Genomic DNA, 115,343 nt, shown 5'->3' with positions numbered 1-115,343 from the left:
CGTATCATTTTTTATTTTTAGGTAGGTTATGGCCAATAAAGAGGAACTAATCGAGTTCGAAGGCGTTGTCACCGAAACGCTACCCAATACCATGTTCCGCGTACGTTTAGAAAATGGACATGAAGTTATTGCCCATATCTCTGGGAAAATGCGTAAACACTACATCCGTATCTTAACCGGTGACAGTGTTAAAGTTGAAATGACGCCTTATGATTTAACCAAAGGTCGTATCACTTACCGTGCCCGTTAAGTTTTACATGCCGCGAATAGCCAATAAGCAATTTTTGGTCGCGCTGTAAAGTTAAAACCAGTGCTGTAAACGATCCACTATTCGCGATAAAACACTCAGCAAATCTTGCATGGGTGTTTTTTGTGTATCTGCGTTTTGGCTTAGCAAAGCTATTTTTGCTGACGCTCAGGCATATAATCACCTCCGTTTAATACCAATAATCACTAGTCGCATCGCACTGAGATAAGATACAGATTCATCCTAAACCGAAACTGCTTATTGACAAAATTTACATCGCTCAACATTTTACTATGCGTACCTCATGCCAGACTTGCGACGTATAGATCGCAGCCGTTCTTTCAAAATTGCCATAAAAAAACGTAGCACCTAGGCTACGTTTTTAGGCATAGAAAAATACTGACCTTAAAATGCATCTAATGCTGCAACGACAGCATCACCCATTGCAATGGTACCCACTTTCTGCATACCTGTAGACATAATATCCGCTGTGCGCAAACCCTGATCCAATACAGCACCCACTGCGCTCTCAATCGCTTTCGCTGCTTCTTCCTCACGGAATGTATAACGCAGCATCATCGCCACCGATAAAATCGTTGCCAATGGATTCGCGATATTTTGTCCAGCAATGTCTGGTGCAGAACCATGACATGGCTCATACATTCCCTTGCCTTTTTCATCTAGAGATGCAGAAGGTAACATTCCAATCGAACCGGTTAACATAGCTGCTTCATCAGAGAGAATGTCACCAAATAAATTACCCGTCACCACCACATCGAATTGTTTCGGCGCACGTACCAGTTGCATGGCTGCGTTATCGACATACATATGAGACAATTGAATGTCTGGGTATTCCGCTTGCTGCAACTCAGTTACGGTTTGACGCCAAAGTTCTGTAACTTCTAAGACATTGGCTTTATCAACAGAACAGACCTTTGAACCCCGTAAACTCGCCAGTTCAAAGGCAACTTTGGCAATACGCTTAATTTCTGACTCAGCATAAACATCGGTATTAAAGCCTTGCTTTTCACCGTTTTCTAACTCGCGTATACCACGAGGTTGACCAAAGTAAATTCCACCGGTCAATTCACGTACAATCAAGATATCTAAACCAGCCACGATTTCTGCTTTAAGACTAGAAGCATCAGCCAATTGTGGATATAAAATGGCAGGGCGCAAATTGGCAAATAAATTTAATTCACTGCGAATCTGCAATAAACCGCGTTCAGGACGTATAGAGCGCTCAATCTGTTCCCATTTTGGTCCACCCACAGCCCCCAATAAGATCGCATCAGCTTGTTCTGCTTGTGCCGCCGTTGCTGCAGGATAAGGCACGCCATGGGCATCAATTGCGGCACCCCCCAACACACCATGTTCCCAACTCAAGCCTAGCTGTAATTTGGCATTGATTTTATGCAGTACTTTTTCTGCAGCAGCCATAATTTCTGGACCAATACCATCACCAGCTAAGATTAATATTTGCTTTTTCATATGTATTCCATTTAGTCGTTAACATGTATGCAACAGCGTTCGCAGCCCAGTCATTTATATTTTGAGCTCTACAAACTCACTTACCCCAGTTAAGCTATTGTAAGGTCGACAAAAACGGCGAATCGTCTTTTGATCTTGTAGCAAATCTATGCACAAAGGTGTCGGTGCTGAGACATTAAGCAAGCTACCTGTCCCAGCAATACGTTGTCGATATAGCTTAAAGGTATATCGGTGCTTCGGGGTAAAACGGTGGATGATATAAAAGGTTTCGGCATACTGTGGTGAAATAGGATAAAAACGAATTGCCAATTCATGCTGTTCTGCCGATATTTTTAAGAACAAGGCATTACGGTCCTGCGCTGCTCCCGTCAAGCCAATATAGCCTTGCTTGATCGCGACAGGATTAATGCGTTTATTTTTTTCATCAACAATACTGAGCTTGTCCAAGCGCGCAAACTCACAATTCACCGCACCACTACAGTACACTTCTACCCTATTTTTAGTTTTAGCTGGTTGCTCACTGTGCTTAATCCGTGCTTTCTCATACGCAAATTGTGTACTCTGACATGCACTGAGCAAGACAGCCAAAATAATAAGCAGAACATGGCACGCATAGCCCTTAATCATACATCCACCCAACGATCATGACGTCACAACATAACAACAAGATGCTCTGCATGTTAGCAAGACTTTTAGGTGCATGCCATATTTTTAAAAACTGCTTTAAACTTCAATATTTTGGAACACCCAAGGGCGCTGCTGTTTCACCTTATCCTCATAAGAGCGGATATCTTCAGCCGCTTGTAGGGTCAAACCGATATCATCTAAACCATTTAATAGGCAATGTTTACGGAATGGATCTACTTCAAATGCAAATTGCTGACCATCTGAGCGAATAACAAGTTGCTGCGCCAAATCAATTGTTAATTGATAGCCTTCTTCAGCCTTACATTGCTGAAATAGCTCATCTACAATATCTTCAGCCAATACAACAGGTAACATGCCATTTTTAAAGCAGTTATTATAGAAAATATCGGCAAAACTTGGTGCAATTACGGTTCTAAAACCATATTCACTCAAAGCCCAAGGTGCATGTTCACGACTAGAGCCACAGCCAAAGTTTTGGCGTGCCAATAAGATATTGGCAGACTGATAGCGTGCTTGATTTAAAACAAAGTCAGGGTTTAACGGACGTTTGCTATTATCTTGCCCTAAGTAACCTTCATCCAAATAACGTAATTCATCAAATAAATTGACACCAAAACCAGTACGCTTAATCGACTTTAAAAATTGCTTTGGGATAATCAAATCTGTATCGACATTGGCACGATCTAAAGGTGCGGCGATACCTTGTTCTACGGTATATGCTTTCATGTTATTTTCCCCTTAGAATCCACGTACATCAACAAAGTGACCCGCAATTGCTGCAGCCGCTGCCATCGCAGGGCTCACCAAATGGGTGCGTCCACCATTGCCCTGACGCCCTTCAAAATTACGGTTTGAAGTCGAAGCACAATGTTCTCCGGGCTGTAATTTATCGGCATTCATTGCCAAACACATCGAACACCCCGGTTCACGCCATTCAAAACCTGCTTCAATAAAGATTTTATCTAAACCTTCTTGCTCAGCTTGTTGTTTCACCAAACCAGAACCAGGCACAATCATCGCTTGTTTAATACTTTTTGCAACCTTACGCCCACGAATCACTTCAGCAGCAGCACGCATATCTTCAATACGTGAGTTGGTACAAGAGCCGATAAATACACGATCCAATGGAATATCTGCTAAGGCTTGACCTGCATTTAAGCCCATATATTGATAGGCACGCTGCCAATCATTACGCTGCACCTCATCTCGCGCTTGTTCCAAGGTCGGTACTGCTGCTGAAATGGCGATCACCATCTCAGGCGATGTTCCCCAAGAGACTTGTGGCTCAATGTCTTCACCACGAATTTCAACCACATGGTCAAATACAGCATCCTCATCTGAATGCAAGCTATTCCAATAAGCAACGGCTGCATCCCATTGTGCGCCTTTCGGCGAATAAGGACGATCTTTGACATATTCAATGGTCTTGTCATCAACAGCAACCATACCGACTCGCGCACCAGCCTCAATTGCCATATTACAAACAGTCATGCGACCTTCCATCGACATATCTCTAAAGACCTGACCACCAAACTCAATGGCATAACCAGTACCACCAGCCGTACCGATTTTAGCAATGATGGCCAAAACCACATCCTTAGACGTCACGCCGCTACCCAATTGACCATCCACACGGACCAACATGTTTTTCATTTTCTTTTGCACAAGGCATTGGGTAGCCAAAACATGTTCAACCTCAGATGTACCGATACCATGTGCCAAGCAAGCAAAAGCACCATGCGTTGCGGTATGTGAGTCACCACAAACCACGGTCATACCTGGCAATGTTAAACCTTGTTCAGGTCCAACCACATGTGCAATCCCCTGACGGATATCATGAATATCGAATTGTGCAATCGAAAATTTCTTACAGTTATCATCTAAAGTTTGTACTTGTATGCGCGAGGTATCATCTTCAATACCGGCAATCCCCTGTACCCGCTCCTGATGAGAAGTCGGGACATTATGATCAGGGGTGGCAATGTTGGCACTTAAACGCCACGGTTGACGTCCTGCCAATTGCAAGCCTTCAAAAGCTTGTGGTGAAGTCACTTCATGTAAAAGATGGCGATCGATGTATAACAAGCTCGAACCATCATCGCGTTGTTTTACTAAATGATCATCCCACAATTTGTCATATAAGGTCTTGCCTGTTGGTTTTTTGCCTGCCATGTCGTGTTACTCCATAGGACTGGGTACTTTTAATACAATCATTATAGCGACAAATTATCATAAATCTAATTTATCATTTTTATAGATTCATAAACTTTTAGGAATGAATTAAGCCTTTTTACAAAATAATTGCGAGAAAAAGATTATTTTTACAAATATCGCTATACATAGCAGTTAATAATGATTATCATTTAACGTAATATTTTTTAGACAGCGAGGTAAACTCTATGTCTTTTTTTCAGAGATTTTTGCGCTACAACAAAACGACCTTAAAGAAGACCTTTAGTTATTACATTTTGCACATTACGGTAGCCATGTTGGTTGCTTATATGGTGACAGGTCAACTTTGGATGGCAATGACACTCAGTTTATTAGAGCCAACCGTACAAGCATTTGCCTTTTTCTTTCATGAAAAGGTTTGGGATCGCCGCTTAAAACGAAAAAAATCTGCTGATGTATCGAATAACATCATTCCAAGTTAAAACAATAAATTACATCTAATCCCAATCGCATAAAAGCTAGCTGAGACTGGCTTTTATGCGTTTTAGAGCGTGTATTTATGATCTTTTTTATGATTTTTTTATGATCTCTAACAAATATTGTTTGTAATTTTCAAACCAAACAAAACTTTTAAGAATATATAAGCAGCGGCGAAAACAGCATAGCTCGCATGCTATCTGCTCTGCGTACTTAAAACATTTGCTGAAAATGCTGCAACACTGGCGAAAGATTATTTTTCTTCCAGCATAGAGCAATTTGATAAGGTTGAGCTTGTTGCAAAGCGATAACCGCCAACGCCGTGGGGCTAAGCAAATACAGTTGGTGCTCTGCCAATACTGTCATTGCAGGGTATTGTTGTAGCAGTGCAATACTCATTTGCTCAGAAGCGATCTGCCAGTGTGCCAAACACTGCATCTGCTGTTGTGTTAGCCATTCATAAAAAAAAGTATGGCAAGCATAATCATCGCCTAGACTAATACAGCTTAATTGAGAAACATGGCGCTTTAATACGCTAAGCTGACGATATGGGCTAATGCAATAGAGTTGTTCTGTTGCCAAGATTTTATACAAGAGCTGATGCTCTGGTGGATCTACCCGACCAGCAAACATGATCACATCAACCTGATCGGTGATCAAATCTCGATATAACGAGCGATTAGATCCCAGCGTTATGCTCAACTGTACTTTGGGATATTTCTCAACAAAAGCCAATAAGGGCTGACGGAGGTAATGACTCACCAGACTCGGTAATACTGCTATTTTTAAATGACCTACAATATGTTGCTGGCGAAAAAGATTGAGACAATTTTGACTGTGTTGTAACAACTGCTGAGCATGTTGATAGAACACTCGCCCTTCAGCACTGATAAAAAGTCGGCGTTGCTCACGATGAAATAACGCTACGCCCAAACGAAGTTCTAATGCTTTGATACGTGCACTGATATTCGAAGGCACACAATGCATTTTCTCTGCCGCAGCATAAATACTACCTTCTTCGACTACAGCACAGAACATCGCCAACTGTGAGAGTTTAATCGACATGCTTGCTTTGCCTCCCCAGCTTAAAGTTTTATTTGACCGATGTCATGGGCAGCATCAACACGCGATCTGCACTGGCAATGGTTGATTGACGATGGGCAATAAAAATGCGCGTCATAGCTAAGGCCCGAATTTGCCGATTAATCCACAGCTCATTGTCTACATCTAGATGACTGGTTGCCTCATCCATAAATAAAATACTCGGTCTACGGTATAACGCGCGTGCGATAAACAAGCGTTGCATTTGCCCACCCGATAAACTTGATCCCAATGCGCTGATCAAAGTTTGTAGTCCCATTGGCATCTGCATGATTTCATCAAAAATATTACAGGCTTTGGCACAAGCAATGATGTGCTCCATATCTGGGTGTAAATCAAAGGCACAAATATTATCGGCAATAGAGCCGGCAAATAATTTGTCATCTTGCAGTACACAAGCAATACGCTGTCGATACTGCTGCAACCCCATCTGATAAATATCACAGTTATTGAAGAGTATCCGACCTTGGCTCGGCACTAACAGTCCAGTCATGAGTTTGAGTAAGGTTGATTTTCCAACCCCAGAAACACCCGTAATTGCCACACTTTCACCAGCGTTAATGCTAAAGTTTAATTGTTCAAAAATAGGGCTCGATAAACGGTCATAGCCATAACCCAAGTTTTGTAGCACCAAACTGGCAGCCCCTTGGGTACCAGAAGCGATATGCAAGGTTTGTTGCTGTTGAGGCTCAACTGGCGAAAGTGCAATATCGGATAGACGTTCATTGTGCAAAGCTAACATTTTGAATTGTAGTAATAGATCGATCAGGTTTGCTGCTCGATCTGAAAACTGCGCACGATATAAATTGAAAGCAACAAACATTCCCAAAGTCAATTGCTGCTGCATAACCAGCACTGCGCCTAGCCATAAAATTAAAATTTGATCCAGTGCTGCGATCAGGCTATTCATCCCACCATACAGCATATCTAGACGGGTGACCCGAATACCGGCATTGATACTGTCGATATTGAGATTCATCCAGAAGCGCGTACGCATATCGGTTAAACCCAGCGCTTTAACTGTAGAAATGGCATATAGACTTTCCATGAAGTTGGAATTGGCACGTGCCTGTTTAATAATTTGTTCTTCAGCAGCTTGTTTATATAAACGAAAAGTCAGCATTCTCAGCAGCACATAGAGCGCAGTAAAAGCCAACACGACCCCTAAAAGCCAGCCACCATAAAGATACATCATGACCACTAAAGCCGTCAGCATCAACGCGTCAATCAAACTCCCCATCAGTCCTGTCGTCAGCGTCTGCCCTACCTGTTGTAATGACATAAAACGTGATTGGATATCACCAAGATTACGCTTTTCAAAATACTGTAAAGGTAATTTGAGCAGATGCTCAAAGAAGCTCTGCTGCCATTGAATATTGATCAGGCTATCCATCAATACAGTGATCCATGCACGGAACATCGCGATCACGGTACGAATCAGAATAAAAATAAATAACCCCAAACAAATCAGTGTCAGCAGATCATCATCTTTGGCCAAAATTACATGATCCATCACCAATTGTGTCCCCACAGGTAACAACAGATTAATCGCTTCAAATAACAGTGAAAAAATGAAAATTTTACTTAAGCTCCCCCCTAAGCCATCAATGTTTTTGAGTAAATCGCGAAAGCTGATTTTTTGCCGTTGCGCTTTGACATCAAAATCCGGTGTGGGCCAGAGCTCCAAAGCAACCCCAGTAAAATGTTGTGAAAGCTCTGTCAGACGCAAGACTTTTCGCCCAAATGCTGGATCATGCACAATGACCTTATTGTGTTTTACCGCAACCAACACCACAAAATGATTGAGATCCCAATGCAAAATACAGGGAGTTCTTAGTTGATTTAATTCATGTAAATCTAGCGAAAGTGCTCGCGAACTGAACTTAAGTTGACTGGCTATTTCTATCAAGCGAGCCAAGTTCATTCCCTGTACAGAAATATCATAATGCTGCCTTAAGCTCAGTAAATCGATATCTTTGCGGTAATAACGGCAAATCATCAGCAGGCAGACCAAACCACACTCCGCGAGTTCTGTTTGTAAAAGCTGGGGAACGCGTGCACGAAAGCTTAAATACAGTCTATTCTTTAAATCTGTCGCAGTTTTTTTAGTCATGTGTCTGCTCCAGCAATCCGTTGTGAAAGACTGTAAAAAGGACTAAAAACCCATTGATATAGCGGACGTTTTTCTAAAAATAATATCGCTTGCACTTGCATACCTGCGTGCAATTGCAAGGTTTGACCTTGCCATTCGATATGTTTATGTCTGGGTTGAATTTGAATTTTATACAATGCGACCTGTTGATCTTTCGGCGCACTAGCATATTTGGCTAACTCATTGCTTGAGGCAGGCACCTTCGACACTTGCTGAATAACCGCCTGAAATTGTCCAAATTTTTCATAAGGAAAAGCGTCATAGCGCAAGTTGACTGGATCACCCACCCGAATATATGGCAGTACGCTATTGGGTAACCAGAGCACCACACTGAAAGTCCGATGCGGTGCTTTAGATCCGGCTGATAATTGCAATAATGCATCACCAGCCTGTACCACCTGCCCCACGCTAGCAATGATGTTTTCGATATAACCTGCTCGAGGTGCCTTAACCACCAGAATATCTGTTGCAGCAATTTCTGCGAGTTGTCTCTGCAATGCTTTGGCTTGCACTTGCTGTTCTAAAATTTGTCGATCAAAATCGCTGACAACAGTTTGTATTTTCTTTTCTAGCTCATTGATTTCTAGAACATATTGCAGAAGCTGGGCACTGATATTCTCCACTGCTGTCTGTCGTTCATAAGATAAATGCCGTAAATTATTGACTTGTTCCCGATTCACCAGTCCTTGTTTAAGATATTGCGCATAATCTTTCGCGATGTCCTGCATTTCTTTCAACCCCACTTGCGCAGCATAAAAACGTTGTATGCCACGCTGATGAACTTGACGGTATTGCGCCAATTGTTGTTGCATCGCGACCAAAGAGCGCTGTTTATTGTGTTCGAGTAAACCCATCATCGCCTGATGATCTGAGATCTGTTGCCGAATGCTGTCGACCGAAGCATGACTAATATTTCCTGCTGTACTATTGCGACTCACATCTAAATGCATCAATACATCACCCGCCGCGACAGACTGCCCGGTATTATGTGCAAGCTTGATGATATGCCCTGCTTGTGGTGCAGTCACATTCACGGGTTGCGGGAAACTCACCACCTCACCTTGTACATTGACACGTCGGGAAAACTGCCCAAAGACTACAAAGAGAATCAGCACACATAACACCAACACTGCAAATACCGCAAAGGCCGTACTCGGTAAATCCGAGACCAGTAATGCCTTAGCATGCCAACGGCTACGATTGGCTTGTAGAGCTTCTTTACGAAAGATCGAATTGGCGGGATCTTGGTCAGACATCAGTCTTCAGCGTATGGGTTGCTTATTATGTTTTAAACCTAACCAAAATATTTGCAGCACACTGTAATGCTTTTTCGGTACAAATGCAGACCATCTGCAAAGCTTGTTATTGCTCATAGAGTATTAAAAGGTAAAACGATACATGGCAGGCAATACTCGACCAGATGAGATGAGATGAGATGAGATGAGATGAGATGAGATGATGCCGCAGCTGCTGAAAAAACAACATAAACAAAAATAGAGCATGCCCAAGCATACTCTATTCAAATGATCAAAATACTGATAGCAACAGCATGCCGCAGCAACTGTCTAGCAGTTTGAGTCAGACCAAGAGCAGTGCTCAGTCTTAAGCTATATGACGGATGAAACCATAAAACAATGTTAAACAAAATACGCAATATCCTACGGAGAAGATGACTTAGCTCGCTCCAGAGGAAATATTTGAAATGGAAGGTTTAAGTGATGAAAAGATAGCTGAACTAATGGTTTTACCAATCTGTAAACCGAGATTGGCAATGCCACTACCAATGTATTTTCCTACAGACGTTGCCAGCTCTTTATTACCAGATGCACCTGCCAACTGACCACCAATTTGACCGCCAATTTCACCAGCAATATTGCTGATTGCATCTGAGAAAATACCTGAACCAGATACCCATTCGATTTGTGCTGGGTTTAATTCTTTCATAGCAATAACGATGCTCCTTTGGGTTGTGAAAGAAATCTTATTCACTTGAAACTACCTTGAAAATTTAACGATTAAAAGTAATTAAAAATGAACAGAGCACATCACAAAAAAAGCACAGCCATAAAATATAACCATGAATATCAAGTTTTTATATTTTATTTTTATTCAACTTAACACATTAACTGCAAAGCTTGTAGCAGATACAGCTATTCAGATCAGAACATAAAACTCAAAAAGCTCAACCATGTGAGCTTTTTGAGTGAGAAAAGACAGCGGAAGAAAGTACTTCGTTAAAAAACCAACCCACTATGCAGCATTAACTTAAGTATTAAAGTTTAGGCATCAACCCATTGACCATTTTGATAAAAGATACTCCACTTGGTCGCTTTACCGTCTTTTTCTGAAGCAACATATTGTACTTGTTGCTTACGGCTAAACTTCACGATCGTTGGATTACCTTCTGGATCGCAATCAGGGGCTTCGAGTAAAAATTGGTATTTGGGATCAAGCTGTGCGGCTACTGTACGCAGCTCCGCAACTTTAGGTGCGCGTGTTTCACGAATTTTCGGGAACTTACTGGCTGCTAAAAACAGCCCCGCAGCGCCATCCCGCAATACAAAATAGTCATCATGCTTACTTGAACGCAAATGTTCCATTTTGATCGGATCAACACGTGGTGGCGCAGGCTGACCATTCTTCAAGACTTTACGTGTATTTTCACATTGCATGCATGCAAAATATGGTCCGAAACGTCCAGTTTTGAGCTGCATTTCGCCATCGCATTTATCACATGGAATGGTCGGACCATCATAGCCTTTAATTTTAAACTCACCTTGCTCCAGCTCATAGCCATCGCAGTCTGGGTTATTACCGCAGATATGCAGCTTTCGACCACCATCAATAACATAGCTATCCATTGCCGTACTACAACATGGACAACGTTTTTTCGACATCAGGTCCGCTGTTTCAGCACTATCGTCATCAGACAACACCGCCAAAGACTCTACTGGTGTTAGGTTGAGCGTGCCCTTACAACGTTCTTTCGGAGGCAAGTTATAACCGGAACAACCGAGAAACACACCTGTTGTGCCAGTACGGATTTGCATGGCACGGTCACACTCAGGACAATGTACTGCTTCAACTTCTACTGGCACATTGCGACGCATACCTTGTTCACTTTGCGCGGTACTGAGGCGATTTTTAAAATCACCATAGAAGCTATCTAGCAATTCTTTCCAGTTCCGATCGCCCGCAGCGACTTTATCCAGTTGCCCTTCCAAATCTGCGGTGAAAGCATAATTCATTAAATTATTAAAACTCTCATCGAGGCGATCTGTGACGATCTCGCCCATTTTTTCGGCAAATAAACGACGGTTTTCTAATTTAACATAGCCACGATCTTGAATGGTCGAAATAATCGCCGCATAAGTCGATGGTCGACCAATGCCGCGTTTTTCCAGTTCTTTGACCAAGGATGCTTCGGTAAAACGTGCTGGTGGCTTAGTAAAGTGCTGAGAAGGATCAAGTTTATTGAGCTTTAACGGCTCACCGACTTTAACTGCTGGCAGCAATACATCATCATCTGATTTATTGGCACCGCGCACTTTGGTAAAGCCATCAAAAACTAGCGTACGTCCTTTGGCTTTGAGTTCCACATCTGCAGCTGTCACCAAAAGAGTAGACGATAAGTACTCCGCAGGGGTCATTTGACATGCCACAAACTGACGCCAAATTAAGTCATATAACCGCTGTGCATCACGCTCTGTACCCGTAAGTTGATCACCCTTGAGTGCCACATTGGATGGACGAATTGCCTCATGCGCTTCTTGTGCATTGGCTTTATTGCCATAACGATTTGGCTTGGTCGGTAAGTAACGCTCGCCGTACTCTTTTTCAATATGACTGCGCACCATATTGACCGCATCGTCGCTTAAGAAGGTGGAGTCGGTACGCATATAAGTAATAAAACCAGCCTCATACAGACGCTGTGCCAACATCATGGTTTTCTTGACCGAGAAGCCTAAACGCGTACTGGCAGCTTGTTGTAAGGTTGAGGTGATATAAGGCGCACTGGGATTGACTTTCGTGGGTTTGTCTTCACGTTGACTCACCACGTAATTGGCATCTTTTAAAATTGCCAATAACGCATCGGTCTGTGCTTTGTTTTTTAGCTTGAGCGTTTTGCCCGCTTGCTTCACCGCTTCGAGTCGAATTTGCGCCGCTTCACTTTCAGTGTCTGCAAAGACTTGCCAATATTCTTCAGGAATAAATGCCCGAATTTCACGTTCACGCTCGACCACCAATTTGACCGCAACCGATTGCACACGTCCTGCGGACAAACCTCGTGCAATTTTTTCCCACAACAGCGGTGAAATCATAAAGCCAACAACACGGTCCAAGAAACGACGTGCTTGCTGTGCATTGACTTTATTGGTATCGAGACGTTCTGGGTGTTTAAAGGCATCTTGAATGGCGTTTTTGGTAATTTCGTTAAAAACCACACGTTGATAACGGGTATCATCGCCACCAATCACTTCTTTTAAATGCCAAGCAATCGCTTCCCCTTCGCGGTCCAAATCCGTTGCCAGATAGACTTCATCGACTTGCGATGCCAGTTTTTTTAATTCCGCAACAACGTTTTCTTTACCCGGAAGTACTTCATATTTGGCACGCCAATCGTGTTCGGGATCAATTCCCATACGATTCACCAAGCTATTCCACGCTTTGACTTTCTTTTCTTCTTCCGTCAATCGCGCGCGTGTTGCTGGTTTTTTTTCGGTGCTTTTTGATGCGCCTGTTGGTAAATCACGTACATGACCGACAGAAGATTTAACGATATATTGTGAACCCAAATATTTGTTAATGGTCTTTGCTTTTGCAGGCGACTCCACAATCACCAAGGCACGTTTTGCCCCAGTATTGGCTTTTACTGTGTTATTGTCAGGAGTGGATTGAGGAGCTTTCGCCATAATAAACTGTTAACCCTATCTATAATAAATTTAAAATTTAATTTAAAACTTAAAGTTCTGCCAATGAAAGTAAAAATGCCTTCATTTGCTCTAATTGCGTCGCTTTTAGGTCGCTTTGCTCGTCCCAGTATATGCCCACACAATTTGCCTGCATATCAATAGCATAAATTCCGGCTAAAGTAATCGGTAAATGATTAAATTTATCATCACCCTGCACAACTTCTAGCTGTTGCTGCTCAACGCGCGCACGCATCAATGGCAACTGAGCTTGCGGTATGAGAACGCTATAATATGCCACCATGCTGGCACGATTTTCACTGGCCTTAGGAATTTTAGTCCACTCTGGCGCCGCGATTAGACGTGGATGTAGACCAATTTTCCGAGCTTTGTCACGCAATATCCCCAAAGCTTTTTCGCGTGGGCTAACTCTTAACCCAACAATGGAACCCAATACAAAAACCACAATTAAAATGGTTACCCAAAGCCCAATATTTTCCATAAGTCACCTTTGTTCTATTATTAGAGTTGCACAAGCATAGTAGAAAAGGCAAGATGTAAATATTGCCTTGATCGAATAAAGCATAACAATGAATTCAAAATTTCTCGTAAAAATTAGCAACATTATTGGCTTAGTGGCGATACTACTTTTAATTTATTGGGTATTTAGTTTTAGTCTTGTTTCCATCTTTGGTTTAAAAATATTCAGAGAACAACTCAGTAATACTTTTCTCATGAGCATTTTTGGGATTTTGTCTCTCATGGCCGGCGCACTTATGCTGAATATTATGTTTAATTTAACCCGCATTGCCGAACGTGATCAAACAGCACGACAACAACCTCCACCACGTAAATTGCTCATTGCGCTGCTACTGTTATTTCCACTGCTTGCAGCCTTATTGTTTGCTGGAGACTACCTCAGTGCACAAAAGAAAAAACAGATTTTTATTGCGACAGCAGAACAAATGCTGCAAACCCAGCCACAACGTTTCCAACAGCTTAGCAATTATCAATTTAATGCGCCATATATTGTAAATAGCGCAGAACATCTGGAGTTCTTGAGTCTATTAGACAACTCTTTTGCTGATCTCAGCGTGGTCGTGCCTGATCAAATCGATCATAGTCCAGTCTATCTCAGTTTTTCCAAAAACTATCCGATGCAAACTGTTCGTGCTGCAGATGCAGATGAAGTAGAACAGGCTGCAGAACAGGTCGTCGAAGTAGCAACAGCAATAGAGACACAGCCGTCCAATGAAAAACCATTACAACGGGTCTTATTGGACAAAAAACACTATGTACAACGTTTAAGCCTTGCCGAAAAAGACTACCTCAATGCAGTCTTCCAGCAACAGCAGCAAAAGCTATACTTTGAATCCAAAGATGGCAACTATACCTTGTATTATCCCTACGAGCATCAAGGTAAACGCATCGTGCTGGTTTTTTCCGACCGTCAGCGTTATGGCAAATTTGGGAGTTAATCCGCTCACCAAGTAACAAAACAAGTCCAAAAGCAACAACACAAATCCCTAAAATACCGGTACTGGACATTTTAGGGATTTGTAACTGATCCGCAGGCATTTTAGTGCAAAGCAGCGCATATAGGACGAGGTCAATGCTCGGTCCATGAATGCTATGCGGTTTGACTTCATCGCAGCATTTGACTTTAATAGTGCGGTGGAATATTGCTATTCGGATCAAAGGCAGCAATTCCCTCAGAGAGATCGGCAGACTCGATACGTTGATACAACAACTGCATTTTCTTATGTAAATCGAATATTTCAGCATTTTGCCGCGCGACTTGCTCATTTAATTGTTCAACTAAATCATCCAAAAATGTAATTCGGACTTGCAAATCTTCTAGGGTTGCGGAAAATGACGCCTGGTTCTGTATATTGTTTTGTTCAGTCATTTTTTAGTCCTCACTTTTAATCTCGGAAAACACGCTATGGCCTATATTACGTTAAGGGATGTTCAACTTGCTTTTGGTGGTCCAGCCCTCTTGGATGGCGCACACTTTAGCTTAGAACGCGGCGAACGTGTATGTTTAATTGGGCGAAATGGCGAAGGAAAATCGACCCTACTCAAATTGATTGAAGGTAGTATCGTAGCCGATCATGGCGAAATTTCCATTCAAAACGGACTAACTGTTGCGATGTTGGCACAAGACGTACCGCTTGATCACGGCAAGGTTGCCGATATCGTTGCCGATGGTGCAGGTGAAGCGGCCAAAGTGCTGAAAGCCTACCATGCCGCCAATGATGCCTGTGTGTTAGGGGATATGCAAGCCTGTGAAAAAATGGGTGATCTACAGCATCAACTCGATCAACTCGACGGTTGGGCGCTGGAAAATAAAGTGAATGCATTGCTCAGTAAAATGGGACTAGACCCAGAAGCCGATTTGGCTGAACTATCTGGGGGACGTAAACGCCGGGTCTTATTGGCACGTGCGCTACTGACCCAACCAGATGTGTTATTGCTGGACGAACCAACCAACCATCTAGACGTAGAAAGCATCGAATGGTTAGAAAAATTCTTACTCGATCAAAATAACCTTACCCTGTTATTTATCTCGCATGACCGTGCTTTTGTTGATCGCTTGGCAACACGTATCGTGGAGCTAGATCGCGGCACATTACGCAGCTATGAAGGCAACTATTCACGTTATCTCGAACTCAAAAATCAACAGCTTGAAGCTGAAGAAAAACAGAATGCTTTATTTGACAAGAAACTCGCCGAAGAAGAAGCGTGGATTCGTCAAGGCATCAAAGCACGCCGTACCCGTAATGAAGGTCGTGTACGTGCGCTGAAAGCCTTGCGTGAAGAATCTAAAGCACGCCGTTTCCAACAAGGCAAAGTCAATATGAATACCCAAGAAGCCTCGCGTTCAGGCAAGCTGGTGTTTGATATTGAAAACTTGTCGGTGCAATATGGCGATCATGTCTTGGTAAAAGACTTCTCGAGCATTGTGCTACGTGGCGATCGTATTGGTTTAGTCGGTGACAATGGTGTAGGAAAAACCACCTTAATCAAAGCCATTTTGGGTGAAATTGCCCATGGTGGGCAGGTCAAAATTGGTACGCAATTAGAAATTGCTTATTTTGATCAATTACGAGATTTACTCGACTTGGAAAAATCAGTCGCCAATAACGTCTCAGAAGGTTCTGACTTTGTTGATGTCAATGGACAACGTCGACATATCTATAGCTATTTACAAGACTTTTTATTCTCACCAGAACGCGCACGAACTCCTGTCAAAGCCCTTTCGGGTGGGGAACGAAACCGTGTCTTATTGGCCAAATTACTGCTAAAACCGTCCAACCTGATTGTGATGGATGAGCCGACCAACGACTTGGACATGGTCACCTTAGAACTCCTCGAAGAAATGCTCAGCGAATATAAAGGCACGCTGTTATTGATCAGCCATGACCGAGCTTTCATGGACAATGTAGTCAGTTCTACATGGGTCTTTGATGGTCAAGGTGGCATTCAAGAATATATTGGCGGTTATCAAGACTATTTACAGCAACGCCCAAGCACAGACGCAACTGCCAATAATCCACGTAAGGCCGTTGCGGAACCCGCCAAAAGCACGCCCCCTGCTAAAGCCGACAATACTGCCAAAAAAGCCAAGCTCAGCTATAAAGAGCAACGTGAACTAGATGCCTTACCGGGTGAAATCGAAGCCTTAGAACGTGAGCAAACAACGCTGACCGAACAATTGGCAGATGGCAGCTGGTTTGTACGGGATAGCGATGCTGCGACTTTGGCATCACAACGTTTGGCAGAAATTGACGATTTACTGTTAGAGAAACTTGAACGTTGGGATACGCTCGACAATATGTAAACGCGACAATATGTAAAGATGTAAGAGCCATAGATCGATAAGAATAGAGATCGCTAAAATAGAAATCAATAAACAGTAACAGGCGAGTTCGATCACTCGCCTGTTGCTGATGTGTGGACTCGTCTCTGCTGAGTTGAGCTTGTATTCGCTGAGTTTAGACTGTACTAAACAGTCTAAAAAGCCATTGTTTTCAATACTTGACTTGGACTTTTTAAGCCTCTTTGCTATAAGTCACTCAGGCTTTTTTAACCAGATAATGAAATTCTTTTTGCCCAGCATCATCTAAACGTTCTTCTTGTAATAACAGTTCATGCCCCAGATGTAAGCAAAATTTGGGAATATCCCAAGAGGTTGAATTATCGGTGGCAAAGATTTCAATAATATCGCCAGACTTTGCTTTACGAATGGCTTGATGCAACATCATCACCGGTTCTGGGCAACGTAAACCACGGGTATTTAACTGTAAATTGGGAAGTTGATCCGTTAAAGCCATTGCTACTCTCTATACTTGCTTGGCGCGATATGCAGACGACGGCTATTTTAGTGCGCGCAACATGATTTGGCGAATAAGTTTTACATCTTTCTTGGCTCTAATAGCCAGATCATAGTGTTATATCATACAAATATCTTCAGCCTCCACCGCCTTGCTATAACACAAAGCGTTAAGCAATAGAGATAGACATCTGTATTTTCTACGGTATGATTAAATCTGCTTTATTAATTATCGTATCTTTAGGAAAGATCATGCACGAGGAATCAGGCCCTTCGTGGGGTATGCGCGGTTTAAGAAAATGGTTAGGCGCAACGCCAGAAAACCGTGATGAAATGCTGAAGCTTGTTCAAGAGTCTGAGCGTTTCTTAGAACCAGACACCGTCGCCATGCTTGAAGGGGTTTTAGATTTACCCGCTACAAAAATTCGCGAAGTCATGACCCCGCGTACTGCGGTGGTCAGTTTACAAGAAGATGATGAATTATTAGATATTTTACATGTACTCATCGAATCAGCACACTCTCGTTTTCCCGTATTTTCTGCGGATCAACCCGAGAATGTGGTGGGTATTTTGTTGGCCAAAGATTTACTGCCCTTCTTGATGGATCGACAAGCCAAAGTCGATATTCGTGCGTTGATGCGTCAACCCGTCTTTGTTCCTGAAAGCGCACGTTCGGATCAGGTCCTACGGCAACTGAAAAATTCACAAACGCACATCGCTGTGGTGATTGATGAATATGGCAGTACTTCTGGTCTCGTCACCTTAGAAGATATCTTAGAAGAGATTGTCGGTGAGATCGAAGACGAACATGACAAAGTCGAGGCTGGGCTCTATATCACCCCTGATCCAGAACACCCTCATAACAGCTGGATTGTACAAGCACTCACCCCAATTGAAGAATTCAATGAACTGCTCAATGCCAACTTCTCAGACGATGGCGTGGAAACAGTAGCGGGCTTATTGTTACAAGAAATTGGCTTAGTAAGTGATTTACAAGGACAAGTCATTGAGCTTGACGATTGGACCTTTACCATCTTACAAGCTGATTCTCGTAGTATTCACTTGGTGAGAGCCACACGGGGATGAGAAGCTATTTCGACAAACTTAAAAATCAATCTAGTCCCATAGCTTTCATCTACCCACTCATCACGGCATTATTGGCAGGTGGTGTATTGAGTCTTGCTTTGGCACCATTCTACTGGTGGTGGCTCGCCATTCTATCCCCCGCCCTACTCTATGCCTGTCTTAGACAACGTAGTGCCAAACAAGCTTTTGTTATTGGTTGGGCTTATGGCTTTGGTTTATGGTTTGTTGGTGCATTTTGGTTATATACCTCAATCCATGTCTATGGCAACATTGCAGCAGTCTGGGCAACATTACTCATTGCCCTCATGGCTTTGGTCATGGGCTTGTTTAGTGCGGTACAAACTTTTATCTATCGCCGTTTCTTCCCCGAGACGCCACTGACCTTTGCACCGCTTTGGGTGCTCTTTGAATGGTGTAAAACTTGGCTATTCACCGGTTTCCCTTGGTTATTTGTCGGTTATGCCTTTACTGAATATGGCTTAGATGCTTATGCTCCAGCATTTGGTGTATTTGCCGTCTCTTTTGTTGCTGTACTCCTCGGCTGTGCTTTGGTAGAAATATTACGACGTCGTTTAATCTGGATCATTCCGAGCCTACTTGTTTTACTGGGCGCATGGGGTTTGAGTCTAGTGCAATGGGTTAGTCCAAAGAACACAGCACCCTTAAACGTTTCTTTGGTACAAGGCAATATCCCACAAGATATCAAGTGGCTAGTTGAACGTCAGCAGGAAACGCTCGATATTTATAATCGCCTCACCCGTACAGAATGGGGGCGTGATCTGATTGTTTGGCCAGAATCTTCCATTCCTATGCTACAAAGTGATATCCAACCATTCTTACTCGCAATGGATCAACAGGGTAAAGCCACTGGGAGTAGCTGGTTAACGGGGATTACCTACTTTGATATTCCCGCCAGTCAGCAGAGCGGTGAATACAAACTTTATAATAGTATTATGGCAAGCGGTGCCCAAGCAGATGGGCTGTATAAAAAACAGCGTTTGGTGCCCTTTGGCGAATATATTCCATTACATGGTTTATTGGCTTGGGTTTTACCCAATATCAGCAATATGGGCTTTACCGACTTAAGTCCGGGACCTAGCAATCAAGCCGCATTTCAGGTGAAGCAATATGCTTTGGCCGCTGCAATTTGCTATGAAGTTGCCTACCCAAACTTGACCCGCCGCAATGCCATAAACAGTGACTTCTTGGTAACAATTTCTAATGATGCTTGGTTTACCGGGACTCACGGACCTTGGCAACATTTACAAATGGTACAAATGCGTGCCAAAGAGAATGGTCGTTGGTTTATACGTGCCACCAATACAGGCATTACTGCATTTATTGATGCACAAGGTCATATTGTACAACAAGCACCACAAGACCAAAGCTTAGTACTACGTGGTGAACTGCCCGCGATGCAAGGACGAACTTGGTACAATCTTTTAGGCGATTGGCCGATTTTAATTCTCTCTGGACTATTATTGCTATTGGGCTGGATATATCGCCCTCGCCAATATGACATCTCATTTAAATCGAGACGCTAATCCATGTCAGCATGCTCTGAAACGACTCAACTTTTTGGCGCATGCTGATGTGGCGCGATACAGTAAATAATAAATCGTCTCCCACTGTCTAAACTGAAGCCGTTCAAATGGCAAGTCTTGCAGTACACAGTATTTAAAATATACGCGCTTAAAATAAAATACCGAGCATCTGCTCGGTATTTTATTTTAGCTTCAAGCTATTCATTAAAATTGAGTTGCTAAATAAGAAGCGATACTCATTAAGCTCAACATTGGCATATAGCGATAAAACTTAACCAATTGTTTTTCTAATGGGCTTGCCTCATCATCTGCCTCAGTTTTCAACTGCAACATAGAAGCCCATAAGGCATAAATAAAACCAATAATACTCAATGCTATAAAAATACTAAACGTTATAAACCCCAAGACAATCTGACTACTTCCTTCTGTATTTTGCCAGACCTCAGTAAATAGATGACTTGCAGGCAATAAGCTTAAGACCCAAATTGCGGATTTGAGCATTGAGCTATGAATGTCATGTACATTGACGGATAAACATATAGCCTTCATATACTCCCCCTTAAGCCAATTGGTTTATCTAAATTGGACAATACTCACTTCGACCTGTGTTTATATTGGAATCTCACGAAATAACCAACATAGGAGAAGTGATGATTGATGGCTTTATTATGCTTTGTTTTTCTAAATATAAAAGCCTATTTATATTCACAATCACAATTTAATTGTAACTATCACAGATGAAAATTGTTCTTATTATGGATCCCAATTGGTTTAAGGCGATAAATAGCCCAAAGATTAAAAATAAAAAAAACGCCTTTGCTATATTATTTTAATTCCCCACCTTATTTAAAATAATAGGCTTTAAATAAGGCGGGGAAATAATAGTTTATTTTTAATTAGGGTGTGTTGACATTTACAGTCGATAAATTGATCTAAAGAGGCAACCAAATATAGATACAAGCTAAGGCAACAGCACTTTGATAATTACGCTTTAGCTTGTCATATCGTGTAGCAACTCCTCTGAACTGTTTCAATCTGCAGAATGTATTCTCAACTAAGTGCCTGATTTTATACATATACCAGTCCATATAATCATTACTAGATTTTGTGTTGGATTTTTTAGGAATGTTCGCTTTTGTTTTAGTCGCTTCAATTTGATTTCTCAGACTTTCAGAGTCATAACCTTTATCAGCACATAGTATTTCTGATTCAGTCAAATCCAGTTTTGATACTAGGGCTGGGGCAATTTTTATGTCATGAGATGTCCCGTCAGAAATAATAAAGTCTATTGGATTACCATTAGAATCAGTTGCTAAATGTATTTTAGAGCTATTACCACCGATACTTTTAGAAATATCTTGATTCTTAATTCCTGCTGAATGTTGATGTGCTCTGACGTGACTGCCATCAATAAAAACCCATTCTTTGTCAGCATGTTTACTAAATAACTTAAATATATTCATAAGCTTATCATTTTTAGACCAACGATTATATTTTTTAAAGATTGAATTATGATTACCAAATTCTTTAGGTAAATCTCTCCAAGGACATCCCGTTCTAATACGAAATAAGATGGCTTCAATAAAATTTCGTAAATTTAATTTGAGATAAATATTAAAATGTCTGAAAATAGATTTTAACTTAGACCAGTGTTGATCATTTAACATTGTACGAGGCATAGCGAGTGTAAAATTACGTTTGGCGATTTGATTTTACTACCTCGCTATTTTTTTAGGCAACAAATGTCAACAGACCCTAAATAAATTTACTGTTCGCTATAATAAATATCAGCATCTAAACCTTCGCCACCCGGTTTACCATCTGCACCAAAAGAATATAAATCATAACTGCGCCCTTCACTCCCGGGTTGATTATACTGCAGGTTATTTTCCCAACTATCTTTAGGATAACCACCTTTTAAATAACCACCGGGTACCCAGTTTTTCACACTTTCAGGTTGTTTCACCAGTGCTTCCAAACCACCCTCTGCCGGTGTGGGATAATGACCATTGTCTACTTTATATTGGTCTAATGCACCTGCCACATTACTCAATGCCAGTTTGGTACTATCAACTTTGGCTTTATCGGCGCGACCTAGTACGTTCGGTACAACCAATACTGCCAAAATACCTAAAATAACAATAACAACCATCACTTCAATTAAAGTAAAACCCGATTGTTTTCTGTTTATTAAACGCTTCGCCTGCATTAAAATTCTCTCTGGTTTATTTGATTGGTGCTCTCTAATTGGTATTTTTTATAGCTAAAAATACATTCAGTCGATATCCCATCAAATTACATTATTCATATTAACGATTGGTAGCATTACCGCAATCACGATCACCAATACAATCCCTGCCATAAGCACCAGCATCAAGGGTTCCAATAATGCCAGCAAGGTCGCAATAAAAGTCGTGACTTCACGATCTTGCATTGTCGATGCCCGAGCTAGCATGCGGTCCAATTCGCCGGATGCTTCTCCACTCCTAATCATTTGCACCATCATCGCGGGGAAATAACCACAACGCTCTAACTGCGTTGCCAAATTTCCACCCTCAATAACTTTTTCAGTTGCTGCATGAATTGCATCACGCATCATCCAATTATTACTGACTGCCGCACCAATGCGCAATGCATCTACTAAGGGTACACCAGATTGCGTTAAAATCGATAAAGTACTTGCGAATCGCGCGGCATTTATACCACGTGATAATTTACCAAATAATGGCAACTTGAGTACTAAACGATCAAAAGCATAATGTCCAGCTGAAGTTTTTAAAAATTTAGCCCCTCCCAATATCAGCATAGCGCTAAGCAATAACATCAACGGCCATGCAGCACGAATAAAATCGCTACATTGCATTAAAGTGACGGTAATCCATGGCAGCGCTTGTTTACTTTGTTGAAAGGTTTTTACAATATCCGGCACCACATAGGTCATGAGCCCCATCACGATGGCAAAAGACATCAGTAGCAAAATGACAGGATAGATCATGGCACCCTGTATTTTCTTTTGCATCGCAAAGCGGTTTTCGGTGTATTCGGCCAATTGTTCCAAGATCAAATCCAGATGCCCAGAACGCTCCCCAGCAGCAATGGTGGCAACGTATAGCTCAGGAAAACGCCCTGCTTGTTGCATCGCTTGTGCCAAAGAATGCCCTTCGACCACTTTACTGCGCACCGCCAACAACAAATTTTTAACATGGTTTTTTTCACTTTGCTTCGCAACTGCACCCAAGGCTTCTTCTAATGGAATGGCAGCTGCCACCAATACCGACAATTGCCGCGTGATCAAAGCCAGATCATATGCAGAAAATTTCTTTTGTAGCCAATGACCAGATTGATGCTTTTGTTTGTTCTCAACCGGCTCTACCGTCAATGGCAACCAATGTTTATCACGTAATTGCTGACGGATTTGCCGTGCTGAATCACCTTCGAGCACGCCTTTTTGTTGCTTCCCAGAAGCATCCATGGCGGTAAATTGATATGCTGGCATGGTATTATTTTAAATCATCCTATTTTTGTACTGTGGTACTGTCTTATGCTGTGCTTTAAAAGCGCGATCATCTCTGTATCAGTCGGTTGACCACTCAAATTTAATGTAGCATATGCCTCATTGCTTACTGAAATATTTTTCAATTCACGGTATATATATCTGATTGAAGCAAAACAACTCGATGCCCCATATGCAATATCACCCAGCATGCAATATCAATCTGTCTCTGAGATAACGCTGCATGTCATACCCATGAGTTACACCTATATGACGCTAGACGCTTCCCAAACAACAAGCTTGCCTTATCGCATTCGCGTTGCTGTGCCGGTTCCTTTATACGACAGTTTTGATTATGCACTCACAGCTGAACAGTATGCCATTGCACAGATTGGTGCGCGTGTAGCAGTCCCTTTTGGTCGACAAAAACTGGTCGGCATTATTGTCGAAAAACTGGCACCTGATAGTGCACTTAACCCAAATTTTCAAATTAAATTTATCCATGCATTATTAGATCAGCAACCGATTCTAGAGCCGATAGTTTTAAGTTTATTGACATGGGCGGCACAATATTACCAATTCCCAATCGGTGAGGTCATGCACAGCGCCCTCCCCAGCCTGCTGCGCCAAGGCAAGCCCTATGATTTATTGGCACGTGTCTGGCGTTTGCTCGACCTAGATGCCGAAGCACAACTGAAACGCTCTGAAAAACAGCAACAAGCCTATAAAATTCTCAAACTCCATCCGCAAGGTACGGCAGAAACTATTCTCAACTTAAGTGGCATAGACAACAATGTACTCAAAGCCTTGGCAAAAAAAGGCATTGCACGTTGTGACCTAGAAACACAAGACTTTCGCCCAGAACCGGTACAACTGGCACAAATGCCTTTGACCGCCAATGCCGATCAAAAACATGCCATCCAACAGATTCTGAAAGCCTTACAGCGTTATCAAGGTTTTTTATTAGATGGCTTAACTGGGAGTGGTAAAACCGAAGTCTATCTGCAAGTCATGCACCAGGTCCTCAAACAAGGTAAACAAGTCTTGGTTTTGGTTCCTGAAATTGGTTTAACCCCTCAGACCATCAGCCGTTTTCAATCGCGCTTTCATGGGCATATTGCGTTATTGCATTCGGGTTTAACGGAAAATAAACGTCTGCAAGCATGGCAAGCCGCACAAACAGGTAAGGCATCGATTATTTTGGGTACCCGTTCTGCCATCTTGGCGCCCATGGCCAATTTGGGGTTGATTATTCTTGATGAAGAACATGATCTCTCTTATAAACAACAAGAAGGCTTTCGTTATCATGCCCGTGATGTAGCGCTTTATCGTGCAGCATTATTGCGTTGCCCTATTATTTTAGGTTCCGCTACGCCCAGTATTGAAAGCTATCATTTGGTTGCACAAGCTAAACTGAGCTGTTTACAGCTCAATCAACGTGCTGGCATTGCCAGCATGCCGAAAATGCATGTCATCGATTTGACGGTTGCCAGAAAACAGCATGGGCTCAGTGAACAACTGCTGACAGAAATGCGCAAGCGTTTGGCAGAGAATGAACAGGTTTTATTATTTTTAAATCGTCGTGGTTATGCCCCCGTCTTACTCTGTGAAAATTGTGCATGGCAAGCGCAATGCCCACATTGCGATGCCAATCTAACCCTACATGTACAGCCTTATCAGCATTTACATTGTCACCACTGCGGGACCATCCAAAGCATGCCGCAGCATTGCCCCAAATGCCAACATCAGCCGCTAAAACCGATTGGACTTGGGACTGCCAAAATTGAAAATGTCTTACAAACACTATTTAGTGATGTCCCAATCATTCGGGTTGATCGCGACTCCACCAGCAAAGTGGGCAGTTGGCATAAAATTCATGAACAAATTCATAAGAGTGAAGCCAGTATTTTGCTGGGCACACAAATGCTCGCCAAAGGGCATCATTTTCCTTATGTGACTTTAGTGGCCATTTTAGACATCGATGCCGGACTACTCAGCGTAGACTTTCGTGCACCTGAACGGACCGCACAACTGATTATTCAAGTGGCAGGACGTTCAGGACGTGGTGAGAAAAAAGGCGAGGTGTATCTACAGACTTATCGGCCTGATCACCCCTTATTTCAAACATTGCTAAAACATGACTATCGCTGCTTTGCGCAAGAGACTTTGGCGCAGCGGCAACTGGCACAACTGCCCCCCTTTCGTTATGCCATTTTACTGCGTGCCGAATCGCGTCACCAAGACTATAACCAGCAATTTCTCAGTCAAATGCGTGACCTGCTCTTACAACAAGCGGAAGAAAATCTAATCACGGTTTGGGGGCCAATTCCTGCGGCAATGGAGCGCAAAGCTGGGCGTTTTCAGGCACATATGGTCTTGCTCAGTCATGATCGACCACGCTTGCATTTTTATGTACGACAGTGGTGGCCACAATTACTCAAAGCCAAAACTGCGGATCTCCGCATCAGTATTGATGTCGATCCACAAGAATTAAGCTGAAACTATGAAATTGCTGTACATGGCGCTATAGTAGTTTTTGAATGCAATTTGCTCGAACAAGACTGTTTTACTTCAGGTCGTGCTTTATTTAGGATCATTTTTTCTTAGGGTCGGTTCATGCTCGCGCTACTTCAAGCCATTGTACTACTCAGCCTGTGCTTAATTTTACTGATTTACAGTAAACGTTATGCAATTTTTGCCGTAGTAGCCTGCATGCTCGCAGGTCTGCTGATAGCCCCCGTGTGGGTGCAACTCGGCACATGGTTTGATCCAGATACCCCCAAGCTCGACCTACAGCCTTATGCAGTTTGGGCAATGTTGTTCTTGCTAGGACTCAATTTTAAACCGCTCGCCTTATGGGCACTCGAACGTCGGCTGTGGTTACAACAAACTTTCATCTTCCTACTCTGCAGTGGCTGTATGAGCGCTGTTTTATATTGGGTCTTTGCGCTACCGCTGTTGCAAAGTCTATTGATTGCCGCAGCATTCTCGAGCGCATCGACCAGTCTATTGCAGTATTTACAACAGAATGTACAACAACAAACCACCTTAGCGCATTCCTCAACAGCACATTCAACCGCACATGCAACAACACAACAGAATCACGCTGCTCTCCATCTACAACAGGCGCAGATCAGTTATGACAACCGCAATAGCCTACACTTACACAACGTCTTTCTGCTGCTGATTTTAGCCTGCTTACCCCTGAGCACGATGGGAGATGCTATCGCCCAACAAGCCATTGGCTATAGCATGGCGATGATCACTGCCTTTAGTGGTTTATTGCTAGGTCAACGCTATCTGATCCATCCTTTATTGCGCTGGGCAAGTCGCGTGCACGGCAAAGAACTGTATCTTGCGATCTATCTATTACAGTTTTTACTGGTGTTTTTAGTGTTTAAGCTGCTGCATTTGCCTGCCTACTTTGCCGCCTTCTGTGCGGGGATGTTGCTTGCCCACAGTGAGCTGCGCAGTGATATTTTAACGGCTATTGATAAAATACAAACGTTACTCATCGGCTTATTCTTTGTCAGCATCGGATTGAGCCTAGCAATAGATATTTTGCTGCAAAAGCCGAGCCAAATACTGTTGCTTTTGCTGTTACTGCTACTCACAAAATTTGTATTCGGACTAAGCTTAGACCTATTCAACACGCAAAAAACACCTATGCCATGGAGCAGCCGCCTGTTCAGAAGTCTGGCACTGTGTGCTGGCGGTGAGCTGGGGCTGATTTTACTCTTACAAAGTGCGCACTTAAATGGTTTAGCGCTAGACCCAACATGGCAACAAATAGCGCTCTGGGTGATGAGCCTCAGCCTATGTATCAGCCCTCTAGGCTACCTGCTTCTGGCGCGATACATGCAACATCGCCAGCCCCCCACAGCGGCAACGCAGAACTTGCTCGCAACACCCTTGGTCATTGCGGGTTTTGGTCGTTTCGGGCAAATTATTGCCCGTGTGGCGCATCTGCAAGGTTATGGCTTTAGTGTGATTGACAATAACGTCGCGCAACTAGATTTTGTGCAACATTATCATGGACAATATCTCTATGCCGATGCGACGGATCCTGCACAACTGCAACAACTTGACCTCAACCAGAGTCAGGTTTTTGTACTTGCCATTGATGATGTGGAAGCTTCGATGTCAATTGCACGTTTTCTGAGATTAAATTACCCACAACTACATATTTTGGCGCGCGCGCGCGATCGCTATCACATGCACTTATTAAGAGATTTAGGCATTGAATTGATCTGGCGTGAAAGTTATCTATCGGCCTTAGACATGGCACAGGGTACTTTACAGTTATTGGGGCTAAACGCCACGCAAGCGGCGGAGCACATTGAACGTTTTCGTGTACATGACACCACCCTACTGTATGCGCAGCAACAGTACTATACGGATGAAGAAAAAATCTATAGTAGCTATGACAATTTCATCGTCGAGCTACAGCATTTATTTGCCAGTGATGCGCAGTCTAAGTCCTTATTTACCCGTGCTACAGATCAGACTGAACAGCATGCTCCGCCAACGATAACAACGCCAGCAACAGATCAAATTCATTCTGACATGCCACATAGACACGCAGAGCAGCATATGCAGGCTCAACAGCCATCACAACAGAACCATGACGCTTCAGATCCAACAGCGCAAAAAGCCCAGAATGATCTGCTTTAACGGCTTGCGATTTGGAAGATTGTCACCATATAGATTGAGATTTGGAGATTTTTATGACTGATATACGTCAACGCTTTTACATTGAAAACTGTCCCATCCGTGGTGAGGTGGTTCACTTAGAACACACTTTACAAACTATTTTGGCGCAGCGTGATTATGCGCCTGCGATACAAGTGCTATTAGGTGAAATGTTGAGTGCGACGGCGTTATTGGCCAGCACACTCAAAATTCGGGGACGCATCAGCTTACAAATACAAGCTGAAGGTAGTTTCAAATGGGCCATGGCAGAATGCAGTCATCTCGGTGAAGTCCGGGCTTTGGCAGAATATGAACCAGACTTACGTTTTGCCAGCGCGAGCAACAGCAGTACCGTCCTAGAAACTTTGCTCAACCCAGTGTTATTTATAAACATTGAACCAGAACATGGCGAACGTTATCAAGGCATTGTGCCACTGGACAAAGCAACTTTGGCAGAGTGTTTGGTGCAGTATTATGATTTATCTGCGCAAATCCCAACCCGCATCGTATTAGCCGCAACAGCGCAACGTGCTGGTGGTCTACTCATCCAGTTATTACCACGCAATGATGAAGATGAACAACAGTTAGTCGATGAAGATATTTGGCCACGACTGACCTTGCTGACAGAAACCCTAAAAGCTGAGGAACTGACAGACCTCCCAGCGGAAGAGATTTTATTCAGACTCTATAATGAAGAACAAGTCCGTTTACCTGCCGTTGAAGCACTAAAATTTGCTTGTACTTGTTCCAAAGAACGCTGTGCCAATGCACTGATACAGATCGGTGTCGATGCCGTCAATGAAACCTTAGAGCATCAGAATCCAATCGTTATGAATTGCCAATTCTGTGCTGCAACCTATCAGTTCACCGCAGAAGAAGCCTTGGGCTTATTTGGTAAACATTTAAGTTAATTATCTTAAATTTCATTCATACTTTGCTACAACATAGTGCTTGAGTCTAGCTACCCTGTTGTAGCAATATGAATGCAATATGACATATTGCGAAAATTTGCAGCCCCTGTCATTTATTGCATCTTCATCTATTCCATCATCATCCTTTTAGAAGGGTGAGATCGCGTGCGCTATCCAGCACGCCTTAAATAACCTTACATAATAAGTAATCAGACAAAATAGAGGCAGTCAGTCCTAGTTTATGAGCAATTATTACGAAGATCTCGGCCTAAGCCGTCAAGCCAGTCAAGAAGAAATTAAAAAAGCCTATCGAAAACTGGCCCGCAAATACCATCCCGATGTCAGCAAAGAGACCGATGCAGAAGCCAAAATGCAAACGATTAACGTTGCCTATGACACGCTTAGCAATCCTGAAAAGAAAAAAGAATATGATTTTTCTTTAGACCATCCCAATGGCTTTGCAGGTTTCCAAGGTCAAGGTGGACATGCCGGGCAAGGGCATTATTATCAACAAAGTTCAGGCAATGGGCAGCAAGATTTCAGTGGTTTTGAAGATTTATTTGGTCGCTTTGGTCAAGGTTTTGGCGGTGGACAACAAGAGTTCTACCGCGGTCGTCAATCCCAAACCGCTTATCGCGGTGAAGACCAGCATGCCAGCATCGAAGTTCCCATAGATGTCGCCTACCATGGCACCACACAGACCTTGAGCTTACAAGTCCCTAGCTATACCGCAACTGGGCAAGCCGAAGTACAGCGTAAAACCATTCAAGTCAAAATCCCAGCTGGGCTCAAACAAGGTCAGCAAATTCGCCTTGCAAAACAAGGGCAAGCCGGGATTAATGGCGGTGAAGCAGGCGATCTCTATATTGAAGTTCAATATGCCAAAACAGCACATAGTTGGGTCGAAGGCAATGATGTCTATCTCAAGGTCAATGTGACCCCTTGGGAGGTTGCGCTTGCCGAGAACATCACCGTACAAACACCAGCAGGTAAGGTACAGGTCAGTATTCCTGCCAAAGCACAAAATGGTCAACAGCTGCGTTTGAAAGGTAAAGGAATTCCAAGTAAAACTGCCGGGCAACTCTATCTTATTTTAAATATTGTCATTCCAACTGCCTATACAGAGGCTGAACGTGAAGCCTATCAACAGCTGGCAAAAACGTTTAACAACTTTAATCCGCGTAACGCCTAAAGGAGCATGATTATGAGCACATTACATTATCGTGAAGTTGTCTGTGAGGGTTGTTTTGATGTCGATGTTATCGATGAAAGCCGAAGCTTAGATCTACACAACTTTGCATCGGTCTGTGGTCAAAGCCCAGACTGGGTCTTACAGCTCTTGGAATATGAAATTTTAGCCGCGCGTCCTGATCATCGTATCCATCAATTTTTTGGTGAAGATATTGCACGCGCACGTCGTGCATATCGACTACAACGTGACTTTGAAGCCAGTCTCGCTGCAGTTGCCATGATGATGGACCTGATCGACGAAGTCCAACAACTGCGTCATCAAGTACGCTTTAGTGAGTACCATACCGTGTAAAACTTAATTTTTTCTTGAGTGCGGTATTGGGATTAGAACTAGAGTTGATGTTTTTTTTGAATGCATACACCATGCAAAGGATATAAAAATCACATGAATAGCAAGGTTTTAAACAAAAAAATGAAGCATATGTTCCCTGAGTATAGTGAGCTGATGATTGAGCTCAGGCAAAGCAACCCACACTTTGCCAAAATCTTAGAGCAACATGATGTACTGGACAAAGAGATTACTCATCTTGAGCTCAATCCAGTGCATGCGGTCAATACCGATATCGAAAGCCTCAAACGAAAAAAACTGCAATACAAAGACAAGTTATACACGCTGCTCAAACAAGCTGCTGCCGAAGAACAGCACTAAACACAATTGATCTCTCGGTCATGACGCTGAGTGCGCGCTAAAATCAAGCTCACCCCAATCCATCCATAGCTTGCGGGTGAGCGATCAAAAATAGTTCAACGGAATTTTTAAATAAGCAATCCCATTGTCTTCACATGGTGGCAAACGTCCTGCCTGCATATTGATGGGTAATGCCATCAGCATCAATCGCGGCATCGACAGTTGGGCATCACGCTGTTGACGCATGGCAACAAAATCCTCTAATGCAATGCCCTGATGAATATGAATATTATGCTGTTTCTGACGACCAACATCAGTTTGATAGCCATACTGCTCACGCCCTAGCGGCAAATAATCATGACACAAGAACAAACGGGTTTGCGCTGGAAACTGGTAAATTTTTTGGATTGATGCATAAAGTTCAGCTGCATCACCATCGGGAAAATCGCAGCGCGCTGTGCCATAATCTGGCATAAATAAAGTATCACCAACAAAGATGGCATCGGCAACCACATAACTCAAACATGCTGGTGTATGACCGGGTGTTGCCAAGGTATAAGCTGCCAATTCGCCAATATAAAAACGTTCCTGATCGGCAAAAAGATAATCAAAATCTGTAGGCTTTGCCTCAAGCTGATAAATCTGCGCGAAGCGTTGTTGTACCCGTGCAATCTGTTGACTCATGGCAATACAACCACCGAGTTTTTGCTTTAAATACTGTGCAGCGGTCAAGTGATCTGCATGTACATGGGTTTCTAAAATCCATTGTAACTGTAGTTGTTGTTGCTCAATATAGGCAATGATTTGATCTGCCAATACAGTGGTGGTGGTTGCCGATACAGGATCAAAATTTAAGACGCTGTCAATGACTGCACATTGCTTACGTACTGGGTCTGCGACCACATAGCTGAAGCTATGGGTTTGAGGATCAAAAAAAGCTTGGATGTCGGCTATTTGCTGCATCTATTCGCTCCATGCCATGCTGCCCAACAACGATCCCAATAACGATAAAGATAAACACCTGCGATCATTGCCACAATAAAATACAGCCCCTCAAGATGTCCTAGTGCCAGCAAGCTAAAACTTGGTGCCGGGCATATGCCTGCCAAGCCCCAGCCCACGCCAAAAATAGCACTTCCCACCAGTAGCTTGGCATCGACGTGTTGTTGTGTCGGCAATTGTATTGCCTCGCCATACAAAGTTTTGGGTGATTTTTGCCGTAGCGCTTTTTGCATGGGAATAATCGTCACCGCAATCGCCCCCAACATCACCACAGCCAGTGTTGGGTCCCAGTCACCAAACACATCGAGAAAGCCCAGTACTTTGGCTGGATTGGACATCCCCGACAGCATCAAGCCCAAAGCAAATAGACCACCACAGAGAAAGGCCCAAAGATTTTTCATTGCGATGACTCCTTATATAATATGCCGCATCACAAAAACCGTTACAGCACCCGTCAGCATAAACATACTGGTTGCTAGCAATGAACGCTTCGCGCCCCGACTGACCCCGCAGATCCCATGACCACTGGTACATCCTGAGCCCAGTTGGGTGCCAAAGCCTACCAATAGACCAGCCAACAGTAATAGCCACGGACGAGCATTCACCAACACCTCCGGTTGCAACCAGATGCTATAGATAAATGGCATGACTATCAGCCCAGCCATAAAAGCCCAAGCAGGTGTTTTAAAAAAGCTTTGTAGCTGTAGAATTTGCGCGATCATGCCACTTACCCCAGCAATGCGACCATTTAGATATAAATAGCCCACTACAGCCACCCCCAATAACATGCCACCCAGCAAAGCTTGCCACAAATCAGGTATCATAACGGCTCTACCATTTTGCCTTTAATATACTTTTTTATATTATATAATTAAATATATTAATCAAGCACTGTTTGACAGATTAGGTTCAGCATGGAAAAAGCAACCGCCAGTATGAATATCAATTTTGAGCAAGTTCCTACGGTTACAGCCTGTTTAAAAGTTTTGGCCAATCCTGATCGATTAAAAATTTTATGTGCCTTGATGGCACAAGAGCTGCATGTGCAGGAGATCGAAAGCTATACTGACATTCATCAGCCGACGTTATCGCAACAACTCGGCATATTACGTCAAGCTGAGATGGTCAGCACTCGCCGTGAGGGTAAACAGATTTATTATCAAGTGAGCGATCAGAAAGTACTGGATCTCATGCAAACGCTTTATCGTTTATATTGCCAATACCCCGATAGCCCCTAAAGCTCAAAAATTAGCTTATGTTAAGTATATTCCACAGATAGACACAGTGTGGAGATGAGTTAAAACGCCTTTATATCCAAACGCTTTAGCACTATCACCTTTTTAGTTACGCGAGTGCTTCTCTAACAAAAGATGGATTTTTAATAAAAAGCTTAATCAAGGATTGAGCAGCTTTAGATGGTTTACGCACACCTTGTTCCCAACTTTCTAAGGTTCGGACAGAAACGCCTAAGATATCAGCAAATTGCCGCTGACTTAATTTTGATTTTTGTCGAGCTAAAGCCACATCTGTCTGCGTAATGGTGTGAGTTTTTGTGGGTGTATTTGCAAGCATTTCATCTACTGCCATGAGTAATTCAGCAGCAATGTCCCGTTTCGCATCACGACTTTCAATATCATTTAAGTGATTCATTTAGTTTCTCTACTAAGGTACGTAGCACCTTTTTATCAAGTTGATCAATAGCAGATTTGCCGTAAATGGTGAGTAACCATATTTGACCATTCGCTAAACGGTTATATTGACATCCTCTCCGACCTAAAGGACGGGGACTCCTCCTGCGAGACGCTCATGTCCGAGCGCAAGAATATTCAATGCGGAATTTACATCCCGATCCCACGAGCTACCACACTCACGACATTGCCATTCTCTTATTCCAAGTCCTGCTCTACCTTTCGGACTACTGCAGCGTGAACCACAGCACGAGCAAGTTTGGGTGGTATAGGCTTCATTAACTTCTTCATACCATACTCCTGCGTTCTCGCATTTATACTTGAGCATTGTTCTTAGTGTTGTCCAACTGGCATCTAGCACCGATTTAGCTAATCTAGTTTGTGCTAATGCTTTGGCATTCACATTACCAACGAAGATGGCTGCATGTTCACTCACTAGTTTATGGCTGAATTGATGCAGTATGTTTTGACGGATATTTTTGATCTTGGCGTGAAGCGCTCTAAGACGTTTCTTATTTCTTGCTCTTTGAGCAATACCAAGTTTTTGTTCATATTGCCGATAGATTTTAGGGGCTTTCAGCTTTACGCCATCTGAACAAGTCGCTAAATCTTTTAAACCTAAATCTATGCCAATTGCGGTTTTAGAATGAGTTTTCTCTGTCTTAATCACTTCAACCACAAGACAAACGTACCAACGTCCGCGGCTGTCCTCGACAAACGAGCCTGTTTTAACATTGTATTTGCTTAGTCCGTAACTATCCCATACTTTGAATTGGTGCTTAGCATATTGAACATAGCCATCAGCATATTTAATCGCTACTTTCTTGAAGGGTATCCATCCTAAAGAGCGTCTAGCTGATTTTTTATTGCTGACACGCCATTTTAATTTTGCTTTCTTGAATTGCTTGCGTCTTGTCACTAATTCTTCTGTAACTGCCTGTATGGTTTGGCTGTGCAAGTTGCATTCTTTAGATGCACCTTTTGTATATTTTGCTATATCGTATGCTGAAAAGAATTGTTGTTTTCGCTGTAGATGCTTGAAGCATAAGTCATTGACATAATTCCAGACAAAATTAACCTCTGACGCTAGTTGGTCTAGCATCTTACAATGTTTATCTTTTATGCGTAATTTAAGTGTCTTCATACTTAAAAATATATTGGGTCTATGGCTAACAGTAAATAGCAATTACTAGCTTAGTGAATAGTTTAAAGGGTGCTTCCTGTCGCATTCTAAGAATGCAGCAAACACCCTGAAATTAAAACAAGCTATGGGGAAATGCTCTGTGGTCGCCTAGCTACTTTACTGCATCATGTGACGGTGCGCCAATTAAGATGATTAAACAATACATCCAACAACAGCAAACACCACACTACACACGAATGGCTTACGCCAGTCGCTTATATCCTTGAGCACCCCGAGGTTTTACGCTCCAAAGGATAAATTACTCTAACACCTCCACTTTTACCACTTTGACCAGATCCCCAGCGAATTTTACGTATTCCCCCAGAATGAGGTTCTACATCACCAGATTCAGGATTAGAGGCGAGAAAAATCTTAAACTCGTTATACGCTTGTTCTGTCCAATAGTCCGAATAAAACTTACTAAAAAGAGTAGTTTCACATATCGTATACATCGATCTTCCATATCTAGTACGACTATGTCGTAGTTGATATTCTACGACATAGTCGTATTTATTCAATGTTTTTTTCTTAAATTTGCATTGTAATGGCTTAAGGAAATCAAGCCATTATAATCAGCCTAAAATTAGAATCTAATATAGGGCGGTATTATCACCGGACTGGATCTCATGCAAACGCTTTATCGTTTATATTGCCAATACCCCGATAGCCCCTACAGCGTAGGGTGATCGCTATGAGCTCAGGCAGATCAATACACAGAGCTAGGATTTAGTTTTATTTTTCTTATTGGGTTTTAACGGCTCTAAGTGCATAAACCATAAAAAGTTCATACGTTGGTTTTGATTTTGCTGTGCCATCAATTCCAATACACTGCGCTCGCCTCGCCCAACCAAGTGTTGGCGATAAAAATAGCTGATTAATAAGAACGTGGTCAGTAGCATTAAGACAATCATCACCCAAAAACCGTGCGGCGAACGAATACCCGGAATAAACTCAAAGTTCATCCCATATAATCCCGTCAACAACGTTAAAGGTGCAAAAATCGCCGTAATAATAGCTAAGATACGCATATTTTCATTGGTCTGATTGGCAATCGCCGAAAAGTGTAAATCGATTGCCGACTGAATGGCATTCCGAAAACGTGTGGTATGGGTTTGAATACGCTCAATATGATTACTTAGATCATTAATACGCACCAATAATATATCTTGCCGTTCATTGCCCTTTTGTGATTTCAGGTGTTGGAAATTATCCACCACTTCATCTTTTAATTCTTGTAATGACTCGATTTGTTCTTCGCATAAATTTTCAATTTGCTGAAAAGCCATATTCTCTTGTAGTAATTGATTCCATTTATGGAAACGGCGATGGTCTTGTAATAAAGCCTGCTGCCAATAATCAACACGTTTGGTTAAAGGTACACGAATCTGCAAATAATCATCAACCATACTATTGAGCAAACGTAGTGCCAAATCTAAAGGTGAACTCGCCAATTTACGCGGTACATTTTGTTGTTCAATGGGACGCTGTAATAAAGTATTGACCCGACTAACATAACTTTCTAAGGATTGATTCCCTTGTTCACGTACTGTTAATAGTAGCTGTGGCGTAATAATAAAACTCACTGGCGAAGTTTCTAAAGCCAAAATGCTGGCATGCTGTTCGCTGGGATTATTGACCTGCAAGATATGGTCATTTTGTGTAATGAGCTTTCTAAAGATGAGTAAGTCATAATCTGCAAGCGTATCAAAGGTACAAGGATGTTCTAGATTTAAAATATCTTGTACATGTAGTTCATTTACATGTAAGCCTGTCTGCGCAAAAACCTGTTGTTGCCATAACATCGGCTGGTTGACCACATCCTCACGCACACAATCCATCCAGACAAATTCTGCGCTTTGGTCGGTCAATGCTGTATTTTGAATAAAATAATACTGTGCACTACGATGTTGATAAAAATAATAAATTTGCATGATCACCCTGAAGCTATTGCCAAGCGAGTCAGCATCATGCCATAAAAAACCAGACATAAACCAATAGCACCTGCTTAAAATTTAAAAGCAAGCCATTCTTATTTTAGAATCAATCCAGCCATAACCTTAAGACAGCGCCATAAAAAAAGAGCATCCCTAAAGATGCTCTTTGCTTTGTGTCAGACAACTGTTATCGCTGATATAGCCGTCTACAATGCAATGATCTGCAATAAACCACTTAAGCTTGTTCGATGTCTTTCATGGTCAATTTAATACGACCACGGTTATCGACATCTTGAACTTGTACTTTAATTTCTTGACCTTCAGTCAATACGTCAGAAACATTAGCAACACGTTCATTTGAAATTTGTGAGATATGCAATAAACCATCGGTACCTGGCATGATATTGACAAATGCACCAAATTCTACGATACGGTTTACTTTACCGACGTAAATTGTACCTGGTTCAATCTCAGCCGTTAAAGCTTGGATTTTGGCAATCGCTGCTTTGGCCGCTGCTTTGGTTTCACCAAATACACGTACTGTACCATTGTCTTCGATATCAATCGACGCTTTGGTTTCTTCAGTAATTTGACGAATTGTTGCACCACCTTTACCAATCACATCACGGATTTTGTCTGGGTTGATGCTGATCACTTCAAAAGTAGGCGCATGCATCGAAATTTCTGGGCGTGCACGAGAAATCACTTGATTCATGGCATTGAGGATGTGCATACGACCAGCATAGGCTTGGTTCAATGCGACTTCCATGATTTCTTCGGTAATCCCTTCAATCTTGATATCCATTTGCAATGCAGTGATACCGTTGGCAGAACCCGCTACTTTAAAGTCCATATCACCGAGATGATCTTCATCACCTAAGATGTCAGACAATACAGCAAAACGCTCGCCTTCTTTGACTAGACCCATCGCGATGCCCGCTACTGGTGCTTTTAAAGGCACACCTGCATCCATCAAGGCTAATGATGCACCGCATACAGACGCCATTGAAGAAGAACCATTTGATTCAGTAATATCAGATACAACACGTAAGACATAAGGGAAACGGTCAACGGCAGGTAATACGGCTTGTACGCCACGACGTGCTAGGCGACCATGACCGATTTCACGACGTTTTGGACCAGATTCACGACCTGTTTCACCGACAGAATATGCAGGGAAGTTGTAGTGCAACATAAAGCTGTCTGTTTTGGTTCCAGCAAGGGTATCAACCATCAATGCATCACGGGTATTGCCCAATGTGGCAGTGACCAAGGCCTGCGTTTCACCACGGGTAAAGAGTGCTGAACCATGTGCGCGGTCTAAAACACCAACTTGTACATCGAGAGCACGTACTGTCTTGGTATCACGACCATCAATACGTGGTTTACCTGATAAAATATTGTCACGTACGGTGCGGTATTTAAGGTCTTCAAATAAATAGTTTACTTCTTCAGCAATGCTGCCATCTTCATCGGTTTCTGGCACAAATTCTGCAATCGCTTGCTGATGTAAGGCATCAAGTGCAGCATAACGCTCTTGTTTAACCGCAATGGTATAAGCTTCAGAAATTTTTGCTTCAAATGCAGCTTTTAGTTTTTCTGCCAAGCTTTGGTCATGTGCTGGCGCTTCCCAAGTTGAAGCTGTTGCACCAGCAGCTTCAGCAAATTCTTTAATAGCTTGGATAGCAATTTGCATTTCATCATGACCATATAATACGGCACCCAGCATTTGATCTTCAGAAAGCTCTTTCGCTTCTGACTCAACCATCAACACGGCAGATTCTGTTCCAGCAACCACCAAGTCGAGATCTGATTGTTGCAGTTGCTCAATGCTTGGGTTCAGTACATATTCGCCATTGATCAAGCCTACACGTGCACCAGCGATTGGACCACGGAAAGGTGTACCAGCGATAGATAATGCTGCGGATGTACCCAACATTGCGGCAATATCAGCATCCATGGTTTTGTCAGAAGACACCACCGTCGCAGTGACTTGGATTTCGTTGTAATAACCTTCTGGGAATAATGGACGAATTGGACGGTCAATCAAACGAGAGATTAAGGTTTCTGCTTCAGAAGCACGCCCTTCACGTTTCCCATAACCACCAGGGATACGACCCGCAGCATATTGTTTTTCTTGATAGTTAACAGTAAGTGGGAAGAAGTCTTGCCCTGCTTTGGCAGTCGGTTGTGCCACAACAGCAACCAACACCGTCACACCACCCATGGTGACCAACACAGTATTGGCTTGACGTGCGACACGACCTGTTTCGAGCACAACTTGATGTTGACCATATTGGAATTCTTTACGAACGATATTGAACATTGACATGTAATTATATTTCCTAGTTATTCTAGTGGAGACCCCTAAGCTTTAGCATCTTGTTGTTTCATCATGATGGCGCTGTAAATGATAAAGCTTAGAAGCCGACCTCACTAGATATTTGAACCACCAACTTACTTGCACAAAGTAAGTCTAAAAAATGCAAAGAAGGAGCGAACAAGCGCCCCTTCTCACTCATCTAGCTAGAGCTAGATAAAACTTTGTTTTCAGTTGCTGCAACATAAATATGCACTTTTCCGAAAATAAAAGCTTCAATCGAATTAACGACGTAGACCTAAAGCAGCAATCAATGCAGCATAACGTGAAACGTCTTTACCTTTAAGGTAGTCAAGCAGTTTACGACGTTGGTTCACCATACGGATCAAACCACGACGGCTGTGGTGGTCATGTTTGTGATCTTTAAAGTGACCTTGTAAGCTATTGATTTGAGCTGTTAAAAGCGCAACTTGAACTTCAGGAGAACCTGTGTCATTTTCTGCGCGAGCAAATTTAGCAATGATCTCTGCGCGATCTGCATTAGTTAAAGCCATTCGATTTCTCCGAGATGCTTAAAATAAAAAGATTGATAAAATCAATTTGGTCAAAAACCACGTTGACTGCCGTGCATCACTACAGCATGCGCGCTATTTTAAAGGAACTGTGCCTAGATTGCAAAACAACAAATGCCTAATACCACAACAAGATCGATCAAATACGCGCAAAGCACTGCTACGGCGCGCGCTAAGGCCGTAAAAATTGATAGCTGCTAGCACAGCATTAAGGAAAATTCATTTAAAAATAGCAGATAAGCTACAGTAACCACGCCTCAAATGATGCACAGACACGACTTGCAAGCAGCCCCAATACTAGAATGTTGGCAGTAAAAAATTGGTTATAAAAAAGCCTTGTAGTCTCTCCCAAAACTACAAGGCTTAGCGGCTGTAATTCCCTTGTCACTTACCTACTTGTAAGCTCGCAGTCTCACGACTTTAAGTATTTTTTATTTTGCGATTTTACTTAATGATCCGTATTAAGCTATTTATTGATAAGCATGATCTCAAAAACACGCTTGTCGCTCTACAGCTATTATCTCGAATCAATGTAAGATATTTCCTACATTTTATAAGGATTAAGCCGTTAAAATGTGCTGAAATTCTCATTTTAAGAAAATTCAATGATAATCAACAGATTTCAAAGGGATTTTTTGCTTCATTCAGACCATAAACAACCTGATCTATAAGTGACCCGTACAGCATGACCAGCATCACAGCGGCGGTATCTGTTTATGGCGCTGATGAGTCCAACATCATACTGTCCAATAAATCGACTAAGCCGCTTTGACGACAACTGGCAATCGCTAAACTTTGCGCAAACGTTTCCGCATCGACCAATAGACTGACCACAGATTTTGCCCGTGTAATGGCGGTATAAAGCAGTTCACGACTGAGTAAGCGCTGTGCAGCAGCATCAAATGTCACCGCCACATGGCGAAATTCAGAACCTTGAGATTTATGAATCGTCATCACAAAAGCCGTTTCTATCGACTGAGGTAAACGCGCCGCACTGATCCAACTGTCTAAATGTGGAAAATACACTGCAAGCTGGGTTGCATCCTGCGGATGCTGTAAACAAATACCAATATCCCCATTGGAAAGCCCGAGCTGGGCATCATTACGTGTCACCATGACCGGACGACCAACGTACCATTCTGCCGGACTCAATGTCGGTGCTAAGTACTGAAATAAACGATTTTGTATTTGCCGATTAAGCTCAGCCAAACCAAAACGCCCATGCCTTACCGCACATAACATACGATAGTCAGCAAAAGCATCCAGTACGGCTTGCTGCGCCTGTGCTTGCTGCGGTTGCTGCAAATAGACTTTAAGTGCTTGAAAATATTGCTGATACCCCATGGCTAACTGATCATAATAAGCACTGAGCTGTTCTGCGCTGGGATTGTTCTGTACATACTGTAGCTGGATAACATCTTGCATCGTGGCAGACAATGCCACAGCTTGCAACGTGCTCTCAGAAACAATGCTTTGGGTAAATGCGGCCAAACGCTGTTGCGTGTTCAGATCGTCTTGTTGCGCTTGAATAAAAGCGGCCATTTTGCCAATCAAGGCATCGCCCTTAAAACGCCGACTGGTCTGTAAGTTAACCCGATAAGCCGCTAAACACTGTGCCTGTTGTAAATCTGCCAGTACAGCCCCCACATCAACCGATGCCAATTGCTGTGCATCTCCCAGTAAGATCAACCGGCAATGTGCTGGAATCGCTTCAAAGAGTAAGGTCGCTAACTGTAGGTCGAGCATTGATGCTTCATCGATGACCACAACATCATAGGGTAAGGGTCTTTGCCGATGATAACGCGGTGGGGTATTTTTCCCCATACCCAATAAACGGTGAATGGTTAGGGTTTCTTGTTGTTGTAATGCACTGACATCTAAGCCCAATTTCGCCAAGGCTTGATCAGCCAAAGAAGCTTGTAAAGCTTCTTTCATACGCTGCGCGGCCTTACCCGTAGGTGCTGCCATCGCCACACGCAAATGATCAATCCGGTGATGCAATACAGCAATAATACGCGCCAAGGTATAGGTTTTTCCGGTACCTGGACCCCCAGTAATCAGCGTTAAGGGGTGTTGACAAACTTGCTGTAACGCTTGTAACTGGTATGGGTCGGTCAGGATATCCTCAAAACCCTGCAAAGGCACTGCGTCAACTGCCTGCTGTAAAATCGCTGTGATTTGTGCGGCTAAGCGCTGCTGCAAACGCCAATAGCGATATAAATATAAATACTGGTGATCGTATACAAAAGGAGCAACCTGTTGCTCTGCCTGTTGCGCCGACACCAATAAATGTTTTAGACTCTCGCCCCCGCCAAGCGCTAAGGCAATACAACTGTCACCTTGGGTGCTTGCCAACAGCAATTGTTGGATAATTTGCCGGGTCTGTTCAGACCACGATGCCTGATCCGCTGTACATTGCAGCAGATAGTTTGACCAAGATTCGATCCATGCTGGACAAGATTCCGGCAAATCTGCTTTATTTTCCACACGGTTATCCTCAGAGTTATAAACAAAGTTATCCACAGAGTAACTTTCTTATTTATAAAGTAATGTCTTAAGTTTATCCCACCTAGGTGGATAATTGCTGTTGATTAAAATAGCCCAAAATAGCATCTAAACGCAGAATGAGTTCATGCGGCGCAGCCCAATTATAATAACCTTGTGCAGCTTCGCCATTCATGCCGCGCAAATATAAATAACTCGCCCCACCTAAATCACGTTGCATCTGATAGCCTTGCAAATGCACTTTGAGATAACGGTGCAATGCCACCAAATATAACGCTGCCTGCAACCAATAACTGGCATGCGTCATATTGGCCTGTACCGCCGTTGCATGATAATCCTGCCAAGTTTGCCCCAAAAAATTACTTTTATAATCGGCAATATGATAGCGCTGACCATCATAAAACAATAAATCGATTGAGCCATTCAAATAACGTGCTGTTTGCGCGTCCTGAAATGTAGGCATCTCTAAGCCATACTCGGCAAAAAGCTGCTGAATACGTTGCAATGGGAACACCCGATCCGACAGGGCTAAATGAAATGGAAATTCGCTGCGATAATGCGCTGCGGGCAAGTCCTTTAAGCAGAAGCCCTGTAACAAGGGGGTATGCACCACCCGATGCAACCACTGCTGCATTGCTGCCAATAATTCCGCTTTGCTTTTCTGCTCCTGATCGGGCCGTTCCTGATCGAGATGCTCTTGATTGAGCTGTTGATTAGGCTGCTGCTGATTAGAAAAATCACGCAGATAATGGCTCACTAAAGTTTGCCAAAGCTGCGGATAATGGTTTTTAAAACGTCGTTCTAAGTCTTGTTGCCATAGGCGTTGGTCTTGAAAATCAATCTGCTCCATGATTTCGTGTAGAAAGTTTCCAGCCACTGTGCCTTTGGGGAAATTGGCTTGTATCCAATGCAATGCTGTCTGTTCGACTGCGGGCGTAGCGTCCACCCAAGTCTGTGCAAAGACGACATTGCTTTGCTCATCATCGGCTTGTCCCTGTGGGCGCAATGCCAAGGCATGTTGATCCTGTAAATGCGGTCGTGGCAGATGTTGTGCCAAATAACTAAAACTGGTTTTAGAACGTGGATAAAAACGTTGCAGCGGTAAGGGCTGAGCGTATAACACGGTATTGGAAACTTGTTGTTCAGCTTTCAATGGAATCGGTCGCTCACGCAATAACGCCTCGACCACCGACAAAGGATGCTGAAAACAGTGCTCGCCTTGCCCGCGCCAGAATGCCAAACCCGATGTCGACTTTGCATCGGCCATCATGGCATAGACACGATAACTGGCACGGGTTAGAGCCACATACCATAAACGATGCTGTTCGGCTTGGGCACGTGCCTGATCTTGTTCGGCGAGATCTGCATCTTGGGCTTTATCATGAATGTTGAGGATACGCTCGAACACCACTTTGCCGCTTTGCGGATCAGACCGTTGTTGGCTGGAAAAAGTTAGCTGTTTATTGGGTTCTCTAAAGCTACTATCGGCGCCCAATAGAAAAACGATTTTAAACTCTAAGCCTTTAGACTGGTGAATCGTCAATAACTGTACCCCAGCCTCACTGGAAAGTTTACGTTCTAATTCCCACTCACGTTGCCCAGCCTGTTGTAACTGTTTCATATACCACTGATACAGACTTTGCGCGCCACTATACTGCGCACTATGTTGGCTTAACAATTCAGAAAGATGGCGTAAATTGACCACACGGCGTTCATGTTGCCGTCCCGAACGCGCCACCAGCTGCTGCCAGACCTGAAACTGATTTAAAAAACTTTGCCATGCCGCAAAAAAACCTTGCTTCAACCATTGCTCCCGCAATTGATCAAAGGCGGCAATATACTGCACCAAACCGTCAGATTGCTGTTGTAATTCAAATAAAGCGGTTAAATCCAACCCAATCAACCGGCTCAATAAAGCACGACGTACTTTGGCTTCATGGTACGGCTCTAAGATTGCGGTAAGCACCGCCGCCACATCCTGCGCCACATCACTGGCAAACACACTGCGCTTAGAGGGGCGATGATAGGCAATGCCCATTTTGTCTAAGGCATATTGCACCTGATCCAACGCACTATGATTTTTGGACAGTACCGCAATATCATTGACATCCAATGCCTTGGCAGGGTTTTCTGCAAAATATAAATGTCCTGCTATGGCTTGATTAAGCAAGTCTTGTATTTTCCATGCCACTTGTTCGGCTTCGTGTTGCTTATTTTCCAGCTGCAGCCAGCGTAAGGGGGTCGGGTTAACTTGCTGTTGATCCAGCAAATCTGGATGCGGTCGTGGACCTGCTTGTACTGGGGTATATTGCACTTGTTCACCAAAATCGGGCTGACACTGGAATAGTGCATCGACCACCGTGACCAAAGGCGCAACCGAACGATGGTTGTGCACCAAATGATAATGTCGCCCTGCCTTTTGCGTAACATCTTGCTGTGCTTTGAGAAAAGTCAGCATATCTCCGCCCCGAAAACCATAAATAGCTTGTTTACGGTCTCCCACCATAATCATACAGCCTTGTTGCAAGCGTTCGCTATGGCGCCAAATCTGTGCCAGCATATTGTCTTGATCTTGGTTGGTATCTTGAAATTCGTCGACTAAAATCAAGGGATAACGGGCATGAATACTGCGTGCAAAGACCGCGCCCTGCTCACCGCTTAACGCCTCACTGAGCTGGCGAATCTGCTGAGAAAAAGTGGTCTCACCTTTTTGTTGTAATAGCTGTGGCAATGCCGCTTTGACCTGCTGGGCAATATGATATTTCAGGTATTGTTCTTGCTGCTGCAACTGCACCATAAAATTGAATAAGGCATCCATCGCCTGCAAAAACTGTTGTAGCTGTTCATTCTCATAAAATTGCTGTTGTACTGTGGCATCCGTGGCTTTTTTAAAAACTTGTTGCTGCGCACAAGCATTGACCAAGACCTGTACGTCGTCACGGGCTTGTGCCAAAGCATAGTTGCCCCAATAGGCGGCGCCGAATTGCGCAAGCCCAGTATAGATCGCGGGAATGCTTTGAGTGAAAATTCGTTGAAAACGCCCATTCCGAAATTTTGTCCCATTGACCTGTTTAACATAGGCACCCTGTTCCGCATAAAAGGGCTGTAACGCAAGCAACAGTGTTTCATAAGAATGTGTCAACAGCTGATCACACAACTGCTGCATGCGCTGCAAATCGACATCATTGAGTTGAGGAGCTTGTAAGGTTGCCGAACCGAAATTAAGACGTTGCTCGACCAGATCATGATAATAATGACTGGCTTTGAGATAACCGGCATTGAGCATTGCATCGAGCAAGGCTTGTGGCTGCTGCTGCATCCACTGCCGCAAAGTATCATGTATCAACTGTTCAATATAACGTGGGCTATCATCGGTGATCTGTGCCTGTTCGATCTTGCCACTTTCAAAGCGAAACTCACGTAATAGCTTTTGACTAAAGCTATCTAGCGTTCCCACAAATAGCTCATCGAGCTGATCAATCACCAACTTTAAACGTTCACATGCATAGCCGATCTGGGTGGCATAAGCTTTTAAAATAAAACACAATAATGGATCAGACTGTTGTGTTGCCAGTTGCTGAATCTCTGTTTCGGGTAGCTCACGGCATTGATTAAACAATTGCAAACTTTGCTGTAGACGACTGCGAATACGGCTTTTTAGCTCTGCCGCGGCTTTACGGGTAAAGGTGGTGGCAATCACTTGCTTGGGTAAATATTTCTCCAGCAAAATCCGCACCATCAGGCTTGATAAAGTAAAGGTTTTTCCTGTACCTGCCGATGCTTCAATCCAATGCAAACCTTGAAATTGCATGTCTAAAATCGGTTGTGTTGAAACCTGCTGCATGCGTTATTCCTCAATGACACGTTGATGCTGATAGATCGGGGCATACAGTGCATAACTGTATTGCTGACAAGCTGCATCCAATAAAGCGGTACTGTCTTGTTCTTGTAATACAAACTGCCAATCACGATGTAAGCGACAGGCCTCATTGTCTTCAGCTGCCGGACCTGCGCCAAAATGTGCCTGATCGCCCTGCCATTGCTTGCGCAGGTCATCCCATTCAGCTAATTGCCAGTGCCCTTGGGCATCTTGTTGCCAATGTAATGCCTTGTTTTTTTCCGCAGCCGATAACAACAATGCCGCAGGCAATACCAAGACCTGCTGTGCCGCTTGCGTGCTGGCTGCCAACCATTGTTGTAAATAAGCCTGTGCTTGCTGTTGACTTAGACCACAGCATTGCAATGTAACATCACTAAATACCGCGATGCGTTGCCAGTCTGTGCCTTGGTCTGCAGCCAGATCACTAGCCGCCAACCAAAATAAATACTCTAACCAAACTTTGGCACGACGTTTGCCACGTGCACTGGCAGCATCGAGGCTCAACCATGTACTTTGCCCAGCCGCGGGCAACTCAATTTGAAAACGATAGGTCGGACTAGCCTGCCAATAACGCGGGGTGGTTTGCGTAGGCGCAGCCCCATAACGTTGTAAACGCTGCATCAATAAGCTGTGCTCCGCCTGACTCATTTGCCAAGCACTATGCTGAATCTTGCCAACAGGCAGCTGGTCTTGTAATAACGGCAGAGCCAAGGCTTCTGGCTGCTGGTGTTGCACCATAAAATCACGTAAGGCATAACGTCCCAAGCCATCCAGTAACAACGGTTCTTGCTCAGGCAACACCGTCATGGCACTTGGGTTTTGTACGCCGAGTTGTTGTAGATACCACTGCACAGGAAAACACATCGCTTGAATCCACTGCCGTGCATCGATATAACTGGCTGTCTCATTCAGCACAATCGGTGCCGCAACGTCGTTCCAATAAATTTGTCGCTGCACACCACGCAACTTTTGTAACTGTGCTGCAACCTGATACCAATGATCTTGGAAACGTACGGGTTGCTGTTGTATAAAGCCATTAGGATCGAAGGGTTGTAAGGGATGGACTTGATAGAGCTGTTGAATATTGGCAGCAATCACAATGCCATCTTTTTCGATCATCGCATCTGTTGGTATAACATCTGCTGGTGTAGCTTCTGGCATGGCACAGATCAAACTAAAGTGTTGAATCAACTCTTGTAACACACTAGAAGGATCACGTGCTTCTGCATCATTCACATCAAAGCCATTATAAAAGAGCCACAAACCCTGTTCTGCCAAGAGCAATGCATCTAAAAATGCGCCTTGATCATCTTCAAGTCGCGAACGATCACCCAATTGTGCTTTGAGTAAATCCATCAAATCAAAAGCAGTATGTTGCTGACGATTGGGGAATACCCCGGCATCTAAATCGAGCAAAACCACCAGTTGATAGGGTATAGGACGAATCTGTCCAATCTCACAAAAGGTAATCTGTCCTGTCGGCAAGACCTGATCGGCTTGATGCAATAATGCCTTTTCCACTTCCATCAGCACATCGCTTAAGGGCAGCTGGAATGTCCGCGTCAAGCCTTGTTGGTCTTGGGCATAAAATTGTGCCAAAGTCAGCATACGCTGTTGTTTATGCAAAATTTCTTTAATGGGTGCCAAGGCAGTAACACCGGCTTGTTCAAAGGCTTCGACTTCTTCTAGCAAATAACGCAGCCAATATTCTACGTCTGGCATGTGCTCTGCTTGCAAGTGTGCATGCAATGCATTGCGTCGTGTAGAAAAATCCTGATAGATCCGAATCAAAATATCAATCAGGGCAAAGTCATCCTGATAAACCTGCTCAAAACTTAAGATCTCATTGCACACGACCCGCTCTGGAATAGCGATGCCCATGACCAACCGGTTTAAAGCAAATTGGAAACTATAGCGATAGTCTTGATCTGACGCATCTAAGCTGAGCTGTAAATGTTCGGCATCTAGCCCACGGCGGAAACCCGCTTGCTGTAATAACACTAAAATACGTGCCGTGGCATCACTGTCGAGAGCATAGTATTGCTGCGTGGCAGCCAGCTGTAACCAATCGGTAAATTCTTCAATATTAAACCGTTGTTCTACCCAACAGAAACGCCCCAAAACAGCACGCCAAGCATGCTGTGCATCTAAGCTGCTAATGCCTGCAATCTTGACGGGTAAATAGATACCATCCTTTTGTACTTGCTGTGGGAAAACGCTGCGAATCAAAGCTTCTAAGCTTGCTAACTGCGGCACCATCACCACAATATCACTGGGGCGCCGTGGCTGTTCTGCCGTGCCTTGCGCCAACCAATGTAATAACTGTTCTTTGAGTACTTCCAATTGCCGCAAGGTCGAGTGACAAACATGGATTTGAATCGATTGATCATCCGTGGCCAAGAGATAAGCCCCTGCTTCTGGCTCGGTAAGATTCAAAATATCGGACTGAATTTTGGACAATAAATTGGTGATCGGAAACTGTACAAAGGCATCGACCCACTGCCCCTCGACCCCAGCAGACAACTGCGCTAATAAGGAAAAGTGATCGCGTGCCTGTTTGCCAAAACGGGTCAGCAGTGGATGGCGTGACTCACGCACCAAGGCATTAAAGTTTAAAGTAAAATCTTGAAAAAATGCCGCCAACTCGGCAGCACTCGCCTGTGGATGTTGCTGTAAATAACGCTGTTTAACCCCCAGATCATATTGTTTTTTCCACAAGGGATCGACACTGTCAGCCCAATATTCTTGTGAAGGGTTATAGTGCAAAATATATACATCGATATACTGCCCCAAGCGACGCAAGAACTTTAACTGATTGGGCGGCAATTCCAATAAGGTAAACACCACAACCTGTGCGGGAAGTTGTGCCAAGGCATCGTTACGCTGTTGTGGGTCATCTAGCGTTGCCCAAAAAGCCTGATCTACTGCTAAGATTTCGGCAAAATCTTGGGCAAAACCTTGTTGCCATAACCAACGTTGCCATGCCTCAAGCTGCTGTGCCTGCTCTAACTGATAGGCGGCATCAGCATGCTCAGACACATTCAACAGTTGTTCAACATTTAAGGCTTGATCACGGGACCATGCCGCCAACCAATTGCCGCGACAACGACACTGCCCCGTCGGACAGTCTGCCTGACACTCCCCACGATAAACCATATAATGCGTAAATAACTGCGCCAGCTGTTCTGCAATCCAATACAGCATGGCATGTTGACGCTGACGTTGTTGTTTTGCACTGGGCAAAGCTTTGCCATTGTCAATCACACGTTGCAATAAACTCGACAAAGGATGTGGGTTGCTCGCCTGTGCGGACGAGCTAGTTTGTTTTTCAGTTTGCTTTGCATTTTGTTTTGCATACTGTTGAAATTGTTCTAATAAAACCTGATAAATCCGCCATTTCAACACCAAACTGGGAATATTGGCTTTACGTACCCGTTCTTTATCTGTGAGCACTTGTTGGTAGAGATACCACTGCAAGCCTCTGATCCGTTGATGAAAAATACTATTGGCACTAATCCCTTGCGCCTCAGAGAGTCTCAGGGTGAGCCACTCTTGTATGGCTGTACTGGGGGCAACAATATGTTGGCTGGCTAATATAGCAAAGGGATCGGTACTTTGCTGCTGTGTAGTGTGTAAAACACCTTGCAGTAAAATGTCTAAACGCTGGCTTTGGATTACATGAATGCCCATATACGCTCTTACCCATCCAACTCATCAGTCCAATTCTTGATTGGCATTTACAGAAAAACCCTAATAGAATCTATAGAGCATGCTAAATTTCCCCCAGCAATACTGCTGGGCAAATGGTATACAATTATAACTTTAGACCTGACCGTCTAAACAACATGATGCATCTCATGCCCATTGAGACGACTTCAGCGCGCCTGTGGTCAACCGCTCAAATACCTCGCTCGCCACTCAACTCGATAGTACAAAACCGCTTTAGATGAGTAAACTTATGAAAATTGATAATATTTCTAAAAGTATTGACCCTAGCTTAAACTTAGAGCAAGTACGTCAAGATTGTCTCGATATGGTTCAAAAGCGTTCTTATATCTCTGCAGGTGTCGCTGTTGTGCCGATTCCATTTTTTGATGTCTTGATTGATGTCAGTATGTTATCGCAGTTAATCCCAGAAATTAACAGTCGTTTTGGTTTAGCACCAGAACAAGTCAGTGTTTATGATCCTGAAACCAAAAAAGTACATTGGAATGAACTACGTAAACGAGGGATCGAATTCTCAGGTTTTATCTTGGCACGTACTGCGATTAAAAAATCGATCAATAACTTTGTCACCAAAATGCTCGCCAAACAAGTGACCAAATTTGTCCCCTTAGGCGGTCAAGCGGTTGCAGCAGGTATGGGCTATGCCGTGATGAAAAAAATCGCATCTGCCCATGTAGAAGATTGCTATAAACTTGCCAAAGACATTCAAAACAAACAGTTTAAGCAAACTGTTGCACATCCAGCTGTTGCACATCAAGATCCTACACAAAAGCAATCCTAAAAAAGCGACGCTACAAAAGCCATCCTAAAGCTGTTGAGCCCCCTTAGCCAATTATTTCGTGCTATAGGGGCTTACCTGCCACCAGATCCCTGCAAACTTATCAGTGCCATTAACCATCTGCCGCAAGCAGTTGTGCCAGAATAGCAGTTAAAATTTCCAAGCGTGCGGTGTACTTATCATCTGTGGCAATCACATGCCACGGTGCATAGTCGGTATCGGTGAGCGCCAGCATATCGGCGGCGGCATCCAGATATTCTGGCCATTTACTGCGATTGCGTCGATCTTCATCGGTAATTTTAAAGCGTTTATGCGCTGTTTGCTCGCGAGACTGAAACCGTAATGCTTGTTCGTCTTTGCTGATAGCCAACCAAAATTTAATCAATAAGGTCTGATTATCACTGAGGTCTTTTTCAAAACGGTTGATTTCCGCATAAGCGCGTTGCCATTGTTTGGCAGTAGCAAAACCTTCAACCCGTTCAACCAGCACGCGCCCATACCAAGTGCGATCAAAAATGAGAATATTACTTTTGTCTTGTAGGTTATTCCAAAACCGCCATAAATAGGGATGGCGTAACTGAAATTTTTCTGGTGCAGAAATGGTAAAAATGCTGTATTCACGGGGGTCGAGTTTTTTGACAATCCGTTTAATCGCGCCGCCTTTACCGGCTGCATCCATGCCTTCAAAACAAATAATGATACGGCGCTGGTCATTGCGCAAAGCAGCAGCGACTTTGTTGGTGAGTTTTTTGAGACGTTTTTTATAGTCAGCCTGATCTGTAGGCGCATGACGAGGATGCAACAAGGCCTCGGGAATCTGTGCTTGTTGCCATAAATCGGCACCGTTTTCATAATGCTTGGGCAAATGGCGCAGGGCCTGCAACACATATTGGGCAAATTTTTGGTCGCGGACTGCAGCATCTTCGCAATCGATAATAATCCAATCACGGGTAAAACGCTGACGCAAGCGTTGCAAGTTATCATACTGTTTTTTGTTCCGCCAATTGAGACCGTGCAATTTATGCCAGCGTTGTTCGGCGGGTGCCAAATGATCTAAACGTTTTTGCAGCGACTTCCATGACAGGTCAAACCAGATCTTGATGACATCACAGTGGTTGTTTTTAAGGTCCTGTTCAAAAGCCCGCATCCGCTCCACATAATCATCAAATAAATACACATCAAAAGGTTCTGAGACATGATTGGCGGTGGCGAGTAGATCGCTATACCAATTGCCGAACATGATTTGAATTTCACCCTCTGCTGGAATAAACGGCGCATAAGGCTGCCAAAAACTTTGTTTCTGGGTAAATAAATTGGGAATATCGGCTTTGACTTGTAAATAACGTGGATCGAGCCATTCTCGTAATTGTTTCACTGCCTCGCCTTTACCGGCAAGCTCAATCCCACTGACAATGACCACGAGGCTTTTGGCATGATCGGTCCCGCGCGAGTTTTTAAGGGTATATTGCGCCTCGATCAGCTTTAAGGTGAGCTGCTCAGCATCCATGAGTTCAAATTTATGTTGTTCAATCATAAGGCTCTATTGTTCTAAAAATAATGAATGACCTGTGTTTTGCAGATCATTTACCGATCCTTCACACAATTCACTCAGACTAATGTTATTTATTTCAATTGAATAATGATTTTATGTTAATTGTCAGAAATATTTAATAGAAATAACATGATGGCTTAATTTGCCAGACCCGTTCTATGCACCAGACACACCGAGAACAGCAACATGCTGACCAAATTTAGCGCAATCATATACACATCGTCATAGCCTATTGTGCAATCTCCGTTTATGCTGTGCGCGTTATTTAAGTTTGAGTTGATACGATGTCTAAACTGGCTGAACTAGATCACCTATTCGCCCAATACCAACAATTTCTCTATCACAATAATCCGCAGCTCAAACAACGTTTGACCGATGCACAATTGTGGCTCAAACAGCGCATCGAATATACCCATCAGGATTTATTTGCGGCACCCAATCACCAATTGATGGCGCAGTTTTTTATCAACCGCCTATATGGGGGGCCGGATTTTGATGCCCTAGCGCAGCAGATTAAACGCCTGTTGAAACATGCACACAAAGTTGAAAAAGTACTCCCCGATCAAGCCATTGATACTGGTATTCTCACCATTCGCCTCGCTGTCTTGGCTATGCAACTCGATGAACAGATTGCCCAGCAACTGCTGCTAGATTATCCGGCAGACAGCGTCATCACGGATGCCATGATGTTGCAAACGTTGCTCAAGTTAAACCAAGAACAAGCCCGGCTAGAACAATTGGCCTTGCTCGATCGTTTGGGCATTCAACTGGATAAATACCTGCGCTCATTTATGATCCAAACTGCCTTTAAAATGTGTAAAGCGGTGGCCTATAAGCATAATTTCCAGCTCATGTACGACTTTATTGGTGAAGGCTTGGCTGCCGTCAAAGCCATGAAATCGACCACGGTATTTATCAATGACTTTACTGCACAAGAACGGGCAATTGTCGCGGCAGTACATCAGGGTCATGCCAATCCCTTTGCTCGGGTGTGCCCAAGTCTGCTGCTTGAAGTGCTGTAGACTGAGCGCAGTCTAGGGCTAACGCTAGACTCACAACCGTGTGAGCGGATAAATCTGCAACAGCAATGCTTCATTGCTGTGGTTTTTTTCTGTATATTCATTTTTCTGTATATTATTCATAACATTTGCAGTTGAGCGCTGTAAAAAGTTGCAGAATCTGTCATTATGCAACATGCAACTCTTGCTAGCTTTACTATTATTTGTGTTGAGGAGTGACTCCCATGTCTCAAGAAAATCAAAAGCCCAGTCCAACCGCACCGGCAAACCCACAAGACAATGCGAGCCCTTTCTTGACTGAACCCTTACCGCAAGGCACTGCCCAAGGCCAACAACAAAGCCTACAGGCACAGACTGCACAGCAAAGTACTGCTCAAAACACACAACACGCTCAAAATATTGCTAAATATAATCTACCGCGCGGTGCACAAACCAACAATGTCGGAGAAACCACGCACTTTGGCTACAAAACCGTAAATAGCGAAGAAAAAGCACAAAAAGTCGCTGAGGTCTTTCACTCTGTTGCGGCAAAATACGATGTCATGAATGATCTCATGTCTTTCGGTATTCATCGCCTCTGGAAACGTTTTGCCATCAATATGTCCGGCGTTCGACGTGGTCAACAGGTCTTAGATATCGCTGGCGGGACAGGAGATTTAGCCAAAGTCTTTAGCCGTGAAGTCGGACCACAAGGGAGAGTGGTTCTGTCCGATATCAATGAATCGATGCTCAATGTTGGTCGTGACCGCTTACTCAATGCTGGTTGCAGCAACGTCGACTTTGTCTTGGCCAATGCTGAAACCTTAGAACCTTTTGCCGACAATAGTTTTGATTTATTGACCATTAGCTTTGGTTTACGTAACGTCACCGATAAAGACGCAGCACTTGAGGCAATGTATCGCGTACTCAAACCAGGCGGTCGTTTACTCATTTTAGAATTCTCCAAACCCATCTTTGAACCCTTTGCCAAGCTATATGATCTATACTCCTTCACCGCATTACCATTGATGGGCAAAATTGTAGCCAATGATGCTGAAAGCTATAAATATTTAGCAGAATCAATCCGTATGCACCCTGATCAAAATACCTTAAAAGGCATGATGGAAAGTGCTGGTTTCCAAAACTGTGATTATCACAATTTAACCGGCGGCATTGTTGCAGTACATCGCGGCTTTAAACTTTAATACCGAGGCGAAGACAGGATTTACCATGTGGTCGATACTTGCACTGGGTGCTGCTGAAACATTTATAAATCGTGTCATCGACTTAGACAGTATTACGCGTGCCCAGCTCAATCAATTACACGGCAAGATGCTACGGGTCATCATCGATCACCCGGTCTTGTCGGTCGATGTGTACTTTGACTTAGGGCGTGTGCGCCTTGAGCCGACTGCCACTGGTCAGCACAACAGCAGCAGTATTTTTGAACAACGCCCATTTGATCAAGCACAGCATCTCAATACTGCAACGGCAAGCTTAAAAGTGCCAGATGTGGTGGCTTTAGCGCGCTTATTGCTGAGCGATAACGTCGGCACTTTACCAGTACAAGGTGACTATCACCTGCTCCAAACGCTACAACAGATCATGCAACAGGCTGAACCAGATCTGGCTGCGCATTTAAGCCCTTGGATTGGTCCCAATGCTGCACATCATCTCGCCAAAGTGCAGAGACTGCCCGATGTGCTCAAACGCAATCTACACAGCAAATTGTTTTATGCCCAAGACTTCGTCAAAGAAGATCTTGGTGTGTTGGCACCACGTTGGCAAATGGATGACTTACAACAAGCTACCCGCCAACTCAATCAAAATATCGATCGTCTTGCTGCTAAAATTCAACAGTTGCAAGCGCGTTTTTCCTCACAGCAAAACTAGGTAAGTGCATTTATGATTCCGCATGTTTCACGTTTACTCGAACTTTGGCGCATCGCCGCGCACTATAGACTCGACACGTTGTTTCCTGCTGAAGACTTACCGGAAAAAGCACAGCGGATTATGGCGATTATTCGCCTCCATCCTGCGGCATGGTCGAGCAAAGAGCGTCACAACCCGCTTAAACTCAAGCTTGCACTAGAAGAAATGGGACCGCTGGCGATTAAACTCGGTCAGTTGCTCTCAACCCGACGTGATTTAATCCCGCCTGAAGTGTTATCTCAATTGGTGTTATTGCAAGACCGTGTCAAGCCCTATGCTGTCGATGTGCTCAAGCAACGTATTCAAGATTCCTTAAAAGCCGATCTCAATACTTTATTTGCCCGCTTCGATGAACAACCCTTGGCGGCAGCATCGGTAGCACAAGTCCATACGGCGGCATTACATGATGGTCGGGAAGTCGTGGTCAAAGTGACCCGCCCCGATATCCGTCAGCAGATTTTACAAGATTTTGAAATTTTACAATGGTTAGGTGACAAGCTCGAAAGCCGTTTAGAAGCAGCACGTGCATTACATTTGAGTGAAATCATTCAGGATTATCGCCAAACCATTCTCAATGAGCTCGATCTCACTTTAGAAGCAGAAAACACCCGCTTGATGCGCCATAACTTTACTGGCTCCAGCATGATGTATGTGCCCGAAGTCTACATGGACAGTAAAGACGTCATGGTGGCAGAGCGAATTACCGGTGTGCCGATTTCCGATACAGCGACTTTTGATCGTTTAGGCATGGACCGTGCCGACTTGGCAGAAAAAGGCTTAACCATTTTCTTTACGCAGGTATTCCGCGATAACTTTTTCCATGCCGACATGCACCCTGGCAATGTCTTTGTGGAAACCCTCAATCCAAGCAATCCACGCTATATCGCCTTGGACTGTGCCATCATGGGCGAGTTGTCCAAGCAAGACCAGATGACGGTAGCACGCATGTTATTGGCGGTTATGAATAGCAATTTCATGCAGTTAATTCAAATTGTGCACCAAGCTGGCTGGATTCCACCGGGTACCGATCAAGATGCCTTAGCACGTGAAATGCGTCGTACCGTCGGTCCCATGGTCTCGAAACCAATGGACCAACTCGACTTTGCTGGCATCTTGCTGCAAGTCATGGATATTGCACGACGTTTCCGCTTAGAAATACCACCACAACTGATGCTACTGCTAAAAACCTTGGTCCATGTCGAAGGCTTGGGCACAGATTTGTATCCGCAGTTAGATATCTGGAAATTGGCCAAACCGATTTTGACCGAATGGGTCAAAGCCAATATGAACCCTATCAAAAATATCAAAGAAATTGGTCAGCAAATTCCGGATCTACTCTTAGGGGCGCAGGACTTACCCAGCCTCATGATCGACAGCTTAAATGGATTAAAAAACCAATCAGCATGGCAAGAACGTCAACTGCGTGAGATGCAAAATCTACGTTTACAGATGCAACAACAGCAACGCCGTAGCTGGATTTTTGCTAGCATCATGGCCATTTTACTCGCCATTGCCATCATTGCACCGTGGTATGTCAGTGTGGTGCTCTTGGTGCTCAGCGGACTCCTCGCGTTATGGCGTTTGGCTTGATTAAAACGCATCAGTGCTACACACGCTATAGATAATTCCCCACCCGTAAACAGCCCTGATGAGGGCTGTTTTGCTGTGTGCTGCCCCAACTGGTAGCGGCATTTAAAATCCCTATGCCAATAGCAAAGTTAATTGAAGCTGCTGATTTACTATTGATTTTTTAAACAAACTAGCAATATGATAATGATTATCATTTATAAAAATGAATCCTCATGTCTAAAGACCCCAACTGGCGCATCATCGCGCCTGTCAAGCAGCAAATCTACTTTGCCATTCTACTGTCCACACTCTCTGCGATAGCAACCGTCGCGTTACTGGTTGCTATCGCCTATCTGGTACAAGCGCTATTACAACAACAATGGTCAACCCTAAGCTGGACCTTGATCAGCCTCATTGTGCTCACCATTGTTGCCTATGTACTGCGTCTACAAGCATTTAGCCAATCACACTATGCCGGTTATCGACTCGAAGAAATTTTACGTAAACAGATGAGTCTACATCTAGGTCAACTCCCCTTGGGCTATGTCACCACGCAAGGTGCCGGTGCGATTAGCAAAGTCATGCAAGATGATGTCCGTGCTTTGCATTCCTTTGTTGCCGACAGCACACCTCTCTATGCCCGTGCCTATGTTGTACCTGTGCTCACCTTTGCCGCGTTGTTATGGTTCGACTGGCGTATGGCCTTGCTATCACTGGTTATTTTAGTGTGTGGCATGATCATGATGTCTTTGGTGATGCGCAATCATCAAGAAATGAACCAGCTCTACAATACTGCACGTGAAAACGTCAACACCGCTGTCATTGAATATGTCCAAGCGATGCCTGTGGTACGCACCTTTGACGGCGGGCAAAAATCCTTTAAACGTTATGAACATGCATTGCTGTCCTATAAAGAGATTTTGACCCGGTGGTATCGGGAAAGTGGTCCAGCAGCACGCCTGTCCATGCTGATTCTCAACCCACTGCCCACCTTTGTGATCTTATTGGCTGCGGGGAGTTATCTATGGCTACACGAGCAAATCAGTACGCAGGCACTGGTTGCTAGTCTATTGCTGGGAACGGGTATGGTCGAAGCATTAATGCCCTATATGAGTTTGTATCATTTGATTGAAAAATCAAAAGTCAGTGCGACCCGTATTTTAGACTTACTTGCTGTGCCGGCACTGCCTCAGCCAGAATTGACCCAGCGTCCAGAGCAGTATGATATTTGCTTTGAACAGGTCAATTTTCGCTATAACCCACAACAAGACCTTGTACTCAAAGACATTAACTTTCATGTGCCTGCTTTGAGTTTTACCGCCTTGGTGGGTGCCTCTGGTGCCGGAAAATCTACCATAGCCAAATTACTCGCACGTTTTTGGGATGTCGACAGTGGTCAAATTAAAATTGGCAATGTCGACCTACGGGCGATGAGTAGTCAAGTGCTCATGTCCAATGTGGCTTTTGTCTTTCAAGATAATTTTCTATTTTTTGACAGCATTCGCAACAATATTCGACTGGGCTTAGCCCATGCCAGTGATCAAGATGTTGAGGCGGCAGCACGGCTGGCACAAGCCCATGATTTTATCATGGCATTGCCCGATGGCTATGACACAGCAGTCGGCGAACGTGGAACCAGCTTGTCTGGGGGGCAGCGCCAACGCATCACCATTGCCCGAGCCATTTTACAAAATCGCCCAATCCTAATTTTAGATGAAGCCACAGCTTTTGCAGACTCTGAAAATGAAGCCTTACTCATGGCGGGCTTAAAAAATCTGATGCAAGGCAAGACCGTGATTATGATTGCCCATCGCCTCAGTACCATTCAACATGCCGATCAAATTTTAATGTTCGATCAAGGGCAATTGATTGAACAAGGACCGCATCATCTGCTAATCCAGCAAAATGGCGCCTATGCCAAACTGTGGCAAGCCTTTCAACAAGCGCGCGATTGGCATATCGATATCAGCAGTGACCCACAGCCCGCGTCGCCAACGACGAGCGCAGCTCTACAGGGAGCGCAAAATCATGTCTCATAACCCGCAACGCCATTCTATTCGAGAAATTTATCAGCAAATCCTACGTGCTGCGGGAGAAGAACAGCCCAATTTACGTAAAGCACTTTGGCTCATGACCGCCTCTGCCTTTAGCCAAGGGCTCGCCTTTAGCTGTTTGTATCCTATATTTCGCGCGCTACAACAACAGCAGGCTCAGCCCCTGATTTGGTGGCTGTATGCGCTGATTTTATTTGTTATTTTAAGCTCATTGCTGCGCTGGCTGGCACAGGATTATGACTACAATGGTCATGCGGCACAGGCACAACATATATTGCGTACACAACTCGGCGAAAAATTAAGACAAATTCCACTACAGCTTTTATCTAAAAAACGCGCTGGTGAATGGAGTGCAACCATTGCCGGGAGCACCGATGAAGTCATCAATTATACCCTCACCATCGTCAGTATTATGCTGTATGCGCTGGTGGTGCCAATTACCGTGGGGGTGGTGACGCTATTTTTTGACTGGAAAATTGGCCTGATTATTCTGCTGATTTTCCCAGCTATTTTGCCTTTATATCGTTGGCGTAAACCTGCTTATGACCGTGGCATGACTGCAATGAGTCAGCTCAATGCTGAACTCAATGCCGAATTGGTCGAATATACCCAAGGACTCGCCGTACTCAAAGCCGCCAATTGTGTAGACCAACAATCACAGCGCCTCTTTCCCATGATTGAAAAAGTTCATCATGCTCAGCGTATTGGTCATCAAAAAGGTGGTAAACCCAATCTTATTGTGACCTCTGCCATTGAAATAGGACTACTGCTTGCCGTGGCAATAGGGCTCTGGCTGGTGATGGCAGGATATAGTGCTGACATGTACTTTATCGCGATGTTGGTGATTATTATCCGTTTTGCAGAACCAATTGCAGCATTTACGTCGATGACGCTGTTCTTTAGTCTGGTTGAAGCAGGCTATGCCCGTATCAACCAAATGCTCAACATTAAGGCATTGACAACCATTGCCCAGCCGCTCAGTCCGAATGCATTTGATATTGAGTTTGATCGGGTCAGCTTCCAATATGCAGCAGATGATGCTTGGGCGGTGGAAGATATTTCATTGCACATTCCAGCACATGCTTTGACAGGACTGGTCGGGCATTCTGGCTGTGGCAAAACCACCCTGACCCGATTGATCATGCGCTATGCGGACTGTCAAAAAGGTCAGGTTAAAATCGGTGGCATTGATGTCCGTGACATGGACCCGAACCAACTGATGTCGTATATCTCCGTGGTATTCCAAGACGTTTATTTATTTGATGACACTATTCTCAACAATATTCGTATGGCCAAAGAAGATGCCAGCGATGAACAGATTATTGCCGTGGCAAAACGGGCCCAATGCCATGACTTTATTATGCGTCTTCCTGAGGGTTATCAAACCCGTATCGGGGATATTGGAGGCAGTTTATCGGGTGGGGAAAAACAGCGCATCTCCATTGCACGCGCCTTACTCAAAGAAGCACCTATTGTCATTTTAGATGAACCTACGGCGGCACTCGATACCTTTAGTGAACTCGCGGTACAACGCGCGATTAATCAATTGGTGCAACATAAAACCGTGATTGTGATTGCCCATCGTTTATCGACCTTGGTGGCAGCCAATCAAATCATCGTCTTAGAACAAGGGAAAATTATCGAACAAGGCAATCATCAACAACTCTTGGCACAAGCAGGCAAATATGCCCGCCTCTGGCACTTGCAGTATCAGCAAGAACAAGAACAACTAACGGTGTAAAACCAGATCGCGATACAATCACCACACTGCGTTGCTATAAAAAACACCGCGTTGCTATAAAAAAGAGCAAGCACGAACAGTATGTCTGCCTGACATACTGTTCTTTTGCATTCAACTCGATTAAGCTGAGCACTTTAGTTTAGTGTGATCAAACTTATATGCCTCATTTAATGATCAGCCATTCAGGCAATGTTCGTGTTGAGCAGCCCGAAGCTTTATTATTGCAAGCCAATCAGGCGCTATACCAAACTGGTTTATTCAAGACCAGCCAAGAAATTAAATCGCGTATCAAAACTGATGCACAGGCCGTGATTGGTTTAAATGAACAAGATCAGGCCTATATTCATGCGCAATTTTATATCTTAAAAGGTCGTGATTTGGCGCAACAACAACAGCTTGCAGCCTGTCTTGATCAGGTCTTAACTGCGGCACAATACCATGCCGACAGCAGCGTTGAATTGCAAATCTGTACGGAAATTATTGAGATTGAAGCACAATCTTATATTAAGTCCTTAAAAACCATCTCGGCTTAAAGTACGGCACTGCATCGAATGCCCTGCTCAAAAAGCAAAAAACAAGCAGCAGCGGCTGCTTGTTTCAATTTACGGCTTGTTTCAATTTAAATGTCTTAGCGCACCTGATCAGATCGCTAGACCGAATAACTTGATCTGATCACTTGATCTGATATTGCTCTAATCAAGCGCCTAGTCTAATCAAGCGCTTCATCTAATCCGCTTCTCAAGCTCGCCCTCTGAGCTTAGCTGCATAATTCGTTTTGGAAGCCTTTACTCTTGGCACCACGGGCACATTGATAACTTTCTTTTTTACTCAATTGCTGCCAGGCATCATCTTGTTTCTTGAACTGATATACCGTACGGATCGCACTGACTGAGTCATCCAATAAACCTGTTTGCGTGACAGTGACTTGTGCAGCTGTTGGTGCTTCTGCACGGTTATAAACCAAGGCTAGAGAGACGCCCAATACATCATCACTCAACCCCTGTTGTTGTTGCATCACCTGTTGCAACGGATCAAGGGCTGTAGTTTGGTTGGCAACAGCTTGTGCATTGTGAGCCGGTTGTACTGTTGTCACTTCTGTTTTTTTCTTTAATGTCGGTAAATTCGGTAAAGATGAGCAAGCCGATAAAGCGACGGTACAAATCATCGTGCCCAAAAGCATCATACGCATGATATTTCTCTCCATTCATTGCTGATTTATTTTAACCAGTTCACAAAATTTCTGTGCAGTAATTGCGTAATAAAAAACTGCCCATCAGTCCCAGCTGACGAGCAGTTTAGCGCTCATGTTCAAGACCAGCCCAAGTTTGTAAACCGAACTTAGGCTTGTAATCAAGATCAGGCTTTTAAATCAAACAGTTTTCCTGGGTTCATAATGCCATTTGGATCAAACACTTGTTTTAAAGCACGCATATACTCAATTTCTTCAGCAGAACGGCTATAGCCTAAATATGGTTTTTTGGTCATGCCCACACCATGTTCGGCAGAGATTGAACCATCATATTTCTTCACAATGTCAAATACATATGTATTTACTTGCTGGCATTTTTCAAAGAACTCATCTTTACTTAAGTTGGCTGGTTTTAAGATATTCAAATGCAAATTACCATCACCAATATGACCAAACCAGCAGATTTCAAAGTCTGGATAGTTCTGTTCCACAATGGCTTCGATATCGGCAATAAATGCTGGTACATGGCTAATCAATACAGAAATATCATTTTTATAAGGAATAAACGGCGCGATTGATTCTGAAATATCTTCACGTAAGCGCCATAAGCTTTGTGCTTGTTCTAAGCTTTGGCTCATCACACCATCTAGCACCCAGCCTTGTTCCATGCAATGCTCAAAGATTTCCATTGCGGCATCTAAGATGGGTTCATAAGGGGCTTCAAATTCAAGCAAGACATAAAATGGACACTCACTGGCAAATGGACGTTGCACATGACCATTGTCCAACACTTTTTGCATTGCCAATTCGCCAAAGAACTCAAAAGCAGTTAAATCAATTTTAGACTGGAAAGCATGCAGTACTGGCATCACGGCGGCAAAATCAGGTACCCCGAGCACCAGTACTTGTAAGTCGTGTGGCTGACGCTCAAGTTTAATGTCTGCTTCGGTCACAATACCCAAAGTCCCTTCCGCACCAATAAATAGATGTTGCATCGCATAGCCTGTGGCATTTTTAATCATGCCTTTATTGAGGCGTAAAATATCCCCTTTACCAGTCACCACGGTTAGCCCCAAGATCCAGTTACGGGTCATGCCATATTTGATGACTTTGATGCCCCCTGCATTGGTGCCAATATTACCGCCCAGTTGCGATGAACCTGCTGAAGCAAAATCCACGGGATAGTACATGCCTTGTGCTTCGGCATAATCTTGCAATTGCTCCGTCACCATACCAGCTTGGATACGCACCATACGGTCTGCGGGTAAGAAGTCCAGCACTTGGTTCATTTTGTCTAAGCTCAACACAATCTCACCATTGCTGGCAACAGCGCCGGCAGACAAACCAGTACGACCACCGCTTGGTGTAATCGCAACATGAAATTGATTGGCAAGTTTTACAATGGCTTGTACTTGTTCAGTGCTCGATGGGAAAACAATTACCGATGGATTGGGATCAAAATGTTTGGTGTGGTCGCGCCCCCAGTTTTGCAGACTATCGGCATCGGTTTTAATACGATTTTCACCCACAATAGCGGTCAGTTGGGTAAGTAATTCAGGGGCTAAGGCGACTGGAGCATTCATGAATGGCGGACCTGATGATAAAGAAGACACAGAAGAAAGAAAGCGTATAACCGCTGTGAAAGCCGACTATACGAGCGCGAGCGCAATCAGTTTAGCAAATTTCATGCACAGGCTGATGGCCTAAAGCCATCTTAGATAAAACCATCTTAAACGATGTCAACGGTAAAATCAGCGTACATCACCCGTAAACTGCACATTCACCGTGCATCATGTGCCGTAGTATACGGTATATTGATCGCAGCCCAACAGACTAAAACTGCCGTTTTTTAGCCCCGAAATGCCGCTAAATATTTACTAATATATTGATTTTAAAGGCTTAGTATAAAAATAGGCGTAGATTTATCTTGCAGCATCTTGCCGCGAAACTCCCATCAAACGCACATCAATAAGTTATAAGTTTAAAAAATATCAGCAAGCAAAACCATAAAGCAAATTTCTATAGCTTTATTGATATGTTATGATACTGCGATCAAATTTGGCCTTTGTAGCGGAGCCGTAATGAGCCAACATCTATCTCTACCAAAAGATAAAATTCGTTTCCTCTTGTTGGAAGGAGTGCATCAAAACGCAATTGACACTCTCAACGCAGCTGGATATACCAACATCGATTACCACAAAACTGCTTTAGAAGGTGATGCGTTAAAAGAAGCCATCAAAGACGCACACTTCATTGGGATTCGTTCTCGCACCCAATTGACTGAAGACGTTTTTGCCGCAGCCAACAAGCTGATCGCTGTTGGCTGTTTTTGTATCGGGACCAACCAAGTCGACCTCCATGCGGCGATGGAACGTGGTATTCCAGTCTTTAATGCACCCTATTCCAATACCCGCTCAGTGGCAGAATTAGTGCTTGCTGAAACGATTTTATTACTTCGCGGTGTTCCTGAGAAATCGATCACTTGTCATCGCGGGGGGTGGAACAAATCTGCCAATGGTTCATTTGAAACCCGCGGTAAGACGCTAGGGATTGTTGGCTACGGCTCAATTGGTTCGCAACTCTCTGTTTTGGCAGAAAGCTTGGGCATGCACGTTATTTATTATGATGCCGTCACCAAACTACCGATGGGGAATGCCCGCCAAGTGGGTTCTTTAGATGAATTACTCGGTACCGCAGATGTGGTCACACTCCATGTTCCTGACGTGCCATCTACTCGTAATTTCTTTACCAAAGAACAATTTGCCAAAATGAAACCGGGTGCAATCTTCCTTAATGCAGCACGCGGTACCTGTGTGGTGATTGAAGATTTAGCCGCAGCCATTCAATCTGGCCACCTTGCCGGTGCAGCAGTCGACGTATTCCCGAAAGAACCCAAAGCCAATGGCGAAGAGTTCGTTTCACCGTTACGCGGTTTGGACAATGTGATTTTGACACCACATGTCGGTGGCTCAACCATGGAAGCACAAGCCAACATCGGTTTAGAAGTCGCTGAAAAATTTGTCGCTTATTCAGACAAAGGCATGACCTTATCTGCTGTAAACTTCCCAGAAATCGCCTTGCCATTAACTGAAGGCAAACATCGTCTATTGCACATCCATAGAAACGTGCCTGGCGTCTTGTCTAAAATTAACCAACTCTTTGCCGAACATGGCATCAACATCTCTGGTCAGTCTTTAATGACCAAAGGTGATGTCGGCTATTTGGTCATGGATGTTGATGCAACTGCATCACAAGAAGCACTCGATACCTTGCATGAAGTTGAAGGCACTATCCGCGTACGTGTTTTATTCTAAAAGTTTTAGCAACTTTGCATTGAAACATTGCATGCTCAGTGTTTAAGTTATGCAATCGATGTTACTACTCTTTTTAATAGAACACATCGTACAAACACCCCGATGCTGAGATAGTCATCGGGGTGTTTGTTTTTTATTTTGTCTCAATCATTGCCGTGCTCAAAGCTTATGGTTTAAGCTTGTCAAATAGAACCTTTTGCCCCTAAATTCCGTTGCTTTCGGTGTTATCGGCTTGAGAATTTTGTTCAGCTTTTCATTTGGATGCGACCATGTCTACAGCTAAATCTTCTGGTTATTTCCAATCGCTGCTTTTTCTCATTGCAGCCATGATCTCTATACAAAGTAGTGGTTCTTTGGCCAAAATGCTGTTTCAACATTTTCCTGTGCTGACCGTCGCTGCCATGCGGATTTTATTGGGCGCGCTGATACTCATTGTGGTTTTTCGTGCTTGGCGGATTCATTTTCACCAAGTTCGCTGGTCTGCCGTACTGAGCTATGGCTGCGCCTTGGCAGGTATGAATATCTTATTTTATTCCGCGATTTCTAGATTACCCTTGGGTATTGCGGTATCTTTTGAATTTGTCGGTCCCTTGGGCGTTGCCCTATATTATGCCCGACAGAAGTTTGACCTCATCTGGGTTTGTCTGGCTATTTTAGGCATAGTCTTATTATTTCCCATGCAAAAAGGCGCAGCAGACCTTGATCTATTGGGTGTCGCCTATGCACTGACCGCAGGTGCATGTTGGGCACTGTATATTGTGGCAGGTAAAAAACCCTCTGGGGTGTCCGGCCCACATACTGTCTGTTTGGGCATGCTCGTTGGCGCAATCATTCTATTGCCCTTTCTGATTTTTTCACCAGCCTTAGCGATGCTGACTGATGCAAATTTTTTATTGAGCTTCTTTGCACTTGCAGTACTGGCCAGTGCCTTGCCCTTTAGTTTTGAAATGATCGCTCTACGGAATATGAGTTCACTCAGCTTTGGGACCCTCACCAGTTTAGAGCCTGCTATTGCCGCCTTATCTGGTTTAATTTTCTTGGGTGAACATTTACAGTGGAATCAATACCTCGCGCTACTGACCATTGTCAGTGCATCGATTGGCTGTACCATTACCTCTAGTCGTGTAGCACAACGTAAAAAAAAGTCAGATCCCCCCAACTCAAATCCAGCGGCTTAAAACAAGCTGAGTATAAAATACGCTCAGTATATTTCCTGTCATCGCGCGCGCATGCTATGTTAGCGAACGTCATCAACAGCCAAATTTCATCTCCATACGCGCTATGTCTAAACGTTTTGCTACGCTGATCGGTTGTAGTGCCATTGTACTCTGGGCCACATTGCTGGCTTTACTCCGTCTTGCCAGCAGCCAGCTGCAACCTGCAGTGGCCATTTGCATCATCTATAGTTTGGCCGCACTATTGCTGTTGGCACTATTTAAATGGCCAAAGCTAAAGAATTTCTCCAAAACATATCTCTATACAGCAACGCTATTATTTGTTGCCTATGAACTGTGTTTGTCTTTCTCGATTAGCCTTGCTCAAAGTAATCAACAGGCAATTGAAATCAGCATTATCAATTATTTATGGCCTAGCCTCACCGTATTCTTATTGCTGCTTTGCAAAGAGCAACGCTTGCATTGGCTGTTCATTCCAGGTCTATTCCTGAGTTTATGTGGGGTTGTCAGCGTGCAAATGGGCGACAGTTTCCATCACAGTAAACATTTTTTAATACATTTACAGCAAAACCCTGTGAGTTATGTACTGGCATTTTGTGGGGCAATCATCTGGGCTGCATATTGCGTACTGACCAAAAAACAAGGCAATGGGCAAAATGCCATCGTGCTATTTTTCTGTGCCACGGCTATCACCTTATGGCTCAATCTACTGATAAGCGGTCAGTTTCAAATCGCGACTCTAGGCGCAAGTGATATAGGGTATTTGGGCTTGGCTGCAACGGCATTTGCCTTGGGCTATGCGGCATGGAATATCGGCATATTACATGGCAATCTCAATATCTTGGTGATTTTATCTTATTTTACCCCAGTGATTTCATCACTCTTTGCCATGCTGCTACTCAATGTCACCTTAGGCCTTTCATTCTGGTCAGGAACTGCAATGGTCACGTTGGGTTCGCTACTCTGCTGGTATGCTACCCAGCGTGCCGCACCAGCTTAGATGGTTCTTACTAGCGACCACAGTTAAGCTCAATCGATGTCAGTGTGCTGACGAATGTGAGGCTGCAAAGTCACGTTAAAATTCACTGAACGCGCAATAAAACAAAATTCGTGCGCTTTTTCATGTAACTGATACGCCAATTGCGGATCTGAATGTTGATCAATCAATACATTGGGTTTGAGTCGTACTACACGAAATTCTCCAGCACCAGATGCATGCTCTAACATTTCAGCCGATGCTTGGTCTTCATACTGCAATACATTGATATGATTAACACTACAAAAGTGTAAATACCATAACTGATGGCAAGCAGACAAAGCACTCAAAAGCATTTCTTCGGGATTCCAGCGTTGAGCATCACCACGAAAACTGGTATCTGAAGAACCCAATAATGTAGGCTTATTAATCGCTGCCACAATATAATCCCGACTATACGCACGATAATGCTGCGTCCCCTGCCCTAGATTGCCATCCCAGCGTAAAGCAATTTGATAATAATGGATTTTAGTCATATGCGACTTCACTATGCTGTTTCGCCAAATTATGATATTAAACTAAACTGCATACCAAATGCTGTAAAGCAATTTACTTGCCAAGCACAACCTAGACCACTTCAATAAGACTTCATGATGCCGAATACCCAATTCATCGCTGTACTGTATATGATCATGTCGATGGTGTCCTATCAGATTAGTGCCTCCTTCGCCAAACAACTCATGACTGTACTCGATCCCTTTAGTGTCGTCACGCTACGGCTATGTTTCGCTGCAATCATGATCATTGTCATGTTTCGCTCATGGAAAATTCTCAAACGTTTGCCTTATCTACAATGGCGTCATTTATTGCTTTATAGTGCGTCTGTTTGTCTGATGAACGTCTTGTTCTATGCCTCGCTGGGACGCTTGCCACAAGGCATTGCCGTGGGTCTAGAATTTTTAGGTCCTTTGGCTTTGGCACTGCTCTCGGTACAACGTCGTTCAGACTTAGTCTGGGTCTTATTGGCGATTGCAGGTATTGCGTTGATGGTCCCTTGGCAACAAGCGACAGAGCACAATTTTTCTTTCTTAGGCGCCGCCTTTGCTTTGGGCGCTGGCTGTTGCTGGGCCAGTTATATTTATTTTGGTCAAAAAGTTGCACGGCAAAATATCGGTATGCATGGTCTCAGTATTGCTATTAGTCTATCTGCTGCTGTTCTATTGCCCATCAGTCTATGGCATAACCCAGATGCCGTGCTCAATACCCAATATTGGAAACCTGCCTTGCTCATTGCCTTACTGGCAACAGCGATTCCCTATGCCCTCGATTTACTCGCTCTCAGACAACTCAGCAAACTCAGTTATGGAACTTTGTCGAGCTTGTCACCCGCCATTGCCGCAATCGCGGGTATGTTGTTGCTCAAAGAACATATCACTTTCTGGCAAAGCTTGGCTTTGCTGTGCATCATGACGGCATCAGTAGGCGTCACTTTTAGAGCGGCTCGCAAGCCTGCGCCAGAAACGTCTTAAGCTGCAACGAAAACCCAGTCGAGTGCGGGATGAACTCAGCTTTGTCCTGCCAAGTTCCGTCTAGACTACATTTTCATACCCAAAAGACCAGCCCCTCAAAATATGGTCTACATCAGACCAACCACCACACATTATTATTTAAAATCAAACGATTAAAAAATATTATTACAATGAAATTTACCATAAAGCCATGCACAATAAAGCTAGACCAAGCTGGAACATTTCAGCTTTACTAGCAACATGCTTCGCTTTAAATCATCAAGCACGCAAAAACAACTTCATGCAATGCAGTCATAACATAAAAACAATAATTTAAAATAAGGAAAAAATATGCAGCCCAGCTCCTCTAACAACTCTAACAACAATTTGTCATTTGCCACAGCCACATTAGAAAAACACGTAATCCGCAAGCTTTATCTACGCCTACTCCCTTTCTTAATGCTGTGTTATTTCATTGCCTACATTGATCGCGTCAATGTCGGTTTTGCTGCCCTGACCATGAACCAAGATATTGCTCTCTCCGCCAGCATTTTTGGCTTTGCTGCAACCTTATTTTTTGTCGCCTATGTTGCCTTTGAAATTCCCAGCAATATCGCGATGGAAAAGTTTGGTGCACGGCGTTGGATCTCTCGCATTATGATCACATGGGGCATCATAGGATTTTGCAGTGCCTTTGTGACTGGACCCATTTCTTTTAGTCTCAGTCGCTTTTTATTGGGTGCAGCCGAGGCTGGGTTTTTCCCAGGCGTGCTCTTATATTTAACATTATGGTTTCCAAAGCGTTATATGGCAGGCATCGTAGCAATGTTTATGGTTGCCATTCCGCTGTCCAATTTCTTTGGTGCGCCATTATCCGCACTATTGCTCAATCTACATGGCTGGTTGGGCTTTAAAGGCTGGCAAATTCTGCTCATGCTTGAAGCCTTACCCGCAGTAGTGCTGGGCTTACTGTGTTTATGGATCTTACCCAATCGTCCACAAGATGCCAAATGGCTAACCGCAAACGAACAGCAATGGTTAAGTCAGACTCTGGCACAAGAGCGTCTAGTACAGGCACAGACCACAACGCATCACCACGCCCTCCCCCATAGTGCCAAACAACAACTCCAATATGCCATACGCCATCCTTATTTTTGGCTATTTGCTATCGTCTATGCTGGCAGTTCGGCGACCAGTAATATTCTGTCCTTATGGATGCCGCAAATTCTCAAACAACACCATTTAGATACCATGCAAACCGCTTGGCTAACCATGATACCTTTTGGTCTATCTGCTTTATTTATGGTGTTTTGGGGCTTACGCGCCAACCAAGTTGCCAATAAACGCGCTACAATTATTTTGCCCTTACTCTTAACCAGTATCAGTTTATTTTTGGGTATCTTTTTTGAGTCTGTTACGCTCAGCGTATTATTATTTTCACTCACTTTAATGGGTAATTATGCGCTAAAAGGTCCTTTCTGGTCTTTTGTCGCAAGTAGCATGCCACCCAGTGTTTTGGCCGTGACCATTGCTGGCATCAACACCTTGGCACATATTGGCACAGGCTTAATCAATGCGAGCGTTGGTATGATTAAAGACAGCAGTGGCAGTTTTGCCATGTCACTCCTGCCCTTGGCTTTACTTACACTGACCGGTGCCATCATTATTGCAAGCATTGGACGTCATACGATTGCACTTAAATCATTCAATCAAGAGTAGTTCAAATATAAATAACATGATTATTACGATATATTTATCACAAAGATAAGCTATTGTGAAAAAATATGTGCTCGACAAATCAGATCCTTTATTTTCATGAATAAAAAATTAGTTTTAAGTGTCCTTGCAAGTTTAGTGATTGGCGGTTTATTGGGTTATGTGATTACAGATAAAACCGTTACACGTTACAAAGTGATCGATGCAACGTGCTCAACCCTCAATGTTGCGGTAGAGCAAAATATGTTACAAGCAGCGCAAATCAAAGAACTCGGCAAACTAACCAAACAAAAGTTGGGAGATAACACCACCGCGGCAGCTTTTAAAATCAGCGATAAGATGATTGAAAATGCCTCTGAACACTCCAACTGCTCTCAATTTATGCTGGGGATGAGTCAGTAAAATATATCCCGAAGAATCCCCCCAATGATAATATGCTTTGATCATTGGGGGATTTACATGCTTGCCGAATGTATTCAAATCCTTTGCATTCACAGCACCTATAAGAGCTTTCTATCTTTTTCAATAGATTAGAATTAAATGGAATTCGAGTTAGAGGGGAGCATTAAGCTGCAGCAAAGAAAATCTGATAACTCAAACGACAGATCAACACACTCACCAAAATTAAAAATAGAATGCGAATAAAGCCACTACCATATTTCAGCGCCATCTTCACCCCACAGATCGCTCCGGCCACATTGGCAACTGCCATAACCAAACCATAACCTAATAGCACGTGCCCTGCAGGAATAAAGAAACTCAGTGCGGCAAAGTTGGTCATAAAATTTGCCACTTTGGCCAGTGCTGAAGCATGTAAAAAATCCACTTTTAAGAAGCGAATAAAATAAAAAATAAAGAAACTTCCGGTACCTGGTCCAAAAATCCCATCATAAAAACCCACCAAGACACTACCGACTCCCGCCAAAACCAGAACTTTGCTGGTGATTGGTTGAGCTTGATGATCTTGACCAAACTGTTTCTTGGTAAAGGTATAGACAGCGATCACAATCAACAGCACCAATACCAAGGGCTTTAAAATACTGGTCGGAATCAGCGCCACGCAGGCCGCCCCGCCATAGGAGCTTATCAGTGCACAGACCGCAATCACCAACAATAACTTCCATGACAGTTTAACGCGGCGCACAAAAGAGAATGCGGCTGAGGTCGTACCACTGATCGCAGCAAGTTTATTGGTCCCCAACATGGTTGCTGGCGATATATTGGGAAATGCATTCATCAACGCTGGAATCTGGATTAGACCACCACCTCCGACTGCTGCATCAATTGCGCCAGCACAAAAAGCGAAAAACACCAAGCCTAAAATCAGATCAAATTCCACGCGAATTGTCCTTATTACTAAGATTAACTTTTAATATCGGATTAAATTTTGGTACCGATTCAAATCTACCAGCGGATTAAAATAATGCCAGATAAAGCACGACTCGTCTAAAATAACATGCTAAGCACATAGACTTGAACGCTATAAATTCAGCACGCGTTTCGGAACCAAGCGCTTTTTATCGGTAATTTCAGCCAAGCCCAAACAGTGCTCAGCATCAAAGACCAATACTTGTGCCGCTGCCGCATGATCGATATTACTTTCCATGCCACGAGAGAAATATTCACGGCGACCTTCAGGAACTTGTACTTTAGGAAAGTGATCGATCGAACTATACACAGGCAATAACAACTGCTCTCGTTCAGCTTCCGTTAAAGACTCTAGATACTCAATGCTATATTCAGGAATCAATTGAAAATGACCCGTTTGAATCCGCTGTAAATAACTTAAATGCCCTACCGTACCTAATGCTTTGGCAATATCTTCACCCAAAACACGTACATAAGTCCCCTTAGAACACAGTACCTCTAAAGATAAAGCGCCATTCTGATACGCCAATAAGGTAATGCTATGAATCTGAATTGGGCGTGCTTCTCTTTCGATCTCAATGCCTTGACGCGCCAATTCATACAAGGGGCGACCATGTTTTTTCAATGCTGAATACATCGGCGGTACTTGTTGAATCTGCCCGAGAAACTGTGCCAATACTGCTTCTATATCACGAGGAGTTAAATGAGGAATAGCCTGCTGTTCTAAGACTTCACCTTCAACATCCCCCGTAGTGGTGCTCTGCCCAAGCTGCACCACAGTACGATAGCGTTTGTCTGAATCCAATAAATAATGAGAAAACTTCGTTGCCTCACCCAAACAAATCGGCAATAAACCACTCGCTAACGGATCAAGTGCGCCGGTATGACCGGCTTTCTGTGCACGAAACAACCAACGTACTTTTTGTAATGCCGCATTAGAACTGAGACCAAGCGGCTTATTTAAGAGAAATACACCATGAACTGGGCGGCGTTGGATCTTGGTTGAACTGCTTCGCATGCTACATCATCAAGCTTGTAAATGCGGCAATGTTAGCAATCTAAGATCAATAAAAATAGTCTTATCCCATTTCTTTTCATGCAATCGCATGTGGTCTTGTTATTTTACTGGCGCTCGTTCTGCAAGATTCATAAAAAGCTCAGCCTCTGCATGCTTTATGTTTCAATTAATAGTTCCAATAACAAATAATAAGATGAAATTAACAATAAGTTAAAAAAAATCCATATAAAACACTCATTACATATTTTTGCTAAAAATTCATAATTCATCACGAACAATAATCAAAGTGTTAAGCAATTAACCCTTTTGGCATAAAACAATATTGGCTAGAGGGTTAATACAAAATTTTAATTATTGCTCACTGTTTTTAATTCATTTTTAAATCTTCGTTTAAAGGAAATTCCTATGTTGTCATCTCAATTATCGCGCTACACATTTTGTTTCTTCTTCATTTTCTGCTGCTGGTGCATGAATAAGCCACCAAAAGTACACGGTGCAGAAATCCAACAAGTAGCTCAAGTACAGCAAATCGACACTGCTGCACAATAATTTAAATGACTTAACATCCCCCCTCAAAATAAAAAAATGCGTCCTCGTGACGCATTTTTTTCAACAGGTTCATATTATAACGCAATATGCTGGTAATTTTTATTTAGATAAATCACATAATTCTTATAAAAATGTTAATGGTTTTAATTATTTAAAAATAACATATTTTAATTTATATAAATCAATTATTTAAATTAAACTTTAACCAACTTGATTTCTTTTATTAAAACCAGAAAGGTATCAAATTATTCAAAGTTATTGCGTAATACACAACAACAAGTATAGTAAGAGGAAATAATAAAAGCATCACAAGGAATCGTATGTCACGTGCTCATCACCGTGATTTGAAAGTGGTTATAGCGGTACTTAGGGTTTATTTTTTAAAGGAATAAAAATGTCAAAAAGTAATATCTACTTTGCTATTCTATGCGCGATTTTACTGGTAGCGATCTTGTTCTATGTTATCCCATCTACCTCTAAAAGTTTACCTGGCGAAAGTGCAACACAAGCTCAACAATTACAACAGCATGCTGCCAGTGAAAGCTTAAGCACTGCGACGCTTGATCCTGAAAACCTAAAAAGCTTAAGTCAGCAAGACACACAGATTGACTGCCAATTGCAACTGACTGCCCAAGGGCATTTACGTGTCAATGAACATACACGCAATTGCTTTGAATACTTTATCAGTCAATATGGCGAAAAAGAGCTGGCTCATATTCAAAAAGCCTTTATCCGCTATATTGAACAGCATTATCAAGCACCTGCAGCAGCACAAATCATTGATCTATGGCAACGTTATCTAAAATATCGCCAAGAGTCAGTCGATTTACAGTCTTCCAATACAACGGCTTTGGAAGAGACTGCAGCGATCACTGCATATTTTGAAAAAGTCCATGCTCTACGTAAAAATTATTTTAATGCTACAGAAATTCAAGGTTTATTTGGCGAAGAAGACTTATATAACAACTACACGCTACAACGTATGGCTATTTTAGAAGATAGCACACTCAGTGCAGCACAAAAGGCACAACAACTCAAAAAACGCTTTGAAGCCTTACCCCAAGAATGGCAAGAAAACTTAAAACAACTGACCCAACTAGATGATCTCAATCGCTTAACGCAACAAATCAAATCACAATCCGGCTCAGCACAACAATTACGTGCCATGCGCAATGCCTTGGTCGGCACTGAAGCCACCGTGCGTCTTGAGCAACTAGACCAACAACGTCAACAATGGAAACAACAGGTTTTAGGCTTTCTCAATGAAAAAGATAAAATTTTACAAAGCAATCTAAATGATGCTTCAAAAAAACAAGCAATACAAAGCCTGAGAGATCAGTCCTTTGCTGACGCCAAACAGCAATCTCGTTTAAAAACTTTTGAAGATATTCACCAACAAGGAGGGCAACTCCCCTTTATCGATTAAGACAAGGTGGTTTTAATTGAAATATGAATAGCAATTTTGACTACTGCTCAAAATTTTAGACTATTTAGCAAAAAATTTTGCGGAAAACAATAATGAGGTAATAACTATGCTATTTCACATGATCATCAGATCGTCTCGTGTACTTTATATCGCACTGCTGGGTGCATCCTTATATGTATTATTATTTATTTTTCAACAATATACATATGCAATAAGCCAATTTCCTAACCAACAGACTGCAACTTATGTCAGTTCCAATTATGCTAAAACCCGATATCCAGTTGTCTTCACCCATGGCATGCTCGGATTTGATCGTTTAGGGTCCAGTGCTTTTGGGCTCGATTATTGGTATCAAATACTACCTGATCTCAGCCGAAATGGTGCCAATGTATGGGCAACGACAGTATCACCCTTTAACTCCTCTGAAGTTCGTGGTGAGCAACTCATTGCGCAAATTGAAACGATTCTGGCACTAACACAAGCTGAGAAAGTCAATTTAATTGGGCATTCCCACGGTGGTCCCACCATTCGTTATGCGGCAGCCATGATGCCTGAGCGCGTAGCCTCACTGACCACGGTTGGTTCACCACATCAAGGCTCTCCTGTCGCAGATGTCATTCTGAAAGCTGAACATACGTTATTAGAAAAACCGTTGATTAAAGGCTTAGAATTTCTTGGCAGTGCCATTTTGCTCTCACAGCAACTGGATCCGCAATTATTTCCACATGATGTTTTAGCAGCAGGTCATAGCCTATCGACGCGTGGTTCGCAAGACTTTAACCAACGTTTCCCCATGGGGCTACCGAGCCGCTACTGTGGAAATGCGCCGACGCAACAAAATGGCATACGTTTTTATTCTTTTACTGGGAATCGCGCGATCACCAATTTACTCGACCCCATCGATGGCTTTTTGCTATTAAATAGCCAACTCATCGATGCTGGACGAGATAATGATGGTCTCGTCGCCCGTTGTAGTGCCCGATTTGGTAAGGTCATTCGGGATAATTATTATTGGAATCATATGGATGAAGTGAACCAATTGTTAGGGCTGCGTAATATTATTCTTTCAGCAGATCCCGTGGCTATTTATCGCCAGCATCTAAATCGACTTAAACAGGATGGTGTTTAGAGCTAATCTATTGATAAACATTGTAATATTACAATTTGAACAGTATAAAAAATGCGCCGTATTGGCGCATTTTTTCGATCGTAAAACCAGAAATTAAGCAGGTTTACGAGCAGGTAATTTTTCACGAATACGTGCAGCTTTACCAGACAATTCACGTAGGTAGTAAAGTTTAGCACGACGAACGTCACCACGACGTTTCACTTCGATTTTCGCAACGATTGGTGAATGTGTTTGGAATACACGCTCAACACCAACACCGCTTGAGATCTTACGTACTGTGAACGCAGAGTTCAAACCACGATTTTTCTTAGCAATCACAACACCTTCAAAAGCCTGAAGACGTTCACGATCACCTTCTTTTACTTTAACTTGAACAACTACGGTATCACCCGGAGCAAATTCTGGAAGATCTGTTTTTAACTGTGCATTTTCAACAGCTTGTACTAGAGGATGTTTACCACTCATTGTGGGAATCTCCAACAAATGCGGGTCAGAAGAGGTCTGAATACCGCTGGGGATAGAGGCTTATAACGCATATCAACCCGGTTATCTTTCCCTTTATTGTTGACCTTTCAAGCAATAAAGAGCCTGTTCAAATTGACCAACCGATTGGTTTAGGTCTTTCAATCTTTCAGCCATTTCTTTTGCTGTTGACTCAGCTCAACCTGCTCAACCAACTCCGGTCGGCGTTGCATGGTGCGCTGATAACGCTGCAAAAAGCGCCATTTTTCGATATTGGCATGGTGCCCAGATTTCAATACTTCAGGCACAGCCAATCCCTCAAAAAGGTCAGGCTTGGTATATTGTGGGCAATCGAGTAGACCATCCACAAAAGAATCTTGCACAGCTGACTGTTCATCCGACATCGCATTCGGTAATTTACGAATGATACTGTCGAGTAATACCATCGCAGGCAACTCACCGCCCGATAAAACATAATCCCCTATCGACCATTCCTGATCGACATAACGTTGGATTAAACGTTCATCGACCCCTTCATAACGACCACACAATACAATGAGTCCATCATAACTGACAAAATTTTGTACTGCTGTCTCATGCAGGGTTTGCCCTTGTGGCGACATATAGACCACAGGTACATCGGTGCAACCTGCTTGCTTTGCAAGCTGTTTGGCATGTTGAATCGCTTGAGCCAGAGGCTCTGCCATCATCACCATACCCGGACCCCCACCAAATGGACGTTCATCCACTCTTCTGTAGTTGCCCTCAGCAAAATCACGCGGATTAATACAATGAAGCTGTATCAATTCTCGTTTTGCCGCACGCCCACTAATGCCGTAAGCTGTGATCGCTTCAAACATTTCAGGAAAAAGCGTTATGACTGCAAAGAACATCGCAGACTCCTCAATTTTCCTGCTGCGTTCATCCTATTCGGATTAGAAATCTACGCCCCAATTTACGTAGATACGACCAGCTTCGAGATCAACGCGTTGTACCACATCCCGATGCCAAGGAATCATACGCTCTTCGCCATCGATACTGTCTGGTGTGGCGCGAACCACCATGACATCGTTGGCTCCTGTTTCAAACAATTCGTAGATTTTACCGAGATTGACTTCCTGCTCTTCATCATCTAGACCTAACACCGTTAAGCCTTTCAAATCTGACCAGTAATACTCGTCTACGCCTGGTTGAGGCAGTTGCGATTTGGCTATCCAGATATTAGCGCCAACTAAGCTTTCCGCTGCAGTGCGATCACTCACATTTTTAAGCGAAACAACTAAGCCTTTGCCGTGTGGTTTCCAACGTTTTACATCTATCATTTGCCAACCAGCTTTGGTCTCTATGTACCAAGGAAGGTAGTCAAATATATTGCTCATCGGTTCTGTATTGGAATAGACCCAGAGCCACCCATTTAATCCATATGCTGAACGTAACTGTCCAATCTGAATACGATCTTCTGGAACATTCTGTGTTGATGTCATGGGCAAATACCTACTACTACGGGCTTATACAGCTGCAGCAGCTTTTTTGGCTTGAGCAGCTAAAGATGCTACACGCTCAGAAGGTTGTGCACCTTGAGCAACCCAGTGTGCAAAACGGTCAGCATCTAAACGAAGTTTTTCTGCTTTACCTTGAGCTGTTGGGTTAAAGAAACCAATACGTTCGATGAAACGACCGTCACGCGCATTGCGGCTATCAGTTACAACAACTTGATAGAACGGACGTTTTTTAGCACCACCGCGTGCTAGACGAATTACGACCATGTTAATACTCTCACATGAATGAAAAACTTTATTAGATTCGGATGAACCTAAAAAGGCGAATATTTTACGATATATTGCCAAGAAGGGAAAGCTCAAAATTTGAGTTATCCGCAATTTTAAATTTAAAATTCAAAATTGTGTCCAATTTAACATGTTTTATCGCTTATGCATCCAGTCTTTGCAGCAATATTGTTATTTTATCCACAACAACGATGAAGCATATTTGTCTTGTGCAAATCCTCCCTATAAGTAGATCTCAATAGACAAGGAAAATTTAACCGAGTCCCAAGCTTAATCAGCAACATCGCAATCTACTTGCTGAAGCACTGCAATACAAAGCTGCCCCTGCTGGTCAACGATTAAGATATCTTCGGGCACCTGCTGGGTTTCAACACGCGGGCGTGCAATGAGTTGCCACGCTGCAGGCGTTCCTTGCAATAACAAGTCATACCAGACCTCGCCAGTATTTGGATACACCGCACCCATTCCCAGAAATTCAAGACTTAATCCCTCCTGCTCAGCTCTAGCACCCATTGATGCCTGAAACCTAGATTGCTGTAAAATCAACTGCTGCTGAATCTGAACAGCCTGTTTTAACAACTCAGCTTGCATATCTGCACGATGACTCTTTAAACGCTGTATCTGTAGTGTTGGCAGAGCGATCAACCATAAGGTTGAGAAAATCAGCATGACCAGCAACAACTCAAACCAAGACCAACCTGCGATATACCGCATTCTCATGCTGCCCTCCTGTCCACGCCCATTCTTCATGCTTATTTTTATATTCATCTAGTTTTTATATTCATCAAGACCTCATCATCATCAAGGTCCCATCATCAAGACTCAGCCCTTTTAGCAGCAACATCTTGCATACAATGCTGAAAGTCCACAGCTTGAAGATCGCTATTTTCCAAATCCCATGGCTGCTGACATTGCAAACCCAGACTATTACGCCAAAGCAAAGGCAGTTGGGCTCGTAGAGGAATTGCTACGATCAACCAGCCAGCGCCTATGGCACGTGCATCTTGCAGAGAATAAGCTGATCGTGGTGTGAGTTCTACAATGCGTAAACGATAATAGGGTGCTGCACCGACAGGAAAACTTAACTCATCCACGGCGGCATGCTGTATATAACGTCTTAAATCAAAACCAAAATAGCTGTAGTACTGCATTTTGTAGACTGTCAAATATTCCGCAATCCTAGACATTTGTTGTTGTACAGCATTTTGCTGAATACGTTGCACCACAACAGCATAGGAAAAACTTGCAGCAAAATATAAAACCGCCACTAACATCAGAACTAAGACCAACTCCAATAAAGTCACACCCCCTTGCATGACCGCCGCCGCAGGACTAGGTCGATTTTTTTTATATAACATCATCATTCGCTGTCGCTTCACGCGGTGCGCCACTGGCTTTAGGCAACCACAATAGGTCAAAAAACTGACTTTGAAACACAGCACCTTGCTGGGTTAAACATTGTTGTTGACTCATACTTCCAGCCCTCGCATATTGCGGATAATGAAAACACTGGGCAACTGTAGAAAAATCACTCGCAGATAACTGCGGCAATATCGCTGTAATATAAATACGAAAATGTGATGCATCAGATCGTGCTTGTCCATTGCTCAGAGACTGAGTCTGCAAAATGCCGTGACTGGCTGCACTGGGTAGCTGTACCAAGTTAATCTGTACCAGCTGAGCCTTACTCGCACTGGCATAATCTTGTGCTTGATCAAACTGGCAGAAACCTTTATCGGTTAAATGCACCTCCCTTTGTGCACGACTATTGCTATTTATATTGGAGGCTGTATTGGAAAGATAACTTGCTTGTGCCAGAGAAAAATTTTCAGCATTGGAACGATTCGGTCGAAAGCAAAAAATCATTTCCCGACCAGTGTGTGCCAACTGTTGTGCAATCAACTGCTGACCCAATTGAGTATCTTGCTGATCATCTTGTTGATAATAGTGCTGCAATTGTGACCCAATCGCTAAAGTTGCTTGTTGTAACAACTGTCGTGCTTGGATATGTGTAACCAGCTGTATATTAAGGAGACTTTGCTGCGCAGCTAAAATACCTAACATACTCATGGGCAATAACAGACAGAGCATCAACAGCAATGTCGCACCAGACTGCTGCAGCTTCATGATTTTTCCTCAATCACCACCAAACCCGGCTCTAAGGCAACACTATGTTCTAACACATGATATAAATACTGTTGTCCTTGCTGAGCATTGCTGGGTGCAAGCAATTGCACGGCTTGCTGTAAAATTTGAAATTGTGGTGAATCATTATGAGATGCTGTGATAGGATGATTTGAACCTAATAAAATTCCCAGTTGCACTGCATAAATCGCTGGACGTGGACGTTGTGGCAACGCCTGATACTCCTGACTGGAAATATAAGCCAGACCTTGACGACGTTGCTCATCGGCAATAGCAAACATTAACTTAAAATGCTCAACCTGTGGAATCATCACAGCACCTAAACCCTGCCCGAAGGCTTGCCCTGCCTGCATCGGATTCTTGAGAATACGCGTGGCTTGTTGGTCATATCCACCTGCTTCACAGGCAAGTGCCAACACCGTTTGTTGCTTCGCCTGTTGATTCAACGCATCAGGACGTAAAAAAAATCTTTCCACCACAAACTGCCCTGCTTGATATTGATGCCCTTCACAGTCAATTCCTGCTTCTTCGGCATAAAATTGAATCACCAATTGATCACTCGCCAGCGCCTTACCGGTCTGAGTATCCCTTAAATGGCTTGGACCACCGGCAGTCACTGTAATAGGCAATATGCCTTGTAATTGTGCTGGATAATGAGCTTGTGCATTGCTTGCCACGGATATTGCTGCTGCGACGCCTTGTTCACGCGCAGATGGTTGCATACTTTTTAGCGCAAACGTTGATGTTTGCTCCATTGCAACAGCTGTCATGAATGACCTTGTTTGCACGACTTTAGGCTGTGCAGCTTGCGCTGTATGCTGTTCAGCATGAGCATTCAACAACAAGCCTGCATAAATTGGTTGATCTTGAATAGAAACTGCCAGTGCGCGATGACTACGGCGTATTTCTGTAGCAACATAAGCTAAAGATAAAATCGCACGATCTTGGATATCCGCCACAGCTTGTTGGGTGCTATAGGCACGCTCGCCACTTTCTAATAACTTAAAGGCAGCCCCGACAAGTAATAATCCCAATGTCAGTGAAATCACCACTTCCAACACACTGAGCCCATATTGTGTCCAGATCATTATTTACTCCCTGATCTGAATGATGGTCGTTTTAGCATGATTCTTAACAGCAGCGTTTTTTATAGGTCTAACTCATAGCACACTAATAGAGTGTCATCATCAAACATTGCGCCTTAGGCAGATAAATACCTTGTCGACTACATGCCAGTGGATCTTGTAGATCATCTAAGGCTTTGGTTTCGCCCCAAGCTGCATAAGCACAAAGCCGTTGCGTCGTGTTAGCACAAGGTCTCAAAGCCAACTGCATCGCAGCTTGCTGTGCACGTTGATATAAACTATACGCATCATAAGCAGCCATTTCTGCCGCACTACAGCCTTGTGGTCGATCTCGATATAAACATGACTGCACGGCGCTTGGCGCATCGCCATCTAAGTGCTTTACATAATCTTGTCGTGCTAAAGCGTTAACCCTTAAACGCTCAGACAAATCCTGTAAGACATTACTGGCTTGCAGCTGTTGTAATGCAAACTGACTCCGAGCGACAGCCTGAAGCTGTAAACTCACCATGCCGAGCATCGCCAAAGTCAGGAGCAGCAAACTCAGTACAATTTCGATCATGGCTATGCCAATCATATGTCGACGCATCTGGGTACTCTTTATGCTACAAAATGACGTTGGTTAAATTAAACAGGCAAGGTCTTCGATAACACTCTGCTGAGTTGCCATAGCCATCATCATAAAGTTTTATGCCATCATTGCAGCAAGCTTTCGATGGCTGGCAGCAAAATACAGATCAACATCATCAACATCATCAACATCATCGCCCCGTGATGCCTCTCCCATACTCCATACCAATTCAGTAGCGAAGTCGCCAACTACAACTTTTTGTATTGATCCCCGCCCATAGCGCACGATTTCACAGCTTCATAGCCAAAAAAAATCCCACCATGTCGATACACAGTGGGATTTTGGCGTGATAGCCTGCTTAGATCATGAGATCTTCACGCAGGACATTAACCACCAATTTTCTTGTATTTCTTACGCTTAGTACTAATATCGTCACCCAATTTAGCGCGGCGATAGCTTTCGTATTCGTTATAGTTCCCCGTAAAGAACTCAGGCTGTTCATTTTCAAAAGATAAAATATGCGTTGCGATACGGTCTAAGAACCAACGGTCATGCGAAACCACCATGACCGTACCCGGGAAGACCAGAATAGCGTCTTCAAGCGCACGTAAGGTTTCAACATCAAGGTCGTTTGACGGTTCATCCAGTAGGATCACGTTGGCGCCTTGTTGCAAAATTTTTGCCAGTTGTAGACGGTTACGTTCACCACCAGACAATTCCCCCACACGTTTTTGCTGATCAGAACCTTTAAAGTTAAAACGACCGATATAAGCACGTGATGCAATTTCGTAATCACCAACTTTAAGAATATCTAGACCACCCGATACTTCTTCCCAAACTGTTTTATTGTTGTCTAGGGTATCGCGAATCTGACCCACATAAGCCACTTTCACCGACTCACCCAAAGACACCACACCGCTGTCTGGTTGTTGTTCACCGGTCATCATTCTAAAGAGTGTGGTTTTACCCGCACCATTGGGACCAACAATTCCCACAATCGCAGCAGGTGGCACGGTAAAGCTTAAGTTTTCGTATAGTAGACGATCACCAAAAGACTTACTGATATTTTCCACTTCCACGACTTTATTGCCTAAACGTGGACCAGGTGGAATATAAATTTCAGACGTTTCATTCCGTTGTTGGAACTCTTTAGAGTTCAACTCTTCAAAACGCTCCATACGCGCTTTGTTTTTCTTTTGCTGACCTTTGGCATTGGAACGTACCCATTCCAATTCTTTTTTCAAAGCTTTGGCAAAAGATTCTTCTTGTTTTTGCTCTTGCTCTAAACGCGCATTTTTCTGCTCTAACCAAGAGGTATAGTTCCCTTGGTATGGAATACCATGCCCACGGTCAAGCTCAAGAATCCACTCAGCCACGTTATCCAAGAAATAACGGTCATGGGTAATCGCCACAATGGTCCCAGGGAAGTCTTTTAAGAACCGTTCTAACCAAGACACAGACTCGGCATCTAAATGGTTAGTCGGTTCATCGAGCAATAGCATGTCGGGTTTAGACAACAGTAAACGACATAGTGCAACACGACGACGCTCACCACCAGACAATTTGCTAACATCAGCATCCCAAGCAGGTAGATTTAAGGCATCAGCCGCTTGTTCTAATTGGTTGTTGAGGTTATGAGCATCCCAAGCATGAATGATCGATTCGAGCTTTTCTTGTTCTTTTGCCAAAGCATCGAAGTCAGCATCTTCAGCTGCATATTCAGCGAAAACTTCATCCAAGCGTGCCAAAGCATCGAGTGGCTCACGTAAGCCATCTTCAATATTGCCACGCACATCTTTACTTGGGTCTAATGGTGGTTCTTGCTCGAGATAACCAATTTTAATACCAGGTTGAGCACGTGCTTCACCGGAGAAATCTTTATCTACGCCCGCCATGATACGGAGCAAAGTCGATTTACCGGCACCGTTTAGACCAAGCACACCGATTTTTGCACCGGGAAAAAATGATAAAGAGATGTCTTTTAAGATTTCGCGCTTAGGCGGAACCATTTTCGACACACGGTTCATCGTATAAATATATTGGGCCACGCAGGACTCCTCAATAGAAAAAGCGAAACATCGCAAATGCGAACAATAACTTTGCTATTATACGATGAATATCGCCAAAAAATAAGGCATGCTTTTTGATCTTGCTTGGTATTGCAAATGATCAGCCACATCGCTGTTCTTTCAGTGTCACTCAGAGTCTCTATCTGCTTATTTTATGCTTGATTTCTAAAGCACAGATGCGCGGATAGCTCCCTTTTACGCTGGTCAGTTGCACGCAAAATCGCGCAAAGCCAAGAGCCAGCATGCTTTGCCATGTATCCTAAAAAAATTTCATACTTATTATAATTAAATATATTGATAACAAAGCGTTATATCTTTATTTCATATGCAAAAATGCTAAACTCAAAACATAGTACATTCACATAGATCATGGAATTATGACTTACAAAGACGAAACTCTTGCCATACACGCAGGCTATAGTCCAGAAGAGACCACCAAAGCTGTAGCCGTACCTATTTATCAAACAACATCTTATGCCTTTGATAATACGCAACATGGTGCGGACTTATTTGACCTCAAAGTTGCGGGTAATATCTATACACGCATCATGAATCCAACCACGGCAGTATTAGAACAACGTCTTGCCGCCTTAGAAGGTGGAATTGGCGCACTGGCTTTGGCCTCAGGCATGTCGGCAATTACCTATGCCATTCAAACCATCGCCGAAGCTGGTGATAATATTGCATCGGTATCCACACTCTATGGCGGCAGCTATAACCTTTTCGCACATACTCTACCCAAACAAGGCATTGAAGTTCGTTTCTTTGACTATCAAAACCCTGAGGCATTACGCGATCTCATCGATGACAAAACCAAATTGGTCTTTGTTGAATCCATTGGTAATCCGCTGGGTAATATTATCGACTTAGAAGCCATTGCTAAAATTGCGCATGAATATGGTGTTCCTGTTGTTGTAGACAATACCGTTGCCACACCTGCCCTACTCAAACCTTTTGAACATGGGGCCGATATTGTCGTGCACTCTCTGACCAAATATATTGGCGGTCACGGCAACAGTATTGGCGGTGCGATTGTTGACAGCGGTAAATTCCCTTGGGGTAAATATCCAGAACGTTTTAAAGTGCTCAATACCCCCGACCCTAGCTATCACGGCGTCAATTATGTTGAAGCATTGGGTGAAGCCGCTTACATCGCACGCGCACGTGTCGTTCCCTTACGTAATACTGGCGCAGCAATCAGCCCATTGAGCGTCTTCCTTATTCTACAAGGTCTAGAAACGCTGAACTTACGTATGGAGCGTCATACTGAAAATGCGCAGAAAGTTGCAGAGTATTTACAAGCTCACCCCAAAGTAAAATGGGTCAACTATGCAGGTCTTAAAGACCATTCACAACATGCTCTTGCGCAAAAATACCTAAAAGGTAAACCCTCTGCCATCTTATCCTTTGGAGTACAAGATGGTCGTGAAGGTGGTACGCGCTTTATTGATGCCTTGCAGCTATTTACCCGTTTGGTCAATATTGGTGATGCAAAAAGCTTAGCTTGTCATCCAGCCACGACGACACACCGTCAGCTCAATGAAGAAGAACTCAAAGCAGCTGGGGTAAGCATTGATATGGTACGACTGTCGATTGGTATTGAACACATCGATGATCTGATTGCCGATCTAGAACAGGCATTGGCACAAGTCTAAGCCTGTATACCGACATAGCAGACAAAATAACTCGTCTCGATACAGATCATCGGCACAGATAACCATCAATAACCAACGAGGGCACAAGCCCTCGTTTTTGATGGTGCGCTCAAAAAAACAACAAAGTGTATGTTACCACAAAATATTTAAGCACCTTAATTTAAATAATTTTTTCTTGAATAAATGCTATACATCACTCATTCGTATGTTTTTTATCAATATTTTAGTGGTCTTTTCTCATGTTTGCGTTATGATCATCTCATCAGCCTAATTCTCGGTCTGATCATCGATATTACGGTTTTAACTTGTAGAAAAATAAATTTTAAAATATTGCTTGTCATTCATTAGGGAAAATTTATGAAGCAGAAATTAGAACAGCTCTTTCAATTGAAAGTCCGCAATAAAGTTGTCCTCATCACAGGTGCTTCGAGCGGTATTGGTATGACCGTGGCACTGAAAATGGCAGCCAGTGGAGCCCATGTCTTATTATTGGCACGTACCGAAGAAAAGCTCTTGGAAGTGCAATCTGAAATCGAAAGTAATGGTGGTAAAGCTAGTATTTTCCCCTGTGATCTCAATGATATGGATTCCATTGATCAGGTATCACAGCGTATTCTCGCCACAGTCGACCATATCGACATTCTCATCAATAACGCTGGTCGCTCTATACGCCGCGCAGTTCATGAGTCTATCGACCGCTTTCACGACTTCGAACGCACGATGCAACTCAATTACTTCGGTGCTGTACGCCTAGTCCTCAATGTATTGCCACATATGATGAATCGCCGTGATGGGCACATTATCAATATCAGTTCCATTGGCGTCTTAGCTAACGCAACACGTTTTGCAGCCTATGTCGCGTCCAAAGCCGCACTCGACGCATTTAGCCGTTGTCTATCCGCAGAAGTGCATTCGCATAAAATTGCCATTACCTCGGTCTATATGCCTTTGGTACGCACGCCGATGATCGCACCGACGAAGATTTATAAGTATGTTCCTACGCTGTCACCAGAACAGGCTGCTGATCTTGTCGCTTATGCTGTGGTGAAGCGTCCCAAAAAAGTCGCGACCCATCTGGGTCATTTAGCCTCGATTACCTATGCGATTGCGCCGAATATCAACAACAAGCTCATGTCGATTGGCTTTAATCTCTTTCCAAGCTCATCCGCTTCTGTGGGTAAGCAAGAGAAGCTCAATATCGTACAACGTGCCTATGCACGCTTATTCCCAGGTGAGCATTGGTAAGGCTAAAAGAGCGATTAGACATGATGTGGATATCACACAAGTTATCCACAGTGGTCTAAATTTTAGCCACACTTTGCAGCAAGTTTGTCTACCGTATGACCAGATGCTCAATGCAAAAACACAAAAAAACCTCCCAAAATGGAGGTTTTTTTGTTTTATATCAGAATGATAGCTTTAGATCATCAGCAATATTATTTAGATCCTTTAATCCCTGCTTGTAGCAACAACTCACCAAAACCACCAATTTTATTTTCTGCAGCTTTGTTTGGATGACTCTTCGCAGCAGTTTTGGCACGGGCAGGACGTTCATTTTGCTGCTGACGTGCTGCTGGGCGCTTAGCTTGTTGTGGCTTACGTTCACTACGTGGTTCTTGTTGGCGCGATGCTTTTGCAGCAGCCGCTGAACCTTCTGGACGCATGGAAAGATTGACTCGATTACGCTCAACATCAACCTGAATAACGCGAACTTGGACAATTTGACCGGGCTTAACAACTTTGTGTGGATCTGCAACAAACTCATTCGCCAATTCAGAAATATGCACCAAACCATCTTGATGGACGCCAACATCAACAAAGGCACCAAAATTAGTCACATTGGTAATCACGCCTTCTAGTTGCATGCCTTCTGTCAATTGAGCAACTTCGGTAATGTCTTCACGGAACTTGGCTGTACGGAACTCAGGGCGTGGGTCACGACCTGGTTTTTCCAATTCACTGAGAACATCTTGCACAGTCGGTAAACCAAATTGTTCATCCACAAAGTCTTCCGCTTTAATATTACGGATGATTTCGCTGTTACCAATCATGTCTTTGATCGTGGTAGATTTAGCTTGAGCAATTTTCTCAACCAAACCATAACTTTCTGGATGTACTGCTGAACCATCCAAAGGCTCTGAACCCGCTTGAATACGCAAGAAACCAGCCGCTTGCTCAAAGGTACGTTCACCTAAACGTGGTACATTCAGCAATGCTTTACGGTTATCGAAAGCACCATTTTCTTTGCGGTATTCAACAATTTGCTGTGCAATTGCCTTATTTAGACCAGCAATATAGCCCAAGATCGCAGCAGATGCGGTATTTACATCAACACCAACAGCGTTTACACAGTCTTCCACTACAGCGTCCAATGTTTTGGCTAGACCTGTTTGGTTGACATCGTGTTGATACTGACCCACACCAATTGATTTTGGATCAATTTTTACCAATTCTGCCAATGGATCTTGCAAACGACGTGCAATCGATACTGCGCCGCGAATAGAAACATCTAAGTCAGGTAATTCAGACGCTGCCAATTCAGATGCAGAATATACCGATGCGCCTGCCTCACTCACAGTGACACGGGTTAATTTCAATTCAGGATGTTCAGCCATCATTTCAGCGATAACGGCTTCGGTTTCACGGCTTGCAGTGCCATTGCCAATTGCAACCAGATCAACTGGATACTCTTGACATAAACGCGCCAATTCAGCTTTAGCACCCGCTTTGTCTTCTTTCGGTGCAAAAGGATAAACCGTACTATGTGCCAACACATCACCAGAGGCATTGATCACGGCAAGTTTAACCCCTGTACGGATACCAGGGTCAACCCCTAAAGTACAACGTGCACCAGCAGGCGCAGAGAGCAATAAATGACGTAAGTTTTCAGCAAAAACTTGCATGGCTTCTGTTTCGGCAGCCAAACGTTTTTCGGTCAGTAAAGAGTGCTCAATACTTGGACGTACTTTGCCTAACCAAAATAGTTTTGCGGTTTGATTTAAAAATTCTTGGCGGGCAGCAGGCTGAACTTGTTCTAAGGCATATTCAGTGCTGATCAGCGCTAATGGCTGTTCATCTTCACCTTCGACTTTGAGCCCCAACACATTCTCTTGACGACCACGTAACATGGCCAATAAGCGATGGGATGGTACTTTGTTGAGGTTCTCAGAAAAATCGAAGTAATCACGGAATTTCTTACCGACTTCTTTTTTCTCATCACTGGCAACCAAGCTTTTAAGCACAGCGGTTTGTGCAAACTTGGCTTTTAATGCAGTGGTGAGTGCAATATTTTGTGCCCACTCATCAATGATGATATGTTGAATGGCATCTAATTGTGTCTCGGTATCGGGATAATCTTCATGCTTAAAATCAGCTAGAACTGCAGCTGGCTCAACCTCTTCATGCAGGATTTTTTCGGCATAAGGTCCTAGACCCGCTTCTTTGGCTTTAAAAGACTTACTGGTGCGTTTAGGACGATATGGCGCGTAAATTTCTTCTAAGGCATTTTTGGTTTGTGCTGCATTGACGCGGGATAATAAATCATCTGTCAATTTATCTTGCTCTTTGAGCGACAGAATAACCTTCTCGCGACGTTCAAATAAATCACGTAAATACACGAGGCGTGTATCGAGCTGGCGTAACTGCGTGTCGTCTAAGCCTTGCGTTACTTCTTTACGGTAACGTGCGATAAATGGAACACTGGCACCCTCATCAATTAATTTGATGGCAGCTTCTACTTGGTTTGGACGTACGGCAAGCTCACTTGCCAACTGCTGAACTAAGTCAGTCATCGTGTTTAATTCCACAAGGATAAGTACTAAAAGTTACTGATTATAAAGACCAAGACTATAAAATCCACAACTGTTTTTCATATTATTCTACTAAAAATTTCTAAAGTATTAATTTCACATGTTTTTTAGCACAGAAATGCGATTGTGATTCGCTAAAATGACATCATTTTGTAGCAACAATATGTTAAATAACAGCCATGTGGCACATTTTTATCTCACGATCTTGCTCCTTTAAATCATGGCGAATATCCATTGTTTTACAATAGATACAGATCAAATCAAAGCCACTATTCTAAAAGACAAGTGTTGTCTCTTTCATTTGCAAAATTGCTAATTTTCGCCCTAATTTGTTGCACTATGCATTAAATGTCGTTCTCAACCCGCACGATGCTGTTGTTTTTTAGTATATTGGTACGGTGGTAAATTGTAATTTTGAGCAAATTGATACATAGTCTTAACAATAACTTAAGTACTATACTGCGCTATACTGATAGCCAGAATTGATAATATTTACGGAGTGCATCATGAATTTGGTTGTACCTGCTGATAACACCGATATCGTGCACAACGATAGCGATCGTGTTGAACGTATTTTAGTGGTTGATGATGACGTTCGTTTACGTACTTTATTACAACGTTTCTTAGAAGATAAAGGATTTGTCGTTAAAACAGCGCATGATGCCACACAGATGGATCGCCTATTACAACGCGAGTTATTTTCACTGATCGTACTCGATTTTATGCTTCCCGTCGAAGATGGCTTGAGCATTTGTCGCCGTTTACGCCAATCAAATATCGATACCCCGATCATCATGTTGACAGCGCGCGGCAGTGATTCAGACCGTATTGCGGGGCTAGAGGCTGGTGCGGATGACTATTTACCTAAGCCATTTAATCCCAATGAACTCTTAGCACGTATTCGCGCCGTACTGCGTCGCCAAGTCCGTGAAGTGCCTGGTGCACCGAGCCAAAACGTTGAGGTGGTGTCTTTTGGTCCTTGGTCACTTGATCTCTCGACCCGTACCTTGACCCGTGAAGGACAAGTTGTCACATTAACGACAGGTGAATTTGCCGTATTGAAAGCACTGGTACAGCATCCACGTGAACCCCTAACCCGCGATAAGTTAATGAACCTAGCACGTGGTCGTGAATGGGGCGCAATGGAGCGTTCTATCGATGTGCAAGTTTCTCGCTTACGTCGTTTGATCGAAGAAAACCCTGCGCGTGCACGTTATATCCAAACAGTTTGGGGCGTGGGCTATGTATTTGTACCGGATGGTGCCGAATAATAAGACTTTCTTCTCAAAGACCATGAGGATGTGTTGTGAAGCTTGAACCGATTGATCAACAGGCATTTAAAGATTTTCAAGCCTATTCGGAAAGAAAGCGGACCCGCTGGGAACGTTTTCTCGACAAGATCAAACCGCGTTCAGCTGCAATGCGCACCACGGTGTTGGTTATTTTTGTGGTATTCATTAGTTGGTTTACCACGCTTTGGTTCTTTTGGCGTACTTTATATTTACCAGAATTACAACAACATGCCCGCTATTTAGCGCTTGAACTAGAAATTATCCAAAACCCTGCTTATCGCTTTTACCACCATGATACTGAAATCGATATCGACCAATGGTTACAACAGCGCATGGGGCTTGAGTATATTACCGATCCGCAGCAATATCCCAATATCAAAGATAAACCCCTTGCCGACTATATTACTGGGCATATTGAAGAAAAATTGGCACAAGAGCTCAATGTCGAAGATGTGATTGTATATTTCCAATTTAAACCCAGCCCACGTATTTGGATTCAAACACCACAAATGCATGGGCATTGGATCAGAGAACCCCTCAAAACCTATGCAAACTATAGTTCTGAGCTGGTGTTTGGTTGGTTGCTCGGCGTACCAATTCTGTCCTTTATTATTATTTTAACCTTAGTACGCCAGCTCAACCGTCCGCTACGACGTTTGCAACACGCCGCCAATGCTTATAGTAAATCAGGAAAGTCCCCTTATCTGGAGACAAACCACGGACCACAAGAAATTCGCGAGGTTAACCAAGCCTTTAACCATATGATTTACACGCTCGATCAAACTGAACGTGAACGCCTAATCATGTTGGCTGGGATTTCACATGACCTCCGTACGCCGCTAACGCGTATTCGCCTAAGCGCGGAAATGATGCCAGATGAGGATTTCTTAAAAGAAGGCTTGATTTATGATGTCGAGGATATGGATGCTATTCTCGATCAGTTTATCTCCTATATGCGTGATGGTTCCGATGAAGAACCACAAAGCACCAATCTCAACACCTTATTGCAAGAATTAGTCATCCAATTTAAACCACTAGATATCCGCTTCCAAGCCCACCCTTTGCCCACTATTTTAGCCCGTTCGCTCTCTTTAAAACGCCTCATTGGCAACCTGATCAATAATGCTAAACGCTATGGTGCAGAGCCGATTGAGCTCAGCGCAGAAGTCAATGAGCAAAACATCTTAATTCGTGTTGCCGATCATGGAGAAGGCATTCCCAGCGACCAAGTTGAGGAGTTGATGCAGCCTTTTGTACGTGGCAATACTGCACGCACCATTCAAGGGAGTGGTTTAGGTTTGGCCATCGTGAAACGTATTGTCGATATTCATCAAGGTGAAATTGATATACACAATCATGCTGCAGGCGGTCTAGAGGTGGTGATTACTTTACCAATTGCACCCCATGAAAATGACAAAGACAACACACCCAGTAGCACTTTAGGGAAAATCAAACAAAGTTTAAGCGAACGATTCTAATATTGCTCAGTTCTTAAACACAAACGATTGTTTTATTTAAAATATTTTTTAAAATTAACATTGCTTTTCAAAGGCTTACAAATCATCATTTAAATAAATGTTGACATTTATTTGAGAAATTAGACCTTAGCCTAACAGCTATGCACTTTCATGGCGTAGCTAGGTACAATCTCCCCTAACATACGTTAGATTTTTTTTGAGAGTCAAACATGGATTTAGACCGCATTCGTTTAACATCACTACATAATAAAGTGATGAGTGCAGAGCAGGCAGCTCAATTTATACAAGATGGTATGACTGTTGGTATGAGTGGCTTTACCCGTGCAGGTGAAGCAAAGGCTGTTCCACAAGCTCTGGTCAAGCAAGCACAAAGTAATCCGCTCAAAATTACCCTCATCACAGGTGCCAGTCTCGGTAATGATCTAGACAAGCAACTTACTGAAGCAGGTGTACTTGCTCGTCGTCTTCCATTCCAAGTCGACAATACTTTACGTCGTGCCATCAATCAGGGTGAAGTCATGTTCATCGATCAGCATCTGTCTGAAACCGTTGAACAAATGCGTAATATGCAATTAAAACGCCCTGATGTAGCTGTCATTGAAGCAGTAGCAATTACTGAAGATGGTGGGATTATTCCAACCACATCTGTAGGGAACTCTGCAAGCTTTGCAATTTTTGCTGAACAAGTGATTGTTGAAATTAATACCTCACTGAGCCCAGCATTTGAAGGTTTACACGATATCTACATTCCGTCATATCGTCCAACACGGCAACCAATTCCGCTAACCAAAGTGGATCAACGCATTGGTACCACTGCCATTCAAATCGACCCAAGTAAAATTGTCGGCATTGTATTTAACGATAGCTCGGATTCACCGTCTACGGTCACTTTGCCAGATGATGAAACCCAAGCCATTGCACAGCATCTTATTCACTTCTTTGAAAATGAAGTTGCAAATGATCGCCTACCTGCCAACCTTGGTCCGCTACAAGCTGGTATTGGCTCTATTGCCAATGCGGTGCTCACAGGCTTAAAAGACTCCAACTTTAGCGACTTGGTGATGTATTCAGAAGTATTGCAAGACTGTACTTTTGAACTGATCGATGCCGGTAAAATGAAGTTTGCATCGGGTTCATCTATTACCTTGTCTGCTGCATGTGGAGACAAAGTCTTTGGTAATATCGAAGCCTATAAAGATAAGCTGGTGTTACGCCCGCAAGAGATTTCTAACCATCCAGAAATCGTTCGTCGTCTGGGTATTATCGGCATCAATACCGCCTTAGAATTTGACATCTATGGTAACGTCAACTCTACCCACGTATGTGGTACCAAAATGATGAACGGTATCGGAGGGTCGGGTGACTTTGCACGTAATGCACACTTGGCTATTTTTGTGACCAAATCTATTGCCAAAGGGGGTGACATCTCCTCGATCGTGCCAATGGCGTCCCATGTTGACCATAGCGAACATGATGTCGATATCTTAGTGACTGAACAAGGTCTAGCAGATTTACGCGGTCTGGCACCACGTGAACGCGCAAAAGCGATTATCGATAACTGCGCACATCCATTGTATCGTGATGCACTATATGATTACTTTGAGCGCTCATGTGAAAAAGGTGGTCACACACCACATATTCTACGTGAAGCCCTTGCTTGGCATGCTAACTTTGAAGAAACCGGTCATATGCTCGGTACGGCTAAAATGGCAAAAACAGCATAAAACACATTGCTTAAATGCTGAGTTGCACAACAGAGTACGCAGCATGAAAGTATAAAAAAGCCGGGTTAGCAATTATGACCCGGCTTTTTTAAATTGTCTTTCCTGACTCAATCATGGTCTTTGCTCAATCACTGTCTTGACTTGATCATGGTCTTGACTCGATCATGGTCTTGACTCGATCATGGTCTTTGCTCAAACAGCATCCTTAGAACTGGTATGCATAAGCCACTCCCAGAATATGCTGCTGCATTTTCAAATCGGCTTCACCGCCAGCAAATGGCGTAGCAATAGACTGCTGCCCTTTGAGCCGTTGTGAGAAAGCATGTGTATAAGCCACACTGAACTGTTGATGTGGGTCAAATTGCCACGTCGCACCAACGCTCAAATGATCCTGCACCACTGCGGGTGCTAAAATATTGAGAAATGTTTGTCCACTTGGAATCACTTGATTACTGTGGCTATATCCCGCCGCAACACGTAATTTAGGACTAAGCTGATAATTGAGCGCAATTTTATAAATCTTGCTATCTTGCCAAGCAAAACCTGGTCCTTGCCCATGCCCAAACAACTGCCCTTGTTGTAAATCTGCCACATCAAAACGATTTGCAATGGCCGCAATATCACTATAAGCAATGTATTGAAAATCTGCTGCGAGGTTTAAACGTGGCGTTACTTGATAAGCCACGCCTAGAGAAAAGTTTTCAGGAACATCAAAACGCCCTTGTTCAGCAAATAATCCCTGATAACGCTTAAAACGGGTCGCTTTTATTTTTGAAGCATAGCTCGCTCCCAAAGTTAAACGCTCATCTAGCACATGTGCAGCCCAGCCTACACGCAAGCCAATGCCTGTTGCATGATCCGCACCTTGGTTAGACAGATGTTGTGGATCAGTTGAAAATCCAGCAAAGCCCTCAAGCCCTTTGGCTTCAAAACGCTGATACAGCACATTGGCGGCAATACCGATTGACTGCTGTGGCTGATACCGCCATGCAACAGCAGGCGAAACAAAGACTTGACTTAGGTTTACCCCGGCACTGCCTTGATTGCCAAAAGCAGCGTAGGGATTATTTGAATAGCTGCTATTCATGCCGCCATTGCCATAGACTGCGACACCCAATGCGACTTGATCTGATAGATGGTGGTTATAGGCCAGCTCCGGTAACAGAAAATACTGTCTAGCATTGCCATCATAATGCCCATCCGCACCTGCTGCATTGCCCTGAATTTCTGCATCTCGTGTGGGAACAAATAATGTGGCACCCAGATCTAAGCGCGTAGCCAACCAGCTTAGGCCGGCGGGGTTATTGGCAATGGTCATCGAATCCTGAAAAAGCGCCGTAGACACACCCGCATTGGCTTGTGTCTTTACCCCATAGCCATGCATGAAATAACCATTGGTCGCATGTGTCAGGCTGCTACAGCACAATAAACCATAGTAGAGGTATCGATAATGAACAAACGGGAATCGTAACGGTGGTATACGCATTATTTTAAAGTTCTTATTGTTATTGGTGCAGTCACTATAAAAGAAAGCCGATCACAAGTCATCGAAGAAATTATCTTAAGCTTATTCACTTATAGCTATCATTCATTCCAGCAAAATCATGATCAGCCGTAAAGCCCTAAAGTAGATACTGGTAAAACTTAGCTCAAAAGCACTCCCCAATTTAGCCATTAAATAATCGACAAATCAGCTACTCGCTACTAGATGAGCACGATGAGCACGATGAGCATGAGCTGCTATGAAATCATCCATGCCACCATTAAAGAATCATTCATAAAACCATTAACAAACCCATTCATAAAATCAGCGACAAAAAAAAACCTCAGTATCATGTTGATGTACTGAGGTTTTTGAATATGGTGGCGAGACCCAGGATCGAACTGGGGACACACGGATTTTCAATCCGTTGCTCTACCGACTGAGCTATCACGCCGTTGCGGTGTATTAAGCCGTATCTGTGTTGATTAGTCAATACAATTCATGCGCTTTTCATTTGTTCGAGTATTTTTTACCCAAAAAAAATCCCTGATGGGATCAGGGACTGAAAACACAAATACAAAAAATATGGTGGCGAGACCCAGGATCGAACTGGGGACACACGGATTTTCAATCCGTTGCTCTACCGACTGAGCTATCACGCCAATGGGGCGTATTAAACAATTTAATGCCCGCAGCGTCAAGTACTCTCAACAATAATTTATCTGACAGCTTATTTTTAAGGCAAGTTATACGCTTGCCACACGGCATATCAAACACGTTATGCCGCAGTATGCCTTAAAAAGAAGCGGTCCAATCATGACTCATGATTGGATAGCTTACCAAGATGTAGCAGACAGCGATGGATTGCCCCACACCCCGGCTCAAAACGCTCCACACCATTTTGTTCTTCAAGACGGCAAGCTTCGGAAACCAGACGTTCGGCAACACCACGCCCGCGATTGGCAGGATGGACAACGATATTTTCCAAGACTTTACTTTGCCCCTGCCCAGTACACCAGATTGCACCAATAATTTTACTATTAAATTCTGCAACATAAAGCTGAGTATACTTGGTCAAATTCTGCTGCAATTGGGCAATTGCATCTTCCCCATCGCTAAACTCTGGACTAGTATCATAGAGACGCTGTAGTTGATCTCGAATATCATCATTTTCCAATGCGGTGTAAACTTGTACGGTAATAGGCATTGATTAACCCTCCAGAGCAATCTAATATGCCATGACTTTGTCACAGCCAATATTTTTAAATCAAGCAATTTTAGCGTTTTTTTTGAGGAATGTGTCCATGACGCAGCGTATCAGTGAAGTCGTAAGAAATACCAATGAAACTAAAATTAGCGTTCGGCTAAATTTAGATGGTACAGGTCAAGGTGTACTCAATACCGGTATCCCTTTTCTTGATCATATGATCGACCAAATCAAACGCCATGGTTTATTTGATATTGACATCCATTGTGATGGAGATTTAGAAATAGATGATCACCATACAGTAGAAGACTGTGGCATTACGCTAGGTCAAGCCTTTGCCAAAGCGTTGGGTGATAAAAAAGGGTTACGCCGCTATGGTCACTTCTATGCCCCTTTGGATGAGGCACTCAGCCGCGTGGTGGTAGATCTTTCTGGGCGACCTGGTCTATTTATGGACATCCCCTTTACCCGTGCACGAATTGGCACCTTTGACGTCGATTTATTTTCCGAATTCTTCCAAGGTTTTGTGAACCATGCCTTGATTACACTTCATATCGACAATTTAAAAGGTAAAAACAGCCATCACCAAATTGAATGCGTGTTTAAAGCATTGGCACGTGCTCTGCGAATGGCCTGTGAAACAGATCCTCGCGCTGCCAACACGGTTGCTTCAACCAAAGGGACTTTGTAATGACGCGTATTGCTTTACTAGACTACGGCATGGGTAACTTGCACTCTGCAGCCAAAGCATTGGAATATGTCGGTGCACACGTTGATGTAACCAACGACCCACAACTCATTGCCAAAGCCGATAAAATCGTCTTCCCTGGTGTAGGCGCAATGCGTGATTGCATTAAAGGCATGCAAGATGCGGGCATCGATCAAGTCATTCGCGATGCGGTCTTTCAAAAACCGATTTTGGCGATTTGTGTTGGTATGCAAGCATTGATGCATCACTCGGAAGAAAATGGTGGCGCAGATGCCCTCAATATCTTTGACGGCGTGGTCAAAAAATTTCCAGACCAAGCCGGTTTAAAAGTACCGCATATGGGCTGGAATGAAGTACATCAAGTCGATCCGAGCCATCCAATGTGGCGTGATATTGCACAAGATAGCCGTTTCTATTTTGTGCATAGCTTTTATGTGCAACCGCAAGATAGCACTTTGGTTGCAGCGCGTAGCGAATATGGTTTAGATTTTTGTGCTGCCCTACAAAAAGACAATGTCTTTGCAACCCAATTCCACCCAGAGAAAAGTCATACCGCGGGCTTACAGCTGTTAAAAAACTTCGTGGACTGGAACATCTAAAACCATCTCAGCATTGCACTGTTTTAAGCAGGATGAGCGAAGCCACCATGTGCCTAGCTCATTGAGCTGCTGTTTTATTCTTACACTGTGCTTTATTCGAAAACAATTTTCAGTTAGCATCAACAATAACTTAAATAAAATGATAATTAGCCCTCATCAACCATCATGATTGTACATAATACAGAAATGCCTACAGCAAGCAAAAACAGCTTCTTCCGCGCACAAGGTCGCTTAAATCGAACATCTTATTTGGCCTGGAACTTTCTTAGTCTGATCGTACTCTTCGTTCTTGCTGCTTTATTTATTCAATCGGTTTCGATTTCAAATATTCACTTTTTAGCAATGTACCAACCCAGTTGGGCGCAATCAGATAGCTTAATCATCATCGAAGTTGGATTCTTCCTATTGATTGGCTATAGATTTATATGTCAAATTAAACGCTTACACGACCTCAACGCCTCTGGTTGGCTGTCATTGTGTAGCTTTATTCCCTACGGCAATGTGCTTTTTGAACTTTATTTAATCTTTGCGAAGGGATCAGCTAATAGCAATCATTTTGGTGAACCTCGCCCATCCAAACCTTGGGAAAAAATTGCGGCTTATCTGTATGTCATTGCGGTTATTACTGCAACAATTGCCATGAGTATGATCTGGGCAACACTCAATCAATTAAATTAGGCGAATAGAGCTACGCCTTGGGTTACGCTGTGATAGTTCATTGTATTGACAAAATTTTATAATTATCGATGTTTTTAAATTTTAATTTAGCTTAATATTTATACAACACCATAATGATAAAAAAGGTGAAAATAATGAATACATTTATCGCTCCTCCAAATGCTGCTCCTTTAGCCGATGATGCATTCCTCAGTGCCCAAGGGCGCTTTGGTCGTAGAAGTTATCTAGCATGGAATGTCGTGGTAACGCTACTCGGCATACTAGCAATGATCGTGAGTATCATCCCGCTCAGATTAAGTCCAAACAATAGCAGCATCGCGCAACTGCCGGAATCATCACTCTGGGTCTTTGCCAGTATTAGTGTACTGATCTCTGCCACGGTCTGTTATTTCTTTTTTATTTTTAGCATACGTCGTTTACACGATTTAAATCGTTCAGGCTGGCTCAGCCTGTGCTATTTATTGCCTATAATCAATGTAATCTTTGCACTTTATCTACTTTGTGTCGCAGGCCAGCCAGAGGACAATCCATATGGTCAACCTCGACCAGCAAAAATGTGGGAAAGCATCGTCAGCCTCGTCTATGTAATTGTACTGGCAATCGGCATTGTGCTCAGCATCATAGCCCTAATCAATCAACCTAGCATTCCCTAAACCATCAAGTAACCCGATCGATCGGGTTACTTTTAAGCATTGGAACGCGATTATCTTCAAGGCGAATACAAGACTATTTCGCTCAAGTTCGCTCAAGTACACAAAGTCATGAAGCTGAAGGCTTAATCCTGACTGACAAAACCACCCTCTAAGGGGCTAACATGAATCTGTATATCTGCTTTTAAATTCAAAGCATGATAGCGCTGTTTAATCTCTGCCAATAACTGCTCTACTGGTACCACAGTTAAATCTACGTTTGTCTTTAAGTCAGTAACCGCGGTATGGTCTAAATCTGATGCCTGTACAGCACTATGCGGCGTTGCTGCATCATTCTTTTTCGTTGTCGTACCAACTTGTTCACTGCGCCCAATCAAACGTGCCAATTCCACTAAGTGTTGTGCACTTTGCGAGTTGGATTCTTGCAACCATTGTGCAACTGTTTTTTTCGACACATCCAAAGCACCACTCAAATCCAACTGCTTTAAATTTTTATCTTGAATTAACTGCTTGATCCGTTTGATACCATCTACAATCAAATCTTCATCTTGCTTATCCATCGCTACGCTCCAACATTCAGACAATACGCTGCCACAACCCAGTGCCGTTTAATCACACCGCAATACATCTTCAATCCCCCATCACACCATCACAAGTCAACAGTTTTACAGGGGCTTCTTTCATTTTGGTTATGATTTAGCATCATAACTGAAAAAATGTCATGCAGATAGCGTGCATGCTGGCGCAAAATAATCGCATCAGTGACTTAGAGTCTGCGCAATACTTTGCTAAGATGGCGGCATATAATGCAATCCAATACTGAGTCAAGGAGCCCAAGCATGCTGATCATTCCAGCGATCGACCTCAAAGATGGTCAATGTGTCCGTTTAAAACAAGGCCGTATGGAAGATGATACGGTATTTTCTGATAACCCAGTTGCCACTGCACAACATTGGGTCGCAGAAGGTGCTCGTCGCTTACACCTTGTTGATCTCAATGGTGCATTCGCTGGTACGCCAATCCACAAACCCGTGGTGGAAGCAATTAGCCAAGCACTGCCAGAACTCCCTATTCAAATTGGGGGCGGTATTCGTTCTTTAGAAACCATCGAACATTATCTAGATGCAGGTGTGTCTTATGTGATCATTGGCACCAAAGCGGTACAAGACCCAGACTTTGTCAGTGAGGCATGCCGTCAATTTGCAGGACATATTATTGTTGGCATCGATGCGATGAATGGTATGGTGGCAACCGATGGTTGGGCCAATGTAACTGACGTTAAAGCAACAGATTTAGCCAAACGTTTTGCCGATGCAGGTGTGTCGAGTGTGGTATATACCGATATTGCCCGTGACGGTATGATGCAAGGGGTTAATATTGAACAAACGGTACAATTAGCAGAATATTCCGGTCTACCCGTGATTGCGTCTGGTGGTGTCACCAATTTAGATGATGTCCGCAAGCTCAAAGGGCAACCGGGTATCTTAGGTGCTATCACAGGTCGCGCTATCTATGAAGGCACCTTAAAACTCAGCGAAGCACAGCAACTGCTAGACCAATAAGCCCCCAAATATTCAAATATTTGATCGAAAAAAGGCGTTAAGCTTTAGCTAGATTAAGCTTTAGCCAGAACCCGCTTTTCATTCGCATAAAAAATAGCGCCTTGATATGGCGCTATTTTTAATAGTATTTACGATCTTGCTGCAGCACAGCCCCTTAAAAAACATTGAGCGGTGACAACAACCAAAGTAGCAATAACACATTAAACAGAATGCTGAAACGATAAATTTTTTGAAACGGCTGTTTTTGTGTTTTATGCCTGAGCCGTTGCTGTGCCAGCCATGCAGCAGGCCATCCGCCCAATACCGCTAAAATATGCAAATTTTGTTCTGGAATCCGACGCTTCTGTGTTTTAGCCGCTTCTTTATCAAGGGCATAGCACCAATAACACAAGACATTCACCAACATCAGCCAAATCCAAGTTAAGCTCGGCAAATACCCCAACACAGATAAAATAGCTAAAACAATCAAGTAGCCCGCGATCAGATATTGCATCGGTTGTAATGCCGTTTTCGTAGCAGTACCGTGCTGTACCACCTGCTCTGCTGCCTGAGCACGAACTTGTCGCGCCTTTAAATACACCACATCCGTCGCGCGATAACGTCCTTGACCATCTACTGTAACGCGATAATCTAAGGCACAACCGATAATCGGACGCGGTCCAGCTTTACTAAAATCTTTAATATGTAGAAAAACTTTTGCTTTCTTGGCATCATTCGGTTGAATAAAACCGTATCCCTGCTCATCAAACCATTCGATTAAACGCCCTTGATCACGCATGATTGCAACTCACAGTCGTGCTAAACGGTTTAATACCATGTGTCGCATAACTTCTGGATCTTTGACCAAGATTTGCTCACCATCACGACCCTGTTGCTGATTTTTCAAAACCACGCTTAAACGTAATAGCCAGAAACGACCCGCCATGGCTGCCAAATAGCTATCTAGGCAAGCTTGCTCATCTGCAGTAAATGGACGTAATTGTTGATAAGCCTCAAGAAATGCAGCAGCCTTCTCATCATTTAAGCTCACATCCGGATAATCACTACAAAAATCATTGATGCTAATTGCCACATCAAAGAGCAGCTCATCATGGTTCATCTCATAAAAGTCTAAGATTCCTTGCAAATCATCGCCGATAAATAAAGTATTATCTCGGAACAAATCAGAATGAATGAGACCACGTGGACGATCTGGGTATTGTTGGCGTATTTCAGCAAAGCGTTCTATCAGTTGTTGCAACAAAGCAGCGTCTTCGGTAGACATTTGTGGCTGTAATTGCTTTGCCACAGCATACCAATAGTCATGGTTGCGGTTAAACTGACGTGTCAATGGGAAATCTTTTAATGCCAAATGCATCCGAGCTTGTGCTTGAGCGATGGCACGCACTTGTGCCACAGTGGTTGTTTCTGGATGTTCGCCCAAGACACGCGGTGTAATTTGTGCAGGTTTATCTGCCAGCACATGCAAAGCCTGACCATTGATCTTTAAAGGTGCCGGTACTGCCACACCCTGTGCCACCAATTGGTCTAAAGCTGGAATGATTTCAGCCGCTTGCTCTGCGCTCATGTCTTCAAATAAAGTTAGTACATAGTCTGCATCGGCACAACGTAAAAAATAATTGGTATTTTGAATCCCGCCTTGAATAGGGATAAGCTCAAGCACATCTAAAGAAAAAGCTGAAGCAAAATCTTGAACTTGTTTTAAACTCAAAGAGGTATATACCGACATACAAAACCTGCAATAAACTGAATTAAGTTTGATAGAATACTCGTTCCCACAATTAAGGTGTAGCGCCTAAGTGGATTAGTTTACTATCCGATTGTTATTTTTGGAAAATAATTATGCTTGCCAAACGGATTATCCCCTGTCTAGATGTCGATAACGGTCGCGTTGTGAAGGGTGTGCAGTTCCTTGATATACGTGATGCTGGTGACCCTGTCGAGGTTGCACGACGTTATAACGAACAAGGCGCAGATGAAATTACCTTTTTAGATATTACAGCGACATCCAGTGGTCGTGATACCACCTATCGCACAGTGGAACGCATGGCAGAGTCCGTCTTTGTACCGCTGACGGTAGGCGGTGGTGTACGCAAGGTCGAAGATATTCGTCTTTTACTCAATGCTGGTGCAGACAAAGTCAGTATTAACTCTGCGGCGGTCTTTCAACCAGAGTTTGTTTTAGAAGCCTCGCAACGCTTTGGTGCCCAATGTATTGTGGTGGCGATTGATGCCAAAAAAGTCGCTCCACAACAATGGGAAATTTTTACCCATGGCGGACGTAAAGCCACTGGGATCGATGCAATTCAATGGGCGGTCAAAATGGCAGAATACGGCGCAGGTGAATTACTCATCACCTCAATGGATGCCGATGGCACCAAAGCCGGTTATGACTTAGAACTGATGCGTCACATTAATGATCGTGTCTCGGTTCCCACCATTGCCTCTGGTGGCGTCGGAAATTTACAACATCTGGCAGATGGCGTGTTAAAAGGTGGTGCCGATGCGGTCTTAGCCGCCAGTATTTTCCACTTTGGTCAACATACTATTCCTGAAGCGAAACGCTATATGGCCGATCAAGGCATTGTCATGCGATTGTAATATTGGCTTGTTAGCATTTCAAAAAATAAATCGCTCATGGCATATAAAGCGATATGCACATGAGCCAATACAATAAAAATAGCGTAAAAAAAAGGAGTCTTGAAAGACTCCTAAAACATAAAAGGAAAACACAGCGCAGTTTTCTTGATAAAACTTCAATAACAATAAACAGGTGCTACCCCAGTGGGTAGTGCCTCTTTATTTTAAAACTTACAAAACATTATATAATATTTACAAAAACAATAAACAACTTTTTTCATTATTTTTCATTCAATTTTAAATTACTTTAGCGCTTACAAGGCTTACGAGAGCTTCATCACTTCAAAACCATCAGAAACCTCAAAGCACATACCATTTAGAGGAATGGATTATCTATTTCTTGCGCTTCTTGCAAAACAATCTTTGCCGGTAATTCGGGCACTTGTTCTAACTGCGCCACCATATCGTTGCAGATTTTCTGTAAAACTTTGGCTGCTCGCAGCCCTTGCTGGTCTTTAGTAATTTGGATGTTGCCATAAATATTGACACTATCACCCTGATTTTCAAAAGTTAAATCTTGTACTGCATGTGAATCTGTCGCATTACTAAAAGGCTTAAACATATCAATACCTCACTGGAATGATGATCCGATCACTTGAACTCAATTTTTATTGGATCAAATAAATTTTAGCTTGCAATTGCGCGTTACAGTTGAGCCAGCAATTGCCGTAGTACATTTTTAATAAGTTGCTGCAACTCGCTTTCTGAAGCATTGGCTTGGCTATTCAGTGTACTCTGATTTTCAATATTGCCATCAGATGTACTCGACTGAAACCGTTTTTGTAATTTCTGCACCCGCTCTGAACTGACCGCCTCCGCACAACGACTGCTACCATCCCAACGATCATACGCAATTGGCTTATTGGCTTTAACCTGTGCAGCAGACAAAGGCAGACGATAAACATTACGCTTTTGATCCGTGCTTAAGCTGGGGAAAAAGTTAATCCCAGTATATTCTTCCAGCTGGCATACACTGATTACTTGCACCTGTAATGAATTATTGTTCGGAGCATAATAGGCACTAAGCACACCCGTTTTCGGGATATACAAGACTTTATAGGTCGCATCTGGGACGATCACACCTTTACCAATCGTTTTCAATTTCTTCGAGCGATACACTGGCCCCGTCACCACATAAATTTCTTGCTTATTTTTCAGCACCAAACTGCGCGTAGCTTCTTCTAACTTACGCCAAACTTCCTGATTATTTTTAGGCGCTTGTGGCACCATATTGGCCAAAGAGAAACTGTCTTTTTGTGAGGCACGATCACCCATATCACCATTTGGTGCCATGTGCCCTCGATCATAGCCAGAACCCCGATAATCACTTAATAATGCACGGTACTGTTGCGGTACACGGCTTTCTTCATGAAACTGATCTTCGCGCGGAATTTTTTGACTTAGGCGACTTACAGTCAAATGCTCGGCCGTCCATAAAGGTGTTTTAGATATCCCGGAGTACATGACATTGAAGCCATTAAAACATAAAGGAAAACTATTTTGCTCTAAGCTGGCACGACTTAAATAGGGCGGCTGATCTGCATAAAATTGCGATAAACAACGGTTATTATTTTGCGCAAGTGACGGTATATATTGGGTGACTTGCTCTTTTCCAAAAAACAGGGCCGATGCACCTGCCAACACCAAGCCAATCAACACTTGTAATGCTGTTGCATTGACTCCCATGACTTTCTTTTTTCTTGCCATTTTAAACTGCTAATGCCCGCAAAACGATACAACCTCAATGGCTTGGCAGCTTAGCAAGCTCTCAGGCAGAAGTATATGTAAAACAGATGTAGCTGTACAAAGCTTCACCAATATCATGATATAGATTTGTATCTTATTCAAAATAATCAATTTAATCATCATGCGACGGTGTTTAAGCTTAACACGAAAACAGCCGATCCCTACGGGCTCAAACATTTCTACGGAATGGAAGTCAAGCTCTTTTAAGGAAGATTTGTTGTTTATTTTATGGCTTTTTATATAAAACTTTAAATTAAATATGTACTTAGCTTGTCTGCGTGGCAGCATAGTAGCAAGCTATAAAAGACATGCTACATTCTTTTACGACTTGTTAGACGCTGCATGCAAGTTTAAAGCATTGCCTTAAATTATTTATTGTCTATTTATTGCCATTGCTGTGCATGCAAATGTGAGCATTATCGGTTTTGATTGCGTGGCTGTTGTTGTCTACAAACACCATTCACAGCAAAACATCTGAGGCTAATTTCAGCAAACTGATATCTAGCAGCCATTCTGTTTCAGACCACATTGAGCGGAACAATAGCTTTCTAGATACCACATCAAGCCCAGACAGATAGAGCTCACAATTCATTTCATCGCATCAATTCAGGAGTATGATATGCGTTTACACTTCATCGGTTTAGTTTCTGCCTTATCATTGGTTGCAATGTCATCTGCTTTTGCTGAGCCAGCTGTACAAGCAGGGGAAACTTTAGAAAGTTTATCTCAAGTTAAAGTGGCAACAACCGTAAACGGTCAACCCGCCTCTTTGGTTGAACTGGTTCAAAGTGGGCAAATCAAATTGGTTGATCCAAATCAAGCTGCTGCACCACAACCAGCGCCTGAAACCGCCCCCAATGCTGCGCCTGCTTCTCAAGCTGAAGCACCACAACCAGCACCGCAACCTCAACAACCACAACAATAAACCATCAATACGCCAAACTTGACATCACATCGGCATTTTATCGGTGTCGATGTCGTCCAGATAGCACAAAGCCAAGGTTCTCCTTGGCTTTGTGCTATCTGATTCACTTTATATTAAGGCATACCCTGTTGTATTAAATTTCGATTTGGCTACCCATTTCTACTACCCGATTGGGTGGGATCTGATAAAAATCACTCACTGGACTGGTATTACGTTGCATAGAAATAAATAATTTTTCTCGCCACGGTGCCATACCATCCCCTACGGTATGAATCAAACGGTCTCTGGAAATAAAGAAACTCATTTGCATCATATCTAACTCAATGCCCATTTGCTCATAAGCTTGTGTTAATGCTTTAGGAATATTGGGCTGATCTTTAAAACCATAGTACACAAAAATACGATAGAAACGCTGTTCAAGCTGCTCAACACGTATCCGCTCTATAGGCGGAACATAGGGTACATCACGTGTTACGACAGTCACTAAGATATTTTTTTCATGCAATACTTTATTATGCTTAATATTATGTAACATCGCATGTGGCACAATATTCGGCGTTCCAGTCAAATAAACTGCATGCCCAGGTACAAAAATAAAATCTGGACTTAAGTTAATACTTTTAATAAAGACATCCATGGGCAAAGCGTCTTTCTCTAAACGCTGTAAGACTATGGCGCGACCATCTTTCCATGTCATTAAAATCGTAAACATCACGGCACCTATTAAAATTGGTACCCAGCCCCCTGCAACGATTTTTAATGATGTCGATGCTACGAAAACTAAATCAATCACTAAAAATGGAATAGCAAATAATGCAACTTTCCAAATCGGCCAACGCCAGAAACCATAAGCCAAAATGGAAATTAAAATTGTGCCACAGAGCATGGTCATCGTCACCGCTACACCATAGGCACTGGCCAGATTATTACTATTATGAAATAACAAAATCAGGATTAAGACGGAAATAAATAACACCCAGTTAATAAAAGGCACATAAATCTGCCCCTGCTCTACATCTGAGGTATGGCGCACAGTCAGGCGTGGCAAATAACGTAATTGGATGGCTTGATTCGCCATCGAAAATACACCCGTAATCACAGCTTGTGATGCAATTACAGCAGCAGCGGTCGCCAAACCAATCATTGGATAAAGTGCCCAATTGGGTACCAACATATAAAATGGATTGGCAATCGCATTCGGATCACGTAATAACAGCGCCCCTTGTCCTGCATAATTCAACAACAAACACGGCAATACAATCATAAACCAAGCCAGTTTAATCGGCATCCGCCCAAAATGCCCCATATCTGCATAGAGCGCCTCGCCACCTGTCATGGTTAGAATAACCGCCCCCATCGTCAAAAATGCAACATAAGGCTGTTGTACGACAAAACTAATCGCCCAATGTGGACTCATCATCGCCAAAACAAAAGGCGTTTGCGCAATACTCAATAATCCGAGCAAACCAATCGACAAGAACCACAATAAAGTGATTGGACCAAAGAATTTACCCATGGTTGCCGTACCATGACGTTGTAGCAAAAATAATCCCGTCAAAATACCAATCGCTAATGGCATTAACCAATGATTAAACATCGGTGTGGCAATACTAAGCCCTTCAATCGCGGATAATACTGAAATCGCTGGGGTAATAATGCCATCACCAAAAAACAAAGAGGCACCGATAAAGCCCAAGGCAATTAGATAGATTTTTTTATCTTCGGCAATCCGTGTAGAACGTAGATTGAGTGCCAACAGAGACATAATGCCACCTTCGCCATTATTGTCGGCGCGCATGATGACTGTGACGTATTTAAAGCTGATGGTCAGCATCATACACCAGAAGATCAGTGATAAAATCCCCATCACCGTCGCCTCTGATATCGCAATATGCGCAGCCGAAAAGCATTGCCGCAAAGCATAAAGCGGGCTAGTGCCGATATCTCCAAATACAACACCTAAAGCTGCGAGGGTGATCGCTGGCATTGCAGCTTTTTTAGCAGAACTTTGCATACTAAATAATCGATACGTCAATATTTTTGCAAATCATAACATTCAGTTCAAAGTTTTTCCTCAAATCAATTGTTTCAGCTTGGCAGATGGCTTTTTTTTGGGTATTATCCCTCGCCATGGTGAGGTGTCCGAGTGGCTGAAGGAGCACGCCTGGAAAGTGTGTATACGTTTGCGCGTATCGAGGGTTCGAATCCCTCTCTCACCGCCAGATTCGAATATCATGAGTTCTCATGAAGTATTAAAGGCTTAAATCTAAAGGGTTTAAGCCTTTTTTGTTGGTTCACACACTCTCATGACATCCATTGCAATCCCCCATTCTGAGGGGGATAATTGGGGGACAGGTTATCTTAGCGGATTTTCGTCCCCCAAATTGTATGGAAACACATCAAAATGCTCACAGATGCTCAAATTAGAAAGATCAAGCCACTTGAAAAGAAGAAACGCTATTCTGATGAGAAAGGCTTGTATCTAGAAGTCACTCCAGCTGGTGGTAAATTTTGGCGTTTGAAGTACCGATTTGACGGGCGTGAAAGCACATTAACCATTGGCAGCTATCCTGAAATTACATTAGCACAAGCTCGCCGTGCCCGTGATGAGGCTCGTATTCAGCTTTACAGCAATATTGATCCTAATGCGGTCAAGAACCAACGCTTACAACAAATTGATGAAAATATTCTTTTTAAATCACTTGCTATGGAGTGGATGGAAGATCGTAAAGCCGTTATCAAAGAAACTACCTACTTACGTGATCTATCAGTATTTGAGAAAGACTTATTCCCTGCTCTTGGGAACTTGCCTATTGATCAAATCAATGGGAAAGATGTTCTTGCGTGTGCCAAGAAAATTGAACAACGTGGCGCACAAGAAATGGCTAAACGCTCTATCCCTTTGGCTGGGCGTATTTTTCGTTTTGCAATCCGTAAAGGCATAATTGAACATGATCCTACACCTCACTTACAAGAGGCGCTAAAGCCCCGTAAAGTGAAACATATGGCACGTTTAGATATTTCTGAATTTCCTGCTTTTCTTGAAAGAATGGATCGCTATCATGGCAATTTAATTATCAAATCTGCATTACAACTCATGACGATTACCTTTGTCAGAACCGCTGAGCTTAGGCTAATGGAATGGAGTGAGGTTGATTTTGAAAATCGACTATGGCGTATTCCTGCTGAGAAAATGAAAATGGCTCTACCGCACATCGTTCCACTATCAAAGCAAGCAATAGATATATTAGAGCTGATTCGCCCAATTACGGGTATCAAACAATATGTTTTTTATAATTACAGCACGGCGAAACCGATTAGTAGTAATGCATTATTATGTGCAATCCGCACAATGGGATATAACGGCAGAATGACTGGTCATGGCTTTCGGGGGCTAGCCTCAACCACACTACATGAACAAGGCTACATGCACGATGCTATTGAAGTCCAATTAGCGCATAAAGTTGGTAACGCAGTGTCTCAAGCCTATAACCATGCTCAACATATGGACTATCGAATCAAGATGATGCAAGAGTGGTCAGATTTTATTGATAGTATGCGGAATAATGTGATTCCTTTTCCTAAAGCAAAATTAGCCTGAACTATTGTATGAGCAAGCTCTCCACTTTATATGAAACCTTAGAAATTCTAAATTTTAATATTCATGATGAAGATGATGTTTTGAATTTTTTCATGAAATACATAAAAAGTGGAGCATTGGCTATTTATACTGTTATTGACTGTACTATTTGTAGAGTTTCAACACATGACCAATATGCTGAATCACTAGAAGCATTCAATGGATTTGCAAAATTATATCCTTATGACTCTTTTCTAGAGCTATTAAAGAATGAAAGAAATTCAATAAATATTACAGAAATAGAAGGCTATTTAGGAGATGATCCTATATCTTTAACAAACCAAAAAATTTACTTATTTAAAAACCAAATTGACCAAAATAATTATTTACCTTATCTACCCGTCTCTTATGAAATGCTAATAATTGGTAAAGAAGAAGATCTTTATACACATGAAATAACTTTACGAGATCTATATTTCAAAGATTCCGACATTTTCAAGATTATGGAATTAAGCAAAGCTATAACTTTGACTCCAGCCCCTTCTTCTCCAGAAGATCTAAGAGCCAATGAAAGAAAAAAAGTAGCTCTTATCATGAAATCATTAATTGAAATTTCTAAAGTAACTATCGACAGTCCATATGGTGAAACCAACCAAAAGATTAAGACACAAATTGAACTAAGTGGAGAAACCGTCGGGAAAGATGCAATAGGGAAATGGTTAAAAAGAATACAAGAGCTTGAATAATTTTTCTTTCCAATTCTATATAGAATTATCGAATCATCTCTAAACACATACTGCACATCAACGGCGCAATACCTTGATTACATAGGTGCAATATGATTTCCAGAAACCTTCAATACGAACAGTTTGTTCGAATGAAAGACTTAGCCAATCGTCCCGATAGCAAAGGGCTGATTGGCGTTTCCTCCCAAACACTTTGGCGGTGGATTCAACAAAAAAAATTCCCTGCTCCCACAAAAATCGGTTCTAACATTTCTATATTCAGAATGTCTGAAATTCAGGCATGGATGAAGGCACAAGGCTAGAAATGACAGAATCTAGAATTTACAACCGTAAACAAGCATCTGAATTTCTAGCAAGTCATTTACAGCATAAGAATGCAGCTCAATGGCATCACTGGCTTGTTAGAAACATTCGGCAATCAAAGCACGTTTACAAATTGACGTTTCAAGAAGTTGGAAGACAAATCTGTTATTCAGAAAACAGTTTGCTTGCCTTCATTAAATCGTCAACCACCCCCTACAACCAAATGAACAAAGGAGTTCAACATGGACGTTAAAACTAAAATTCTCAGCACGGTAGTTTCACAAGTCGTTGCGGATTTAATGAATCACAAAGACTGGGATTCATTCATGGAATACACAGATTGGACAGCTTTCCAAGCTGAAGTAAATAACAAGGAACTTACTTCAAAAATTCAGCGATTACTCCAATGTCCTGAATACAAGCAAATCATTCAATATGGCAACAAAGTCTTTAATGATGAAATGAGTCGACAATCGGAGGAATTCAATCAAATGATTCAAAACATCCCTTGTTAATACATAAAGATTGAAGAACGGCTCTAAGAGCCGTTTTTTATTGCACTTAAATCTATAGGAATTTAGAAGCCATGAATGATATTCAACTCAGCCCCGAATACAAAAAACTGATAAATCGATTCGATCATTTAGATTTAATTGATCCATTTCACGATGATTATTATATCGAAATGCAGCACATTCATTTTGACTTTGCCTATCTCAAGGCTAAATCTGAGAGAGAAGATTTTCCAATCGATCCTGAGCCTAAAGTATTAACTCTCTCGACTCATACATCGGATGAGGAGATGGCATCCTTATTGAAATCATTAGCAGATACCTACTCTGAAAATGCTAAAGCTGCAGATGATTTAGAAACAGTCATTTATTCCAATATTAGCAACTATGATTTCAAAGCAATGAATATTAAGGTTAAGGCTCAAGTTGATTTTTTAGATTTATATTTTGAGATTGAAAAACCTTCTACGCGGCATGACATTAAAAAATACTTAACCGAAAAGACTGGAATTACTCACTACATCTCAGAACACAAAAAAGGATTTATCATTCGTTTACATGATATGAATTCTTGGAATGAATTACAGCGCCGTGTTCAACATTTAAATCACTTTAAATGCAATAAAGAAAGCTTGAGAATCATGGAAATTGAGCTAGCAATTGACTTCTATCATTTTAAGCACAGAGCGCTTGTTACAGCCCTATTTAAATCCATTTACCTACCTAATACGGCAAAAAATTTTCGTGTCTTTAAAAGCCAATCAGGTGTATTTACACCAGTACCGACAACACCACTCACCATGATGAAACGGCTTGAAAGCGGATATAACATTGGAATCAACTATAAAAATGCTGACGAATACTGGCATCTTTATGTCAAAACAACAGATCAAAACAAACAACCTTTATCCAAAGACAAATGGCGAATCCGTGCCGAAAAAAACATTAAGCATAATGTTCTAAATAAAATGGATAATCAACTCACCAACTTAAAGAGAGTATTACTCGAAGGATTTAAAGGACTGAGCTTTACCCAATTAATGAGCCATGCTCCTCAATCTATGAAAGACACTTATAGGGATTCGAATCAACCTTTTGGCATGGAGCAAGAAATCTATTATGGCAAGTCTCGGCATAAGCGGACACTACGAGAACATATAGAAAAATATGCTGAATTAAATCGGCTTATTTCCAGTGCCGTTCATAATTTACTTCGCAACTTTGCTATCAGTGCCTAACCATGAAGATTCTACCGTAAGCTTTAATTTATAAGGCTTACGGGTCTTACCCTTAGATTGATCTGCCTAATAACTTATATACCCATATAGGTTATATAGATAGTTCGGCTTAACAATTAATTAACTAGAACTTATTCATGTAAGCAGATGAGCGAAGTCTTAGAAAATAAACGAAATGCTGTATGTAGTCCATTTATAAAAATAGAAATAAAAACAACATTCTTATATTTAGATAATACATAATTAAGCAAAATATTTTTATATGAACATATTAGGATCCATATGATAGAAGTTGAAATTAAGTTTGGATTTCCTCTTTTCTCTAAAGAAGCCTCTTTAGTAAATTTAGGGAATAATCAAAAATTAATTATTTCTGATATTTGGGCATTTTGGGACTATGTTATCAAAAAAAGAACTTCCGATAGAAAAGAAAGGATTTTTTTGCAATCACTGTTAGAACAAGCAAAACATTTTTACATTACAGCTGAATCAAGTCCTGTTAAAAGTCAACCTCTTCTTTATTATTATTCCTTCTTAAATTTTGCTAAAATTCTTATAAATATAAATGGAGGTTTTGGTTTCAATAAAACATATATGCATGGAGCGAGTGAAAAACATAACAATCGATTTATACACTCGGAAATTATGAAACAAAAACAAAAAATCCAGCTTGTTCAAGTGGCTCATGAACTAATTTCTCTTTTTGAACCAAATATTCCTAATGTCGACATTTCTATTAATGTGAAATCATTATTAAGTCACTGTATTGGTATACATAGACCTTATGCTGAAATTTACAAGCAAAAAGAAATATTTTTTAAAATTGAAAAATACAGACTATATAAACATGGCAAGCAACTAATATTTAATGCTGAAATTAAGTGCGATTTGAGTGAAATGCATCTTTTAAATGCACAACAGTACAACTTATCAGAAAATGAAGATGGTAACATTATTTGGTCTGAGCATATCATAATGTCCACATATACCCCTTCAAGGAAAGATTATGCTGCCTTAAGTAATTTACTTAGAAATAAAGGGATTTGGTACTTGATAGGAAATGATGGATATACCATGTATATCTCAAATTCTGCTACAGATCGTTATAGCCAAGAATCTATTATCTATATGACGATGTTTTATCTAGGTTCTATAACTCGTTATCACCCTTATATGTTTGATGAAATATTTTCTGATAAAGAACAATGGCTAATGAGTGAGTTTTTAAATACTCAGCCAAAACAATTTCTCTATTTAGCAACTGCTAGAGTTCTCGGACAAAGTGTTCTGAAAGCCTATGCAAGTTTTTAAAAAAAGGCAAAGCAATGAATAGTATTCCTTTAACATTTCTCACTCATTCTTCAGAAGTACTTGCAAATACAGATACAGGACTTCCAGGTAGTAAAATCACTAAACTATTTTCAGCCTATGCTGTCGATTTCAATGTTGATGTCCCTTATGCATCACTCCCATTAAATGCACCAAATAAGAGAACTGCCTTACTTGAAAATTTAAAGTGCTTTCAACCAGAGCAACAATATAAAATTATTCTTGAATTATGCGATAGTCCATATTTACCCCAACCTATAGATACTAGTATTGATAATTTAAAAATTCAGCTAATTGCTAGATATAGTAGCCTGTTTGGCACTATATCTTCAGAGACCCTAAATCAAGCTTTGGTTGAAGAGACTAAGCATTGGTTAGGTGCCTATCCTTTAAGCCTGAAGCAATACGAGTCAGCTCTTTTAAAATTTGAGAATAATATTTTTGAACGAAATCTTCTTGATGATTTAAGGTTGGCACTAGAATTACTACTTAAGTCCATTTTTAATAATGATAAATCTTTAGAAAATCAACTAAGTAGTATAGGTACATATATCAATACAAGTGGCGGTTCACCACATTTCTCAAATATGTTTCAAAAGCTGGTTGATTATTACTCAAAATATCAAAATACATTTGTAAAGCATAATGATGCTGTCATTGAGCAAGAGATTGAATTTATTTTCGAAATGACCTCTTCTTTTATGAAGCATTTAGTCAAACTAAGTTGATAAAGCTTAGTGCTTGGGGGACAATTGGGGGATTGAATAAAATAATTAAACTTATTCTATTTGTTTTTCAGATGCTTATCATGTATATATGACTCCCTCTCTCGCCAGATTCGAATATCATGAGTTCTTATGATGTATTAAAGACTTAAATCTAAAGAGTTTAGGTCTTTTTTTATGTCTCATGGTATCCACTTTATCTATTGCAAACCAGATGAAGTTGGGGGTATAGCGATTTACCCCCATATTTTATACCCCCAATATCCCTTTGGAAGCCCCTCTCACTGTCAGGATAGTTGTCACCCCCTCTGAAACTAAATTTATGAGGGTAAAGGAGTGACAAATGAAACATATTTCATCTGAACGAAAAACGAGTGTCTTAGCTAAATTATTACCACCTTACAATATGACTGTAGCAGCTGTTGCTCAAATGGAAGGTATTTCTGAATCAACCCTTTATAATTGGCGACAACAAGCTAAAGCCAAAGGAATTCCTGTGCCAGGTACGAATATTACAACTGAACAATGGCCTGTCGAGGCTCGATTTGCTGTGATCGTTGAAACTGCAACCATGAGTGAAGCTGAAATTGCTGAATACTGTCGTAAAAAAGGACTTTATCCTTCTCAACTCATCGAATGGAAAAGTAATTTCTTAGACATACCTGAAAAAGTCAGTAAAAATGAGCTTAAAAA

Annotated in this window: 104 protein-coding genes, 3 tRNA genes and 2 pseudogenes (1 of these 109 running past the window's edge); 53 read left to right on the top strand and 56 right to left on the bottom strand. The window is 42.8% G+C overall.

Features of this window, described 5'->3' with window-relative positions; all coding sequences use genetic code 11:
* Positions 1–28 precede the first annotated feature (28 nt).
* Positions 29–250 carry a translation initiation factor IF-1 gene (infA, locus tag BFG52_RS01785; RefSeq protein ID WP_001284370.1) on the top strand — a complete coding sequence of 74 codons (222 nt, stop codon included), beginning with the start codon at positions 29–31 and terminating at the stop codon, positions 248–250.
* 402 nt (positions 251–652) lie between these two features.
* On the opposite strand, the gene leuB is transcribed toward infA, so the two are convergent.
* The 4 genes from leuB to leuC form a co-directional block, all read right to left on the bottom strand.
* Positions 653–1,738 carry a 3-isopropylmalate dehydrogenase gene (gene leuB, locus BFG52_RS01780; protein WP_067551806.1) on the bottom strand — a complete coding sequence of 362 codons (1,086 nt, stop codon included), beginning with the start codon at positions 1,736–1,738 and terminating at the stop codon, positions 653–655.
* A 54-nt stretch (positions 1,739–1,792) separates the two neighbouring features.
* Entirely contained in the window at positions 1,793–2,365 is a 573-nt protein-coding gene (locus tag BFG52_RS01775) for a hypothetical protein (RefSeq protein ID WP_067551803.1), read from the bottom strand.
* Between the two features lie 96 nt (positions 2,366–2,461).
* Positions 2,462–3,112, bottom strand: coding sequence for a 3-isopropylmalate dehydratase small subunit (gene leuD, locus BFG52_RS01770; protein ID WP_067551800.1), 651 nt, complete (start codon positions 3,110–3,112; stop codon positions 2,462–2,464).
* A 12-nt stretch (positions 3,113–3,124) separates the two neighbouring features.
* Entirely contained in the window at positions 3,125–4,558 is a 1,434-nt protein-coding gene (gene leuC / locus BFG52_RS01765) for a 3-isopropylmalate dehydratase large subunit (RefSeq protein ID WP_067551797.1), read from the bottom strand.
* Positions 4,559–4,785: 227 nt separating this feature from the next.
* Here leuC and BFG52_RS01760 point away from each other — a divergent pair, with 227 nt between their 5' ends.
* The gene (locus tag BFG52_RS01760) at positions 4,786–5,040 is read left to right on the top strand and encodes a DUF2061 domain-containing protein (protein ID WP_067551794.1); all 255 of its coding nucleotides are present in this window, start codon (positions 4,786–4,788) and stop codon (positions 5,038–5,040) included.
* A 208-nt stretch (positions 5,041–5,248) separates the two neighbouring features.
* Here BFG52_RS01760 and BFG52_RS01755 read toward each other — a convergent pair whose 3' ends face one another.
* The 6 genes from BFG52_RS01755 to BFG52_RS01730 all read right to left on the bottom strand — a co-directional run bounded on the left by BFG52_RS01755 (position 5,249) and on the right by BFG52_RS01730 (position 13,700).
* Positions 5,249–6,100 carry a LysR family transcriptional regulator gene (locus tag BFG52_RS01755; protein ID WP_067551791.1) on the bottom strand — a complete coding sequence of 284 codons (852 nt, stop codon included), beginning with the start codon at positions 6,098–6,100 and terminating at the stop codon, positions 5,249–5,251.
* A gap of 28 nt (positions 6,101–6,128) precedes the next feature.
* Positions 6,129–8,249 carry a peptidase domain-containing ABC transporter gene (locus tag BFG52_RS01750; RefSeq protein WP_067551787.1) on the bottom strand — a complete coding sequence of 707 codons (2,121 nt, stop codon included), beginning with the start codon at positions 8,247–8,249 and terminating at the stop codon, positions 6,129–6,131.
* On the bottom strand, positions 8,246–9,544 hold the full coding sequence (locus tag BFG52_RS01745) for an HlyD family secretion protein (RefSeq protein WP_067551784.1): 1,299 nt from the start codon (positions 9,542–9,544) through the stop codon (positions 8,246–8,248). Before BFG52_RS01745 ends, BFG52_RS01750 begins: the two co-directional genes overlap by 4 nt.
* Before the next feature lie 418 nt (positions 9,545–9,962).
* The gene (locus BFG52_RS01740) at positions 9,963–10,232 is read right to left on the bottom strand and encodes a hypothetical protein (protein WP_067551781.1); all 270 of its coding nucleotides are present in this window, start codon (positions 10,230–10,232) and stop codon (positions 9,963–9,965) included.
* Between the two features lie 335 nt (positions 10,233–10,567).
* Positions 10,568–13,201 (bottom strand): type I DNA topoisomerase, encoded by a 2,634-nt coding sequence (gene topA, locus BFG52_RS01735; protein ID WP_067551778.1) that lies wholly within the window; start codon positions 13,199–13,201, stop codon positions 10,568–10,570.
* Between the two features lie 49 nt (positions 13,202–13,250).
* The gene (locus BFG52_RS01730; protein ID WP_067551775.1) at positions 13,251–13,700 is read right to left on the bottom strand and encodes a hypothetical protein; all 450 of its coding nucleotides are present in this window, start codon (positions 13,698–13,700) and stop codon (positions 13,251–13,253) included.
* A gap of 88 nt (positions 13,701–13,788) precedes the next feature.
* Between BFG52_RS01730 and BFG52_RS01725 the strand changes: the two genes are divergently transcribed.
* Entirely contained in the window at positions 13,789–14,676 is an 888-nt protein-coding gene (locus BFG52_RS01725) for a hypothetical protein (protein ID WP_067551772.1), read from the top strand.
* A gap of 185 nt (positions 14,677–14,861) precedes the next feature.
* On the opposite strand, the gene BFG52_RS01720 is transcribed toward BFG52_RS01725, so the two are convergent.
* A complete protein-coding gene (locus BFG52_RS01720; protein ID WP_067551770.1) occupies positions 14,862–15,107 on the bottom strand; it encodes a SlyX family protein in 246 nt (81 codons plus the stop codon).
* Between the two features lie 36 nt (positions 15,108–15,143).
* Here BFG52_RS01720 and BFG52_RS01715 point away from each other — a divergent pair, with 36 nt between their 5' ends.
* Complete coding sequence (locus BFG52_RS01715) at positions 15,144–17,042, top strand: ATP-binding cassette domain-containing protein (protein WP_067551767.1); 1,899 nt, start codon at positions 15,144–15,146, stop codon at positions 17,040–17,042.
* A 235-nt stretch (positions 17,043–17,277) separates the two neighbouring features.
* On the opposite strand, the gene tusA is transcribed toward BFG52_RS01715, so the two are convergent.
* Positions 17,278–17,535, bottom strand: coding sequence for a sulfurtransferase TusA (gene tusA, locus BFG52_RS01710; protein WP_067551764.1), 258 nt, complete (start codon positions 17,533–17,535; stop codon positions 17,278–17,280).
* 251 nt (positions 17,536–17,786) lie between these two features.
* Here tusA and BFG52_RS01705 point away from each other — a divergent pair, with 251 nt between their 5' ends.
* Both BFG52_RS01705 and lnt read left to right on the top strand, forming a co-directional pair.
* The gene (locus BFG52_RS01705; RefSeq protein ID WP_067558994.1) at positions 17,787–18,620 is read left to right on the top strand and encodes an HlyC/CorC family transporter; all 834 of its coding nucleotides are present in this window, start codon (positions 17,787–17,789) and stop codon (positions 18,618–18,620) included.
* The gene (lnt, locus tag BFG52_RS01700; RefSeq protein WP_067551761.1) at positions 18,617–20,164 is read left to right on the top strand and encodes an apolipoprotein N-acyltransferase; all 1,548 of its coding nucleotides are present in this window, start codon (positions 18,617–18,619) and stop codon (positions 20,162–20,164) included. The genes BFG52_RS01705 and lnt overlap by 4 nt, the downstream gene beginning before the upstream one ends.
* Positions 20,165–20,368: 204 nt before the next feature.
* Here lnt and BFG52_RS01695 read toward each other — a convergent pair whose 3' ends face one another.
* The 4 genes from BFG52_RS01695 to gspF all read right to left on the bottom strand — a co-directional run bounded on the left by BFG52_RS01695 (position 20,369) and on the right by gspF (position 23,660).
* Positions 20,369–20,713 (bottom strand): hypothetical protein, encoded by a 345-nt coding sequence (locus tag BFG52_RS01695; protein WP_067551758.1) that lies wholly within the window; start codon positions 20,711–20,713, stop codon positions 20,369–20,371.
* 383 nt (positions 20,714–21,096) lie between these two features.
* Entirely contained in the window at positions 21,097–21,843 is a 747-nt protein-coding gene (locus tag BFG52_RS01690; protein WP_067551755.1) for an IS5 family transposase, read from the bottom strand.
* 86 nt (positions 21,844–21,929) lie between these two features.
* Positions 21,930–22,373, bottom strand: coding sequence for a type II secretion system major pseudopilin GspG (gene gspG / locus BFG52_RS01685; protein ID WP_067551752.1), 444 nt, complete (start codon positions 22,371–22,373; stop codon positions 21,930–21,932).
* An 81-nt stretch (positions 22,374–22,454) separates the two neighbouring features.
* Positions 22,455–23,660 carry a type II secretion system inner membrane protein GspF gene (gene gspF / locus BFG52_RS01680; protein WP_067551749.1) on the bottom strand — a complete coding sequence of 402 codons (1,206 nt, stop codon included), beginning with the start codon at positions 23,658–23,660 and terminating at the stop codon, positions 22,455–22,457.
* Positions 23,661–23,927: 267 nt separating this feature from the next.
* Here gspF and BFG52_RS01670 point away from each other — a divergent pair, with 267 nt between their 5' ends.
* The 6 genes from BFG52_RS01670 to BFG52_RS01645 all read left to right on the top strand — a co-directional run bounded on the left by BFG52_RS01670 (position 23,928) and on the right by BFG52_RS01645 (position 31,160).
* Positions 23,928–26,156 (top strand): primosomal protein N', encoded by a 2,229-nt coding sequence (locus tag BFG52_RS01670; protein ID WP_067558990.1) that lies wholly within the window; start codon positions 23,928–23,930, stop codon positions 26,154–26,156.
* Positions 26,157–26,273: 117 nt separating this feature from the next.
* Positions 26,274–28,331: a cation:proton antiporter domain-containing protein gene (locus BFG52_RS01665; RefSeq protein ID WP_067551744.1), complete on the top strand. Its 2,058-nt coding sequence runs from the start codon at positions 26,274–26,276 to the stop codon at positions 28,329–28,331.
* A gap of 53 nt (positions 28,332–28,384) precedes the next feature.
* Complete coding sequence (gene hslO, locus BFG52_RS01660; protein WP_067551741.1) at positions 28,385–29,260, top strand: Hsp33 family molecular chaperone HslO; 876 nt, start codon at positions 28,385–28,387, stop codon at positions 29,258–29,260.
* A 241-nt stretch (positions 29,261–29,501) separates the two neighbouring features.
* Entirely contained in the window at positions 29,502–30,452 is a 951-nt protein-coding gene (locus tag BFG52_RS01655; RefSeq protein WP_067551738.1) for a DnaJ C-terminal domain-containing protein, read from the top strand.
* A gap of 12 nt (positions 30,453–30,464) precedes the next feature.
* Positions 30,465–30,803 carry a chaperone modulator CbpM gene (locus BFG52_RS01650; RefSeq protein ID WP_067551735.1) on the top strand — a complete coding sequence of 113 codons (339 nt, stop codon included), beginning with the start codon at positions 30,465–30,467 and terminating at the stop codon, positions 30,801–30,803.
* A 93-nt stretch (positions 30,804–30,896) separates the two neighbouring features.
* Positions 30,897–31,160 carry a YdcH family protein gene (locus tag BFG52_RS01645; RefSeq protein WP_067551732.1) on the top strand — a complete coding sequence of 88 codons (264 nt, stop codon included), beginning with the start codon at positions 30,897–30,899 and terminating at the stop codon, positions 31,158–31,160.
* An 84-nt stretch (positions 31,161–31,244) separates the two neighbouring features.
* On the opposite strand, the gene BFG52_RS01640 is transcribed toward BFG52_RS01645, so the two are convergent.
* The 3 genes from BFG52_RS01640 to BFG52_RS01630 are packed head-to-tail and all read right to left on the bottom strand — an operon-like array spanning position 31,245 to position 32,965.
* Entirely contained in the window at positions 31,245–32,102 is an 858-nt protein-coding gene (locus BFG52_RS01640) for an MBL fold metallo-hydrolase (RefSeq protein ID WP_067551729.1), read from the bottom strand.
* A complete protein-coding gene (locus tag BFG52_RS01635; protein ID WP_067551726.1) occupies positions 32,090–32,542 on the bottom strand; it encodes a YeeE/YedE family protein in 453 nt (150 codons plus the stop codon). The genes BFG52_RS01640 and BFG52_RS01635 overlap by 13 nt, the downstream gene beginning before the upstream one ends.
* 12 nt (positions 32,543–32,554) lie before the next feature.
* Positions 32,555–32,965: a YeeE/YedE family protein gene (locus BFG52_RS01630; RefSeq protein ID WP_067551723.1), complete on the bottom strand. Its 411-nt coding sequence runs from the start codon at positions 32,963–32,965 to the stop codon at positions 32,555–32,557.
* 90 nt (positions 32,966–33,055) lie between these two features.
* Between BFG52_RS01630 and BFG52_RS01625 the strand changes: the two genes are divergently transcribed.
* Complete coding sequence (locus BFG52_RS01625) at positions 33,056–33,379, top strand: ArsR/SmtB family transcription factor (RefSeq protein WP_067551720.1); 324 nt, start codon at positions 33,056–33,058, stop codon at positions 33,377–33,379.
* A gap of 106 nt (positions 33,380–33,485) precedes the next feature.
* On the opposite strand, the gene BFG52_RS01620 is transcribed toward BFG52_RS01625, so the two are convergent.
* Together BFG52_RS01620 and BFG52_RS01615 are read right to left on the bottom strand one after the other, a co-directional pair.
* Positions 33,486–33,791 carry a helix-turn-helix domain-containing protein gene (locus tag BFG52_RS01620; protein ID WP_067551717.1) on the bottom strand — a complete coding sequence of 102 codons (306 nt, stop codon included), beginning with the start codon at positions 33,789–33,791 and terminating at the stop codon, positions 33,486–33,488.
* A 123-nt stretch (positions 33,792–33,914) separates the two neighbouring features.
* Positions 33,915–34,973 carry an RNA-guided endonuclease InsQ/TnpB family protein gene (locus BFG52_RS01615; RefSeq protein ID WP_067551714.1) on the bottom strand — a complete coding sequence of 353 codons (1,059 nt, stop codon included), beginning with the start codon at positions 34,971–34,973 and terminating at the stop codon, positions 33,915–33,917.
* 35 nt (positions 34,974–35,008) lie between these two features.
* On the opposite strand from BFG52_RS01615, the pseudogene BFG52_RS17410 reads away from it, so the two are divergent.
* A pseudogene (locus BFG52_RS17410) lies at positions 35,009–35,239 on the top strand (transposase); the annotation flags it as partial.
* 27 nt (positions 35,240–35,266) lie between these two features.
* Here BFG52_RS17410 and BFG52_RS17405 read toward each other — a convergent pair.
* The 7 genes and pseudogenes from BFG52_RS17405 to BFG52_RS01580 all read right to left on the bottom strand — a co-directional run.
* A pseudogene (locus BFG52_RS17405) lies at positions 35,267–35,464 on the bottom strand (transcriptional regulator); the annotation flags it as partial.
* A gap of 267 nt (positions 35,465–35,731) precedes the next feature.
* On the bottom strand, positions 35,732–36,943 hold the full coding sequence (locus tag BFG52_RS01605) for a magnesium transporter CorA family protein (RefSeq protein WP_067558987.1): 1,212 nt from the start codon (positions 36,941–36,943) through the stop codon (positions 35,732–35,734).
* Between the two features lie 238 nt (positions 36,944–37,181).
* A complete protein-coding gene (gene pnp, locus BFG52_RS01600; protein ID WP_171257354.1) occupies positions 37,182–39,272 on the bottom strand; it encodes a polyribonucleotide nucleotidyltransferase in 2,091 nt (696 codons plus the stop codon).
* 278 nt (positions 39,273–39,550) lie between these two features.
* Positions 39,551–39,820: a 30S ribosomal protein S15 gene (gene rpsO / locus BFG52_RS01595; protein ID WP_067551708.1), complete on the bottom strand. Its 270-nt coding sequence runs from the start codon at positions 39,818–39,820 to the stop codon at positions 39,551–39,553.
* A gap of 732 nt (positions 39,821–40,552) precedes the next feature.
* Positions 40,553–42,325 carry an exodeoxyribonuclease V subunit alpha gene (gene recD, locus BFG52_RS01590; RefSeq protein ID WP_067551705.1) on the bottom strand — a complete coding sequence of 591 codons (1,773 nt, stop codon included), beginning with the start codon at positions 42,323–42,325 and terminating at the stop codon, positions 40,553–40,555.
* Between the two features lie 82 nt (positions 42,326–42,407).
* Positions 42,408–46,187 (bottom strand): UvrD-helicase domain-containing protein, encoded by a 3,780-nt coding sequence (locus BFG52_RS01585; protein WP_067551702.1) that lies wholly within the window; start codon positions 46,185–46,187, stop codon positions 42,408–42,410.
* Between the two features lie 3 nt (positions 46,188–46,190).
* Positions 46,191–49,913 carry an exodeoxyribonuclease V subunit gamma gene (locus tag BFG52_RS01580; protein ID WP_067551700.1) on the bottom strand — a complete coding sequence of 1,241 codons (3,723 nt, stop codon included), beginning with the start codon at positions 49,911–49,913 and terminating at the stop codon, positions 46,191–46,193.
* A 268-nt stretch (positions 49,914–50,181) separates the two neighbouring features.
* Between BFG52_RS01580 and BFG52_RS01575 the strand changes: the two genes are divergently transcribed.
* A complete protein-coding gene (locus BFG52_RS01575) occupies positions 50,182–50,730 on the top strand; it encodes a hypothetical protein (protein WP_067551697.1) in 549 nt (182 codons plus the stop codon).
* Positions 50,731–50,839: 109 nt separating this feature from the next.
* Here the strand turns inward: BFG52_RS01575 and pap are convergent, their stop codons facing one another.
* A complete protein-coding gene (gene pap / locus BFG52_RS01570; RefSeq protein WP_067551694.1) occupies positions 50,840–52,261 on the bottom strand; it encodes a polyphosphate:AMP phosphotransferase in 1,422 nt (473 codons plus the stop codon).
* A gap of 302 nt (positions 52,262–52,563) precedes the next feature.
* Here pap and BFG52_RS01565 point away from each other — a divergent pair, with 302 nt between their 5' ends.
* The 7 genes from BFG52_RS01565 (at position 52,564) to BFG52_RS01535 (ending at position 61,106) form a co-directional block, all read left to right on the top strand.
* Entirely contained in the window at positions 52,564–53,301 is a 738-nt protein-coding gene (locus tag BFG52_RS01565) for an FFLEELY motif protein (RefSeq protein WP_067551691.1), read from the top strand.
* Positions 53,302–53,522: 221 nt separating this feature from the next.
* Positions 53,523–54,482: a bifunctional demethylmenaquinone methyltransferase/2-methoxy-6-polyprenyl-1,4-benzoquinol methylase UbiE gene (gene ubiE / locus BFG52_RS01560; protein WP_067551688.1), complete on the top strand. Its 960-nt coding sequence runs from the start codon at positions 53,523–53,525 to the stop codon at positions 54,480–54,482.
* 25 nt (positions 54,483–54,507) lie between these two features.
* Positions 54,508–55,170 (top strand): ubiquinone biosynthesis accessory factor UbiJ, encoded by a 663-nt coding sequence (locus BFG52_RS01555; RefSeq protein ID WP_067551684.1) that lies wholly within the window; start codon positions 54,508–54,510, stop codon positions 55,168–55,170.
* A 12-nt stretch (positions 55,171–55,182) separates the two neighbouring features.
* Positions 55,183–56,799 (top strand): ABC1 kinase family protein, encoded by a 1,617-nt coding sequence (locus BFG52_RS01550; protein ID WP_067551681.1) that lies wholly within the window; start codon positions 55,183–55,185, stop codon positions 56,797–56,799.
* 212 nt (positions 56,800–57,011) lie between these two features.
* Positions 57,012–58,817 carry an ABC transporter ATP-binding protein gene (locus BFG52_RS01545; RefSeq protein WP_067551678.1) on the top strand — a complete coding sequence of 602 codons (1,806 nt, stop codon included), beginning with the start codon at positions 57,012–57,014 and terminating at the stop codon, positions 58,815–58,817.
* Positions 58,807–60,573: an ABC transporter ATP-binding protein gene (locus BFG52_RS01540; protein WP_067551674.1), complete on the top strand. Its 1,767-nt coding sequence runs from the start codon at positions 58,807–58,809 to the stop codon at positions 60,571–60,573. Before BFG52_RS01545 ends, BFG52_RS01540 begins: the two co-directional genes overlap by 11 nt.
* Before the next feature lie 158 nt (positions 60,574–60,731).
* A complete protein-coding gene (locus tag BFG52_RS01535) occupies positions 60,732–61,106 on the top strand; it encodes a tautomerase family protein (protein WP_067551671.1) in 375 nt (124 codons plus the stop codon).
* Positions 61,107–61,330: 224 nt separating this feature from the next.
* On the opposite strand, the gene BFG52_RS01530 is transcribed toward BFG52_RS01535, so the two are convergent.
* Together BFG52_RS01530 and BFG52_RS01525 are read right to left on the bottom strand one after the other, a co-directional pair.
* On the bottom strand, positions 61,331–61,762 hold the full coding sequence (locus tag BFG52_RS01530; protein WP_067551668.1) for a hypothetical protein: 432 nt from the start codon (positions 61,760–61,762) through the stop codon (positions 61,331–61,333).
* 167 nt (positions 61,763–61,929) lie between these two features.
* Positions 61,930–63,345 carry an FAD-binding oxidoreductase gene (locus BFG52_RS01525; protein WP_067551665.1) on the bottom strand — a complete coding sequence of 472 codons (1,416 nt, stop codon included), beginning with the start codon at positions 63,343–63,345 and terminating at the stop codon, positions 61,930–61,932.
* Here BFG52_RS01525 and BFG52_RS17365 point away from each other — a divergent pair.
* The 4 genes from BFG52_RS17365 to yddG all read left to right on the top strand — a co-directional run bounded on the left by BFG52_RS17365 (position 63,344) and on the right by yddG (position 67,251).
* On the top strand, positions 63,344–63,469 hold the full coding sequence (locus BFG52_RS17365; RefSeq protein ID WP_267284032.1) for a hypothetical protein: 126 nt from the start codon (positions 63,344–63,346) through the stop codon (positions 63,467–63,469). The genes BFG52_RS01525 and BFG52_RS17365 overlap by 2 nt on opposite strands.
* A 374-nt stretch (positions 63,470–63,843) precedes the next feature.
* Positions 63,844–65,076 carry a phosphoglycerate dehydrogenase gene (serA, locus tag BFG52_RS01520; RefSeq protein WP_067551662.1) on the top strand — a complete coding sequence of 411 codons (1,233 nt, stop codon included), beginning with the start codon at positions 63,844–63,846 and terminating at the stop codon, positions 65,074–65,076.
* Between the two features lie 269 nt (positions 65,077–65,345).
* On the top strand, positions 65,346–66,254 hold the full coding sequence (locus BFG52_RS01515; RefSeq protein ID WP_067551661.1) for an EamA family transporter: 909 nt from the start codon (positions 65,346–65,348) through the stop codon (positions 66,252–66,254).
* A 103-nt stretch (positions 66,255–66,357) separates the two neighbouring features.
* Complete coding sequence (gene yddG, locus BFG52_RS01510) at positions 66,358–67,251, top strand: aromatic amino acid DMT transporter YddG (RefSeq protein WP_067551658.1); 894 nt, start codon at positions 66,358–66,360, stop codon at positions 67,249–67,251.
* A 29-nt stretch (positions 67,252–67,280) separates the two neighbouring features.
* On the opposite strand, the gene BFG52_RS01505 is transcribed toward yddG, so the two are convergent.
* Entirely contained in the window at positions 67,281–67,763 is a 483-nt protein-coding gene (locus tag BFG52_RS01505; RefSeq protein WP_067551655.1) for an OsmC family protein, read from the bottom strand.
* A 117-nt stretch (positions 67,764–67,880) separates the two neighbouring features.
* On the opposite strand from BFG52_RS01505, the gene BFG52_RS01500 reads away from it, so the two are divergent.
* The 3 genes from BFG52_RS01500 to BFG52_RS01490 all read left to right on the top strand — a co-directional run bounded on the left by BFG52_RS01500 (position 67,881) and on the right by BFG52_RS01490 (position 70,853).
* Positions 67,881–68,756 (top strand): EamA family transporter, encoded by an 876-nt coding sequence (locus BFG52_RS01500; protein WP_067558986.1) that lies wholly within the window; start codon positions 67,881–67,883, stop codon positions 68,754–68,756.
* A gap of 330 nt (positions 68,757–69,086) precedes the next feature.
* The gene (locus BFG52_RS01495; RefSeq protein WP_067551651.1) at positions 69,087–70,454 is read left to right on the top strand and encodes an MFS transporter; all 1,368 of its coding nucleotides are present in this window, start codon (positions 69,087–69,089) and stop codon (positions 70,452–70,454) included.
* Positions 70,455–70,550: 96 nt separating this feature from the next.
* On the top strand, positions 70,551–70,853 hold the full coding sequence (locus BFG52_RS01490; protein ID WP_067551650.1) for a hypothetical protein: 303 nt from the start codon (positions 70,551–70,553) through the stop codon (positions 70,851–70,853).
* Positions 70,854–71,016: 163 nt separating this feature from the next.
* Here the strand turns inward: BFG52_RS01490 and BFG52_RS01485 are convergent, their stop codons facing one another.
* Together BFG52_RS01485 and truB are read right to left on the bottom strand one after the other, a co-directional pair.
* Positions 71,017–71,790: a TSUP family transporter gene (locus tag BFG52_RS01485; RefSeq protein ID WP_067551645.1), complete on the bottom strand. Its 774-nt coding sequence runs from the start codon at positions 71,788–71,790 to the stop codon at positions 71,017–71,019.
* Between the two features lie 141 nt (positions 71,791–71,931).
* Positions 71,932–72,837, bottom strand: a complete 906-nt coding sequence (gene truB / locus BFG52_RS01480) for a tRNA pseudouridine(55) synthase TruB (protein WP_067551642.1) — start codon at positions 72,835–72,837, stop codon at positions 71,932–71,934.
* Positions 72,838–73,242: 405 nt separating this feature from the next.
* On the opposite strand from truB, the gene BFG52_RS17035 reads away from it, so the two are divergent.
* The 3 genes from BFG52_RS17035 (at position 73,243) to BFG52_RS01470 (ending at position 75,941) form a co-directional block, all read left to right on the top strand.
* The gene (locus BFG52_RS17035; protein ID WP_157758060.1) at positions 73,243–73,386 is read left to right on the top strand and encodes a hypothetical protein; all 144 of its coding nucleotides are present in this window, start codon (positions 73,243–73,245) and stop codon (positions 73,384–73,386) included.
* A 394-nt stretch (positions 73,387–73,780) separates the two neighbouring features.
* Positions 73,781–74,812 (top strand): lipase secretion chaperone, encoded by a 1,032-nt coding sequence (locus tag BFG52_RS01475; RefSeq protein ID WP_067551639.1) that lies wholly within the window; start codon positions 73,781–73,783, stop codon positions 74,810–74,812.
* Between the two features lie 118 nt (positions 74,813–74,930).
* A complete protein-coding gene (locus BFG52_RS01470; RefSeq protein WP_081408741.1) occupies positions 74,931–75,941 on the top strand; it encodes a lipase family alpha/beta hydrolase in 1,011 nt (336 codons plus the stop codon).
* 93 nt (positions 75,942–76,034) lie between these two features.
* Here the strand turns inward: BFG52_RS01470 and rplS are convergent, their stop codons facing one another.
* The 11 genes from rplS to ettA form a co-directional block, all read right to left on the bottom strand.
* Positions 76,035–76,406, bottom strand: coding sequence for a 50S ribosomal protein L19 (rplS, locus tag BFG52_RS01465; protein ID WP_067551636.1), 372 nt, complete (start codon positions 76,404–76,406; stop codon positions 76,035–76,037).
* A gap of 158 nt (positions 76,407–76,564) precedes the next feature.
* Positions 76,565–77,296 carry a tRNA (guanosine(37)-N1)-methyltransferase TrmD gene (trmD, locus tag BFG52_RS01460; protein WP_067551633.1) on the bottom strand — a complete coding sequence of 244 codons (732 nt, stop codon included), beginning with the start codon at positions 77,294–77,296 and terminating at the stop codon, positions 76,565–76,567.
* A 42-nt stretch (positions 77,297–77,338) separates the two neighbouring features.
* A complete protein-coding gene (gene rimM, locus BFG52_RS01455) occupies positions 77,339–77,887 on the bottom strand; it encodes a ribosome maturation factor RimM (RefSeq protein WP_067551631.1) in 549 nt (182 codons plus the stop codon).
* A 24-nt stretch (positions 77,888–77,911) separates the two neighbouring features.
* Entirely contained in the window at positions 77,912–78,169 is a 258-nt protein-coding gene (rpsP, locus tag BFG52_RS01450) for a 30S ribosomal protein S16 (protein ID WP_067551628.1), read from the bottom strand.
* A gap of 291 nt (positions 78,170–78,460) precedes the next feature.
* The gene (locus tag BFG52_RS01445; protein ID WP_157758059.1) at positions 78,461–78,910 is read right to left on the bottom strand and encodes a hypothetical protein; all 450 of its coding nucleotides are present in this window, start codon (positions 78,908–78,910) and stop codon (positions 78,461–78,463) included.
* A gap of 95 nt (positions 78,911–79,005) precedes the next feature.
* On the bottom strand, positions 79,006–79,554 hold the full coding sequence (locus BFG52_RS01440) for a hypothetical protein (RefSeq protein WP_157758058.1): 549 nt from the start codon (positions 79,552–79,554) through the stop codon (positions 79,006–79,008).
* Positions 79,538–80,317 carry a hypothetical protein gene (locus tag BFG52_RS01435; RefSeq protein WP_067551619.1) on the bottom strand — a complete coding sequence of 260 codons (780 nt, stop codon included), beginning with the start codon at positions 80,315–80,317 and terminating at the stop codon, positions 79,538–79,540. The genes BFG52_RS01440 and BFG52_RS01435 overlap by 17 nt, the downstream gene beginning before the upstream one ends.
* Positions 80,314–81,423, bottom strand: coding sequence for a PilW family protein (locus tag BFG52_RS01430; protein ID WP_067551616.1), 1,110 nt, complete (start codon positions 81,421–81,423; stop codon positions 80,314–80,316). Before BFG52_RS01430 ends, BFG52_RS01435 begins: the two co-directional genes overlap by 4 nt.
* A gap of 82 nt (positions 81,424–81,505) precedes the next feature.
* Positions 81,506–82,009, bottom strand: coding sequence for a type IV pilus modification protein PilV (gene pilV / locus BFG52_RS01425; protein ID WP_067551613.1), 504 nt, complete (start codon positions 82,007–82,009; stop codon positions 81,506–81,508).
* Between the two features lie 99 nt (positions 82,010–82,108).
* Positions 82,109–82,276, bottom strand: a complete 168-nt coding sequence (locus BFG52_RS17030; RefSeq protein ID WP_157758057.1) for a hypothetical protein — start codon at positions 82,274–82,276, stop codon at positions 82,109–82,111.
* 101 nt (positions 82,277–82,377) lie between these two features.
* Complete coding sequence (ettA, locus tag BFG52_RS01420) at positions 82,378–84,039, bottom strand: energy-dependent translational throttle protein EttA (RefSeq protein WP_067551610.1); 1,662 nt, start codon at positions 84,037–84,039, stop codon at positions 82,378–82,380.
* A 398-nt stretch (positions 84,040–84,437) separates the two neighbouring features.
* On the opposite strand from ettA, the gene BFG52_RS01415 reads away from it, so the two are divergent.
* Both BFG52_RS01415 and BFG52_RS01410 read left to right on the top strand, forming a co-directional pair.
* Positions 84,438–85,715, top strand: a complete 1,278-nt coding sequence (locus BFG52_RS01415) for an O-acetylhomoserine aminocarboxypropyltransferase/cysteine synthase family protein (protein ID WP_067551607.1) — start codon at positions 84,438–84,440, stop codon at positions 85,713–85,715.
* A gap of 357 nt (positions 85,716–86,072) precedes the next feature.
* A complete protein-coding gene (locus tag BFG52_RS01410) occupies positions 86,073–86,960 on the top strand; it encodes an SDR family NAD(P)-dependent oxidoreductase (RefSeq protein ID WP_067551604.1) in 888 nt (295 codons plus the stop codon).
* Positions 86,961–87,151: 191 nt separating this feature from the next.
* Here BFG52_RS01410 and BFG52_RS01405 read toward each other — a convergent pair whose 3' ends face one another.
* The gene (locus BFG52_RS01405; protein WP_067551601.1) at positions 87,152–89,506 is read right to left on the bottom strand and encodes a Tex family protein; all 2,355 of its coding nucleotides are present in this window, start codon (positions 89,504–89,506) and stop codon (positions 87,152–87,154) included.
* Positions 89,507–90,030: 524 nt separating this feature from the next.
* Here BFG52_RS01405 and ompR point away from each other — a divergent pair.
* The 3 genes from ompR to BFG52_RS01390 all read left to right on the top strand — a co-directional run bounded on the left by ompR (position 90,031) and on the right by BFG52_RS01390 (position 94,018).
* The gene (gene ompR / locus BFG52_RS01400; RefSeq protein ID WP_067551598.1) at positions 90,031–90,795 is read left to right on the top strand and encodes an osmolarity response regulator transcription factor OmpR; all 765 of its coding nucleotides are present in this window, start codon (positions 90,031–90,033) and stop codon (positions 90,793–90,795) included.
* A gap of 35 nt (positions 90,796–90,830) precedes the next feature.
* A complete protein-coding gene (locus BFG52_RS01395; protein ID WP_067551595.1) occupies positions 90,831–92,294 on the top strand; it encodes an ATP-binding protein in 1,464 nt (487 codons plus the stop codon).
* A 209-nt stretch (positions 92,295–92,503) separates the two neighbouring features.
* Positions 92,504–94,018 carry an acetyl-CoA hydrolase/transferase family protein gene (locus BFG52_RS01390; RefSeq protein ID WP_067551592.1) on the top strand — a complete coding sequence of 505 codons (1,515 nt, stop codon included), beginning with the start codon at positions 92,504–92,506 and terminating at the stop codon, positions 94,016–94,018.
* A 205-nt stretch (positions 94,019–94,223) separates the two neighbouring features.
* On the opposite strand, the gene BFG52_RS01385 is transcribed toward BFG52_RS01390, so the two are convergent.
* From BFG52_RS01385 to BFG52_RS01370, 4 genes are all read right to left on the bottom strand, one after another.
* The gene (locus tag BFG52_RS01385; RefSeq protein ID WP_067551589.1) at positions 94,224–95,504 is read right to left on the bottom strand and encodes an OmpP1/FadL family transporter; all 1,281 of its coding nucleotides are present in this window, start codon (positions 95,502–95,504) and stop codon (positions 94,224–94,226) included.
* Between the two features lie 375 nt (positions 95,505–95,879).
* A tRNA-Phe gene (locus BFG52_RS01380) sits at positions 95,880–95,955 on the bottom strand.
* 132 nt (positions 95,956–96,087) lie between these two features.
* Positions 96,088–96,163: transfer RNA gene (locus BFG52_RS01375), tRNA-Phe, on the bottom strand.
* A 152-nt stretch (positions 96,164–96,315) separates the two neighbouring features.
* Positions 96,316–96,708: a GNAT family N-acetyltransferase gene (locus BFG52_RS01370; protein ID WP_067551587.1), complete on the bottom strand. Its 393-nt coding sequence runs from the start codon at positions 96,706–96,708 to the stop codon at positions 96,316–96,318.
* A 97-nt stretch (positions 96,709–96,805) separates the two neighbouring features.
* On the opposite strand from BFG52_RS01370, the gene hisB reads away from it, so the two are divergent.
* The 4 genes from hisB to BFG52_RS01350 all read left to right on the top strand — a co-directional run bounded on the left by hisB (position 96,806) and on the right by BFG52_RS01350 (position 99,347).
* Complete coding sequence (gene hisB, locus BFG52_RS01365) at positions 96,806–97,399, top strand: imidazoleglycerol-phosphate dehydratase HisB (protein ID WP_067551585.1); 594 nt, start codon at positions 96,806–96,808, stop codon at positions 97,397–97,399.
* Positions 97,399–98,016, top strand: a complete 618-nt coding sequence (gene hisH, locus BFG52_RS01360; protein ID WP_067551583.1) for an imidazole glycerol phosphate synthase subunit HisH — start codon at positions 97,399–97,401, stop codon at positions 98,014–98,016. Before hisB ends, hisH begins: the two co-directional genes overlap by 1 nt.
* 165 nt (positions 98,017–98,181) lie before the next feature.
* A complete protein-coding gene (locus tag BFG52_RS01355) occupies positions 98,182–98,694 on the top strand; it encodes a DUF805 domain-containing protein (RefSeq protein ID WP_067551581.1) in 513 nt (170 codons plus the stop codon).
* Between the two features lie 134 nt (positions 98,695–98,828).
* Positions 98,829–99,347 carry a DUF805 domain-containing protein gene (locus BFG52_RS01350; protein ID WP_067551578.1) on the top strand — a complete coding sequence of 173 codons (519 nt, stop codon included), beginning with the start codon at positions 98,829–98,831 and terminating at the stop codon, positions 99,345–99,347.
* A 122-nt stretch (positions 99,348–99,469) separates the two neighbouring features.
* Here BFG52_RS01350 and BFG52_RS01345 read toward each other — a convergent pair whose 3' ends face one another.
* Entirely contained in the window at positions 99,470–99,904 is a 435-nt protein-coding gene (locus BFG52_RS01345) for a helix-turn-helix domain-containing protein (RefSeq protein WP_067551575.1), read from the bottom strand.
* 279 nt (positions 99,905–100,183) lie between these two features.
* On the opposite strand from BFG52_RS01345, the gene hisA reads away from it, so the two are divergent.
* Positions 100,184–100,906, top strand: coding sequence for a 1-(5-phosphoribosyl)-5-[(5-phosphoribosylamino)methylideneamino]imidazole-4-carboxamide isomerase (hisA, locus tag BFG52_RS01340; RefSeq protein ID WP_067551572.1), 723 nt, complete (start codon positions 100,184–100,186; stop codon positions 100,904–100,906).
* A 154-nt stretch (positions 100,907–101,060) separates the two neighbouring features.
* Here the strand turns inward: hisA and BFG52_RS01335 are convergent, their stop codons facing one another.
* Both BFG52_RS01335 and BFG52_RS01330 read right to left on the bottom strand, forming a co-directional pair.
* Positions 101,061–101,684: a DUF1294 domain-containing protein gene (locus BFG52_RS01335; RefSeq protein WP_067551568.1), complete on the bottom strand. Its 624-nt coding sequence runs from the start codon at positions 101,682–101,684 to the stop codon at positions 101,061–101,063.
* Positions 101,685–101,693: 9 nt separating this feature from the next.
* Entirely contained in the window at positions 101,694–102,635 is a 942-nt protein-coding gene (locus BFG52_RS01330; RefSeq protein WP_067551565.1) for a homoserine kinase, read from the bottom strand.
* Between the two features lie 113 nt (positions 102,636–102,748).
* On the opposite strand from BFG52_RS01330, the gene hisF reads away from it, so the two are divergent.
* Positions 102,749–103,507, top strand: coding sequence for an imidazole glycerol phosphate synthase subunit HisF (hisF, locus tag BFG52_RS01325; protein ID WP_067551561.1), 759 nt, complete (start codon positions 102,749–102,751; stop codon positions 103,505–103,507).
* Positions 103,508–103,862: 355 nt separating this feature from the next.
* Here the strand turns inward: hisF and BFG52_RS01320 are convergent, their stop codons facing one another.
* Complete coding sequence (locus BFG52_RS01320) at positions 103,863–104,108, bottom strand: hypothetical protein (protein WP_067551559.1); 246 nt, start codon at positions 104,106–104,108, stop codon at positions 103,863–103,865.
* Positions 104,109–104,191: 83 nt separating this feature from the next.
* Positions 104,192–105,253 carry a DNA/RNA non-specific endonuclease gene (locus tag BFG52_RS01315; protein WP_067551556.1) on the bottom strand — a complete coding sequence of 354 codons (1,062 nt, stop codon included), beginning with the start codon at positions 105,251–105,253 and terminating at the stop codon, positions 104,192–104,194.
* Positions 105,254–105,911: 658 nt separating this feature from the next.
* Here BFG52_RS01315 and BFG52_RS17220 point away from each other — a divergent pair.
* On the top strand, positions 105,912–106,217 hold the full coding sequence (locus BFG52_RS17220) for a hypothetical protein (RefSeq protein ID WP_067551550.1): 306 nt from the start codon (positions 105,912–105,914) through the stop codon (positions 106,215–106,217).
* Between the two features lie 133 nt (positions 106,218–106,350).
* Here the strand turns inward: BFG52_RS17220 and BFG52_RS01300 are convergent, their stop codons facing one another.
* Entirely contained in the window at positions 106,351–108,231 is a 1,881-nt protein-coding gene (locus tag BFG52_RS01300; RefSeq protein ID WP_067551547.1) for a potassium transporter Kup, read from the bottom strand.
* 118 nt (positions 108,232–108,349) lie between these two features.
* Between BFG52_RS01300 and BFG52_RS01295 the strand changes: the two genes are divergently transcribed.
* The 9 genes from BFG52_RS01295 to BFG52_RS16740 form a co-directional block, all read left to right on the top strand.
* Positions 108,350–108,439, top strand: a tRNA-Ser gene (locus BFG52_RS01295).
* A gap of 182 nt (positions 108,440–108,621) precedes the next feature.
* Positions 108,622–109,818 carry a tyrosine-type recombinase/integrase gene (locus tag BFG52_RS01290; protein ID WP_067551543.1) on the top strand — a complete coding sequence of 399 codons (1,197 nt, stop codon included), beginning with the start codon at positions 108,622–108,624 and terminating at the stop codon, positions 109,816–109,818.
* An 8-nt stretch (positions 109,819–109,826) separates the two neighbouring features.
* The gene (locus BFG52_RS01285; RefSeq protein WP_067551540.1) at positions 109,827–110,543 is read left to right on the top strand and encodes a hypothetical protein; all 717 of its coding nucleotides are present in this window, start codon (positions 109,827–109,829) and stop codon (positions 110,541–110,543) included.
* Between the two features lie 92 nt (positions 110,544–110,635).
* Positions 110,636–110,845 (top strand): helix-turn-helix transcriptional regulator, encoded by a 210-nt coding sequence (locus BFG52_RS01280; protein WP_067551537.1) that lies wholly within the window; start codon positions 110,636–110,638, stop codon positions 110,843–110,845.
* 243 nt (positions 110,846–111,088) lie between these two features.
* Entirely contained in the window at positions 111,089–111,361 is a 273-nt protein-coding gene (locus BFG52_RS01270; protein WP_067551531.1) for a hypothetical protein, read from the top strand.
* A gap of 71 nt (positions 111,362–111,432) precedes the next feature.
* A complete protein-coding gene (locus BFG52_RS01265; RefSeq protein ID WP_067551528.1) occupies positions 111,433–112,596 on the top strand; it encodes a hypothetical protein in 1,164 nt (387 codons plus the stop codon).
* 282 nt (positions 112,597–112,878) lie between these two features.
* The gene (locus BFG52_RS01260) at positions 112,879–113,907 is read left to right on the top strand and encodes a YaaC family protein (protein ID WP_067551525.1); all 1,029 of its coding nucleotides are present in this window, start codon (positions 112,879–112,881) and stop codon (positions 113,905–113,907) included.
* 14 nt (positions 113,908–113,921) lie between these two features.
* Positions 113,922–114,653: a hypothetical protein gene (locus BFG52_RS01255; protein ID WP_067551522.1), complete on the top strand. Its 732-nt coding sequence runs from the start codon at positions 113,922–113,924 to the stop codon at positions 114,651–114,653.
* Positions 114,654–114,993: 340 nt separating this feature from the next.
* Positions 114,994–115,343, top strand: a protein-coding gene (locus tag BFG52_RS16740) for an IS3 family transposase (protein WP_099092610.1); it runs 1,164 nt beyond the window's last position. Within the gene, positions 114,994–115,343 belong to an annotated coding region that runs on past the window's edge; the region does not span the whole gene.

The organism is Acinetobacter larvae (genome assembly GCF_001704115.1).
In the GTDB taxonomy this organism is placed as follows: domain Bacteria; phylum Pseudomonadota; class Gammaproteobacteria; order Pseudomonadales; family Moraxellaceae; genus Acinetobacter; species Acinetobacter larvae.
This window is presented reverse-complemented; position numbering and strand designations above follow the sequence as displayed.

Bases quoted from the DNA above. Each gene is read 5' to 3' on its own strand.
- infA (WP_001284370.1), top strand. From the start codon at position 29: ATGGCCAATAAAGAGGAACTAATCGAGTTCGAAGGCGTTGTCACCGAA.
- leuB (WP_067551806.1), bottom strand. From the start codon at position 1,738: ATGAAAAAGCAAATATTAATCTTAGCTGGTGATGGTATTGGTCCAGAA.
- BFG52_RS01775 (WP_067551803.1), bottom strand. From the start codon at position 2,365: ATGATTAAGGGCTATGCGTGCCATGTTCTGCTTATTATTTTGGCTGTC.
- leuD (WP_067551800.1), bottom strand. From the start codon at position 3,112: ATGAAAGCATATACCGTAGAACAAGGTATCGCCGCACCTTTAGATCGT.
- leuC (WP_067551797.1), bottom strand. From the start codon at position 4,558: ATGGCAGGCAAAAAACCAACAGGCAAGACCTTATATGACAAATTGTGG.
- BFG52_RS01760 (WP_067551794.1), top strand. From the start codon at position 4,786: ATGTCTTTTTTTCAGAGATTTTTGCGCTACAACAAAACGACCTTAAAG.
- BFG52_RS01755 (WP_067551791.1), bottom strand. From the start codon at position 6,100: ATGTCGATTAAACTCTCACAGTTGGCGATGTTCTGTGCTGTAGTCGAA.
- BFG52_RS01750 (WP_067551787.1), bottom strand. From the start codon at position 8,249: ATGACTAAAAAAACTGCGACAGATTTAAAGAATAGACTGTATTTAAGC.
- BFG52_RS01745 (WP_067551784.1), bottom strand. From the start codon at position 9,544: ATGTCTGACCAAGATCCCGCCAATTCGATCTTTCGTAAAGAAGCTCTA.
- BFG52_RS01740 (WP_067551781.1), bottom strand. From the start codon at position 10,232: ATGAAAGAATTAAACCCAGCACAAATCGAATGGGTATCTGGTTCAGGT.
- topA (WP_067551778.1), bottom strand. From the start codon at position 13,201: ATGGCGAAAGCTCCTCAATCCACTCCTGACAATAACACAGTAAAAGCC.
- BFG52_RS01730 (WP_067551775.1), bottom strand. From the start codon at position 13,700: ATGGAAAATATTGGGCTTTGGGTAACCATTTTAATTGTGGTTTTTGTA.
- BFG52_RS01725 (WP_067551772.1), top strand. From the start codon at position 13,789: ATGAATTCAAAATTTCTCGTAAAAATTAGCAACATTATTGGCTTAGTG.
- BFG52_RS01720 (WP_067551770.1), bottom strand. From the start codon at position 15,107: ATGACTGAACAAAACAATATACAGAACCAGGCGTCATTTTCCGCAACC.
- BFG52_RS01715 (WP_067551767.1), top strand. From the start codon at position 15,144: ATGGCCTATATTACGTTAAGGGATGTTCAACTTGCTTTTGGTGGTCCA.
- tusA (WP_067551764.1), bottom strand. From the start codon at position 17,535: ATGGCTTTAACGGATCAACTTCCCAATTTACAGTTAAATACCCGTGGT.
- BFG52_RS01705 (WP_067558994.1), top strand. From the start codon at position 17,787: ATGCACGAGGAATCAGGCCCTTCGTGGGGTATGCGCGGTTTAAGAAAA.
- lnt (WP_067551761.1), top strand. From the start codon at position 18,617: ATGAGAAGCTATTTCGACAAACTTAAAAATCAATCTAGTCCCATAGCT.
- BFG52_RS01695 (WP_067551758.1), bottom strand. From the start codon at position 20,713: ATGAAGGCTATATGTTTATCCGTCAATGTACATGACATTCATAGCTCA.
- BFG52_RS01690 (WP_067551755.1), bottom strand. From the start codon at position 21,843: ATGCCTCGTACAATGTTAAATGATCAACACTGGTCTAAGTTAAAATCT.
- gspG (WP_067551752.1), bottom strand. From the start codon at position 22,373: ATGCAGGCGAAGCGTTTAATAAACAGAAAACAATCGGGTTTTACTTTA.
- gspF (WP_067551749.1), bottom strand. From the start codon at position 23,660: ATGCCAGCATATCAATTTACCGCCATGGATGCTTCTGGGAAGCAACAA.
- BFG52_RS01670 (WP_067558990.1), top strand. From the start codon at position 23,928: ATGACGCTAGACGCTTCCCAAACAACAAGCTTGCCTTATCGCATTCGC.
- BFG52_RS01665 (WP_067551744.1), top strand. From the start codon at position 26,274: ATGCTCGCGCTACTTCAAGCCATTGTACTACTCAGCCTGTGCTTAATT.
- hslO (WP_067551741.1), top strand. From the start codon at position 28,385: ATGACTGATATACGTCAACGCTTTTACATTGAAAACTGTCCCATCCGT.
- BFG52_RS01655 (WP_067551738.1), top strand. From the start codon at position 29,502: ATGAGCAATTATTACGAAGATCTCGGCCTAAGCCGTCAAGCCAGTCAA.
- BFG52_RS01650 (WP_067551735.1), top strand. From the start codon at position 30,465: ATGAGCACATTACATTATCGTGAAGTTGTCTGTGAGGGTTGTTTTGAT.
- BFG52_RS01645 (WP_067551732.1), top strand. From the start codon at position 30,897: ATGAATAGCAAGGTTTTAAACAAAAAAATGAAGCATATGTTCCCTGAG.
- BFG52_RS01640 (WP_067551729.1), bottom strand. From the start codon at position 32,102: ATGCAGCAAATAGCCGACATCCAAGCTTTTTTTGATCCTCAAACCCAT.
- BFG52_RS01635 (WP_067551726.1), bottom strand. From the start codon at position 32,542: ATGAAAAATCTTTGGGCCTTTCTCTGTGGTGGTCTATTTGCTTTGGGC.
- BFG52_RS01630 (WP_067551723.1), bottom strand. From the start codon at position 32,965: ATGATACCTGATTTGTGGCAAGCTTTGCTGGGTGGCATGTTATTGGGG.
- BFG52_RS01625 (WP_067551720.1), top strand. From the start codon at position 33,056: ATGGAAAAAGCAACCGCCAGTATGAATATCAATTTTGAGCAAGTTCCT.
- BFG52_RS01620 (WP_067551717.1), bottom strand. From the start codon at position 33,791: ATGAATCACTTAAATGATATTGAAAGTCGTGATGCGAAACGGGACATT.
- BFG52_RS01615 (WP_067551714.1), bottom strand. From the start codon at position 34,973: ATGAAGACACTTAAATTACGCATAAAAGATAAACATTGTAAGATGCTA.
- BFG52_RS01605 (WP_067558987.1), bottom strand. From the start codon at position 36,943: ATGCAAATTTATTATTTTTATCAACATCGTAGTGCACAGTATTATTTT.
- pnp (WP_171257354.1), bottom strand. From the start codon at position 39,272: ATGTTCAATATCGTTCGTAAAGAATTCCAATATGGTCAACATCAAGTT.
- rpsO (WP_067551708.1), bottom strand. From the start codon at position 39,820: ATGGCTTTAACTAATGCAGATCGCGCAGAGATCATTGCTAAATTTGCT.
- BFG52_RS01585 (WP_067551702.1), bottom strand. From the start codon at position 46,187: ATGCAGCAGGTTTCAACACAACCGATTTTAGACATGCAATTTCAAGGT.
- BFG52_RS01580 (WP_067551700.1), bottom strand. From the start codon at position 49,913: ATGGGCATTCATGTAATCCAAAGCCAGCGTTTAGACATTTTACTGCAA.
- BFG52_RS01575 (WP_067551697.1), top strand. From the start codon at position 50,182: ATGAAAATTGATAATATTTCTAAAAGTATTGACCCTAGCTTAAACTTA.
- pap (WP_067551694.1), bottom strand. From the start codon at position 52,261: ATGATTGAACAACATAAATTTGAACTCATGGATGCTGAGCAGCTCACC.
- BFG52_RS01565 (WP_067551691.1), top strand. From the start codon at position 52,564: ATGTCTAAACTGGCTGAACTAGATCACCTATTCGCCCAATACCAACAA.
- ubiE (WP_067551688.1), top strand. From the start codon at position 53,523: ATGTCTCAAGAAAATCAAAAGCCCAGTCCAACCGCACCGGCAAACCCA.
- BFG52_RS01555 (WP_067551684.1), top strand. From the start codon at position 54,508: ATGTGGTCGATACTTGCACTGGGTGCTGCTGAAACATTTATAAATCGT.
- BFG52_RS01550 (WP_067551681.1), top strand. From the start codon at position 55,183: ATGATTCCGCATGTTTCACGTTTACTCGAACTTTGGCGCATCGCCGCG.
- BFG52_RS01545 (WP_067551678.1), top strand. From the start codon at position 57,012: ATGTCTAAAGACCCCAACTGGCGCATCATCGCGCCTGTCAAGCAGCAA.
- BFG52_RS01540 (WP_067551674.1), top strand. From the start codon at position 58,807: ATGTCTCATAACCCGCAACGCCATTCTATTCGAGAAATTTATCAGCAA.
- BFG52_RS01535 (WP_067551671.1), top strand. From the start codon at position 60,732: ATGCCTCATTTAATGATCAGCCATTCAGGCAATGTTCGTGTTGAGCAG.
- BFG52_RS01530 (WP_067551668.1), bottom strand. From the start codon at position 61,762: ATGCGTATGATGCTTTTGGGCACGATGATTTGTACCGTCGCTTTATCG.
- BFG52_RS17365 (WP_267284032.1), top strand. From the start codon at position 63,344: ATGAATGGCGGACCTGATGATAAAGAAGACACAGAAGAAAGAAAGCGT.
- BFG52_RS01525 (WP_067551665.1), bottom strand. From the start codon at position 63,345: ATGAATGCTCCAGTCGCCTTAGCCCCTGAATTACTTACCCAACTGACC.
- serA (WP_067551662.1), top strand. From the start codon at position 63,844: ATGAGCCAACATCTATCTCTACCAAAAGATAAAATTCGTTTCCTCTTG.
- BFG52_RS01515 (WP_067551661.1), top strand. From the start codon at position 65,346: ATGTCTACAGCTAAATCTTCTGGTTATTTCCAATCGCTGCTTTTTCTC.
- yddG (WP_067551658.1), top strand. From the start codon at position 66,358: ATGTCTAAACGTTTTGCTACGCTGATCGGTTGTAGTGCCATTGTACTC.
- BFG52_RS01505 (WP_067551655.1), bottom strand. From the start codon at position 67,763: ATGACTAAAATCCATTATTATCAAATTGCTTTACGCTGGGATGGCAAT.
- BFG52_RS01500 (WP_067558986.1), top strand. From the start codon at position 67,881: ATGCCGAATACCCAATTCATCGCTGTACTGTATATGATCATGTCGATG.
- BFG52_RS01495 (WP_067551651.1), top strand. From the start codon at position 69,087: ATGCAGCCCAGCTCCTCTAACAACTCTAACAACAATTTGTCATTTGCC.
- BFG52_RS01490 (WP_067551650.1), top strand. From the start codon at position 70,551: ATGAATAAAAAATTAGTTTTAAGTGTCCTTGCAAGTTTAGTGATTGGC.
- truB (WP_067551642.1), bottom strand. From the start codon at position 72,837: ATGCGAAGCAGTTCAACCAAGATCCAACGCCGCCCAGTTCATGGTGTA.
- BFG52_RS17035 (WP_157758060.1), top strand. From the start codon at position 73,243: ATGTTGTCATCTCAATTATCGCGCTACACATTTTGTTTCTTCTTCATT.
- BFG52_RS01475 (WP_067551639.1), top strand. From the start codon at position 73,781: ATGTCAAAAAGTAATATCTACTTTGCTATTCTATGCGCGATTTTACTG.
- BFG52_RS01470 (WP_081408741.1), top strand. From the start codon at position 74,931: ATGATCATCAGATCGTCTCGTGTACTTTATATCGCACTGCTGGGTGCA.
- rplS (WP_067551636.1), bottom strand. From the start codon at position 76,406: ATGAGTGGTAAACATCCTCTAGTACAAGCTGTTGAAAATGCACAGTTA.
- trmD (WP_067551633.1), bottom strand. From the start codon at position 77,296: ATGTTCTTTGCAGTCATAACGCTTTTTCCTGAAATGTTTGAAGCGATC.
- rimM (WP_067551631.1), bottom strand. From the start codon at position 77,887: ATGACATCAACACAGAATGTTCCAGAAGATCGTATTCAGATTGGACAG.
- rpsP (WP_067551628.1), bottom strand. From the start codon at position 78,169: ATGGTCGTAATTCGTCTAGCACGCGGTGGTGCTAAAAAACGTCCGTTC.
- BFG52_RS01445 (WP_157758059.1), bottom strand. From the start codon at position 78,910: ATGAGAATGCGGTATATCGCAGGTTGGTCTTGGTTTGAGTTGTTGCTG.
- BFG52_RS01440 (WP_157758058.1), bottom strand. From the start codon at position 79,554: ATGATGATGTTATATAAAAAAAATCGACCTAGTCCTGCGGCGGCGGTC.
- BFG52_RS01435 (WP_067551619.1), bottom strand. From the start codon at position 80,317: ATGAAGCTGCAGCAGTCTGGTGCGACATTGCTGTTGATGCTCTGTCTG.
- BFG52_RS01430 (WP_067551616.1), bottom strand. From the start codon at position 81,423: ATGATCTGGACACAATATGGGCTCAGTGTGTTGGAAGTGGTGATTTCA.
- pilV (WP_067551613.1), bottom strand. From the start codon at position 82,009: ATGCGTCGACATATGATTGGCATAGCCATGATCGAAATTGTACTGAGT.
- BFG52_RS01415 (WP_067551607.1), top strand. From the start codon at position 84,438: ATGACTTACAAAGACGAAACTCTTGCCATACACGCAGGCTATAGTCCA.
- BFG52_RS01410 (WP_067551604.1), top strand. From the start codon at position 86,073: ATGAAGCAGAAATTAGAACAGCTCTTTCAATTGAAAGTCCGCAATAAA.
- BFG52_RS01405 (WP_067551601.1), bottom strand. From the start codon at position 89,506: ATGACTGACTTAGTTCAGCAGTTGGCAAGTGAGCTTGCCGTACGTCCA.
- ompR (WP_067551598.1), top strand. From the start codon at position 90,031: ATGAATTTGGTTGTACCTGCTGATAACACCGATATCGTGCACAACGAT.
- BFG52_RS01390 (WP_067551592.1), top strand. From the start codon at position 92,504: ATGGATTTAGACCGCATTCGTTTAACATCACTACATAATAAAGTGATG.
- BFG52_RS01385 (WP_067551589.1), bottom strand. From the start codon at position 95,504: ATGCGTATACCACCGTTACGATTCCCGTTTGTTCATTATCGATACCTC.
- BFG52_RS01370 (WP_067551587.1), bottom strand. From the start codon at position 96,708: ATGCCTATTACCGTACAAGTTTACACCGCATTGGAAAATGATGATATT.
- hisB (WP_067551585.1), top strand. From the start codon at position 96,806: ATGACGCAGCGTATCAGTGAAGTCGTAAGAAATACCAATGAAACTAAA.
- hisH (WP_067551583.1), top strand. From the start codon at position 97,399: ATGACGCGTATTGCTTTACTAGACTACGGCATGGGTAACTTGCACTCT.
- BFG52_RS01355 (WP_067551581.1), top strand. From the start codon at position 98,182: ATGATTGTACATAATACAGAAATGCCTACAGCAAGCAAAAACAGCTTC.
- BFG52_RS01350 (WP_067551578.1), top strand. From the start codon at position 98,829: ATGAATACATTTATCGCTCCTCCAAATGCTGCTCCTTTAGCCGATGAT.
- BFG52_RS01345 (WP_067551575.1), bottom strand. From the start codon at position 99,904: ATGGATAAGCAAGATGAAGATTTGATTGTAGATGGTATCAAACGGATC.
- hisA (WP_067551572.1), top strand. From the start codon at position 100,184: ATGCTGATCATTCCAGCGATCGACCTCAAAGATGGTCAATGTGTCCGT.
- BFG52_RS01335 (WP_067551568.1), bottom strand. From the start codon at position 101,684: ATGCGTGATCAAGGGCGTTTAATCGAATGGTTTGATGAGCAGGGATAC.
- BFG52_RS01330 (WP_067551565.1), bottom strand. From the start codon at position 102,635: ATGTCGGTATATACCTCTTTGAGTTTAAAACAAGTTCAAGATTTTGCT.
- hisF (WP_067551561.1), top strand. From the start codon at position 102,749: ATGCTTGCCAAACGGATTATCCCCTGTCTAGATGTCGATAACGGTCGC.
- BFG52_RS01320 (WP_067551559.1), bottom strand. From the start codon at position 104,108: ATGTTTAAGCCTTTTAGTAATGCGACAGATTCACATGCAGTACAAGAT.
- BFG52_RS01315 (WP_067551556.1), bottom strand. From the start codon at position 105,253: ATGGCAAGAAAAAAGAAAGTCATGGGAGTCAATGCAACAGCATTACAA.
- BFG52_RS17220 (WP_067551550.1), top strand. From the start codon at position 105,912: ATGCGTTTACACTTCATCGGTTTAGTTTCTGCCTTATCATTGGTTGCA.
- BFG52_RS01300 (WP_067551547.1), bottom strand. From the start codon at position 108,231: ATGCAAAGTTCTGCTAAAAAAGCTGCAATGCCAGCGATCACCCTCGCA.
- BFG52_RS01290 (WP_067551543.1), top strand. From the start codon at position 108,622: ATGCTCACAGATGCTCAAATTAGAAAGATCAAGCCACTTGAAAAGAAG.
- BFG52_RS01285 (WP_067551540.1), top strand. From the start codon at position 109,827: ATGAGCAAGCTCTCCACTTTATATGAAACCTTAGAAATTCTAAATTTT.
- BFG52_RS01280 (WP_067551537.1), top strand. From the start codon at position 110,636: ATGATTTCCAGAAACCTTCAATACGAACAGTTTGTTCGAATGAAAGAC.
- BFG52_RS01270 (WP_067551531.1), top strand. From the start codon at position 111,089: ATGGACGTTAAAACTAAAATTCTCAGCACGGTAGTTTCACAAGTCGTT.
- BFG52_RS01265 (WP_067551528.1), top strand. From the start codon at position 111,433: ATGAATGATATTCAACTCAGCCCCGAATACAAAAAACTGATAAATCGA.
- BFG52_RS01260 (WP_067551525.1), top strand. From the start codon at position 112,879: ATGATAGAAGTTGAAATTAAGTTTGGATTTCCTCTTTTCTCTAAAGAA.
- BFG52_RS01255 (WP_067551522.1), top strand. From the start codon at position 113,922: ATGAATAGTATTCCTTTAACATTTCTCACTCATTCTTCAGAAGTACTT.